89 protein-coding genes and 8 pseudogenes are annotated in these 101,415 nt (G+C 70.4%); 40 read left to right on the top strand and 57 right to left on the bottom strand.

Annotation, left to right across the window (positions count from 1 at the left end; translation table 11 throughout):
* Positions 1-13: 13 nt before the first annotated feature.
* The 3 genes and pseudogenes from ACZ7M3_RS05540 to ACZ7M3_RS05530 all read right to left on the bottom strand — a co-directional run bounded on the left by ACZ7M3_RS05540 (position 14) and on the right by ACZ7M3_RS05530 (position 1,566).
* On the bottom strand, positions 14-466 hold the full coding sequence (locus ACZ7M3_RS05540) for a helix-turn-helix domain-containing protein (RefSeq protein ID WP_472060966.1): 453 nt from the start codon (positions 464-466) through the stop codon (positions 14-16).
* Positions 467-569: 103 nt separating this feature from the next.
* Positions 570-1,007, bottom strand: coding sequence for a glutaredoxin domain-containing protein (locus ACZ7M3_RS05535; protein ID WP_472060964.1), 438 nt, complete (start codon positions 1,005-1,007; stop codon positions 570-572).
* Positions 1,008-1,105: 98 nt separating this feature from the next.
* A pseudogene (locus ACZ7M3_RS05530) lies at positions 1,106-1,566 on the bottom strand (pyridoxamine 5'-phosphate oxidase family protein).
* A gap of 222 nt (positions 1,567-1,788) precedes the next feature.
* Between ACZ7M3_RS05530 and ACZ7M3_RS05525 the strand changes: the two are divergent.
* Together ACZ7M3_RS05525 and ACZ7M3_RS05520 are read left to right on the top strand one after the other, a co-directional pair.
* Positions 1,789-2,259 (top strand): annotated as a pseudogene (locus tag ACZ7M3_RS05525) (beta C-S lyase family protein); the annotation flags it as partial.
* A gap of 236 nt (positions 2,260-2,495) precedes the next feature.
* Complete coding sequence (locus ACZ7M3_RS05520) at positions 2,496-4,061, top strand: ISL3 family transposase (protein ID WP_472060962.1); 1,566 nt, start codon at positions 2,496-2,498, stop codon at positions 4,059-4,061.
* Between the two features lie 301 nt (positions 4,062-4,362).
* Here ACZ7M3_RS05520 and ACZ7M3_RS05515 read toward each other — a convergent pair whose 3' ends face one another.
* The 3 genes from ACZ7M3_RS05515 to ACZ7M3_RS05505 all read right to left on the bottom strand — a co-directional run bounded on the left by ACZ7M3_RS05515 (position 4,363) and on the right by ACZ7M3_RS05505 (position 6,501).
* Positions 4,363-4,767 (bottom strand): actin-binding ADF family protein, encoded by a 405-nt coding sequence (locus ACZ7M3_RS05515; RefSeq protein ID WP_472060960.1) that lies wholly within the window; start codon positions 4,765-4,767, stop codon positions 4,363-4,365.
* Between the two features lie 275 nt (positions 4,768-5,042).
* A complete protein-coding gene (locus tag ACZ7M3_RS05510) occupies positions 5,043-5,906 on the bottom strand; it encodes an SCO6745 family protein (protein WP_472061049.1) in 864 nt (287 codons plus the stop codon).
* Positions 5,907-5,964: 58 nt separating this feature from the next.
* Positions 5,965-6,501: a YbhB/YbcL family Raf kinase inhibitor-like protein gene (locus ACZ7M3_RS05505; protein ID WP_472060958.1), complete on the bottom strand. Its 537-nt coding sequence runs from the start codon at positions 6,499-6,501 to the stop codon at positions 5,965-5,967.
* 99 nt (positions 6,502-6,600) lie between these two features.
* On the opposite strand from ACZ7M3_RS05505, the gene ACZ7M3_RS05500 reads away from it, so the two are divergent.
* Positions 6,601-7,281, top strand: coding sequence for a GntR family transcriptional regulator (locus tag ACZ7M3_RS05500; protein ID WP_472060956.1), 681 nt, complete (start codon positions 6,601-6,603; stop codon positions 7,279-7,281).
* Positions 7,282-7,332: 51 nt separating this feature from the next.
* Here ACZ7M3_RS05500 and ACZ7M3_RS05495 read toward each other — a convergent pair.
* From ACZ7M3_RS05495 to ACZ7M3_RS05475, 5 genes and pseudogenes are all read right to left on the bottom strand, one after another.
* Positions 7,333-7,645 (bottom strand): annotated as a pseudogene (locus ACZ7M3_RS05495) (SDR family NAD(P)-dependent oxidoreductase); the annotation flags it as partial.
* A 379-nt stretch (positions 7,646-8,024) separates the two neighbouring features.
* The gene (locus ACZ7M3_RS05490) at positions 8,025-8,420 is read right to left on the bottom strand and encodes a hypothetical protein (RefSeq protein WP_472060954.1); all 396 of its coding nucleotides are present in this window, start codon (positions 8,418-8,420) and stop codon (positions 8,025-8,027) included.
* A gap of 1,204 nt (positions 8,421-9,624) precedes the next feature.
* A pseudogene (locus ACZ7M3_RS05485) lies at positions 9,625-9,846 on the bottom strand (IS6 family transposase); the annotation flags it as partial.
* Between the two features lie 294 nt (positions 9,847-10,140).
* The gene (locus ACZ7M3_RS05480; protein WP_472060952.1) at positions 10,141-12,348 is read right to left on the bottom strand and encodes an ATP-binding protein; all 2,208 of its coding nucleotides are present in this window, start codon (positions 12,346-12,348) and stop codon (positions 10,141-10,143) included.
* Positions 12,349-12,688: 340 nt separating this feature from the next.
* Entirely contained in the window at positions 12,689-13,477 is a 789-nt protein-coding gene (locus tag ACZ7M3_RS05475; protein ID WP_472060950.1) for an intradiol ring-cleavage dioxygenase, read from the bottom strand.
* Between the two features lie 377 nt (positions 13,478-13,854).
* On the opposite strand from ACZ7M3_RS05475, the pseudogene ACZ7M3_RS05470 reads away from it, so the two are divergent.
* The 5 genes and pseudogenes from ACZ7M3_RS05470 to ACZ7M3_RS05450 form a co-directional block, all read left to right on the top strand.
* Positions 13,855-14,052, top strand: a pseudogene (locus tag ACZ7M3_RS05470) (helix-turn-helix domain-containing protein); the annotation flags it as partial.
* A gap of 206 nt (positions 14,053-14,258) precedes the next feature.
* Positions 14,259-15,347: an Lrp/AsnC family transcriptional regulator gene (locus tag ACZ7M3_RS05465; protein ID WP_472060948.1), complete on the top strand. Its 1,089-nt coding sequence runs from the start codon at positions 14,259-14,261 to the stop codon at positions 15,345-15,347.
* Between the two features lie 157 nt (positions 15,348-15,504).
* Positions 15,505-16,953 (top strand): MFS transporter, encoded by a 1,449-nt coding sequence (locus tag ACZ7M3_RS05460; protein ID WP_472060946.1) that lies wholly within the window; start codon positions 15,505-15,507, stop codon positions 16,951-16,953.
* Between the two features lie 45 nt (positions 16,954-16,998).
* Positions 16,999-18,189 (top strand): amidohydrolase, encoded by a 1,191-nt coding sequence (locus ACZ7M3_RS05455; protein ID WP_472060945.1) that lies wholly within the window; start codon positions 16,999-17,001, stop codon positions 18,187-18,189.
* Positions 18,190-18,564: 375 nt separating this feature from the next.
* Positions 18,565-19,089: a hypothetical protein gene (locus ACZ7M3_RS05450; RefSeq protein ID WP_472060943.1), complete on the top strand. Its 525-nt coding sequence runs from the start codon at positions 18,565-18,567 to the stop codon at positions 19,087-19,089.
* 385 nt (positions 19,090-19,474) lie between these two features.
* On the opposite strand, the gene ACZ7M3_RS05445 is transcribed toward ACZ7M3_RS05450, so the two are convergent.
* From ACZ7M3_RS05445 to ACZ7M3_RS05430, 4 genes are read right to left on the bottom strand one after another with little or no spacing between them, the layout of a single operon-like run.
* On the bottom strand, positions 19,475-20,875 hold the full coding sequence (locus tag ACZ7M3_RS05445) for an acyl-CoA reductase (RefSeq protein ID WP_472060941.1): 1,401 nt from the start codon (positions 20,873-20,875) through the stop codon (positions 19,475-19,477).
* Positions 20,872-22,215, bottom strand: a complete 1,344-nt coding sequence (locus ACZ7M3_RS05440; RefSeq protein ID WP_472060939.1) for a hypothetical protein — start codon at positions 22,213-22,215, stop codon at positions 20,872-20,874. The genes ACZ7M3_RS05445 and ACZ7M3_RS05440 overlap by 4 nt, the downstream gene beginning before the upstream one ends.
* Positions 22,216-22,233: 18 nt before the next feature.
* Complete coding sequence (locus tag ACZ7M3_RS05435; RefSeq protein WP_472060937.1) at positions 22,234-22,938, bottom strand: ABC transporter ATP-binding protein; 705 nt, start codon at positions 22,936-22,938, stop codon at positions 22,234-22,236.
* A gap of 41 nt (positions 22,939-22,979) precedes the next feature.
* Positions 22,980-24,215, bottom strand: coding sequence for an ABC transporter substrate-binding protein (locus ACZ7M3_RS05430; protein WP_472060935.1), 1,236 nt, complete (start codon positions 24,213-24,215; stop codon positions 22,980-22,982).
* Positions 24,216-24,402: 187 nt separating this feature from the next.
* Between ACZ7M3_RS05430 and ACZ7M3_RS05425 the strand changes: the two genes are divergently transcribed.
* The gene (locus ACZ7M3_RS05425) at positions 24,403-27,099 is read left to right on the top strand and encodes an ABC transporter permease subunit (protein WP_472060933.1); all 2,697 of its coding nucleotides are present in this window, start codon (positions 24,403-24,405) and stop codon (positions 27,097-27,099) included.
* A gap of 7 nt (positions 27,100-27,106) precedes the next feature.
* Here the strand turns inward: ACZ7M3_RS05425 and ACZ7M3_RS05420 are convergent, their stop codons facing one another.
* Genes ACZ7M3_RS05420 through fabG form a run of 5 tightly spaced genes read right to left on the bottom strand, consistent with a single transcriptional unit; the run spans position 27,107 to position 32,581 of the window.
* Complete coding sequence (locus tag ACZ7M3_RS05420; RefSeq protein ID WP_472060931.1) at positions 27,107-27,901, bottom strand: SDR family NAD(P)-dependent oxidoreductase; 795 nt, start codon at positions 27,899-27,901, stop codon at positions 27,107-27,109.
* A 16-nt stretch (positions 27,902-27,917) separates the two neighbouring features.
* The gene (locus ACZ7M3_RS05415; protein WP_472060929.1) at positions 27,918-29,126 is read right to left on the bottom strand and encodes an acetyl-CoA acetyltransferase; all 1,209 of its coding nucleotides are present in this window, start codon (positions 29,124-29,126) and stop codon (positions 27,918-27,920) included.
* Complete coding sequence (locus ACZ7M3_RS05410) at positions 29,123-30,562, bottom strand: OB-fold domain-containing protein (protein ID WP_472060927.1); 1,440 nt, start codon at positions 30,560-30,562, stop codon at positions 29,123-29,125. The genes ACZ7M3_RS05415 and ACZ7M3_RS05410 overlap by 4 nt, the downstream gene beginning before the upstream one ends.
* Complete coding sequence (locus tag ACZ7M3_RS05405) at positions 30,562-31,812, bottom strand: acetyl-CoA C-acetyltransferase (protein ID WP_472060926.1); 1,251 nt, start codon at positions 31,810-31,812, stop codon at positions 30,562-30,564. The genes ACZ7M3_RS05410 and ACZ7M3_RS05405 overlap by 1 nt, the downstream gene beginning before the upstream one ends.
* Before the next feature lie 22 nt (positions 31,813-31,834).
* Positions 31,835-32,581, bottom strand: coding sequence for a 3-oxoacyl-ACP reductase FabG (gene fabG, locus ACZ7M3_RS05400; protein WP_472060925.1), 747 nt, complete (start codon positions 32,579-32,581; stop codon positions 31,835-31,837).
* A 131-nt stretch (positions 32,582-32,712) separates the two neighbouring features.
* On the opposite strand from fabG, the gene ACZ7M3_RS05395 reads away from it, so the two are divergent.
* The gene (locus ACZ7M3_RS05395; RefSeq protein ID WP_472060923.1) at positions 32,713-33,939 is read left to right on the top strand and encodes an acyl-CoA dehydrogenase family protein; all 1,227 of its coding nucleotides are present in this window, start codon (positions 32,713-32,715) and stop codon (positions 33,937-33,939) included.
* A gap of 135 nt (positions 33,940-34,074) precedes the next feature.
* Here the strand turns inward: ACZ7M3_RS05395 and ACZ7M3_RS05390 are convergent, their stop codons facing one another.
* On the bottom strand, positions 34,075-34,650 hold the full coding sequence (locus ACZ7M3_RS05390) for a DUF2889 domain-containing protein (RefSeq protein WP_472060921.1): 576 nt from the start codon (positions 34,648-34,650) through the stop codon (positions 34,075-34,077).
* Positions 34,647-35,474, bottom strand: a complete 828-nt coding sequence (locus ACZ7M3_RS05385) for an enoyl-CoA hydratase-related protein (protein ID WP_472060920.1) — start codon at positions 35,472-35,474, stop codon at positions 34,647-34,649. The genes ACZ7M3_RS05390 and ACZ7M3_RS05385 overlap by 4 nt, the downstream gene beginning before the upstream one ends.
* A 168-nt stretch (positions 35,475-35,642) precedes the next feature.
* On the opposite strand from ACZ7M3_RS05385, the gene ACZ7M3_RS05380 reads away from it, so the two are divergent.
* Positions 35,643-36,443, top strand: a complete 801-nt coding sequence (locus tag ACZ7M3_RS05380) for a FadR/GntR family transcriptional regulator (RefSeq protein ID WP_472060918.1) — start codon at positions 35,643-35,645, stop codon at positions 36,441-36,443.
* A gap of 114 nt (positions 36,444-36,557) precedes the next feature.
* Positions 36,558-37,739 (top strand): amidohydrolase family protein, encoded by a 1,182-nt coding sequence (locus ACZ7M3_RS05375; RefSeq protein ID WP_472060916.1) that lies wholly within the window; start codon positions 36,558-36,560, stop codon positions 37,737-37,739.
* 36 nt (positions 37,740-37,775) lie between these two features.
* Here ACZ7M3_RS05375 and ACZ7M3_RS05370 read toward each other — a convergent pair whose 3' ends face one another.
* Genes ACZ7M3_RS05370 through ACZ7M3_RS05345 form a run of 6 tightly spaced genes read right to left on the bottom strand, consistent with a single transcriptional unit; the run spans position 37,776 to position 42,603 of the window.
* On the bottom strand, positions 37,776-38,897 hold the full coding sequence (locus ACZ7M3_RS05370) for a serine hydrolase domain-containing protein (protein WP_472060914.1): 1,122 nt from the start codon (positions 38,895-38,897) through the stop codon (positions 37,776-37,778).
* On the bottom strand, positions 38,890-40,341 hold the full coding sequence (locus ACZ7M3_RS05365) for a class I adenylate-forming enzyme family protein (protein ID WP_472060913.1): 1,452 nt from the start codon (positions 40,339-40,341) through the stop codon (positions 38,890-38,892). Before ACZ7M3_RS05365 ends, ACZ7M3_RS05370 begins: the two co-directional genes overlap by 8 nt.
* A 4-nt stretch (positions 40,342-40,345) precedes the next feature.
* Positions 40,346-40,768: a MaoC/PaaZ C-terminal domain-containing protein gene (locus ACZ7M3_RS05360; protein WP_472060912.1), complete on the bottom strand. Its 423-nt coding sequence runs from the start codon at positions 40,766-40,768 to the stop codon at positions 40,346-40,348.
* On the bottom strand, positions 40,765-41,217 hold the full coding sequence (locus ACZ7M3_RS05355) for an FAS1-like dehydratase domain-containing protein (protein WP_472060911.1): 453 nt from the start codon (positions 41,215-41,217) through the stop codon (positions 40,765-40,767). Before ACZ7M3_RS05355 ends, ACZ7M3_RS05360 begins: the two co-directional genes overlap by 4 nt.
* Before the next feature lie 17 nt (positions 41,218-41,234).
* Positions 41,235-42,080 (bottom strand): enoyl-CoA hydratase-related protein, encoded by an 846-nt coding sequence (locus ACZ7M3_RS05350; protein WP_472060910.1) that lies wholly within the window; start codon positions 42,078-42,080, stop codon positions 41,235-41,237.
* A 4-nt stretch (positions 42,081-42,084) separates the two neighbouring features.
* Positions 42,085-42,603 carry a PaaI family thioesterase gene (locus ACZ7M3_RS05345; RefSeq protein WP_472060909.1) on the bottom strand — a complete coding sequence of 173 codons (519 nt, stop codon included), beginning with the start codon at positions 42,601-42,603 and terminating at the stop codon, positions 42,085-42,087.
* Between the two features lie 146 nt (positions 42,604-42,749).
* Here ACZ7M3_RS05345 and ACZ7M3_RS05340 point away from each other — a divergent pair, with 146 nt between their 5' ends.
* A complete protein-coding gene (locus ACZ7M3_RS05340; RefSeq protein WP_472060908.1) occupies positions 42,750-43,946 on the top strand; it encodes a CaiB/BaiF CoA transferase family protein in 1,197 nt (398 codons plus the stop codon).
* Between the two features lie 5 nt (positions 43,947-43,951).
* Here ACZ7M3_RS05340 and ACZ7M3_RS05335 read toward each other — a convergent pair whose 3' ends face one another.
* The 4 genes from ACZ7M3_RS05335 to ACZ7M3_RS05320 are packed head-to-tail and all read right to left on the bottom strand — an operon-like array spanning position 43,952 to position 47,534.
* The gene (locus ACZ7M3_RS05335) at positions 43,952-44,707 is read right to left on the bottom strand and encodes an SDR family NAD(P)-dependent oxidoreductase (RefSeq protein ID WP_472060907.1); all 756 of its coding nucleotides are present in this window, start codon (positions 44,705-44,707) and stop codon (positions 43,952-43,954) included.
* Complete coding sequence (locus ACZ7M3_RS05330) at positions 44,707-45,219, bottom strand: nuclear transport factor 2 family protein (protein ID WP_472060906.1); 513 nt, start codon at positions 45,217-45,219, stop codon at positions 44,707-44,709. The genes ACZ7M3_RS05335 and ACZ7M3_RS05330 overlap by 1 nt, the downstream gene beginning before the upstream one ends.
* Positions 45,216-46,394 (bottom strand): acyl-CoA dehydrogenase family protein, encoded by a 1,179-nt coding sequence (locus ACZ7M3_RS05325; RefSeq protein WP_472060905.1) that lies wholly within the window; start codon positions 46,392-46,394, stop codon positions 45,216-45,218. Before ACZ7M3_RS05325 ends, ACZ7M3_RS05330 begins: the two co-directional genes overlap by 4 nt.
* Before the next feature lie 18 nt (positions 46,395-46,412).
* Positions 46,413-47,534 (bottom strand): acyl-CoA dehydrogenase family protein, encoded by a 1,122-nt coding sequence (locus tag ACZ7M3_RS05320; RefSeq protein ID WP_472060904.1) that lies wholly within the window; start codon positions 47,532-47,534, stop codon positions 46,413-46,415.
* A 108-nt stretch (positions 47,535-47,642) separates the two neighbouring features.
* Here ACZ7M3_RS05320 and ACZ7M3_RS05315 point away from each other — a divergent pair, with 108 nt between their 5' ends.
* Positions 47,643-48,464, top strand: coding sequence for an enoyl-CoA hydratase/isomerase family protein (locus ACZ7M3_RS05315; protein WP_472060902.1), 822 nt, complete (start codon positions 47,643-47,645; stop codon positions 48,462-48,464).
* 25 nt (positions 48,465-48,489) lie between these two features.
* A complete protein-coding gene (locus ACZ7M3_RS05310) occupies positions 48,490-48,990 on the top strand; it encodes a MaoC family dehydratase (protein WP_472060900.1) in 501 nt (166 codons plus the stop codon).
* Here ACZ7M3_RS05310 and ACZ7M3_RS05305 read toward each other — a convergent pair.
* Together ACZ7M3_RS05305 and ACZ7M3_RS05300 are read right to left on the bottom strand one after the other, a co-directional pair.
* Positions 48,969-50,378: a glycoside hydrolase family 1 protein gene (locus ACZ7M3_RS05305; protein WP_472060899.1), complete on the bottom strand. Its 1,410-nt coding sequence runs from the start codon at positions 50,376-50,378 to the stop codon at positions 48,969-48,971. The genes ACZ7M3_RS05310 and ACZ7M3_RS05305 overlap by 22 nt on opposite strands.
* 786 nt (positions 50,379-51,164) lie before the next feature.
* Positions 51,165-52,058 carry a crotonase/enoyl-CoA hydratase family protein gene (locus ACZ7M3_RS05300; protein ID WP_472060897.1) on the bottom strand — a complete coding sequence of 298 codons (894 nt, stop codon included), beginning with the start codon at positions 52,056-52,058 and terminating at the stop codon, positions 51,165-51,167.
* 90 nt (positions 52,059-52,148) lie between these two features.
* Between ACZ7M3_RS05300 and ACZ7M3_RS05295 the strand changes: the two genes are divergently transcribed.
* From ACZ7M3_RS05295 to ACZ7M3_RS05285, 3 genes are read left to right on the top strand one after another with little or no spacing between them, the layout of a single operon-like run.
* A complete protein-coding gene (locus ACZ7M3_RS05295) occupies positions 52,149-52,949 on the top strand; it encodes an enoyl-CoA hydratase/isomerase family protein (protein ID WP_472060895.1) in 801 nt (266 codons plus the stop codon).
* 4 nt (positions 52,950-52,953) lie between these two features.
* Positions 52,954-54,096, top strand: a complete 1,143-nt coding sequence (locus ACZ7M3_RS05290) for an acyl-CoA dehydrogenase family protein (RefSeq protein ID WP_472060893.1) — start codon at positions 52,954-52,956, stop codon at positions 54,094-54,096.
* On the top strand, positions 54,093-55,115 hold the full coding sequence (locus ACZ7M3_RS05285) for a TIGR03617 family F420-dependent LLM class oxidoreductase (RefSeq protein ID WP_472060891.1): 1,023 nt from the start codon (positions 54,093-54,095) through the stop codon (positions 55,113-55,115). Before ACZ7M3_RS05290 ends, ACZ7M3_RS05285 begins: the two co-directional genes overlap by 4 nt.
* 7 nt (positions 55,116-55,122) lie before the next feature.
* Here ACZ7M3_RS05285 and ACZ7M3_RS05280 read toward each other — a convergent pair whose 3' ends face one another.
* The 5 genes from ACZ7M3_RS05280 to ACZ7M3_RS05260 all read right to left on the bottom strand — a co-directional run bounded on the left by ACZ7M3_RS05280 (position 55,123) and on the right by ACZ7M3_RS05260 (position 60,301).
* On the bottom strand, positions 55,123-55,881 hold the full coding sequence (locus ACZ7M3_RS05280; protein WP_472060889.1) for a FadR/GntR family transcriptional regulator: 759 nt from the start codon (positions 55,879-55,881) through the stop codon (positions 55,123-55,125).
* A gap of 5 nt (positions 55,882-55,886) precedes the next feature.
* Positions 55,887-56,288, bottom strand: a complete 402-nt coding sequence (locus tag ACZ7M3_RS05275; RefSeq protein WP_472060888.1) for a Zn-ribbon domain-containing OB-fold protein — start codon at positions 56,286-56,288, stop codon at positions 55,887-55,889.
* A complete protein-coding gene (locus ACZ7M3_RS05270) occupies positions 56,285-57,436 on the bottom strand; it encodes a thiolase family protein (RefSeq protein WP_472060886.1) in 1,152 nt (383 codons plus the stop codon). Before ACZ7M3_RS05270 ends, ACZ7M3_RS05275 begins: the two co-directional genes overlap by 4 nt.
* A gap of 4 nt (positions 57,437-57,440) precedes the next feature.
* Complete coding sequence (locus ACZ7M3_RS05265) at positions 57,441-59,015, bottom strand: AMP-binding protein (RefSeq protein WP_472060884.1); 1,575 nt, start codon at positions 59,013-59,015, stop codon at positions 57,441-57,443.
* 143 nt (positions 59,016-59,158) lie between these two features.
* Positions 59,159-60,301 (bottom strand): acyl-CoA dehydrogenase family protein, encoded by a 1,143-nt coding sequence (locus tag ACZ7M3_RS05260; RefSeq protein WP_472060882.1) that lies wholly within the window; start codon positions 60,299-60,301, stop codon positions 59,159-59,161.
* A gap of 85 nt (positions 60,302-60,386) precedes the next feature.
* Here ACZ7M3_RS05260 and ACZ7M3_RS05255 point away from each other — a divergent pair, with 85 nt between their 5' ends.
* The 6 genes from ACZ7M3_RS05255 to ACZ7M3_RS05230 are packed head-to-tail and all read left to right on the top strand — an operon-like array spanning position 60,387 to position 65,731.
* Entirely contained in the window at positions 60,387-61,142 is a 756-nt protein-coding gene (locus ACZ7M3_RS05255; protein WP_472060880.1) for an SDR family NAD(P)-dependent oxidoreductase, read from the top strand.
* A 1-nt stretch (position 61,143) separates the two neighbouring features.
* Complete coding sequence (locus tag ACZ7M3_RS05250; RefSeq protein ID WP_472060878.1) at positions 61,144-61,923, top strand: enoyl-CoA hydratase/isomerase family protein; 780 nt, start codon at positions 61,144-61,146, stop codon at positions 61,921-61,923.
* Positions 61,924-61,953: 30 nt separating this feature from the next.
* Complete coding sequence (locus ACZ7M3_RS05245) at positions 61,954-63,120, top strand: CaiB/BaiF CoA transferase family protein (RefSeq protein WP_472060876.1); 1,167 nt, start codon at positions 61,954-61,956, stop codon at positions 63,118-63,120.
* Between the two features lie 3 nt (positions 63,121-63,123).
* Positions 63,124-64,035, top strand: a complete 912-nt coding sequence (locus ACZ7M3_RS05240) for an SDR family NAD(P)-dependent oxidoreductase (protein WP_472060875.1) — start codon at positions 63,124-63,126, stop codon at positions 64,033-64,035.
* The gene (locus tag ACZ7M3_RS05235; RefSeq protein ID WP_472060873.1) at positions 64,032-64,550 is read left to right on the top strand and encodes a DoxX family protein; all 519 of its coding nucleotides are present in this window, start codon (positions 64,032-64,034) and stop codon (positions 64,548-64,550) included. The genes ACZ7M3_RS05240 and ACZ7M3_RS05235 overlap by 4 nt, the downstream gene beginning before the upstream one ends.
* Positions 64,551-64,573: 23 nt before the next feature.
* Positions 64,574-65,731 (top strand): acyl-CoA dehydrogenase family protein, encoded by a 1,158-nt coding sequence (locus tag ACZ7M3_RS05230; protein WP_472060871.1) that lies wholly within the window; start codon positions 64,574-64,576, stop codon positions 65,729-65,731.
* Between the two features lie 59 nt (positions 65,732-65,790).
* On the opposite strand, the gene ACZ7M3_RS05225 is transcribed toward ACZ7M3_RS05230, so the two are convergent.
* From ACZ7M3_RS05225 to ACZ7M3_RS05195, 7 genes are read right to left on the bottom strand one after another with little or no spacing between them, the layout of a single operon-like run.
* Positions 65,791-66,906, bottom strand: a complete 1,116-nt coding sequence (locus ACZ7M3_RS05225) for an acyl-CoA dehydrogenase family protein (RefSeq protein WP_472060869.1) — start codon at positions 66,904-66,906, stop codon at positions 65,791-65,793.
* Positions 66,903-68,123, bottom strand: coding sequence for an acyl-CoA dehydrogenase family protein (locus tag ACZ7M3_RS05220; RefSeq protein WP_472060867.1), 1,221 nt, complete (start codon positions 68,121-68,123; stop codon positions 66,903-66,905). The genes ACZ7M3_RS05225 and ACZ7M3_RS05220 overlap by 4 nt, the downstream gene beginning before the upstream one ends.
* Positions 68,124-68,136: 13 nt before the next feature.
* Positions 68,137-69,285 carry a thiolase family protein gene (locus tag ACZ7M3_RS05215; protein ID WP_472060865.1) on the bottom strand — a complete coding sequence of 383 codons (1,149 nt, stop codon included), beginning with the start codon at positions 69,283-69,285 and terminating at the stop codon, positions 68,137-68,139.
* Positions 69,282-69,725 (bottom strand): Zn-ribbon domain-containing OB-fold protein, encoded by a 444-nt coding sequence (locus ACZ7M3_RS05210; protein ID WP_472060863.1) that lies wholly within the window; start codon positions 69,723-69,725, stop codon positions 69,282-69,284. The genes ACZ7M3_RS05215 and ACZ7M3_RS05210 overlap by 4 nt, the downstream gene beginning before the upstream one ends.
* 1 nt (position 69,726) lies before the next feature.
* A complete protein-coding gene (locus ACZ7M3_RS05205; RefSeq protein WP_472060861.1) occupies positions 69,727-70,638 on the bottom strand; it encodes an SDR family oxidoreductase in 912 nt (303 codons plus the stop codon).
* A 2-nt stretch (positions 70,639-70,640) separates the two neighbouring features.
* Positions 70,641-71,372 carry a hypothetical protein gene (locus tag ACZ7M3_RS05200; protein WP_472060859.1) on the bottom strand — a complete coding sequence of 244 codons (732 nt, stop codon included), beginning with the start codon at positions 71,370-71,372 and terminating at the stop codon, positions 70,641-70,643.
* Positions 71,372-72,694 carry a phenylacetate--CoA ligase family protein gene (locus ACZ7M3_RS05195; protein ID WP_472060857.1) on the bottom strand — a complete coding sequence of 441 codons (1,323 nt, stop codon included), beginning with the start codon at positions 72,692-72,694 and terminating at the stop codon, positions 71,372-71,374. The genes ACZ7M3_RS05200 and ACZ7M3_RS05195 overlap by 1 nt, the downstream gene beginning before the upstream one ends.
* Before the next feature lie 163 nt (positions 72,695-72,857).
* Here ACZ7M3_RS05195 and ACZ7M3_RS05190 point away from each other — a divergent pair, with 163 nt between their 5' ends.
* The 6 genes from ACZ7M3_RS05190 (at position 72,858) to ACZ7M3_RS05165 (ending at position 79,766) form a co-directional block, all read left to right on the top strand.
* Positions 72,858-73,619, top strand: coding sequence for an electron transfer flavoprotein subunit beta/FixA family protein (locus ACZ7M3_RS05190; RefSeq protein ID WP_472061047.1), 762 nt, complete (start codon positions 72,858-72,860; stop codon positions 73,617-73,619).
* A 34-nt stretch (positions 73,620-73,653) separates the two neighbouring features.
* Positions 73,654-74,619, top strand: a complete 966-nt coding sequence (locus ACZ7M3_RS05185) for an electron transfer flavoprotein subunit alpha/FixB family protein (protein WP_472060855.1) — start codon at positions 73,654-73,656, stop codon at positions 74,617-74,619.
* Positions 74,620-74,702: 83 nt separating this feature from the next.
* A complete protein-coding gene (locus ACZ7M3_RS05180) occupies positions 74,703-75,782 on the top strand; it encodes an amidohydrolase family protein (RefSeq protein ID WP_472060853.1) in 1,080 nt (359 codons plus the stop codon).
* Positions 75,779-78,223 (top strand): bifunctional acetate--CoA ligase family protein/GNAT family N-acetyltransferase, encoded by a 2,445-nt coding sequence (locus ACZ7M3_RS05175; RefSeq protein WP_472061045.1) that lies wholly within the window; start codon positions 75,779-75,781, stop codon positions 78,221-78,223. The genes ACZ7M3_RS05180 and ACZ7M3_RS05175 overlap by 4 nt, the downstream gene beginning before the upstream one ends.
* A complete protein-coding gene (locus ACZ7M3_RS05170) occupies positions 78,220-79,194 on the top strand; it encodes an LLM class flavin-dependent oxidoreductase (RefSeq protein ID WP_472060851.1) in 975 nt (324 codons plus the stop codon). Before ACZ7M3_RS05175 ends, ACZ7M3_RS05170 begins: the two co-directional genes overlap by 4 nt.
* 17 nt (positions 79,195-79,211) lie before the next feature.
* Complete coding sequence (locus ACZ7M3_RS05165; RefSeq protein ID WP_472060849.1) at positions 79,212-79,766, top strand: PaaI family thioesterase; 555 nt, start codon at positions 79,212-79,214, stop codon at positions 79,764-79,766.
* Here the strand turns inward: ACZ7M3_RS05165 and ACZ7M3_RS05160 are convergent.
* From ACZ7M3_RS05160 to ACZ7M3_RS05150, 3 genes and pseudogenes are all read right to left on the bottom strand, one after another.
* A complete protein-coding gene (locus ACZ7M3_RS05160) occupies positions 79,760-80,911 on the bottom strand; it encodes an acyl-CoA dehydrogenase family protein (protein WP_472060847.1) in 1,152 nt (383 codons plus the stop codon). The two genes, ACZ7M3_RS05165 and ACZ7M3_RS05160, sit on opposite strands and share 7 nt — an antisense overlap.
* 49 nt (positions 80,912-80,960) lie before the next feature.
* The gene (locus ACZ7M3_RS05155) at positions 80,961-81,251 is read right to left on the bottom strand and encodes a hypothetical protein (protein ID WP_472060845.1); all 291 of its coding nucleotides are present in this window, start codon (positions 81,249-81,251) and stop codon (positions 80,961-80,963) included.
* A 79-nt stretch (positions 81,252-81,330) separates the two neighbouring features.
* Positions 81,331-81,555: pseudogene (locus tag ACZ7M3_RS05150) on the bottom strand (3-oxoacyl-ACP synthase); the annotation flags it as partial.
* A gap of 369 nt (positions 81,556-81,924) precedes the next feature.
* Here ACZ7M3_RS05150 and ACZ7M3_RS05145 point away from each other — a divergent pair.
* The 5 genes from ACZ7M3_RS05145 (at position 81,925) to ACZ7M3_RS05125 (ending at position 90,487) form a co-directional block, all read left to right on the top strand.
* Positions 81,925-82,905 carry a LacI family DNA-binding transcriptional regulator gene (locus tag ACZ7M3_RS05145; protein WP_355312101.1) on the top strand — a complete coding sequence of 327 codons (981 nt, stop codon included), beginning with the start codon at positions 81,925-81,927 and terminating at the stop codon, positions 82,903-82,905.
* Positions 82,906-83,210: 305 nt separating this feature from the next.
* Positions 83,211-84,668, top strand: a complete 1,458-nt coding sequence (locus ACZ7M3_RS05140; RefSeq protein ID WP_472060843.1) for an MFS transporter — start codon at positions 83,211-83,213, stop codon at positions 84,666-84,668.
* Positions 84,669-84,748: 80 nt separating this feature from the next.
* Positions 84,749-87,211, top strand: a complete 2,463-nt coding sequence (locus ACZ7M3_RS05135) for a glycoside hydrolase family 2 TIM barrel-domain containing protein (protein WP_472060841.1) — start codon at positions 84,749-84,751, stop codon at positions 87,209-87,211.
* Between the two features lie 44 nt (positions 87,212-87,255).
* Positions 87,256-89,361 carry a hypothetical protein gene (locus ACZ7M3_RS05130; protein WP_472060839.1) on the top strand — a complete coding sequence of 702 codons (2,106 nt, stop codon included), beginning with the start codon at positions 87,256-87,258 and terminating at the stop codon, positions 89,359-89,361.
* 46 nt (positions 89,362-89,407) lie between these two features.
* Positions 89,408-90,487, top strand: a complete 1,080-nt coding sequence (locus ACZ7M3_RS05125) for a family 43 glycosylhydrolase (RefSeq protein ID WP_472060837.1) — start codon at positions 89,408-89,410, stop codon at positions 90,485-90,487.
* A gap of 584 nt (positions 90,488-91,071) precedes the next feature.
* Here the strand turns inward: ACZ7M3_RS05125 and ACZ7M3_RS05120 are convergent.
* A complete protein-coding gene (locus tag ACZ7M3_RS05120; protein ID WP_472060835.1) occupies positions 91,072-91,707 on the bottom strand; it encodes a TetR/AcrR family transcriptional regulator in 636 nt (211 codons plus the stop codon).
* A gap of 405 nt (positions 91,708-92,112) precedes the next feature.
* On the opposite strand from ACZ7M3_RS05120, the gene ACZ7M3_RS05115 reads away from it, so the two are divergent.
* Together ACZ7M3_RS05115 and ACZ7M3_RS05110 are read left to right on the top strand one after the other, a co-directional pair.
* On the top strand, positions 92,113-92,616 hold the full coding sequence (locus tag ACZ7M3_RS05115) for a PPOX class F420-dependent oxidoreductase (protein ID WP_472060833.1): 504 nt from the start codon (positions 92,113-92,115) through the stop codon (positions 92,614-92,616).
* A gap of 309 nt (positions 92,617-92,925) precedes the next feature.
* A complete protein-coding gene (locus tag ACZ7M3_RS05110) occupies positions 92,926-93,585 on the top strand; it encodes a nuclear transport factor 2 family protein (protein WP_472060831.1) in 660 nt (219 codons plus the stop codon).
* 257 nt (positions 93,586-93,842) lie between these two features.
* On the opposite strand, the gene ACZ7M3_RS05105 is transcribed toward ACZ7M3_RS05110, so the two are convergent.
* The 3 genes and pseudogenes from ACZ7M3_RS05105 to ACZ7M3_RS05095 all read right to left on the bottom strand — a co-directional run.
* Positions 93,843-94,232 (bottom strand): hypothetical protein, encoded by a 390-nt coding sequence (locus ACZ7M3_RS05105; RefSeq protein WP_472060829.1) that lies wholly within the window; start codon positions 94,230-94,232, stop codon positions 93,843-93,845.
* A 5-nt stretch (positions 94,233-94,237) separates the two neighbouring features.
* Positions 94,238-94,456, bottom strand: coding sequence for an alpha-L-rhamnosidase C-terminal domain-containing protein (locus tag ACZ7M3_RS05100; RefSeq protein ID WP_472061043.1), 219 nt, complete (start codon positions 94,454-94,456; stop codon positions 94,238-94,240).
* Positions 94,457-94,902 (bottom strand): annotated as a pseudogene (locus tag ACZ7M3_RS05095) (alpha-L-rhamnosidase-related protein); the annotation flags it as partial.
* Positions 94,903-95,016: 114 nt separating this feature from the next.
* Here ACZ7M3_RS05095 and ACZ7M3_RS05090 point away from each other — a divergent pair.
* Positions 95,017-95,310 (top strand): hypothetical protein, encoded by a 294-nt coding sequence (locus tag ACZ7M3_RS05090; RefSeq protein WP_472060827.1) that lies wholly within the window; start codon positions 95,017-95,019, stop codon positions 95,308-95,310.
* A gap of 397 nt (positions 95,311-95,707) precedes the next feature.
* On the opposite strand, the gene ACZ7M3_RS05085 is transcribed toward ACZ7M3_RS05090, so the two are convergent.
* A complete protein-coding gene (locus tag ACZ7M3_RS05085) occupies positions 95,708-96,172 on the bottom strand; it encodes a MarR family winged helix-turn-helix transcriptional regulator (RefSeq protein ID WP_355312109.1) in 465 nt (154 codons plus the stop codon).
* Positions 96,173-96,344: 172 nt separating this feature from the next.
* Complete coding sequence (locus tag ACZ7M3_RS05080; RefSeq protein WP_472060825.1) at positions 96,345-97,571, bottom strand: acyl-CoA dehydrogenase family protein; 1,227 nt, start codon at positions 97,569-97,571, stop codon at positions 96,345-96,347.
* 63 nt (positions 97,572-97,634) lie between these two features.
* Here ACZ7M3_RS05080 and ACZ7M3_RS05075 point away from each other — a divergent pair, with 63 nt between their 5' ends.
* Both ACZ7M3_RS05075 and ACZ7M3_RS05070 read left to right on the top strand, forming a co-directional pair.
* Positions 97,635-98,462, top strand: a complete 828-nt coding sequence (locus ACZ7M3_RS05075) for an SDR family oxidoreductase (RefSeq protein WP_472060823.1) — start codon at positions 97,635-97,637, stop codon at positions 98,460-98,462.
* A gap of 262 nt (positions 98,463-98,724) precedes the next feature.
* Positions 98,725-99,516, top strand: a pseudogene (locus ACZ7M3_RS05070) (amidohydrolase family protein); the annotation flags it as partial.
* Between the two features lie 36 nt (positions 99,517-99,552).
* On the opposite strand, the gene ACZ7M3_RS05065 reads toward ACZ7M3_RS05070, so the two are convergent.
* Together ACZ7M3_RS05065 and ACZ7M3_RS05060 are read right to left on the bottom strand one after the other, a co-directional pair.
* Complete coding sequence (locus ACZ7M3_RS05065) at positions 99,553-99,927, bottom strand: winged helix-turn-helix transcriptional regulator (protein ID WP_472060821.1); 375 nt, start codon at positions 99,925-99,927, stop codon at positions 99,553-99,555.
* A 397-nt stretch (positions 99,928-100,324) separates the two neighbouring features.
* On the bottom strand, positions 100,325-101,380 hold the full coding sequence (locus tag ACZ7M3_RS05060; RefSeq protein WP_472060819.1) for an aldo/keto reductase: 1,056 nt from the start codon (positions 101,378-101,380) through the stop codon (positions 100,325-100,327).
* Positions 101,381-101,415: the final 35 nt, after the last annotated feature.

Here is a 101,415-nt window from a genome sequence, read left to right as displayed (position 1 = left end):
ATCCCACAGCAGATCAGCCACCCCGCCATGCTGCCCGGCACCCCGACCCAACGCACCCCCGTTTCCCTTGACCAAAGACATAGGGGCACCCCCCCGCCAGGCCGGTCCCTTCCTCCCCCGCAGGGCCGGCCGCTTCCTGCCCCGCTCCGGCTTTCGGCGAGGGGCCCCGGTCCAGTGCCGTACGGGGTCGGTCGGTATCCGCCCAGACGTCGGCAGCCGCTTCCCAGACCACCCGTAACCTGCCACGTTCCGCTTGCCCCAGCCGGCCCAGCGCGTCGACGGCTTCCCAGGGAGGCAGCGAGCGGCCGCCGAGGTAGCGCTGCCAGGAGCTGCCGCTGAATCCGGACTTGGCGGCGAGCGACGTCAGGCTCAGCTCACACCGGTCCTTGCACTGCCGCAACTCCCCCACCAGCCGCTGCAACTCCACCGGCACGTCGTCGCGTTCGCGCCGCCGACGGGCTGCCATCCGCTCCTCCCACCCCGCAAGGGCAGCGGGCCTGCCCCACCGCGCCATCGTACGAGCGCGCCGAGCCACTGCCGTCCGGGTCCGCTTCTGGCACCGCTCCCGATCACATGGAACGGGAGAGCTGTTGACGCACCCATTCAGGGTCGGGGTTGACGTGCGGCCGGCCCTCCACGACGACGGTCGGCACGGTCTCATTGCCATCATTGGCCGCCCTGACCGCTGCCGCCCCAGCCGGGTCACGCCAGATGTCGACCCAGTGCAACTGGCGGGCGCTACGGCCCAACCGGATACGCAGCCGCAGGCAGTACTTGCAGCCCGACCGCCAGAAGACGACCGGCCGGCCGTCGACCGCGCTGCGGCGTTGTGCCTCCAGCGCACCGATCGACCTCGGGAAGATCAGAGGTGAGTTCACGCCTGCGAGCAGCACGAACACCAACAGGAGCGCTGCGGCTGCGCCGGGTTTCCCCCTGAAGACCAGACCCGTCGCAACGACTGAGCCGCAGAGCACAAGCAGCGTCGGCAAGATCCAAGCGCGTGTCATGAGGACTCAGGCTATCGGCGAGCCGAAATGCACCTCGAACCAGGCCGCGGCGCATGGTGATCGTGATCCGAGAGAGGCGCGTCGGCGAGGGGCGGCCGTTATTCCAGCCGCATGCCGTCGCGCATGATGGCTCTCCCGCGTAGTTCCGGCTCGCCGCGCCAAGCACGCACAGTCCTCGGGACCACTCGTACATACAGAAAGGAACCCTCTTCCACGCGTGGATCCCACCCGAACTTGTCAGCGAACGCCTCCGCTGCGCCTCCGGGCACCTCTTGGTCCGGGAAGCACTCCGCCTCACCTTGGAGGAGCACCACATCGAAGGTGTCCGGTAGCGCCAGGCGCACGCGCGGCTCTTTGCGGACGTTCCGCGCAGTCACGGAAGTGGCGCCGGTGCACATCCACACTGCTCGCCCATCCCCAAGAACCACAGCGGCACCTGGTGCGGCCCGTGATCAGGGTGAGCCGTCGACACCCATACATCCCGCTCGGTAACGAGCCGCTCCAGAGCGTCGCGCATACGCTCCGCCGTCTGGCGGCGAACGATTCCCGTGGTCTCCATGCGGACCGACCCTAGCCAAGCAGGCAGGAAGCGCGCCTGAGGCGCAGGACCTACTCCCAGCGACCGATGAACCCCTCAGCTTTTGGCTCGGGGCGACCAACTTCGGTGCTCGGAGTGGCCAGCGGAAGGGTTCTGACCGCGGTTGCGTGAAGGGGCGGCTCGACGATGTACAGGCCGACGATGCACTCGTCGTAGTCGTCACGGAAATGATGTCGGCGTCGAAAGGCGTGGAACCTGGCCGGCCTCAAGGCCGCCGTTGCCCTCGCCGGTCCGGCCGCCGCCGGGGACCTGGCCCGGATCCCCGCCTGGGTCCAGGAGGGTCCCAGCCACCTCGGTGTCATCGCCCACACCGCTGCCCTGCGTGACGGCGTACCGTGGCTCGACGCGCTGCTGGACGGCCTCGACGCCAACCGCAGGCTCCTTGTCGATCTCCTTACCGAGCACCTGCCCGGCGTCCGCTACCGGCCGGGCGAGGGCACCTATCTCGCTTGGCTGAACTGCAGGGCCCTGGGCCTGGGCAACGACCCCGCGGCCGTCTTCCTCGAACATGGCAAGGTTGCCCTCAACTCCGGCCCCTCCTTCGGAACAGGGGGTGGCGGATATGCCCGACTGAACCTGGCCACCTCACCTGAACTGATCACCGAATCGGTACGTCGCATGGCCGCAGCAACACGCACAGCCCTGACGAGCTAGACCCATCACCCGTCCCTCTGAGTGCTCTGGTTGGCCGGACCGGCCGACCAGAGGGGTCTGCCCGTTCCTCTGTGACGAGCACGACCCACGCCTGAGCCGGTGTCGTGGCTGAGCGGAGGTGGTCTGGCCGTCAACCGTCAGTGCGGCCAAGAGCGCCCCCGGATGCGCCCGTCAGGGCTGACTTCTTGCGTCCGGTGGCAGGCGCGCGGATCACCGCTGCCGGGGATGCCTCACTCATGAGGGCCGAGACGTTGGGGCACCTGCTGCTGCCAGGATCGCAGGTTGTGGTGTGCCAAGTCAGCCTGGTGGAGGGCGTGTTGGTGGTCGATGCTGCTGGGTGCGGCCCTCCGGGGCTGTGCCCGGACTGCGGCCCGCGGGCCCCCCGGGTCCACAGCCGTTACTGGCGTCGCCTCGCCGACCTGCCCGTGGCCGGGCGGGAGATGGTTGTCCGCCTCCGCGTCCGTCGGTTCTTCTGTGATCACGCCGGGTGCCGACGCAAGACTTTCGCCGAACCGGTCTGCGGGCTGACTGAACGATACCGGCGGACAACGCCGTCCCTGCGTTCGGCGTGGCGCATGGTTGCCGTGGAGCTCGGCAGCCGGCCCGCCCAACGCCTGTGCCGAAAGCTGCTGTTGCACGGCGGGCGGACGCGGCTGCTGGGCATGCTCACGGCTCCGCCCGCACCGCAACGAGCCCCGCCAGTCTTAGGCATCGACGAATTCGCATTCCGCAAGGGACGCACCTACGGAACGATCCTCGTCGACATCGAGACCTCCCGACCCGTTGATGTGCTGCCCGACCGGGACACAGTGACGGTCGCCGCCTGGCTGCGCCAGCACCCCGGCGCAGAGATCGTCTGCCGCGACCGCTCCATGGTGTTCACCAAGGCCATCCACCAGGCTGCACCACAGGCCCAGGAAGTAGCCGACCGATGGCACCTCCTGGAGAACCTCTCCTCCGCGGTGGAGAAGACCTGCCGCCAGCACCGCGACTGCCTGCGCACCCACGCCACCCGGCACCTCCCACCCCAGCCGAGCGGACCTCCCGGCGTGCCTCGCACGCCACTCCCGCAACGGGTCCGGCAACGCCATCAAGACGTCCAGGCACTCGCACAGGCGGGCTGGTCGCTCAGCGCGATCGCCCGACGCCTGGGCCTGGACCGCAAGACGGTCCGCCGCTACCGCAACGACGACCTCGACACCTTGCTGGCATCCGCCCGGGACCGCGGCGTCGGCGTGCTCACCCCGTACATGCCCTACATCCAGACCCGCTTCACCGCCGGATGCGCCGTCTCCCTCCAGCTGAACCGCGAGATCTGCGACCTCGGCTACGCCGGCAGCCGCCACGTCGTCAGCCGCTACGTCGCCCAGCTCCGCGATAACACCGCCGTGCCCGCAACCGCAGTGCTCCCCGCACCCCGCACGATCACATCCTGGATCATGCGCCCGCGGGAAACGCTGAACCACACGGAGGCCGCAGCCTTGGACGAGACCCGGCTCGCCTGTCCGGACATCGCCACAGCCCGTGACTTCGCCAGAGCCTTCACCGACCTGACCCGCCACCGGCGCGGCCACCTGCTCTTGGAATGGTTCAAGCAGGCAGAACGAGACGCTCCCGCCCCGATCCGGGGCTTCGCAGGCTATCTCCGCCAGGACCTCGACGCCGTCACCGCCGGCCTCACCCTCCCCTACAGCTCGGGAGCGGTCGAAGGGCACGTCAACCGAATCAAGACCATCAAGCGCCAGATGTACGGACCGGCATCGTTCTCCCTGATCAGAGCCCGCATCCTCATCCAGCCGTAGGCATCACGCAACCGCGGTCAGAACCAGCGGAAGTGCTCAGTCACACTTGTCCCCGGTGATGGCCGGCTCGAGTGGGTCGCCGATCGGTGGCCGTCTTTCACATGACTGCCAGGCCCAACTGGTGTGGCCCCGCCCGGGAGCGTGGCCGTCGGGAACAGAGGACTCGGCGGGTCAGCCCGTCCCCGGGAAGGCACGGATCGCTGACACCTCGTACCGGGGTTCGGCACTCGGTGGGGCGTGCTGATCGCCCACCACGGCATGTCGCCGATCCAGTCCGCGCCACCGCCAGGAGGAGGGTGGGTCAACATGCCCTGGAGACAAGCGCTTTGTACTCCACGTCGGACAGGTCTGTGGCCTGTACGTGGGCCTGGACACCGTCGAGCAGGTTCCGGAGCGTGCTGTATCCGGAGGAGTGCGCGATCCTCTCCTCGGCGTTCGTCCCCGCCGGGCACCAGGAGATCAGCACCGTCTTCTCCTGACGGGTCCCGTCCGCTGTGGCGAAGTGCAGGTCGTGGACGACGTACCGGGGCTCGTCGGCCGGCAGGGCTTTCAGTAGTTCGTCGTGTGTCAGGTTTCCCTTGGCGTCGGGGATGACGGTCCCCAGGTTGTCGCTGAGCCGGTAGATCACTGTGTTGATGTCCCGCCTGCTTTTCAACTCCTGGAAGGCGCTGATACAGCTGTCGTCCACTGGGATACCACCGCTCACGACGAGTCCTTCTGATCATTGGGAGAGCAGGCCAAGCGGATCAACGAACCGGCTCCCCGGGAGGTTCTGGCCCGCTGGCCCGGTTCGTTGCGAGGGAAGATCGTGATCAAGCGGTCAGGCCGTATCCCGCCTGGTCTGCCCGCACTCGCGGCGGTGGTCCAGACGCCCGGCGTCAGCGGCTTCTTCGGCTGTACGCCCCTGCTGTACGCCCCTGGACCCCTCGGCCGGGCCCTCGCCGTCACCTCCGCGACCGAGCGAGGCCCCGGCCCTCGGTCTCAGCCCTTGCCGAAGTGCTCCGCGGGGAAGGCGCCCGCTGCCCTGAGGGTTCTGGTGAAGCCTCCGGCCAGCTCGGTGAGGCGCGCGGTGGCGGCAGGGCCGAGGTGATCGTACGGGGCGGCGTCGAGGCGGTCGGTGAGCGCCTCGGCCTCACCGCGCAGGGCCGCGCCCGCGTCCGTGAGGTCCCCCGCCTCGTCCAACAGCCCGCGCTCGCACAGCCGGTCCCGGGCGGTGGACCACTGCTGCGCGGACCACCCGCGGGTCCGCATGAACAACGCCGACGTCGGCGCCGTACCGGTGGCGTTGTGCAGGACGAGGGCCTCGATCCCGGACAGGCCGGCCACCGCCAGAGCGGCGAGGTGACCGTCACCCCGGTGCTCGCGCAGCAGCGTCGCGGCGTGCCACAAGGCCAAGTGCGGTTCCTCGGGCACGGAAAGGCCGGCGTTGGCGGCGTACAGCGGCCGCGCCTCGCGACGGCACGCCTCGGTGGCGCGCAGCGCCAGCTCGGCCGTCTCGACCATCTCCTTCGACATGAGGGCCTCCTCCCCGAGCAGTCGCCGCAGCGTCCCGTCCGCGCCGCGCAGCCGGGCCGCGAGGACCGCCTCCGGCGTGGTGACGGCCCACGCGGCGGGGATGTACCGGGCCACGTGCTCGTGGTTGAAGTTGTAGAACGTCGCTGTGACGGTGCCCGCGCCGACCTCTCCGAGCGGGGCCGCGCGGCCCGCGAAGTAGGCCATGGCGCCGCGCTCCAGCCCGAGCGCCGCGAGTTCGTCCTGCTGCTCCGGCGCGAAGTACACGGATGTGTGCACGGGATTGACGACGCTGTGGCAGCGGCGTCCCGCACTCGCCTCGAATGAAGGCATCTCGAATGAAGTCATCAGGACGAGCCACCCGGAAGGATCGGCCGACCGCACCCGGGCCTCACTCGCCGGCCCACGGCACGAGGACGGCTCGGGCGAGCGTGTGCTGGAGGATGAAGAAGCTGAGGGCTGCCGGGGCCGACTCCGGGGTGATGCCGAGGGCCGTCACGGACGGTATGTCGAGTGCGTTGACGGCGATGTAGTAGCGGTGCCTGCCGGTTCCCGGCGGTGGCGCGGCGCCGACGTAGGCGGTCGCGCGCACATCGTTCGAGACGTGGAAAGCGCCGTCCGGCAGGCCGCCGTCGCCGGGCGTGCCGGCGCCGGCGGCGAAGGACGTCACGTCGGCGGCGATGTCGGCCACCGCCCAGTGCCAGAAACCGGACGGGGTCGGGGCGTCCGGGTCGTACATCGTGACGACGAAGCTGCGGGTGGCGGCCGGGAAGCCGCCCCACGACAACTGGGGGGAGCGGTCCTCGGCTCCGGCGGCGCCGCTCATGGCGGCGAACTGCGCCACCGGCAACGGACCCCCGTCGGCGACGTCCGCGCTCGTGACGGCGAACTCGGGAACGGCGGGCATGGTGTCGTACGGACTGCTCATCTGGTCTCCCATCAAGCCAGGCTTGCACCTTCTGACTTTCAATAATCAACCACACTTTTAAAAATCATGCCAGCTGTCAAATGTTGTAGGATCCGTCCCGTGGCGAGAGGAGCTGGGCAGCAGACCCGCAGCGAGGTGGTGCAAGACCGCATCCGGGCCGACATCCTGGGCGGCCGGCTCAGGCCTGGCCAGCGGTTGAAGTTCCCCGAGCTCAGCGAGCAGTACGGGGTGAGCACCGGCGCCGTACGCGAAGCCCTGCTCAAACTGGTCGCCAAGAACCTGGTCAGCTCCGAGGCGCACCACGGTTTCCAGGTCACCGACGTCACCGCTCGCGGGCTGGCCGACCTGACCGACACCCGCACCGAGATCGAGTCCCTCACCCTGAGCCGCGCCATCAGCGAGGGCGGCCTCGCGTGGCAGGCTCAGGTGCTGGCCGCCCACCACACTTTCGAGCAGACCCCACGCGGCGACGGTGACCAGCCCAGCGAGGACTGGCTGATCGCCCACGCCGACTTCCACACCGCGCTCCTGGCCGGCTGCGCCAACCCCCGGCTACGCGACCTGGCCGCCTCCTTGAGGGAAGAGGCCGAACTGTACCGACGGTGGAGTCGACCCACACCGGCAGAGACGCAACGCTGGACCGACCAGGCCGTCCACAAAGAACATCGCGACCTGCTCGACGCGGTCATGGCCCGCGACAGCGAGCGGGCCGACGCCGTCCTGCGCCGCATGATCAGCTCCACGTCCGGCATGGTCCTGAACACCGAGCCGGACGCGTGATGTCCGGCTGACGATCGCGGCGAGGTGGGGTGCGGTGGCCGTCCGCCGAAGCTCGACCCGGAGGACCGTGCCGGTCACGTATGAGGAGCGGTCACTGAGGAGCCAGGCTGCGGCCTGGACGATCTCCTGCGGGTTGGCCGTGCGGCGCAGCGGGGTGTGCGCCGTGAGTCTCTCTCGGAGACCGGGTGATCCCTCGTCCCAGGTGCGTATCATCTCGGTCGCCGTGGCGCCGGGGGCGATGGCGTTGACACGAATGCCTTCCGGGCCGTAGGTGACGGCGGCCGACTCGGCGGGCTGTTGACCGCCCGTTTCATCGCACCATAGGCGGGCAGCTCGGGTTGCCCATCAGGCTCCCGACGGACGAGCGAAGTCGCGACACAGGTGTTCTTCCAGATCATTTGAGCATATGGACAGACTGAACTGTTGAGATCGCGGCATGATCGAAGAGAGCCGCGAGTTCGCACGACAGCCCAGGTGGTGGACGTCCGGCTCCATAACATCCGTCACCAGGGAACAGAGTGAACGGGGCAGCGAGCACCTCGCCGGCAAAGAGGTCCTCCAGGATCGCGCGCCGCTGGCCGTAGGGCCGGGCGAGCAGCTCGGTCCCCCCGGTCTCAATACGTCGAAAACGATCAGGTATGCGGGGCGTTCGACCGCGGCCTGGACGGCGCTGCGGCCCAAGGCACCGAGCCCGGCGCTGCAGCTCTCCGAAACGCAGCCGTCCCTCGTGCAGCCCAACGAGCTCACCGGGCTGGCGTCTGGGAGCCCGAATCCGGTTCCGGCTGCTCGACGGGGAGCAGCGCGCGCAGGCTGCCGAAGACGCAGGTGTCGACGGTCTCGGGGTAGCGCTTGATCCAGTCCGGCGGCGGGAGCTCGTGCGGTTCGTCCAGCCCGTGGCACCACTGCGAGATGATGTTGTCGCCGTGCGCGAGGTCCTTCACTGCGGACCGCAGTTTGACGGCGTGTCGCAGGATGCGGTCGCTGTTCGCGGACCATATGTCCCCGATCGAGGCGCCCTCGTGGGCGATGAAGTTCCGGGCCTCCCTGGCTTTGTGCAGGGTGCTCATGTCCATGGTCTGGCCCATCGCGTGGGCGGCCAGACTGTGCAGGGTGCCGCCCAGCAGTTTGTCCGCTGGCACTGCGGCGAAGACCTCTTCCAGAGTAAGAGCCGGGTCTGCCTGGTGGGCGGTGATCAAGTTGCTTACTCGGAGTACGTACTGGCACTTATCCTCGTAGGCGTTCGCGAGGTGAAGCGCCCGTCCTGCTGAGAAGAACAACGCGTCGTGCAGTTCCGTTTCCCTGGGCGCCAGGAGGCTAATTGACCAGCGGCGGCAGCCTCAGCGTCCCTGGCCCGCACCGTCGACTACGGCAGCTTCGTCGCCCTCGGTGAGCGGTTCGGCTACCCGTACTGGGTGGTGCGCGAAGGACTCAACGACCGGACCGACTGACGCCGAGGCGCGGGGACGGGCGGACAGACTCCGCCCGCCCCACGCGGCACGTCGTGGCCATCGACGAGAACCATCGCGAAGCCTTCACCGCCCTCGGTGAGCGCTTTGGCTACCCAGAGTTCCTCATGGACGACAACCTCAACGTCGGATAGGGCCGACCTGGCCCGACAGCACACGGGCCCTGCCGAGCCAAAAGGCCACGGCTCGGCAGGGCCCGTCTCGTGAACCAATGGGGACGACCGGACCACGTAAAGCACCCCACCCCACAACCCCGTTCAAACTCCGTTAACAAAAGACACTAATCTCACCGGTCTCCTCGATGCACCGGAGCGCCCACCGGCCCGAGCGCGACGGAGAAGACCCCGTCGGATCCGACTTCGAACGCGAAGACCGCAACGTCATCTGGACCAGCCGCCCTCAGTCGTAGGCGGACGGCGAGACAGCCTCAACGAGTAGAGCGCCACCACCGCACGGCATCGGCGCACTACTCGGCGGAGGCCGGCGAGACCCAGATCTACGCGGTGCTCGCCGCGCTCGAGGAGACACGGTTCCTGGAGGAGGCCGAGGTGCGGGCGACGCTCATCGACTGCGCTCGCATCTGCACTCCGGACCTGACTCTCCGCGTACTGCTGAGAACCGCCATCAGCGCCCCGGACGCCCAGATGTCTCCGGACCAGTACACGAGACTGGCCTGTGCCTGCCCCTGGCGGCTCCCCCGGGGTCGGCAGGGGCCGGCATCGTGACACCTGTCGGATTGAGCTTCCCCCGAGATGCGGAGATGTGTGACAGGGGGTCAGATGGGACTCATGAGAGGAACCCTGACGATGGCGGTGTCAACTTGGCGGGCGAGGGCGTGGTGTGGCTGGGCTCCGGCTGCGTACTCAGGGCGTAGCAGGCTGGCGGCGCCAGTGATTTCGTTCCGGATGGTGAAGCGGTGGCGCAATTCGGTGCGGTAGCCGGGTGCGGTCATCAGGTGACGCCGGGGGCGGAAGTGGGGTGAGATGCCGCTGGACGCGGAGAGGAACCGCTGGGCCCCGCCGACGCTGCGAAAGCCTTTCATCGCGCGTTCGCGCTGTCTCGTCGGCTGGTGGCTGTTCTCCGCCCGATTGACGGCACCTGGGCGAAGGAACAACCTGCGGAGAAGGGGCAGCGCAACACTTTTCACTGCCAGGTCCGCACCCGCGTCGAGCAGGCCAGTCGCCCGCACGGAAACGGACAGATCTTCCGCAACTGCCGCGTCGAGGATGAATGCATCCCTCACGAAGTGAGCGGAATCGCCGTTCCAGGCGACCTGCCTCGCGGGAGTCCAGCTCAGTGCCTGAGCGCCGCCTCGTCCGAGAAGGACCCGTCTTGCCGAGGTAGGGACTCGGGTCCGATACGCGCAGTTGTTGGGTACTGGGGCCCTGCGTCGTCAGGAATTGTCCCTGGTTCGTGCGGCCGCCCACAGAGCGATCCGGGTGCGTGAGCGCAGGCCGAGTTTGTCGCGGACCTTGTCCAGGTGGGTGGCGACAGTACGCTCTGAAAGACCTAACCTTGCAGCGATCTGGCGGTTGGTCAGTCCCTCGGCGACGAGCTCGGCGACCGTGAACTCCCGGCCTGTGAGCGGGAACTGGTCCACGATGGCCGCCGTGGCGTCAGAGGCCGAGCTAAGGTAGCCGCTCCCTCTCCGCAGGGCGTATGCGACGAGCCGGTCTCCCCGCAGCCGGCGGCCACCGCTGACAGCAGCGTCCTGCGCAGCTGCCGACAGCCCTGCTCGCGCACGAGCCGCGGTCAGTTCCACCCGTCGGCGCCACGGGTCCTCCGGCTCGGTGTCCATCCGACGGCGTGCCTGCGCGCTCGCCTCGTACAAACGCAGGGCTCGCCGCAAGTCACCGCTCTCGGCGGCCACGAGGGCCAGGCCCTCGACCGGGTACAGCGCGTGGAAGCTTCCTTCGGGGACGATCCGGAGCACCTCGCCGAACAGTGCCTCGGCGCTGTCCAGACGGCCCAGGGACAGCCGTACGGCGCCAGCGGTGTGAAGGGCGGCGGCAGCCCGGCTCCAGTGCGCCCGCGCCCTGAGCACCGGAAGACAGCGAGCCATGAGCAAGTCGGCCTCGGCCTCCTCGCCCGCCTGAAGCAGGGCCCAAGCCAGGTGATGGGTGCACCATGCTGTGTCCTCCCGTCGGCCGAGCGCGGAGACGACACGCAGGCAATAGCGCAGGTCCGCGACGGCGGCGGCGAATTCACCACGGCACAGCCGTGCTGCCGCCCGCGCGTCCAGTGCGTTGGCGAGACCAGCGGGGTGGTCACGCGTACGTTCCTGGCGTACCGCCTGTTCACCAAGGCGTAGTGCTGCGGCCAGGTCGGTCTGCTGGCAGGCGACACGGGTGGCGAGTGCCGCTACCGCGCCGCCGAGGCCAGGCCCGGCAGGCAGCCGCAGAAGTCCGTCCAGTAGCGAGCGGGCGGCCGAAGGCTGTTCATGCTGGTAGTACACGCGGGCCAGTTCCAGGGTCAGCCGGTCGCTCGAGGGGCCATCGCTGCCGCCGGCGCTGGCCAGGGCCGCTGCGAGATTGTCCCGTTCGCCGGTGAGCGGCCCACCGGCCTGGTCGGCGAACACCTCGCCACCGGTGAGTTCCGCGAGGCTGTCCAGCCAGTCGAGGGACCGCCGCCGTACGGCGTCCAGTTCGCCCGACACGATCAGACGCTCCATGGCGTAGGCGCGAACGGCGTTCAGCTGCCGGAAGCGCGCGGGGTGTGCGTTGCCCGGCAGCCGTACGATCAGCGACTTGGCCTCAAGTCCGCACAAGATGCCGAGAATTTGGCGTGGGGCGACGCCGCCGCCGGCGCAGACCGCCTCGGCGGCGCCCGTGTCGAATCCTCCGACGAGCACCGCGAGGCGCCGGAAAACCGCCTGTTCCGTCGGCTCGAGCAGCCGATGGCTCCAGTCGATCGCGGCGGTCAGTGCGTTGTGACGACGGGGACCGGTCCGGCTTCCGTCGGTCAGAAGCGACAGCTGGAACAGCCGGTTGTCCAGTCCGGCGAGGATGTCGCCCAGTGGGAGCGTGCCGACGCGGTGCGCCGCGAGTTCGATGCCGAGCGTCAGACCGTCCAACCGACGGCATATCTCGGCAACGGTCGCAGCGTTGCTACGCCAGAGGGTGAAGCCGGGCGCACGACTGGCGGCGCGTTCGACGAACAAGCGGACGGCGTCCGAGCGCAGGAGGGCGGCAGGGTCGTCACCGGTGCCGGTCGGCGGCAGAGACAGCTCGCCGACCCGGAACACGGTCTCTCCGGGAACCCGCAGCGCCTCCCGGCTGGTGGCAAGGATCCGCAACCGGGGGCAGTGACTCAGCAGGGTCGCGGCCAGCTGAGCGCACGGCTCTGCCAGATGTTCGCAGTTGTCCAGGATGACAAGCCGGGAGGTGTTGCCGATCGCACGGACCAGGGCGTCGGTGCCGGATCGCCCCGCTCGCTCGCCCACGCCCAGCGCGGTGGCCACGGACTGCGCGAGCGGAGCGTCGTCGTGCAGCGAGTCGAGTTCGATCAGGTCAACCCGCGCGTAGCGGCCAGGCAGCCCTTTGGCGAACTCCAGCGCCAGCCGCGTCTTGCCGACGCCTCCGGCTCCGGTCAGCGTGAGCAAGCGCGATGTCCTCAGCAGGGTGCGCAGGACGGAGAGTTCCTGGCGTCGCCCCACGAAGGAGTCGAGCGCTCGCGGCAGCCCGCGACCCGAATCCGGAGGGGAGGCATCCGGTGAAGTTGGTCGTTTCCCTCTGGAGCCTTTGTGTATCGAGCGTCTCCTGAACGCCCGTTGCCGGCACGCATTGGAGCAATACCGAGCTGGCCGACCGCCGTGTGGTCCGGCGGTCAGCGCCGCTCCGCATAACTCGCATGTCCTGTGCCCGGTCATCCCCGATTCCTGGCCGCGGGCTTCCTGGGCGAAACCTTCCGGTCTCATCGGCTCGGCCGCCCGAGAGGGGGCGTCAGGGTGTTGCGGCGGGATTGACACCGAGTATGACGGTGCCGACTACTCCCTTGCCGAGGTCGCTGCCGGCCAGGGTGATGTTGAGCAGGGTCGAGGAACCGCCATTGCGGTATATGCCGTCCCTCGCGTTGAGGGTGCGGGTGGCCGTGTTGTTCCGGTAGGGGGTCAACGCGGCGATCTTGGTGTTGTACGTCTCGGGGAAATAGAGCTGGCCCGTGTGGGAGACGTGGCCTCCGTGGTAGGTCCCGTTGGACACGGTCCCGCCGGCATGGGTTTTGAGGTGGATGTGGAGTGCGCGGCCGACGTACCAGCCGGGATAGAGGGTGGTGAACTCCGCGACGCCGGCGGAGTCGGTCAGCTGCACGCCTCGCAGGAATGTCGTGTCCGGTGTTGAGCCGCCCGCGACGTAGCCGGAGTAGACACCGAGCGCGTCGCACTGCCAGATATCGACCGCCGTGTTGGGCAACGGGAAGCAGGTCGCGATGTCAACGACCGTCACACGGAGAGTGAGTGGGACGCCCGCCTTGCCCTCGGTGATGTTCTTGCGGACCGTCTCGAGGTCCAGATAGTAGGGGCCTTCGGTCTGCTCGGGCGTCAGGACACAGGCAGCGGCCAGTCCGGCGCCGGCCTGGGGTGTGTCGCCTGGGTCTGCGGCTGCGGCTGCGGCTCGCGAAGCCGGGATTCCGAGAGCGGCCACGCCGAGGGCTGCTCCACCCAGGGTGGCGAGGATGGATCTGCGGGTGGCGTCGGTCTGCTCCGCAGGTTCGTGGTGGGGGGTTTCAGTCATGCCGCCACGATGGCCCGTGCAGCGGCATACCGGATCGGTCGGACAACCGATGAATCGGGCGCGTTACGAAACCCACCGCGTCCCGGACCCGCCCGGATCCGCCCAGACCCGGGCGGGATCCGGCCGCAGCCAGGCCCTGCTGCTCCCGGCACGGACGACTTCGTCGGCGCGGCGCTTCGGCCTGGCGACGTTCATGGGCACAGCATGTGACTGGGCCCGCTTCCCACCCGGCGGGCGCGTAACGGGGATACGGCCGACTGGCATGCGCTCCGCGGGTCCCGGCCCGGATCGCCGTGGCCGCCGTACTTCGGGTACGGGACATCGTCCTTAAGCACCACCAGCTCGAAGCCGGCTGAGAACATGAGTTCCACGACGGCGAAGCGGCGGCCGAGGCCGGTGTGTCGCCTGCGGTCGGGACCAGGTGGTTTCGCCACGCTGGCGGCGTGAATCCGAACCTTTCACCGACCGTGTCGGGGCGTTGCCTGTCGTTTTCCGAGCGCGAGGACATCGCCGTGTGGCGTGCTCAGGACGTCGGTGTCCGTGAGATTGAGCGCCGGCTGGGCCGGTCGCCGTCGAAGTGTCCATGATCAAGGGGAAGCTTCAGTGGCCCTCGTGACGCCGTGCCGGGGAAACGGCGTCACATGCTGTGCCAGGCCCTTCGGACCGCCGAGGATGGTCGAATGACGATCACATCGCAGGCCTGACCTGGATGCGGCCCCTCGCGCAGAGGTCCTTGGCACACGACAATGGCGGGGCCACAGCACGTGCAGGAGCCGCCCCCATGCAACAGTCGCCCTACTCGTCCACACCCCTCGTCGACGAGACCGACCTGGCGCTCGTGCACGCCCTGCAGATCGCGCCGCGCGCACCCTGGACGGCCGTGGGACAGGCGCTCGGCATCGACCCGATGACCGCAGCCCGCCGCTGGGCCCGGCTGACCGGGACCGGGTGTGCCTGGGTGACCTGTTATCCGGCGGACGTCGACCTGCACGAGATGAGCAGCGCGCACATCCAGGTCGACTGTGCCGCCGGCGCCGCGGCACGGGTCGGGCGGACACTCGCCTCATCGGTGCACGCCGTCACGGTGCAGCACACCACCGGAGCCAGCGGACTGCTGCTGACCGTCCTCATGCCGGAGCTCTCCGACCTGTCGCGCTATCTCCTTGAGTACCTGGGTGAGGTCCCGGGCGTACGGGCGACCCGCACCTATGTGTCTACGCGGCTGTTCGCCGAGGCCAGCCACTGGGGACTACGCGCGCTCGACGCGGAGCAGCAGGCCCTGCTGGCAGCCCACCGCCCGGCCAGGGCCCCGCTGGCTTCGGGCTCACGGCCCATGACAGACCTCGACCGGGAGCTGAGCACCGCCCTGAGCGAAGACGGGCGGATGACCGCGACGGAACTCGCCCGGCGGCTCGCAGTGAGCGAGAGTACGGTCACTCGGCGGCTGCGCCGCCTCCTGCACGACGGACATCTGGTGCTGCGTGCGGAAGTCGCCCAGCCCTGGTCCGGCGTACCGGTGACCCTGAACCTGTGGGCGCTGGTCCCGCCCGACCGGCTCGAACAGGCGGGCGCCGCTCTGCGCAATCTGCCGGGTCTGCGCCTGTGCGCGGCGCTGACCGGCGGCCCGGCGAACCTGCGGATCGAGGTGTGGCTGCGCTCGGTCGCCGAGGCGAGCCGCTTCGAAGCGGAGATCATGCGCCGCGAGCCGTCCCTGCAGATCGTGGACCGCTCCCTGGCCCTGCGCTTCATCAAACGCATGGGCCGGCTGCTGTCGGCGGACGGCCGCGGCGTGGGCAGCGTGCCGTTGCACCTGTGGAGCGATCCGGTTCCGCGCACCGACCCAGCACCGGCGCCCTTGCACGACGACTGAGGAATGGTGGGGATATCCCACATGGAGCCTGGTCGTTCTGCAGAAATCCTGCGCCACGGGTGCCCTGACGTCGCTGTCGCGCACGATGCCCACACCCCCTGACCGCCGGCCCGGTCGGGCTTCCGGCCGGGCCGCGCTTGAGCGAAGAGGAGAGGCCGTGCCGAACAATGCCGCGCCGGTGCGCACCCCCGGGGCACCGGGCCCCGTCCGTACCCTGTCCCCCGGCCTGCTGGTGGCCTTGCTGGTCTATGTAGAGATCAGCAGCGGCGTCATCCAGGGCTCCATCTCGCCGGTGCTGCCCGCGCTGGGAGAGCGGCTCGGCGTGGACGCGGCCGGGCTGAACTGGGTGAGCATCTGCCAGTTGCTCTCCTCGGCGGCGTGCGTGCCGGTCCTCGCCCAGCTCGGTGACCTGTACGGCCACCGGAGGCTGCTGCGCATCACGCTGTGCTGTGTCGCCGTCGGCACCGTTCTGGTCGCCCTCGCCCCCAACTACCCGGTGTTGCTGATCGGCCGGGTCCTCGAGGGTCTCCTGGCGGTGTGGCTCCCTTTGGAGTTCGCCATCGTCCGCGACCGGCTCCCCAAGGAGCGGACCGCCCCCGCCATTGCCAAGCTCACCGGCGGACTCGTCCTCGGGGTCTCCCTCGGCACGCTCCTGGCCGGTGTCGTCTCCCACCTGAGCCCCGACCCGCGGGTGGCGCTGGCGGTGCCCGCTGTGCTCACACTGTCGTGCCTGCCGATCGTGTGGCTGTGGGTGCCGGAATCCGACAGCCGCCAGCGCGAGCGCGCGGATGTGCTGGGCGCGGTGCTACTCACGCTCGGCCTCGGCACGCTGCTCGTCGGCCTTTCGCAAGGGCGCCGCATGGGCTGGACGTCTGACGGCTTCGCCGCGCTCATGGTGGGCGCCGTGGTGGCGCTCGGCATGTGGGCCGTTGTGGAGCTGCGGCGCGAGCACCCGATGGTCGATCTGAGGTTCACCAGTCGCCGGGCCGTTCTTCCGCTGTACGTCGCCGCGCTCGTCGTCGGCGTCGCGCTGTTCGGCACCCAGTCGGCGCTCGCCACGTTCACGGCCGCGGACCCCGCCCTCGGGTACGGCTTCGGCTACGCCACCCTCGGCATCGCCCTGGTGACGCTACCGGTGGGCCTGTCCCAGTTCGTGGGCTCGCACGTGTTCGGTGCCATGGTCAGCCGCACGGGCGGGCGGCGAGCCATCGCCGGAGCGTTCGCCCTCGCCGCCGCCGGCTATGTGCTGCTGGCCTGGGCCCACCACCAGGTCTGGCAGGTGGTCCTCGCCAACGTCGTCGCGGGCATCGGGGTCGGCGCCGTCATCGCCGGCCTGCCGACCGTGCTCGTCGACGCCACCCCCAAGGAGAAGACCGGCGTCGCCACCGGTGTCTACCAGGTCTCCCGCAATGTCGGCGGCAGCGTGGCGGGCGCCGTGTTCGCCTCTGTGCTCGCCGCATTGCCCGTGACCGGCGGCGGCGCGCCGTCCGAAGGCGCCTATCAGACGGTGTGGCTGATCTGCGCCGGCCTGCTCGCCCTGGGCTGCTGGGTCATCGCGATGCCAGCCCGCCGACGCGGAATGGCGGCCACCCAGGCCACGGCCTGACGGCACCCGGTCCCCGAGCCAACACCCCGCGGAGAACACCCCATCATGCGCCTCACCACCCTCAAGACCACCGTCGCGGACCGCATCGACCACTGGACCGACGAACTGCGCCGGCTCAGCAGGGAGCTGCACGCCGACCCCGAGCTCGCCTACGCAGAACACCGCTCGGCAGCCCGGGTGAGCGGACTCCTGGAGCGGGCCGGGTTCAAGATCGAGAAGGGCACGGCAGGTCTGCCAACCGCCTTCACCGCCGTGGCCGGACCCGGGGACGCCGATGTGACGGTGGGCCTGTGCCTGGAGTACGACGCGCTGCCGGGACTCGGCCACGCCTGCGGCCACAACGTGATCGCAGCGTCCGGCGCGGGCGCGGCGATCGGCCTCGCGGCGGTCGCCGACGCACTCGGCGTGCGCGTCAAGGCGGTCGGCACGCCCGCCGAGGAGGGCGGTGGCGGCAAGGTGCATCTGCTGCACGGGGGCGCTTTCGACGACGTGACGGTGGCGATGATGGCGCATCCGTCCCAGGGCGACGAGATCGGCAGCAGCTCCCGGGCCTCGCGGCACTTCGAAATCACCTACCACGGCAGGGCCGCGCACGCCGCAGCGGCGCCGCAGCTCGGCGTCAACGCCGCCGACGCGACCGTGATCGCCCAGACCGCCATCGGACTGCTGCGCCAGCAACTCCCGGACGGCATACGGGTGCACGGCATCGTCACCGAGGGCGGCGCCCGCAACAACATCATCCCCGCGCGCACCGGGATGAGCTGGCAACTGCGCGCGGACACTCTTCAGGAGCTGGAGGAACTCTGGCCCCGGGTGCGGGCCTGCTTCGAGGCGGGTGCCGTGGCGACCGGATGCGAGCTGGAGGTCACGGAGCCGTCGCCCGCCTATGCCGAGCTGCGCCAGGACGCGTGGCTGACCGACGCCTACGCCGCCAACATCACCGCCCGCGGCCGCGACCCCCGCCGCACGGCTTCCGTCGGAGCGTCCACCGACATGGGCAACGTCACCCACGTCATGCCCGCGATCCACCCCGCCATCGGCTTCGGCTGCGACACCGTCCCGCACACCCCCGGCTTCGCCACCGCAGCCGCCTCCCCCGAGGCTGACGCGGCCATCCTCGACGCCGCGACGGCTCTGGCCTGGACCGCGATAGACCTGTGCACCGACCCCGGACAGCGGGCCCGCGTGCGCGTCGCACACGCGCACCGGCTGCGTGCGGCGGGCGGTACGCGGTAGGACGCACTCCTCCAGCAGGACCGCGAACATCAGTAGCGAGCGCCCAGTCGGTACTGAGCAGAACTACGCCCACTGCAGATCCCGGTGTCATGCCGGCCGTCTCGACGACGGCCGAACGCTTCCGATGAGGTAGGCGAGGAAGGCGCCTGCCGCCAGGGCCGTCGGCTTCCCGAGCCAGTGCGACACGTCGTAGAGCGGCTTCAGGTGGCTCCCGGCTTGGGCCTTGGGCCTTGGGCCTTGGGCGGGATGCTGTCGCCCAGGAGCAGAGAGAGGGATAGCGCTCGGTGGCGGGCGAGGTCGCGAGTGTGCCAATGACGGTCGGGGTCCGTGTGAAGCAGGTCCAGGACGCGTTGTCTGCGTCGGTCGGCCGACGGGGTGTACCGGTCGTCGCGGGAGGTCCTCGTCGCCGGGACGGACTACGACGACGTGACGCTCTTCATCGGCACGGTGCTGCACGACATCGGCATGACCGACGAGGGGCAGGGTCCGAACCGCTTCGAGGTGGACGGTGCGTTCCGGGCCGCCCGCTTCGCCCGCGAGCACGGCCTGTCCGACACCGCGGTCGACCAGATCTGGGACGCGGTGGCGCTGCACACCTCCGCGGGGATCGCGGCCCACAAACATCTGAACGTCGCCCTCGCGCACTTCGGTATCGGCGCCGACATGTTCGCATTCGGTGTCGAGGAAGTGGACCGGGCCGTGCTCGACGCGGCGCACGAGGCGTTCGCCTATCTGGATCTGCGGAGCAAGATCCACGCGCAGCTGGTGCACCAGATCGACGAGCAGCCGTCGAAGTGGGCGCCGGTGTCGTTCGTCGACCTCGTGTATCGCGAGCACCGGCCGGACAATCCGTTCCCCGGACTGGCCGATCTCGTCGCAGGCCCGGTGTTTCCGGACTGACGCGGCGACAGCACGCGGGTACGCGGAATTCGAGCCGCCGCACCAAATGTTCGACTTCCGGCCGGAGTTGCACTCGCATGTGACGCCTGGGCCTGGCAGCACGGTCAGGTGCGGCCGGGTTCCTGAGCCGTTGCGAGCGGGCCCCTGTCTGCGGGCAGCCGATGTCGGGGCCATGCCGTCCGCGTCCCCACGGAGTTCCAGGATGCGACTGGTAAGACAACCACTACGTCTGGCCCGGGGGCATTCGCACGCGTAGGCCCCACAAGATCGGATCCTGTAGCCGCATGCCTGTCGGGAATACGCCCTCTGGCCGAGGACCGACGCGCGCCCGGACAAGGTGGCCACAACCGGCGTGCGACGCTCACCTGACCGGAGTTCCGCTGTGTCACTCGTCGTTCACCCAGCGCATGAGCCGTTGCAGCGGATAGAAGCCGTCGTGGGACAGGCCCGGTGGCATCCCGCCCGCCTTGCCGAGGGACACCACGCGCTGGACGCCGGCACAGGCGAGGGCGTCGCGCAGTTCCGCCTTGCGGGAGTCCGGGTACACCCCGACCGTCTGCGTGGCGACTCCGGCGTACGCGGCCGCTTCCTTCAACTCGGCCACGGGGACGACGTCGACGATCTTTCCGTCGGGGTGGAAGTCCACCGGTTCGGGAGAGCGGATGACCAGGCCTCGGCCGTCGTAGCCGCCCCACACCCGGTATTCGGGCGTCAGGGACCGCAGGACGTCGATCTCCTCGCGCAGTGCCGCGGTGACCCGGGGGCCGTCGGCCGAACTGAACTCCCTTGCCACGCCCAGGCGTTCGCAGAGCAGGGCAGCGTAGCGGTCGGCGTCCTCCCAGGAGCCCTCGACGAACTGGAAACGGCTGGCCACACAGGCCTGTTGGTTGAAGAACGTGGCGTCGGCGGCGCCCGCGTCAGCGGCTCGGGCGAGGGCGTCGGAGGATTCGAACGCCTCCCGGCCGATCAGCGAGATGGAGGTCTTGGGGTCGAAGGAGACGAGCTCGAATCCCGGACCGACGTACCGCAGCGCCCCACGGATCGTGGCCTCGCCGCCCCAGGCGACCAGTTTGTCGAAGAACTGCGGGCGGAACAGCACGCTCTCCACCGCCTCGTCGCCGCCGCGCCAGTACACCGCGGAGAACGAGCGCACCACGGGGTGGTCGGGGGCGACCGCCGCCATCGTGCGCAGGATCGCGGTCGCGGTGAACAGGTCGTTGGAGGGCAGCTTCAGCAGGTTGACGCCCTTGGTGAGGGCGCCGCGCACGACGGACATGGCGGCGACGCCGGGTGCGTTGCCGGCGATGATGTGCACGAGACGCGGCGGGAACGCGCGGGTGGCCGCGGTCCGGTTCTCGGGCAGGCGTACCTCGCGCCAGCCGTCGAGTACGTCCGCTCCGCCGAGTTCGTGGTCGATCTGGGCGTAGAGGCCCGGGCGTCGGAAGCTTCGCCACAACACGGCATAGGCGCGTTCGAGTACCTCGGCGGGCAGCGGGCTGACCGGGATCATCCGGTCGAGGGCCTCGGCGAGCAGGCCCTCGCGGTCTGCCTTGAGTGCCTCGCCGGTCTCCACCAGCAGGTCGACGATCTCCGCGACGGGCACGTGGAAGGCGGGCCCGGGTTCGGTGCGGGACCAGACGAGGCGGTCGAGGTCGAGTGCCGGTGCGGTGAAGGCCGAACCGGCACGGCCGTGGTCGACGGGCGAGCCGTGGTCGACCTCGCCGCGCACCACGTGCACGACCTCCGTCCTCGCCGAGGGCACACCTGGCAGCGTGGTGGCGCTCATCCGTGGATCATCCCCCGCACATAGGAGTCGAGTGTCGCGGCGCAGGTGATCTTGTCGTCGCCGCCGAGGTCGCCGTAGCGCCTGATGTCCGGTAGGACGGTCGGTCCCGCCCGGCCGCAGTCGCAGGGCGAGAAGTCGACGAGGACCCGGTCTCCGCTGATGAGGCCACCCCACCGGCCCTCCAGTGACACGTCGAGGAAGGCGAACCGGCCCTCCACCACGCCGCGTTCGGCGTTCAGCAGCTTCTCGCCCGGCTCGTCCAGGATCAGTGGGATCACCCACGGTGGCACGTGGTAGTTGCTCTGTTCGCAGGCGAGGCAGGAGCCCTGGAGTTCTGTCATGCCATAACTGCGCACGCGCCGTGCGCCGTCGTAGAAGGCGGCGAACTGCTGCTGGTAGTCGTCGGGCAGGACCCCGCCCTTGTTGCCGCCGCCGCTGAGGACGAGCGTGTCCGGGTGGAGGCTTCCGTCGGGTACACCTCGGGCTCGCAGGGCCTGGATCAAGGTGAACTGCTGGTTGTTCATGCCGGCGATCAGCAGGGGCTCGGTCCGGTGTGCGGCGATGTCGTCGACGATCTGTGCGACGGCCGCGCCGAGTTCCTCCTCGCGGGCTCCGGACGCGGCCTCGAAGGAGCTGATCTCCTGCGGGGTCGCGGTGCCCTCCGCCATGCGGCGGCGCAGCAGGGCGCTGCTCATCAGCTCGGACACCCGCATCGGGTCCTCGGTCAGCAGCCGGGTCTCGCCGGGCCGGGCGAAGACCTCCGCGTGCCAGCGGTAGCCGTCGATGGAGCGCATCGGACCGCTGGCCGGTGCGAGGAGGTAGCCGCGGCGGGTCGGCTCGGGCGGCAGCGGGTCGGGCCAGCAGGTGAGGTTCTCCAGGATGTCGTGCAGGAACCCCAGATCGCCGGCGTCGCAGTTGAGGAAGGAGACCTTTCCCGAGGTGCCGCTCGTGATGTAGGGGCGGTGGCCGGCGGCGGTGACGCGGTCGGCCCATTCGTCGATGTCGTTCACGCCCTCGACGTCGACCTCTCCCGGCTCGACCACCGACACGGTCGAGTACCAGCGCAGGAGCCGGTCCCATCGGCCGCCGGTGATGAAGGAGAGGGGGTACGACTTGTAGCTGGTGTGGGAGAACAGCAGGGGTACGAGGTCGTCGGGACTCTCGATCCCCTGTACGCCGCTCTCGTCCGCCCGGGTACGCAGCAGCGGGATGCGCTCGCGGTGGGCGGTGAAGGCCTCCCGCGCCGCTTCGAGCTGCAACTCCCTTGTCTCTCGGGCGGGTTGGTCGAATGTCTTGCCGGACCGGACCAGGGCCCGGATCTGCTCACGTGCGCTGGGCACGGCAACCACCTCCATCAGTCAGGACGACGGGTTCTTCGCGAGATAGGAGGACTCGATCGCGTCGAGGTCTCCGCGCAGCTCCTTCGGGGTGCCGGTCATGACGACACGGCCGCGGCGCAGGACGTAGACGCGGTCGGCGATGTCGAGCACCTTGCGCACGTGCTGTTCGACCAGGAGTGCGCCCAGGCCCTGGTCGGCCGCCTCCCGGACGGCGCGCAGGAGGCGGTCGACGACCAGCGGGGCGAGGCCGAGGGAGAGTTCGTCCGCCAGGAGCAGCCGGGGGGAACGGCACAGGGCTCGCGCCAGCGACAGCATCTGCTGCTCGCCGCCGGACAGCATGCCCGCGCCGGTCTTCAGGCGTTTTTCGAGTTCGGGGAACAACTCGACGGCCCGGTCCGGCGGTACGCGCCCGACCCGTAGGTTGTCGGTGGTGTCGAGGCGGGTGAAGACCGCGCGTTCACCGACGTAGGACAGGCCCTCGCGGGCACGGCGGTGCAGGGGGGTGTGGCCGGGCGTGCCCAGCCAGCGGACCTCGCCGCTCATCGGGGTCAGGTCGCCGGACAGCGCCCTGAGGGTGGTGGTCTTGCCCGCGCCGTTGGGGCCGAGCAGGGCGACGACCTCACCCGGCCGGACCTCCAGGTCGAGGTCGCTCACGACGGGTCGCGTGCCGTATCCGGCGGACAGGGCGTGGGTCGCTATCAGGGGCACATCTGTGTCGTGCACGGGGTCTCTCCTCAACCGGAGTCGACCGGGACGCACCGGACTCAGCCGGACGACGCGGCCGTCAGCGCCTTCCGGACGTCGACGAAGGTCGATCCGGCCTTCGCCCACTCGATCTTCCCGTCGCGCAGGGTCAGTTCGGTGGCGGTCGTGTTGTGGATGCGGTCCAGCCCCTTGATCGGCAGGGCCGTCGATGCCTTCCAGTTCAGGGGCGGGGTCAGGCCGCCGGTGTCGATGCCGTCGGTCGTGTTCAGCTCCTGCGCCAGCGCCTCGGCCGTGATCGTGGGCAGCTTCTTGGCGGCCTCGGTGAAGACCTTGAAGGCCACCCAGGTCGTGGCGTTGGCGCCGTTGGTCGTGTCGATGTCCTTGCCCTTGGCCGCCGCCACGAAGTCCTGCCAGACGGGGTCGGAGGTCGGCGGGTAGTAGCCGGTGATCGCGGCGCCCTCCAGCGGGCTGCTGCTCCCACCGGTACTCGCGGCCAGCTGCGGGGTGAGGTTGCCGACGACGCTGGCGAGCTTGGTCTTGTCACCGGACTGCACGTACGACTTCACGAACAGGTCGGAGGCGGTGCCCAGGATGACGCTCACGCAGTCGCTGCCCTTGGTGGCGGCGACCTGCGGGGCGAGGTCGGTGGCGGTGAGCGGCACCTTGAGGTCCTTGGGCGCCGCCCCTCCGGCGGACGTCACGCCCAGGGTGAGGAACTGCGAGACGACGGCCGCGGCGGCCACGTCGTACCGGACGCCGGTGATCTTCTTGCAGCCCTTCTCCACCAGTTGCCGACCGTGCGCGGCGAACACCACCGGGGTACCGCCGTTGACCGGGAAGGACAGCGGGTTGGAGAACTCCGCCGCCGAGACGCCGGTGCCGCCGATGTACGGGATGCCGGCCTTCTGGAGGATGGGCATGTAGCGGTCCCCGGCGAGGCTGTAGGAGCCGACCACCGCGGCGACCTTGTCGGCGACCGCCTGCTGGGCGCACTTCTCGGCCTCGTCGGGGTCGCTCTTCTCGTTGCAGAAGGTCACCTTCAGCGGGCCGCCCTTGATGCCGCCGTTATTGTTGATCCACTTCTCGTAGGCCTGGGCGGTAAGCCGGATCCCGGGCTGGGCGCTGCCCTGGGTGTTCTCCGGCGCCCAGACCATCACCTCGACCGGGGTGCCCTTCAGCGACGAGGTCTCGGCCGAGCTGCCGGCCGCCTCACCGCCGCACCCTGCGGCGAGCAGGGCTCCGGTCACCGCGAGACAGCTCGCTGCGGCAGTTCTGCGTCGGCGTGAGTCGTTCATGGTCCCTCCGCGGGGCTCGCGCCCGAAATGGGCGACGTCGAGATGCCGACAGCATGGATGCCGTCGTTTGGTTAGTGAAGTACTCTCGGCACAATTATTTAAATAAATGCGCTGTCTGGCTTGTCGGGTCGCCCGGCTTTCGCTACTCATGGAGACCGAAGAGGTAGGCCCCTGGGAGGTTCCTCGGATGGACGACATCCTGCGCTTCGCGCTGCTCGGCCTGGGGCTCGGCGCCCTCTACGCACTCACCGCGCACGGCATCGTGCTGGTCTACCGGGGCTCCGGCGTCCTGAACTTCGCGCACGGCGCGATCGGGATGGCCGGCGCCTACGTCCAGTGGGAACTCGCCGTCAACCACGGTGTGTCGTACTGGCCCGCCACCGCGTGCGGCGTGCTCACCTCCGCCGCACTGGGCCTGCTCACCCACCTGTTGGTGATCCGCCCGCTGCGCAGGGCCTCCACTCTGGCCCGGCTGGTCGGCACCCTCGCGGTGTTCATCGTGCTCACCGCGATCGCCGTCAAGCGCTACGGCGACAGTCTGCAACTGGTGCCGGGCAAACTGCCCACCCGGCTGCTGACGTTCGCCGGGGCGACGGTCTCCGAGGACCGCGTCTGGCTGCTCGGCATCGCGATCGCCGCGACCGCGGTCCTCCATCTCCTCTACCGGCGCTCCCTGTTCGGCCTCGGCACCACCGCGGTCGCCGAGAACGAGGGCGCCGCCGCCGCGCTCGGCTGGTCCCCGGACCTGATCGCCGCCGGCAACTGGGCACTGGGCTCCGCGCTCGCGGGGCTCACAGCCATCCTGATCGTGCCCGTGATCGGTCTGTCGGTGACCGGGCTGACCACGCTGCTGCTGAGCGCACTGGCCGCTGCCCTGGTCGGCAGGTTCTCGTCGTTCCCCGCCACCCTCGCGGGCGGTCTGGCCATCGGGGTCGCGCAGTCCGAACTGACGCGCTTCGGCTCCGGCGTCACGGGGCTCGCCTCGTCGGTGCCGTTCCTCTTCATCGCCCTGGTGCTGGTCGCCCGCGGCCGGGCGCTGCCGCTGCGCGGCACGTTCCTCGACCGGCTCCCGGCACTGGGTACCGGCAGGGTGCGTCCCGTGCCCCTCGCCCTGGCCGTCGTCCTCGGACTGGGCCTGGTGAGCCTGTCCACGCCACTGTGGGCCGACGCGATCACCAACACCCTGGTGCTCTCCCTGATCATCCTGTCGATCATCGTGGTCACCGGCTACGCGGGGCAGGTGTCGCTCGCGGCGTACGCCCTCGCCGGGACCGGCGCCTTCATCGCCGGACACGCCGCGGCGGACTGGGGATGGCCGTTCGAACTCGCCTTGGTGGCAGGCGTGTTGGGCACCATACCGATCGGCCTGCTGTTCGCGCTGCCGGCCGTGCGCACCCGCGGGGTCAATCTCGCGATCATCACCCTCGGGCTCGGCACCACCCTGGAGGCGATGGTCTTCCAGAACACCGACCTGTCGACGACGTCCGGCAGCGACGGCATCGCGGTGGGCAGGCAGACGCTCTTCGGCATCAGCATCTCCGGGATCGACCATCCACAGCGGTACGCCGCCATGGTCCTGATCCTGTTCGTCGCCGCCACGCTCGTGGTCGCCAACGTCAGGCGCAGCCGGACCGGCCGCCGCCTCGTCGCCGTACGGGCCAACGAGCGGGCCGCCGCCGCCCTCGGTATCGACGTCCGCGCCACGAAGCTCTACGCCTTCGGCCTCTCCGCGGCCATCGCCGCGCTCGCCGGAGTGCTGACCGGCTTCCGCTCGACATCGGTGGTGTTCTCCGACTTCGCGAGCTTCGACTCCGTCACCGCGCTCGGGCTCGCCGTCATCGGCGGCGTCGGCTTCCTCGTCGGCCCGCTGTTCGGCGCGACGTTCGCCGCGGGTACGGTCGGCGCCCGGTTCGGGGACCTGGTGCTGCCCGGGCTGAGCGAGTGGATGCCGCTGATCGGCGGGATCGTCCTGGTGCTGACCCTGGTGGGCAACCAGGACGGCATCGGGAAGGAACTCGGCAAGCAGGCGGCGGGCCTCCGACGCAGGCTGTCCCCGGAGCGCGACACAACCGCGCCCGAGGAGCATCCGGAACCCCTCCCGGACGTGCCCCGCGCCGTACCGCTCCCCCTGTACGTGCGGGATCTGACCGTCCGCTACGGCGGTGTCGTCGCCGTCGACGGGCTCTCGCTGGACGTCGAACCGGGCCGGGTCGTGGGTCTCATCGGCCCCAACGGCGCCGGCAAGACCTCCGCCATCGACGCCGTCACCGGCTTCACTCGGGCCGCGTCCGGCAGTGTCCGTCTCGGCGAGCTGGACGTGACCCGGGTGCCGGTGCACCGACGGGCCGGGGCGGGCCTGAGCCGGTCCTTCCAGTCGCTGGAACTGTTCGAGGACATGACGGTACTGGACAATCTCTACGCCGCCTGCGAGCGGCCCGGGCGATGGGCCTGGCTCACCGACCTGGTCCGTCCCGGCAGTCGCCCGCTGCCCGCCCAAGTGCTTGTCGCTGTCCGGGAGTTCGGGCTGCAGGACAGTCTGGACCGGCCGGTGGGCGACCTGTCGTACGGAGAACGGCGGTTGCTGGCGATCGCGCGGGCGGTGGCGACCTCGCCGTCCGTGCTCCTCCTGGACGAACCGGCGGCGGGGCTGTCGGACGACGAGACCCGGGAGTTGTCCCACCTGGTGCGGCGGCTCGCCGCGGACTGGGGCATGGGTGTGCTGCTCGTCGAGCACGACGTCGACATGGTGATGAGCGTCTGCGACCAGGTCGTCGTCCTCGACTTCGGCCGCCGGATCTGCGCCGGCACCCCGGACGAGGTGCGCCGCGATCCGGCGGTCCGGGCGGCCTACCTGGGCGACCTGGAGCCGGAGACGCTCACCTGACGACGGTTCAGGCGTCCCGCAGGTCCGCCACGTACGGCTGGTGGGCCAGCAGGCCGCCGTCCACACACAGGGTGTGCCCGGTGATGAAGGCCGATTCGTCGGAGGCGAGGAAGACGACCGCCGACGCGACGTCCTCGGGCCGCCCCAGGCGCGGAGTGAGGTGATGACGCAGCATCGACTCCCGCATCGCCCCGTGCGCCGAACCGGCGCTCGCCGGTGTGACGATGAACCCAGGGGCGATGGCGTTGCACCGTACGCCCTGCTTGCCGTACTGGGTGGCGACGTACTGCGTGAGGTTGATGAGGGCGGCCTTCGAGGCGCCGTACGCGGGATTGCGCAGGTCGCCCGCGAGACCGGCGCCGGACGAGGTGTTGATGATCGATCCGGCGCCGCGGGCGATCAGGTGCGGGACCGCTGCCTGGATGGCGACCATGGTGCCGCGCAGGTTGATCCGCATGGTGTCGTCCCAGACCGCCGGGTCGGCCTCCAGGACGGCGAGGTCCTGGCGGGCCGCCAGGTGGGTGGCCGCCGCGTTGTTGTACAGGACGTCGAGGCCGCCGTACGTGTCAGCTGCAGTGGCCACCATGGCCCGAACGCTGTCGACGTCGCCCAGGTCGACCGGGACCGCCGTGGCGGAGCCGCCGGCCGCCCGGATCTCCTCCGTGACCGCCTTGGCTCCGTCGAGGTTCAGATCGGCCACGACCGTGTGGGCGCCCTCGGCCGCCACCCTGCGCGCGGTGGCGGCGCCGATGCCGGACGCGGCTCCGGTCACGATCACGATCTTGTCGTCGAGTCGTCTCATGACTCAACCACCTTTCTCAGTCCGTGAGTTCGCTGCCGACGACGGACACGAACGAGACGCATTCGCCCGGTCCGCCGCCCAGGTTGTGGGTGAGGGCCAGCGTGCGCCCTTCGGCCGGCGTGCGGACCGTCCGCTCGGGCGGTGCCTCCCCCCGCAGTTGGAGCCACGCCTCGAACATCATGCGCAGGCCCGAGGCGCCGATCGGATGACCGAAGGCCTTCAGGCCGCCGTCCGGGTTGACCGGCAGCGAACCGTCCAGGTCGAACGCCCCGCTGGTGACGTCTTTCCATGCCTGTCCGCGCTCGGAGAAGCCCAGATCCTCCATCAGCACCAACTCCGTCGGTGTGAAGCAGTCGTGGACCTCGGCGAGCGCGAGTTCGGCACGCGGGTCGGTGATGCCCGCCTGCCGGTAGGCCTCCTGGGCCGAGACGACGACCTCGGGGAAGGTGGTGAAGTCGTACTCCGGGTCGAGGAGCCCGTCCGCGGGGCCGGCGACGAAGGACAGCGCCTTCACGAAGATCGGCATGTCGGTGTAGCGGTAGGCGTCTTCGGCGCGTACGACGATCGCAGCCGCCGATCCGTCGGAGACCCCCGAGCAGTCGAACACACCGAGCATGCCCGCGACGATCGGCGCCGAGCGGATGCGCTCCAGCGGCACCTCCTTGCGGAACTGGGCGCGGGGGTTGCGGGCACCGTTGACGTGGTTCTTCCAGGCGATCCGGGTGATGACGTCCTTCAACTCCGCTTCCGCCAGGCCGTACTTGGCGGCGTAGGCGGGGGCGAGGAGGGAGAAGTTCGCCGGGGCCGTGATCTCACCGCGGCTGTCGTCACCCGCGCCCGGCATCGTGGTGCCCGAGAGTCCGGACATGCCGGAGTCCTTGAGCTTCTCCACGCCGACGGCCATGACCACGTCGTACGCGCCCGAGGCGACCGCGTAACAGGCGTTGCGCAGCGCCTCGGAGCCGGTGGCGCACATGTTCTCCAGGCGGGTGACCGGCTTGTACGGCAGGTGCAGGGGGCGGCTGAGGGTCAGTCCGGAGACTCCGGACGCCTGGGTGCCGAGCCAGAACGCGTCGATGTCGTCGAGGGTGATGCCGGCCGAGGTGACCGCCTCGCCCACGGCGTCGACCAGCAGGTCGTCCGCCGAGCGGGTCCAATGTTCGCCGAAGGGCGTGCAGCCCATGCCGACGATCGCGACCCGGTCCCGGATTCCGTGCGAGCTCATCCGTGTGTCCCCTCGGTCTCGCCCGTGCGCACCGGCCGGGCTTTCCAGAAGTAGTTGTGGACGCCGGCGGCGGTGACGGTCCGCCGGAAGGTCATCTCGACCCGGGCGCCGATGACGGCGTCGGCCTCGGTGGCGTCGGTGAGCTGGCAGCGGAACCTACCACCTCCGTCGTAGTCGACGACCACGACGAGCATCGGCGGGCTCGGGGTGTGGGCCAGCCGGTCCACGGTGAAGGTGGCGACCGTGCCGGTCACGTGCTCCATCGGCTCGTCGGTCATGGCGTCGACGCTCCGACAGGACACGCACACCCGGTCCGGCGGCAGATGCCGGGTGCCGCACTTCTCGCAACGGGAGGCGACGAAGCCGTACTTCCAGCCGGTGCGGCGGTGCGCCGGCGGCGCGTAGGGCGGCTCGGGGTCCGGGCGCCGGGGCGGTTCGCGGTCGAGGAGGCCGCGCCAGGAGAGGTAGGTGGCGTACGGCATGGCGGCGCTGCCCGCGGCGATCTGCGCGGCGACCGGGCGGGCGCTGCGGTGGGCGGGGAGCGCGTCGGTGGTGCGCAGCAGCAGGACTCCGGCGCCGTCGCCGAGTACGACGAGCGCGATGATCCGGCCGGGTTCGGCCCGGTCGAGGACATCGGCGAGGAGCAGGCCGGGCTGTGCGGTGCCGGCGTTGCCGATCTCCGAGGTGAGGTCCGCGGTCGCCGCCTCGGGCCGTACGCCTGCGGTACGACGCACGCTCGCGCACGCGCGCGCGTGCAGGCCGGAGACGATGAGGTGGTCGACGGCGCCGCGGTCCAGGCCCGCCTGGTCGAGGGCGGCGCTGAGCGCCTTGTCCGCGAGGGACACGTAGATCTCCTCGGCGAAGCGCTCCTCCCAGACGCGGGAGGCGGGCGCGCCGGGCAGCCGCCAGCGGTCGAGGATCTCGTCGCTGACCGTGTCGTGGGCGAGCAGTTCCGCGATCACGGGGGCTCCGTTGCGGTGGCCGCCGAAGGCGAACGCCGCCGCGCCGTCACCGCCCGCGCTCTCGTCGCCGCCGCCGGGCAGGCCGGTGCGCAGGTCGGACAGGACCGCGAGGGTCGGCACCGGGGAGCGGGCGGCGGTGACCAGCGCGCCGAGGCCGGAGCGGACGGAGCCCGCCATGTCGGCGGCGAGGACGTGCGGGTCGAGGCCGAGCGCGGCGTGGACGGCGGTCGCGTTGGTCTTGTCGAGGTAGGCGGGCGCGGCGGTGGCGAGGAAGAGCTGGCCGATGCGGGTCCGCAGTCCGTCCCTGGCCAGGGTGGACCGGGCCGCCTCGACGGCCATCGAGGTGGTGTCCTCGTCGTAGCCCGCCACCGCGCGCGTGCCCCGGGACGCGGCCGTCCCGAGGGTGGCGGCGATGTCGGACCGGGCGAGACGGTGGTAGGGCACGTAGGCGCCGTATGCGATCAGTCCGGCCATCAGCGTCCTCCATTGGCGTCGGTGGTGTGCGGGGGCCGTTCGAAGACCGCGGCCAGGCCCTGGCCGCCGCCGAGGCACATGGTCTCCAGGCCGTAGCGGGCCTGGCGGCGGTCGAGTTCGCGCAGCAGGGTGGCGAGGATGCGGCCGCCGGTGGCGCCCACGGGGTGGCCCAGCGAGATGCCGGAGCCGTTGACGTTGAACCGCCCGAAGTCGGCCTCGGTCAGGGCCCATTCGCGGGTGCAGGCCAGCACCTGGGCGGCGAAGGCCTCGTTGAGTTCGATCAGGTCGATGTCGGCGAGTTTCAGTCCGGCCCTCTCCAGGGCACGGGCGGTCGCGGGCACGGGGCCGATGCCCATCGTCTGTGGCGGCACGCCCACGACGGCCCAGGAGACCAGGCGGGCCAGGGGGCGCAGGCCGAGTTCGGCGGCGCGCTCGGGGTGGGTGACGACACAGAGGGCGGCGCCGTCGTTCTGTCCGCTGGCGTTGCCCGCGGTGACGGTGGCCTCCGGGTCCTGACGGCCGAGCACCGGTCGAAGACTCGCCAGCTTCTCCAACGAGGAGTCGGGGCGAGGGTGTTCGTCGGTGTCGACGACCGTCTCGCCCTTCCTGGTCCGTACGGTGACGGGCACGATCTCGTCGGCGAAGCGGCCCTCCCGCTGGGCCGTGACCGCCTTCTCGTGGGAGCGCAGGGCGAGTTGGTCCTGTTCCTCGCGGGGGATCGCGTACTCCCGTCGCAGGTTCTCGGCGGTCTCCAGCATGCCTCCGGGAACGGGGTGGTTGACGCCTCCGGAGGTGACCCGGCCGCGGGCCAGCCGGTCGTGCAGGGTGGTGCCCGCGCCGCGTACGCCGAAGCGGACGCCGGTGGTGTAGAACTCGGCCTGGCTCATGGACTCGACGCCACCGGCCAGCACGAGGTCGCTCGCGCCGGTCTGCACCTGCATCGCGGCCGTGATGACCGCCTGCAGTCCGGAGCCGCAGCGGCGGTCGATCTGCAGTCCCGGCACCTCCACCGGCAGACCGGCGTCCAGGGCGGCCACGCGGCCGATGGCCGGAGCCTCGCCGTTGGGGTAGCACTGCCCCAGCAGGACGTCGTCGACCGCGGCGGGCGGTACGCCGGTGCGGTCCAGCACGGCGCGTACGACGGCGGCGGCGAGTTCGGTCGCCGGCACGTCGCGGAAGACGCCTCCGTAGCCACCGACGGGGGTACGCACGGGTTCGCAGATCACCGCATCACGCAGGAGGGCGGGCATCAGCCATGCCTTTCATGAGGGGTCACATGTACCGGCCGCCGGTCACCTCGACCACGGCTCCGGTGACATAGCTCGCCATGTCGGAGGCGAGGAAGAGAACGGCCTGGGCGACCTCGGCGGGCTCGCCCGCGCGGCCCAGGGGGATCTCGGCCAGCTTCGCGTCCCACGCGGCCGGCGGCATCGCCTCGGTCATGGCGGTGCGGATCAGGCCGGGCTGTACGGCGTTGACGCGGATGCCCGCCTTGGCGAGTTCCTTGGCGGAGGCCTTGGTGAGGCCGACCAGTCCGGCCTTGGCGGCGCTGTAGTTCGTCTGGCCGAAGTTGCCGACCTTGCCGGCGATGGAGGAGATGTTGACGATGCTGCCGCCGTGTCCGTGCGCGCGCATCGCCTCGGCGGCATGCCGGGTGCCGTTCCAGGCGCCGGTCAGGTGGACGTCGACGACCGCACGGAAGTCGGACACGGCCATCTTCCGCAGGGTCGCGTCCCGGGTGATCCCGGCGTTGTTGACCATGACGCCGACCGGCCCGAAGATGTCGGCGCAGTGGACGACCAGGGCCGCGACCTCGTCCTCGTCGGTGACGTCGCAGCGCAGCGAGGCAGCGGCCACACCGTTCCTGGCGAGGCGCTCGGCGGCCTTTGCCGCCGCGTCCGCGTTGATGTCGCCGAGGACGACGGATGCGCCCGCGGCGCCGAGAACGCCGGCGATCTCGAAGCCGATGCCCTGTGCGCCGCCGGTGATCACCGCGTGCCGGCCGTCCAGCAGTCCCATGTCAGCCCGCCCCTGACTCGACGCTATTCCTCTTAAATAGATAACCTATTACGCTGAAACAATCAATACAGAGATCGGCTGTGCGGAGGGGCGCCGTCCCGCCCGCCGGGCCGGACGAGGAGCGAACCCAGGTGGACATCAGCTATCCCCCGGAGACCGAGACGTTCCGCACCGAGGCCAGGGCGTTCCTCGCCGAGACGCTGCCCGCGGACTGGAAGGGCATCGGCGCCCTCGACGAGGAGGCCGCCTGGTCCTTCGCCCGGGACTGGCGGCGCCGGCTCGCCGAGCACCGCTACCTCTCCCTCACCTGGCCCGAGCGGTACGGCGGCCGGGGCCTGTCCAAGCTCCACCAGGTGGTCCTGATGGAGGAACTGGCCCTGGCCGGTGTGCCGTTCGGGCTGCCCCAGGACACCTTCGGCGTGAAGATGCTGGCGAACACGCTGCTGCGCTGGGGCACGGACGAGCAGCGGAGCTACTTCCTGCCGCGCATCCTCAGCGGCGAGGACACCTGGTGCCAGGGCTACTCGGAGCCCGACGCGGGCTCGGACCTGGCCTCCCTGAAGACACGCGCCGTCCGCGAAGGCGACTCATGGGTGATCGACGGCCAGAAGGTGTGGACGTCCGGCGCCCACCACAGCGACTGGATCTTCGTGCTGGCCCGCACGGACCGCGACGCCCCCAAGCACCGCGGCATCTCCTTCCTCCTCGTCCCACTGGACCAACCCGGCGTCGAGGTGAGGCCGTTCCGCATGATGAGCGGCCAACTCCACTTCAACGAGGTCTTCTTCGACGGCGCCCGCACCCGCGCCGACCTCGTCGTGGGCGGCGTCGACAACGGCTGGACGGTCGCCCAGAGCCTGTTGGGCGTGGAGCGCGGGGAGGAGGCGGCGACCAACCCGATCCTGTTCCGGGCCGAGGTGGACCGCCTCGTGGAACTGGCCCGGCTGTACGGCAGGGACCAGGACCCCGTCATCCGGCAGCGGATCGCCTGGTGCTGGTCCAAGGTCGAGATCATGCGCTGTCTCGGCTACCGGACCCTCACCGGCTGGCTCAAGGGCGCGGAGCCGGGCCCCGAGTCGTCGATCGCCAAGCTGTTCTGGAGCGAGTACCACACGAAGGTCACCGATCTCGCGATGGACATCATGGGCCTGCACGGCCAGGTACCGACCGGCCGGCCGCCCCTGCGCACCTACCGCACCGACGACCCCGGCGCCGCGAACTCCTCGGCGTCCTGGTCCACGACGTACCTGATCGCCCGCTCCGGCACGATCTACGCGGGCACCTCGCAGGTCCAGCGGAACATCCTCGCGGAGAAGGTGCTGGGGCTGCCGCGCGAGCCCAGGATCACTGCCGGTTGAGGCCGGACCGCAACCGCGCCCGGCCGGGCCGACTCCCTGTGCACCCGGCCGGGCCTGTCCCGCTTCCTGGCAGCCGGCCCCGGCCACCTCGGCCCCGCCGCAACGTGACCGGCCGCCGACGCCGCGGCCCCGGCCTCACTCGGGGACTTCGAACGTCCCGAGTTCCGGTACCGGACGCGGCCCGGCCCCCGGGCGCCAGCCCGCGTCGAGTTTGCGCAGGCCCACGCCGTCCGGCGCCCAGATGTGACAGCTGTTCAGCACCCCGGCCGTGGCACGCGGGCCGTTCGCGGGCTCGCCCGCGTCACGACGTCGCGCGTTGGCCGACATCGCCGCCTGTACGACCGCGGGACCGAGCACCCGGGTCAGTTCGTAGAGGTGGGAGCAGCCGGCGACACCCCGGAACCGCTCCTGGATCGCCCGGTTGTATCCGGCGGCGACGCCGAGACCGACCAGGCTGTCGAAGACCGGGGTGATGAACGGGCACTCGGCGTGCGGAAACGTCAGCATGTCCGCGTCGGCGGCCACGATCGTCATGTCCGCGAGCCGGATCCGTACGGCCAGTGCCATCCGGTGGATGTCGGCGGCGGCCGGCTCGGCCCACGGCCGCTCGTCACGCAGCTCGGCCTCGACCGAGATCTCGTCGCCGCCGGGCTCCTGGTGGGCGGTGACGGTGATGGTCCGGCGATGCAGCGGCAGTTCGGCGCGGCTCACGACGAGGCCTCCGCGCGCTCGGGCGTGTTCTCCCCCAGCCCGGCGAACTCCGGCCGGCGGCGTTCGATGAAGCTGCGCACGCCCTCGCGGTAGTCCGGGGCGCGCTTCGCCGTGGCCAGCAGCGCTGCCGCGCTGTCGCGGCTCTCGGTGAAGCTCCGCGACTGGTCGTCGGCGAGCTGCCGTTTGATGAGGGACATCGCGTACGGGCTGGCCGAGCGGGCCAGTTCCATGGCGTACGCGAGCGCCGTCGGGAGCAGTTCCTCGGGCTCGACAAGGCGGTTGACCAGGCCCATCGCCCGCGCCTCCGTGCCGGTGATCCGGCGCGAGGACAGCAGCAGGTCGCTCGCGTTCCCGTAACCGACGATCCGCGGCAGGAGCCACGACACGCCGTCCTCGGCCACCAGGCCGCGCGCGCTGAACGCGGCGGCGAACTTGGCGTCCGGCACGGCGAACCGTACGTCGCACATGAGCACCTGGTTGAAGCCGATGCCGGCGCAGGCGCCGTTGACGGCCGCCACCAGCGGCTTGGGGAACGACATGGGCCGGGTGCGCGGCGGGAGCCGGTCGGTCGGCCACGGGCGCGCACCGGAGGACGCCCCGTCCAGGACACTCATGTCCATGCCCGGGCAGAAGCTGCGTCCCGCACCGGTGAGGACGACGGCCCGTACCGCGGGATCCGCCTCGGCGCGGTCGAACAGCTCGTTGTAGAGCAGCTCCATCTCCAGCGTCCAGGCGTTGTGCCGCTCGGGCCGGTTCAGGGTGAGCAGCATGACTCCGTCGCCGGTCAGCTCGCTGAGGATCACCGGGGTCGCATGCGCGGTCATCGAAGTCACTCCCACGGCCCGTTGGCTTTATAGCTAGATGAATCATCTATATACCCAACGGCGTCCCGGGCGCCAGACAGGGTCCCGCCAAGGGAAGATCGTCCACCCCTTGACCTGGTACCCTCGATGCACTAAGACGATTCATTTTGCTATATGGAGGAGCCCGCCGTGGCCGAGGCAGCCCGCGCAGAGACGCCGACCGTGCCCGCCCCCTCGCGTGGCCGCGTCGGACGCCAGGTGCGTGTCCCGAAGACCGCCGAACTGGTGGCCGCGCACCTGCGCCGCCAGATCGTACGGGGCGAGCTGAAGCCCGGCGACGCCCTGCCGCCGGAGTCGGGGCTGATGGAGCAGTTCGGCATCTCGCGGCCGACGCTGCGCGAGGCGTTCCGCGTCCTGGAGTCGGAGTCGCTGATCACGGTCCGCCGCGGAGCGCACGGCGGCGCCCGGGTGAGCGCCCCGGACTCCGATGTCGCCGCCCGCTTCGCCGGTCTGATCCTGGAGTACCGCGGCGCCACCCTGGGCGACGTCTACCGCGCGGCGGCCCTCATCGAACCGCCGTGCGTGCGCCAACTGGCCGTCAAGCACACCGCGGACGACGTCAAGCGGCTGCGCGACGCGGTGGCGGCCGAGAAGACCGTCCTGGACGACCCGCTGGGCCTCGTCGAAGCCCAGGACGCCTTTCACGCCCTCCTGGTCGAACTGACCGGCAACCAGACGCTGATCCTCCTGTGCGGCATGCTGCGCAACATCATCGACCGGGCCAACGCCTCGTACACCGCGGCCGCCACCGACGCCGAGACCCAGAAGGCACAGGCCCTCAAGGGGCACCGGGCCCATGTCCGCCTGGTCGGCCTGATCGAGTCCGGCAAGGCGGACGAGGCCGAGAAGCTGTGGCAGCGCCACATCAACGGCGCTGACGACGTGGTGAACGGGGCCGGCCCCAAGACGGTCCTCGAACTCATCGACTGACCGGGCGGCCCGCACACCGTCGGGACGTTCCCGCCTTCACCCCTTGCACCTCCGAAACAGTTAGATAATTATAGGAGGCGTACTGAATAGATCTGGGGTCCGGAGGCGACGGGCATGGCCGAACAGCGCAAGCGCATCTTCGACTGCGACCAGCACATGTACGAGGAGCGGGACTCCTTCACCCGCTACCTCCCGAAGGAGTTCCTCGGCCAGGCGGTGGCCCCGGTGACGCTCCCGGACGGCCGCGAGGTCATCCTCGCCGGGGACCGGATCGTGGTCTGCCTGGAACCGGAGTTCGGGCAGGTCTACCGGCCCGGCTCGCTCAAGGAGATGCTCAAGGCCATGGCCTCGGGCAACCCCGACGAGACGTACCAGTTCGAGCCGATGCACGAGTCGTACCAGAACCGCGAGGCCCGCCTGCGCGTCATGGACGAGCAGGGCCTGGACCAGACGATCATCTACCCGGGCGGCTGGGCACTGGTCGCCGAGGAGTACGTGCAGGGCGTCGAGCCGCTCTACGCCAACTACCACTCGTTCAACCGCTACATGAACGAGGTCTGGGGCTTCAACCACCAGGACCGCATCTACTCCCCCGCGCTGCTGTCGCTTCGCGACCTGGACAGCGCGGTCAAGGAGCTGGAGTACGTCCTGGAGCAGGGCGCCCGGTTCATCATGCTGCCGACCGGGCCGCAGTACGGCCGTTCACCGGGCGACCCGTACTTCGACCCGTTCTGGAAACTGGTCAACGAGGCCAAGGCCAGCGTCTGCTACCACATCAGCGAGTTCTACTACAACTCGAACGTCGCCCCGGCCTGGGGCCACGACGCGAGCCCGATCCACTTCCGGATGTCCGCGTGGCAGTGGATGAACACCTACGGCCAGCGTCCGATCGAGGAGACGCTGTCCGCGCTGATCTTCGACAACCTCTTCGGGCGTTTCCCCGACATCAACGTCCTGGTCTCCGAGTTCGGCGCCGAGTGGGCGCCGCACTTCGTCCGGCACATGGACAAGAGCCGCGGCATGGGCCGCAACGGCCCCTGGATCGGCGGCCAGTTGGGCGAGCGGCCCAGCCAGGTCTTCCGCAAGCACATCCGTGTGGTGCCCTACCCGGAGGACGACATCCCGAGCCTGGTCAAGCGTCTCGGCTACCACGAGTCGGTCGTGATGGGCTCGGACTTCCCGCACGCGGAGGGCATCGCCAACCCGGCCGACTACCGCAAACTCCTCGCGGAACTGGACGAGTCGGTGCAGGACGACATCATGTACAACAACGCTCAGCAACTGATCAGCCGCTGAGCGTCGAACGCCTCCGCCTGGCGGCGGACCCGGTCGTCAGACCAGGTCCGCCGCCAGGTTCGCGATGTCGGTGAGCAGCGCCGTGCCGCGCAGGGTGTGGTCGTAGCCTGCGAGGGGGTAGCCGTTGCTCAGGCAGGCGAAGGACAGGCCGGACTCCGGGTCCATGAAGCCGAGTTGGTATGCGGCTCCCGCGCTGCCGAAGAGTGACGGCGAGCCGGTGGAGGGCAGTTGGCTGCCGGCGTCCGGGCCCGCCACGGTGACGAACAGGCCCATGCTGGTACGGCGGCTGCCGCCGCCCCCGTAGATCCGCTCCCCGTGCGGGAGTTCGGTCAGCCGGATACGGGTGCCGTCCGCCACCGCCTCCGGCTTCCACAGGCCCGAGTGCTCCAGTGCCTGGAAGTAGAGCGCGACGTCTGCGGCGTTGGCGACCAGGGCGTGGCTGGGCTCGCCTGCCGCCAGGACGCGGGGGTCGGAGAGGTACCACGGTCCCCAGGGGTCGGGTTCCTGGGTGTCGTCGGTGCGGTCGGTGGCGATCATCGGGGCGACGGTGCCGGGTTGCCGCTCGACCGGGACGCCGAGTTCGATCGAGGACAGGCCCAGCGGCTGGACGATCCGCTCGTGGAGGTACCCGGCGAAGGGCAGCCCCGTGCGCCGCTCGACAATCTCGGCGATCAGCCAGGCAGCCGCGGTGAGATGGAACTGGAAGCGGGTGCCCGGCGGGGTGTCGAGCCGCCAGCGCCCGAAGGCGGCGAGCCGCTGCTCGCGGTCCAGCGTCTTCGGATACCCGAGAGGTGCGAAGGGGAAGCCGGCGGTGTGGGTGAGCACGTGCTCGACCGTCACCGTCTCCTTCCTGTTCGGCGCGAACTCCGGGATGATCGCGGCGACTTGCTCGTCCAGGTGCAGAAGTCCCTCGCCGAGGAGTTTCCACACCACGCCGGCGACGATCGACCGGCCCACGGACTGCAGGACGTACCTGGTGTACGGGCCGGCGTCCCCCCAGGTCTCGAAGGCCACCAGGCGACCGCGGCGGGCGACGGCGACCTGCGCGGACGGCAAGGGCCCGTGCTCCACCTCCAGGCGGACGCGGCGCAGCAGGACGTCCAGCCGGTGCGGGTCCACCCCCGCGGTCTCCGGGTCGACGACCGGGTGGTCAGTCATGTGCTCCTCCTCGGCCGGGCTCGCGCAGCCGGCGCCGTACGACCTTGCCGTTGGCGTTGCGTGGCAGCTCGGCCACGAACCACCAGCGGTCGGGGACCTTGAATCCGGAGAGCCTGGCGCGGACGTGTGCTCTCAGCGACGCCGGTTCGGGCGGGGCGTCGGGGTCGGCCGGTACGACGAAGGCGACGACGGTCTGGCCGAGGCGTTCGTCGGGAACACCCGTGACCGCCACGTCCAGCACGCCGGGGTGTGCGGCAAGGATGGTCTCGACCTCCAGCGGATGGACGTTCTCGCCGCCTCGGATGATCATGTCGGTGCCCCGGCCGTACAGGTAGAGATAGCCGTCCGGCGCCACCCGGCCCAGGTCGCCGCTGTGCAGCCAGCCTTCGGCGTCGATCCGGAAGAGGTGGTCGGCGCGGGCGTGGATCTCGCCGACGCCGTCCGGTCCGGCGTCCTGGACCCGCAGTTCGACCCCGGGGGCGGGCCGTCCCACGGACCGCAGCAGTTCGGTGCGTCCGGCGACCGCCTCGCGGTGGTCCTCGGGGGTGAGGACGCTGATGGGTGAGCCCTCGGTCTGCCCGAACATGTTGAGCATGCGCACGCCGGGCATCGCCTCGTACGTCCGCCGCAGGGTGCCGGGGCGGACGGGTGCGCCCCCGTACTGGAGGACGCGCAGCGTTTCGTGGTGTGCCTGGCCGGTGGCGAGCAGGGTCTCCAGCATCGCCGGGACCATGCTGGTGTGGGTGGTGCCGAGTTCGCGCAGCAGGGCCCAGCCCTCGACGGTGAAGCGGGGCAGCCCGGTGATCAGTGCTCCCGCGGCGAGGGCGACGGCGATGTTGCCGAGGCCGGCGATGTGATGGAAGGGTGCGCTGCCCCCGTAGAAGCTGTCGGGATCGAGCGCGCAGAGGTGGCCGTTGACGCGGGCACGTGCGGCCAGGCGGCGCTGGGTCATGCGGACGGGTTTGGGGAGGCCGGTCGTGCCCGAGGTGTGCAGGACGGCTGCGAGGTCGTTCGGTTCGGCGGTCAACGTCCGTGCGCTCGGGGGCAGTTCGGGGACGACGACGGCGCGGCGGTCGGACAGTCGGGCGACCTGCTTGCCTAGTTCGGCGAACTCCGGTTGCACGATGAGAAGTTGGGCACCGGTTGCCTCCACCACGGCCCCGATCTCGTGCGGCGTCATACGGACGCCGAGCGGGGCGAGCGGGTGACCGGAGCCCGCGCCGCCGATCACCAGCGCGAGGGCTTCGGCGGAGGTGGCGGCCAGTGCGGGGACCGGGGCGCCGGGATCGAGGCCGAGGGTGTCCAGCCAGTCGGCGGCGGCTCCCGCCCGGTCGAGGAGTTCGCGTCCGGTCCAGGTGAGGTCCCCGAACCGGACGGCGGGACGGGAGTGGTCGTGGGCGACGACCACCATCCCTGTCCAGGTGGGCTCGGTGTCGCCGCCCATCGGTTCAGGGCTCCAGGCGGGCCGTCGCGGTGCCGGTGACCACCTCGGCGCCGTCCTGGGTGACGGTACGCAGCGAGAGGTGGGCGACCGGACCGGCCGGTGTGTCCTCGACCGACTCGACGGTGGCCGTGGCGGTCAGGGTGTCGCCGGGCCACACCTGGGCCTTGAAGCGCACCCCGAAGGTCAGCAGCGACTCGATGCCTACCCAGTCGGTCAGGACCCGTCCCGTCATGCCCATCGTGAGCATCCCGTGGGCGAAGACGCCGGGGTAGCCCGCGGCCTCGGTGGCGAACCTCTCGTCGGTGTGCAGCGGGTTGAAGTCGCCGGACGCGCCCGCGTACTGGACGATCCGGGTGCGCTTCAGGTCGTCGACCAGCACTCTCTCGCGGGTCTCGCCGACCTTCACGTCGTCGACGCTCAGGGTCATCGGGCGTCCTTCCGGGTCGCGGGGCCTTCGGGTACGACGGCCACGGTCCGGGCGCTGACGACCGGTTCGCCCTCGGCGTCCCGGTACTCGGTGACGCGCTCGCTGAACAGCAGTCGGCCGGTGCGGCCCTGCTTCTCCCAGCTGCGCCCGGCGACGGTGGTGGCGTACAGGGTCTCCCCGGCGCGCACCGGCCGGTGGTACTCGAAGTGCTGTTCGGCGTGCAGGCCGCCACCGCCCTCGGGCATCGCGCCGGGTCCGGCGCCGGACCCGAACCACTCCTCGCCCGGCTTGGGCCGCAGCCGGTAGTCGGGGTCGTGGTGGGCGCTCGCCATGGTGAAGGTGGGCGGCGCGAGCGCGCTCTCGCCGAGATACGCCGGGTTCTCGTCGCCGATGGCCCGGGCGAACATCAGGATGTGCCCGGCCTCGACGGGGAACGGCTGCCCTGTCATCTTCTTGCTCCTCGCGGTCAGTACGGCAGGAACGCGTCGCGGGTGGCCTCGTCCGGGTCGAAGTCCGGGGGCAGCCCCTCGAACTTGGGCTCCCGCTTCTCCACGAAACTGGCGACCCCTTCGCGGAAGTCCGGTGAGCCCGCGAAGAACTCCATGGCGGAGTAGGAGCGGGCGAGCGCGTCGGTGAAGGTCCGGTCGAGGTCGCCGTACACCTGGTGGCGCACGACGGCCATGGCGCGCGGTGAGCAGTTGCGGGCGATGTCGCGGGCGTAGGCGCGCGCGGCGTCGAGCAGGTCGTCCGGCTCCACGACCCGGCTGACGAGGCCGAGTTGCTTCGCCTCGTCGGCGTCGAAGACCCGGCCGGACAGCAGGAGGTCGAGGGCGTTCTCCACACCGACGACGCGCGGCAGCACGTACGGGAGGTTGTACTCGCCGGCCAGGCCGCGGCGGGTGAAGGCGGTGGTGAAGCGTGCCCCGCGGGCGGCGAAGCGTACGTCGCAGATCAGCGCCTGGACCAGCCCGATGCCCGCGCAGGCGCCGTTGACGGCAGCGATGAGCGGTTTGGGCATGTTCCGTCGGCTGTACATGGGCACGCGGGTCCCGAGGTCCAGGGACTGGCCCGGCTGCGCGTTCTGTTCCAGTCGCTGGACGTCCATGCCGGGGCAGAACGCCCGGCCGGCGCCGGTGATGATCACGACGCGGACGGCGGAGTCGGCGGCGGCCTCGTCCAGGAGGGCGAAGAAGCGGCGCTCCATGGGGAGGCTCCAGGCGTTCTTGCGCTCGGGCCGGTTGAGGGTGACGGTGGCGACGCCGTCCTCGTCGACCTCGTACAGCACCAGGTCCTGGGCGGGTCCGTCCGGCATCGCGTCACTCCTCGTTCAACGGGTCGGTGGGGTCGATGGGGTCGATGGGTTCGATGGGTTCGCCGACGCCCGGTCGCTCACCGGAGATGGTCACCACCACCTGCCCCCGGGCGCAGACGACCCCGTCGGCCATCACGTCGACGTCGGCGAAGTGCAGCCTGCGGCCCCGGCGGACGCAGCGCGCGTAGGCGACGGCCTCCCGGCCACGGGCCGGTGCGAGGTACTGCACCGACATCGAGACGGTGCTGAGCAGACTCCCCTTCTGGAAGTCGTGCCCGGCGATCACGGCTCCCGCGCCGGCGGTGTCGATGAGCGCGGAGAGCACGCCGCCGTGGAAGACACCTTCGTGGGCGGAGAGCGCCTCGGCGTAGGGCAGGACGACCTCGACGCCGTCGGGGTCCCAGCGGACCATGCGCATCCGGCAGCGGCGGTTGAACGCGACACCGCGCTCCCAGCGGGCCCGGAACCACTCGCGGCGTTCGCGCTGCTCCTGGTCGGTGAGGGTTCTCGCCGCGACGGTCATCCGCACGCCCTCCGGTCTCGGCCGGTCAGCCGATCCATATAGTTACATGAATTGGATAGTTGAAGCAATCATCCGAGGCGCAGCCGGGACGCCAGATGTATTATTTATATAACTCATTCGCTGTCTGTGAACAGAGGGAGACCTCGATGCCGTCGACCGCCCTGGCCGGGATCCGCGTCCTCGACCTGTCCCGCATCCTCGCGGCACCCCTGGCCACCCAGATGCTGGCCGACCTCGGCGCGGAGGTCATCAAGGTCGAACGGCCGGGAACCGGCGACGACTCGCGGACATACGGTCCGCCCTTCGCCCCCGGGACGGACGCCGCGGCCTTCTACCTCTCCTGCAACCGCAACAAGCAGTCCGTGACCGTCAACCACGCCACCGCCGAGGGGCAGGGGTTGATCCGCGCCCTCGCCGCCCGCTCGGACGTCCTGGTCGAGAACTTCCGCGCGGGGACGCTGGCGAAGTACGGCCTCGACCACGAGAGCCTACTGGCCCTCAACCCGCGCCTGGTCTACCTGTCGGTCACCGGCTTCGGTCAGACCGGCCCGTATGCCGGGCGCCCTGGATACGACGGCATCTTCCAGGCCATGTCCGGGATGATGAGCGTCTCCGGCCTCCCCGACGAGCCGATGAAGGTCGGGGTCAGCATGGTCGACATCCTCACCGGCCTGTACGCCGCCACGGCCGTCCTGGCGGCGCTGCGGCACCGGGACGCCACCGGCGAGGGCCAGTTCATCGATCTCTCACTCCTGGACTGCGGGCTGGCCTCGCTGTCGCACTTCGCGATGAACTACCTGGTCTCCGGGGAGGTTCCGCGCCGACGCGGCAACGGCGGCTACGGCGGGATCCCGTCCCAGGCCTTCCACTGCGCGGACAAGCCACTGTTCCTCGTCGCGGGCAACGACAAGCAGTTCGCCGCGTTCTGCGCGGCGGCCGACCGCACCGACCTGCTCCAGGACCCGAGGTTCGCGACGACGTCCGCCCGGATCACCCACCGGGAGGAGATCCTGCCGGTGCTCGAAGACATCATGCGGACCCGGACGCGGGACGAGTGGCTGGCCCTGCTCGACGAACACGACGTGCCGGCAGGCCCGTTCAACGAACTGCCCGAGGTCTTCGCCGACCCCCAGATCCGGCACCGGGGGATGCTGGTCGAGGTGGACGATCCGGTGTCGGGCCGACTGCCGCTGCTCGCCAACCCGATACGGCTCACGGCGACCCCGGTCGAGAGCTACGCCCCGCCGCCCGCGCTGGGCGAGCACACCGCCCAAGTCCTGTTCACGCTAGTTGGAGTGACGGAACATCAGCTAGTGGAACTACGTGCGCGGGGTGTCGTATAGCGACTTCACCCGATCAGAGTGCGCCCGCCCTCCAGCATCAGCGTCGCGCCGGTGAGATAGGCCATGTCGTCGCTCACCAGCGCGGCCACCGCCCGGCCGATGTCCGCCTCCGGGGCGCCGAGCCTGCCCAAGGGGATCTCCCGCGCGAGTTCCCGCGCCTTGTGCGGATGCGCGGCCAGATAGTCCTCCGCCGCCGGGCTGAGCGCGGCCGGGCAGACGACGTTCACCCGGATCCCGTACGACCCCCACTCCCGCGCGGCGACCCTGCTCAACCCGCGGATCGCCTCCTTCGCCATGGCGTAGGCCGCGAAGGTCACCTCGCCCTGCACGGCGGCCGACGAACCGAGGTTGACGACGCTGCCGCGGCTCTCCCGCAGGTGGGGCAGGGCCGCCTGCATCGCGTGGAAGACGGCCAACGGACCGCTGCGGTAAGTGAGTTCGACATCGTCGTACGACGTCTTCTCCAGCCGTCGCTGCACGGACGACTGCGCGTTGTTGACGAGCACGTCGAGGCCGCCGAACTCACGTACCGTCTCGGCCACCATCCGGTCGACGTCGTCCCGCTCCCCCACATCGCCGACCACGGGGTACGCCCTCCCGCCGCGCTCGACGATCTCCCCGGCGGTGTCCTTCAGCTTGCTCTCGGTGCGGCCGGTGATGACCACGGCCGCGCCCTCGGCCGCGAGCGCCAGGGCGATGCCGCGGCCCACGCCCTGGCCTCCGCCGGTGACCAACGCCGTCCTGCCTGACAACCGTGCCATCACGTCTCCTTCCAGAAGGCCGTCCAGGAGGGGAAGGCGTCGGGCAGCGCCGGTTCTCCCGCGCCCTCCCAGCCGTTGAATCCCACCGCCTGCGGGCGGTCGCTCACGTCGGCCGCGTACCAGTGCCGTTCGCGGCGCCGGGAGAAGTACCAGTCGCCGTCCACGCGCGCGTAGTCGTCGAAGTAGCAGATCGCCATCACGATCCACCGGTCCCCCACCTCGTGCTCGGCGCGGCAGTAGACCGCGCCGGTCGCGGTGTCGCGGCCGGTGAACTCGACGCGGTGGCCGCAGATCTGGTGCACCGAGCGGTGGAAGCCGCGCACGAGGGGCTCGATGTGCTGCCGCAGCACCTGCCGTCCTCGGCCGTGGCGCCCCATGTCCACGTCGGGGCGGAAGCAGCCCACCCAGGCGTCGAGGTCGCGCGAGTCCACGGCCAGGGCGTAGCGGATGGGCAGTTGCTGGACGGCCTGGTGCGACTCGATCCGGTCGAGGCGGTCCTCGATCGAGGTCACGGCCGCGGCTCCTTGGGCAGACCGAGGAGCTGCTCCCCGATGATGTTGCGCTGGATCTCGCTCGAACCGCCGTAGATGGTCTCCGCGAGGGAGAGCAGGAACGAGCGCTGCCGGGTGTCGAGGCCGTATTCCGCGCCGACGATCTGTCCGGCGGGTCCGGCCAGCTCCATGGCCAGGTGGCCGAGTTGCTGGTGCCGTGTCGAGGCGTAGAGCTTCGCCGTGGTGGCCTGTGCCCCCGGTGTGCGGCCCGCGGTCAGTTCGGCGATGGTCCGCAGGTTGGTGGTGCGCATGATGCGTACGGAGATCCAGGCGTCCACGATCCGGTGGCGCAGCATGGGGTCGTCGAGGGCGCCCCGTGCGCGGGCCAGGTCGATCAGTGCCTCGGCCTCCCGCTCGAAACTGAGCTGCTGGGGCAGCAGCGTGGTGCCGCGTTCGATGCCGAGCGTGGCCATCGCGGTGCGCCAGCCCTGACCGACCTCGCCGACGGCCATGTCGGCGCCGGTGCGCGCGTCAGAGAGGAAGACCTCGGCGAACTCGTCCTGTCCGGCGAGGTTGCGGATGGGCCGGATCTCCACGCCCGGCTGGTCGGCCGGGAGGAGCAGCAGCGTCAGGCCCCGGTGGCGCCGGGAGTCGGGGTCGGTGCGGGTGAGGACGTAGAGCCAGTCCGCGTGCATGCCGAACGAGGTCCACACCTTCTGCCCGTTGACCACCCACTGGTCGCCGTCGCGCTCGGCCCGGGTGCGGACGGACGCCAGGTCGGAGCCGGCGCCGGGTTCGCTGAAGCCCTGGCCCCACAGTTCCTCGACGGTGAGGATCGGTGGCAGGAAGCGTTTCTTCTGGGCTTCGTCGCCCCTCGCGAGGAGCATCGGGCCGAGCAGGTCGAGGGCGTTCACGGTGGCGCGGTAGGGGGCGTTCGCGCGGGCGTACTCGTACTCGAAGACGATCTCCTCGATCAGGCCGAGCCCGCGTCCGCCGTACTCCTTCGGCCAGCCCACGCCCAGCCAGTTCCCGGCGGACAGTTCGCGGTCCCAGGCGAGGCGTACGTCCCAGGCCGCGCCGTCGGTGGGGCCGCCCACACCCCGGTGCTCGGCGAACTCCCCCACGAGGTGGTCCGCGAACCAGTCCCGCAGTTCGTCGCGGAAGTCGCGTACAGCGGGCCCGAAGTCCACTTCCATGTCTGCTTCTCCTGGGTGTCAGATGCCGAGCCGGGCCGCGAGCAGTTCCCGGTGGTACGCGGGGGTGCCGAGCAGTACCTCGGAGCTCTTGGCCCGCTTGAGGTAGAGGTGCGCGGGGTGTTCCCAGGTGAAGCCGATGCCGCCGTGGACCTGGATGTTGTCGCCGGCGACCTTGGTGAACGCCTCCGAGCAGAAGGCCTGGGCGAGGGCCGCGGCGACGGAGATCTCCGTCTCGTCGCCGGCGTCCAGGGCCCACAGTCCGGCGTACGCGGCCGAGCGGGCGGACTCGATCTCGACGAGCATGTCGGCGCACTTGTGCTTTATGCCCTGGAACGAACCGATGGGTCGGCCGTACTGCTCGCGGATCCTGGCGTAGTCGACCGCCGCGTCCAGGGTGGCGGCCGCTCCGCCGACCTGTTCCGCGGCCAGCAGTACGGCGGCCGTGGCCAGGGTGCGTTCGAGGCCGGGCCAGGCCGCGCCCTCCGTGCCCAGCAGGCGGGCCGAAGTGTCCGTGAAGTCCACCCTGGCCTGCTTTCGGGTCTGGTCGAGGGTGGGCAGGGGGGTGCGGGCGAGGCCCGTAGCGTCGGCTGCCCGTACCGCGAAGAGGCTGATGCCGGAGGGGGTGCGGGCGGCGACGAGGAGCAGGTCGGCGTGGTGTCCGTCGGGGACGTAGGTCTTCGCGCCGGACAGCCGCCAACCGCCCGGTCCGTGGCGGGCGGTGAGCCGGACGCCGGGCGCGTCCCATCGGCCGGACTCCTCGGTGAGGGCGAGGGTGGCCGTGGTCTCGCCCGCGACGATGCCCGGGAGGAGGTCCTCGCGGGCCGCTTCGTCGTCGCAGCGCAGCAGCGCCTCGGCGGCCAGGGCCACGGTGGCGAAGTACGGGGCGCACAGCAGGGCGCGGCCCGCCTCCTCGAAGACGACGCCGAGGTCGGCGTAGCCGAAGCCGGAGCCGCCGTATTCCTCGGGTACGGCCAGTCCCTGGAGTCCGAGTTCCGTGGCCATGCGCCGCCACACGACGGTGTCGTGCCCGCGCGGGTCGGTGGCCAGTCGGCGCACGTCCGCCTCGGTGGAGTGCCGGGTGAGGAACGACCGTACGACCCTGCGGAGTTCGTCCTGCTCCTCGCTGAAGGTGAGATCCATGCCGGGCTTCCCGTCCTCGGTGCGGCGCGCGTACCGGCCGCTTGCCGCCCACCCTTCGATACAGTTAGATAATTATAGTATCCGCACTGAATACACCAGGAGTGCGACGTGACAGATCCCTACGCCTCGTTCACGAGCCTGACCTTCGAGCGGCCCGCCTCCGGCGTGCTCCGCATCGTGCTCGACGCGCCGAACCTCAACGCCGTCGATCCGCGGATGCACGGTGAACTGGCGGAGGTCTGGTCGGTCGTCGACCGTGACGAGCAGACCCGCGCGGTGCTGGTCCAGGGCGCCGGCAAGGCCTTCTCGGCCGGCGGCACCTTCGACTCCATCGAGGCGATGACCGAGGACTACGCCGTGCGCGCCCGGGTGATGCGGGAGGCGCGGGACATGGTCTACGGGGTGATCAACTGCTCGAAGCCCGTGGTCTCCGCGATCCACGGCCCGGCGGTCGGTGCGGGCCTGGTCGTCGGCATGCTGGCGGACATCTCGATCGCCGGACGCCGGGCGAAGATCGTGGACGGGCACACCCGGCTCGGAGTGGCGGCCGGCGACCACGCGGCCATCTGCTGGCCGCTGCTGTGCGGCATGGCCAAGGCCAAGTACTACCTGCTGACCTGCGAGGTGCTCACCGGCGAGGAGGCCGAGCGGATCGGCCTGGTGTCGAAGTGCGTGGACGACGAGGAGGTGCACGCCGAGGGCCTGCGGGTGGCGACCGTGCTCGCCGCCGGGCCGGCCAGCGCCGTCAGCTGGACCAAACGGTCCCTCAATCACTGGTACCGCACGGCCCAGCCGATCTTCGAGGCCTCGCTCGGTCTGGAGTTCCTCGGGTTCGGCGGGCACGAGGTCGTCGAGGGACTCGCCGCTCATCGCGAGAAGCGTGCCCCGGACTTCGAGGGCGTCGGCGGCAAGCACCCGATCGATCTGTGACCCACGTACGCATGAGGAGCGCGCGATGACGGCAGAGCACACGAGCACCGAAATTCCCCCGCTGGCTCGGGGGTTGACCTACGAGGACATGCCGGTCGGGCAGGTCTTCCGTACCGCCCGCCGCACCGTCACCGAGACCGACCTGGTCAACTTCGTCACCTGGGGCGGCTTCAACGAGCCTCTCTTCTGGGACGCCTCCCACGCGGCCGACGGCGGCTACACCGGGCGGCTGGTGCCGGGCGCTCTGACGTACTGCATCGCCGAAGGGCTCGTCCTCCAGACGAACGTGCTGCATGGCACGGGCCTGGCGTTCCTGCACATGGAACTGACCGTGCGGGGACCGGTGTACGTCGGTGACACTCTGTACGCGGTCGTGGAGACCACGGCCTGTCGGCCGTCCGGGAAGCCCGGCCGGGGTGTGGTGACCAGCCGGATCACCGTGCGCAACCAGCGGGACGAGGACGTGCTCGTCTACACGCCGGTGCGGCTGATCCGGGGCAGGGACTACGAGGCTCCGACCCGCTGATCCCGGGGGCCGGGCGGGACCAGGGTCAGCCCGGCCGCCGGACTCGGTGCCTCGGGGCCGGCGAAGGCCCCTGTCCACAGCCAGTCCGAGGGCATCGGCGGTCGCGGCGGGGGCTCGTGATCGGGGACGGCCATCGCGTAGAGGCGGGTGTAGCGGAACTTCGCCTCCAGGTTGTCCAGCACCGACCAGTACTCGTAGCCGCAGACGTCCGCACCGCGCTCGATCACCCTGCCCAGCCAGGACAGCCTGGCGCGCAGCAGGGCGCGGCGCCGGGCGTCGTCGCTGTGGCCGGTCTCGTCCACGAGGTCCAGGTCGCCCATGCCGTTGTCCACGACGGACAGCGGCGGCAGCAACTCCCCGTAGAGGTCGTGGAGGTCCGCGACGGCGTCGGCCAGGCCCTCGGGGAGGATGGGCCAGCCATACGCCGTCGTCTCCACGTCGTCGAAGGGGACGACCGCGAAGCCCAGACCGACGAGGAGGCGGTTGACCTCGTTGAGCCTGCTCTGACACTTGTCGGCCGGCAGGGCGCGGGCGAGGTTCTCCGGGGCGGTGACGCGGAACGGCGTGTGCCAGGACATGCCGAGCAGGTCCTGCGGGGTGGCGATGACGTCCAGATCCCCGGGGCGCACACAGCCGGTGTCCTCCACCGGTGAGACGTCGTCCTCGGTGGCCATGTGCTCGCCGAGCAGCAGCGGGTCGAGGAAGAGGCGGTTGGTCCAGCTCAGCAGGCGGTCCAGGGCGATCCGGTCGAACGGGTCCTCGGTAGCCGCGTAACCGCCGACGAGAGTGACCGTGGTCCCGATCGCTCCGCCGACGCCCGCGGCCCGCAGTGCGCGGGTCGCGAGTCCGCTCGCGAGCAGGATGTGGTGGACCGTGGACAGTCCGGCGCGGCCGATACCCCGTCCCGGCGTGTACATCCCGGCGACGTGGTCGCCGAGGGTGGGTCCCGCGAGGTCGGTGGAGGTGATCCAGCGGGTCACGCGGTCGCCGTAGCGGCGGCCCAACTCGGCCGCGTAGCCGGCGAAGTGCTCGGCGGTGTCGCGGTCGAGCCAGCCTCCGCGGTCCTCCAGCCACTGCGGCAGCGACCGGTCGAACAGGGTGAGACACGGCCGCAGGCCGAGTTCGAGCAGGGAGTCGAGTTCGCGGTCGCAGCGGGCCAGGGCCGCGCGGTCCCAGGTGCCGGGGCCGTCGGGCTGGAGCCGTGGCCAGCCGGCGACCATCCGGTGCATGTCGGGGGTGACACCGACCAGCTGCCTGATGTCATCGGTCCACTGCCGGAAGTGCCCCGCACGCTCCGGCAGGGGTGGCGGCGGGGCCGTGATGGCGTCCGCGGTGGCGACTCCCCAGTCGACACCGCGAAAGGACTCATGCAGGAAACCATCACTCATGGTCACCGTCCCGGGCCGAATAGCTAACGCATTCAACTGAATGCTCGCCGTCCGGACGCTAACACTTCAGGCAAACGACGACAATGTTTCGGACAGATCTCATCGGTCCGTCAAAGAGCCGCGAAGGGGTCAGGCCTTGTCCGGCACGGGGCCGGCGGGACACCGGTTCATCGCCTCGATCGGCTCGTCGAGGTTGCCGGGGGACCATGGTCGGCAGGAACGAGCGGTCGACGATCCGCAGGCCGACGATGCCATACACGCGGCTCCCCGGCTGGGCCGATCGCGCGGGTTCCGATGGTGCGGCGGCCGTGGTCAAGGCCCGCGTCGGTGATCTCCTGGTCGTCGCGGACGGCGGGAGCCGGATGGTGTTTCGGCCATGATCCGGTCGGCGGTCGTACGCGGAACGGTAGTGGTTCGGCAGTGGTCGCGAGGGGGCTTCGGGGTCGGCCAAGGTGATACGACGGCTGCCCTCGACAGCGGGCTCAGGACATGGCCGAGAACGATGACGCCGAGTTCGCGTTCCTCGTCGGGCTCACCGCGAGCAGCCCGGGGCGGATCGCCTGGCGCAGGAAGGCACAGGCGGTGCCCAAGGAGTCCGATACCGGCGGCGAGGGCCTGTTCGCGGAGTGGCTCAGGCCGCGGCGCCGTCGGGATGCGCAACGCCCCTTCCGCCCCCCGGAGTTCGGAGCCGCCGACCGCCCGGCGCCGAACCCTGCGCGCAACGCGGCCGTTCGGCGCGGGCGCAGCCCACCGACCCGGCGTCCCGCACGATCTGGTCGGACGCCGTCACCTGTCCCCTTCTTCCGGTGACGTCGGATCTCCGAAGGGCCGGAACTCCTCCTCCCGCCACCAGGGGTAGACAGCCGGCATGTCCTTGCTGACCTGGCCCGGGAACTCGGGGGGCCGTTTGGCGAGGAAGGACTCGACGCCCTCCACCGGGTCCGGGCCGCCGCCGATCTGACCCATGATCCGCGAGTCGAGCCGGTGCGCGGTCATCGGGTGGGGCTCGCCCAGCATGCGCCACATCATCTGGCGGGAGAGGGCCACCGAGATCGCCGAGGTGTTCGCGGCGATCTCACGGGCGAGTTCGTGCGCCGCGGGCAGCAGTGCCTCCGGCGGATGGACGGAGCGCACCAGCCCGGCCGACAGGGCCTCGTCGGGGCCGAAGACGCGGCCGGTCGCCACCCACTCCATCGCCCGCTGCATCCCCACCGCCCGCGGCAGGAACCAGCTCGCCGCGGACTCCGGCACGATGCCACGGCGCGCGAAGACGAAGCCGAACCTCGCCGAGGTCGAGGCCAGCCGGATGTCCATGGGCAGGGTCATGCTGGCGCCGACACCCGCCGCCGGTCCGTTGATCGCCGCGATGACCGGTTTGGTGCTGGCGAAGATCCGCAGCGCGACCCGACCCCCGGTGTCCCGGTGCCCGGTGCCCGCCGCGCGGTGGTCGAAGGACGACCCGCCGGAGCTGACGTCGGCGCCCGCGCAGAAGCCCCGCCCGGCTCCGGTCACCACGATCACCCGTACGTCGTCGTCGGCGTCGGCCGCGTCCAGGACGTCGAGCAGGTCGCCCATCATCCGGGGGTTGAAGGCGTTCAGCTTCTCGGGCCGGTTGAGCGTGACGGTGAGGATCCGGTCCGTCACCTCGGCCCGCACGGTCTCGTACTCCTGCTCCGGCATGCGCGTCCTCCGTCGGGCTCGTCACTCCGCGACCTGGTTCTCATAAAGCTCAATTAGTTATAGCATTCAACTCTACTGAACTGTTCCTGGATGGTGGCGGTGGAGATGACGGATCTGGTGGTGACGGCCGTCGGGCCGGTCCGGCTGATCGAGCTGAACCGGCCGGACCAGCTCAACGCGATGAGCGAGGAGCTGCACTCCGGCCTCGCGTCGGTCTGGGACACGGTCGCCGACGACCCGGAGGCACGGGTGATCGTGCTCACCGGACGGGGAAGGGCGTTCAGCGCCGGCGGCAACTTCGACATCATGACCCGGGTCCAGCGCGACCCCGTCTTCCGGCAGCGGAACGTGGACGAGGCCCGGCGGATCATCACCGGCCTTGTCCGCTGCCCGCTGCCGGTGATCGCCGCGGTCAACGGGCCCGCCGTGGGCCTCGGCTGCAGCCTGGCCCTGCTGAGCGACCTGGTGCTGATCGCCGACGACGCCTACGTGGCCGACCCGCATGTCCAGGTCGGTCTCGTCGCAGGCGACGGCGGCGCTCTCGTCCTGCCCCTGCTCGTCGGTCCGACCCGGGCGAAGGAACTCCTGTTCCTGGGCGACCGGGTGAGCGCCGAGGACGCGGTCCGGCTCGGCCTCGCCAACCGCGTCGTACCGAAGGACAAGCTCATGGACGAGGCCATGGACCTGGCCGGACGGCTGGCCGCCCTGCCCGCGCGGGCCTTGCGCGGGACCAAGCAGGCGGTGAACCTGCACCTGGAGCAGGCCATGGCCGCCGTACTGGAGCCCGCGCTGCTCGCCGAGCGGGACAGCATGCACGACCCGGAGCACATCGCCGCGGTGGAGAAGATCACCGCCTCGCGCGGGCGTCGCCGAGCCGGTGCGGAGGGCTGAGGTAATGGACTTCGCGTTCAGTGACGAGCAGGAGGAACTGCGGCGCACGGTACGGGCGTTCCTCGCAAACACCTCGCCCGAGACCGAGACGCGGCGGTTGATGGAGACGCCGGAGGGCTTCGACCGGGCGCTGTGGCGCCGGATGGGGGCGGAACTCGGACTTCAGGGGCTGGCCGTCCCCGAGGCGTACGGCGGTGCCGGATGCGGGCCGGTCGAAGTGGGCGTGGTCATGGAGGAGATGGGCCGGGCGCTGGTGTGCGCGCCCTTCCTCGCCTCGGCCGTGCTGGCGACGACCACGCTGCTGCGCTGCGCGGACGAGGACGCCCGTAAGCGTCTGCTGCCCGGCCTGGCCTCCGGTGAACTCGTCGGGACGCTGGCCCTGACCGAGGACTCGGGCAGCTGGGAGGCAACAAGGGTTCAGCTCAACGCCCGTGAATCGACAGGGCGTTGGCTGCTCACGGGGCACAAGATGTTCGTGCTCGACGGCGCCACCGCCGATGTCGTCCTCACCGTCGCCCGTGCCGACGACGGCATCGGTGTGTTCTGGGTGGACGGCGACGCGGACGGACTGGACCGCACTCCCGTGCCCACGATGGACCCGACCCGCCGGCAGGCCCGCCTCGACTATCACGACGTACCGGCGACCCGGTTGCGTACGCACGGCGGCGGCTGGGACCTGGTGTCCGAGGTACTGGACCAGGCCGCGGTGGCGCTCGCCGCCGAGCAGGTCGGGGTGGCCTCCCGCGCGCTGGACATGGCGGTGGAGTACGCCAAGGTGCGGCAGCAGTTCGGGCGGCCCATCGGTTCCTTCCAGGCCGTGAAGCATCTCCTCGCCGACGTCCTGCTGGAGGTGGAGTCGGCACGTGCCGCCGCGCACTACGCACTGCTCGCCGCCGAGGTCGACGACCCGGAGCTGCCCGCGGCGGCGAGCCTGGCCAAGGCGTTCTGCTCCGACGCCTGCCTCCAGGCGACGGCGGAGAACATCCAGGTGCACGGCGGCATCGGCTTCACCTGGGAGCACCCGGCCCACCTGTATCTCAAGCGGGCCAAGACGTCACAACTCCTGTTCGGGGACCCTGCGTACCACCGCGAACTGCTCGCGCGGCGCATCGGGTTGGACGCTGTCACGGTGGAGGGAACGGCATGAAGGTCGACGGCAAGCTCAATGTGTGGGGCACCTCGGAGGTCGTGGCGGAGGCCCGGCACCACGAGAAGGCGGGCTACGACGGTCTGTGGGCCTCGGAGTCCCAGCACGACCCGTTCCTGCCGCTGCTTCTCGCGGCCGAGCACACCGACCGGCTGGAGGTCGGTACGGCAATCGCGGTGGCGTTCGCCCGCTCCCCCATGCAACTCGCCTACACCGCACACGACTTGCAGGCCTACGCCGGCGGGCGCTTCTCGCTCGGCATCGGCAGCCAGATCAAACCGCACATCGAGCGGCGCTTCGCCATGCCGTGGAGCCGACCCGCCGCCCGCATGCGGGAGTACGTGAGCGCGCTGCACGCCATCTGGGCCGCCTGGAACGAGGGCGAGAAGCTCGACTTCCGCGGCGACTTCTACACGCACACGCTCATGTCTCCCTTCTTCTCACCCCCGCCCGCTCCGGGCGGCGCGCCGAAGGTCTTCGTGGCCGCGGTCGGGGAGGCGATGACCCGGGTGGCGGGCGAGGTCGCCGACGGCCTCCTGGCGCACGGTTTCACCACCGAGCGGTATCTGCGGGAGGTGACCCTCCCGACCGTCGAGGCGGGCCTGGACCGGACCGGTCGCACGCGCGGTGACTTCTCCGTCTCCCATCTGCTGCTCACCGCGACCGGCCGCACCGAGGAGGAACTGGCCCGCGCGATCGACGGCACCCGCCGCCAGATCGCCTTCTACGGCAGCACCCCCGCCTATCGCGGCGTCCTGGAACTGCACGGCTGGGGCGAACTCGGCGACGAGCTGAACACGCTGTCGAAGTCGTCCCGCGAGGACAAGTGGGAGGCGATGGGCGGGCTCGTCGACGACGAGGTCCTGCACAGCTTCGCGGTCGTCGCGGAGCCGGACCGGGTGGCGGCGGAGATCACCCGCCGGTACGGCACTCTGGTGGACCGGGTCTCCTTCTACACCGCTTACGAGATCGACGCCGAGGTGTGGGAGCCGATCGTTCGGGAGTTGCACGGGAGTTGACGGTACGTCAGCCCAGCAGGTCCAGGACCGTGGTCATGGACCTGCTCTGCAGCAGGTAGTCCTCCGCCTCCTGGAGGTGGACGCGCCACAGCTCCTCGGCCGCCTCGGCGCGGCGCCCGGCCACCAGATCGACGAGCGCGCCGTGGGCCCGGAAGCCCCGGCGGTTGGCCCGGATGTTCTCGGGGCTGCCGGCGTCGAGGTCAACGTGGGACCAGTTCGCCTGGTCGATGATGTGCCGGACCATGCCGTTGAGGACGCTCAGCGTCTCGTTGCCCGCGAGTTCGACGACGAGGGCGTGGAACTCCATGTGGGCGCGGATGAACGCCGAGGGGTCGTCCATGAGCCCCTCGGCCTCGGCGACGGAGGCCCGCAGCCGCTCCAGGTCCCGGTCCGTGCGGCGCTCGGCAAGCAGACCGGCGCACGGTGCCTCGATGACCGTACGGGCGTCGTAGACATCCTTGAGGGTCGTACCGCGGTATTCGAGGACCAATCCCGCGTAGCGGGCCGCGACCGTGCCCTCCGGGACCTGGACCCGCGCCCCGCCCCGGGCGCCCCGGCGCACGCTGATCAGCGACTCGGACTCCAGGACGCGGAACGCCTCGCGCAGGGTCGGCCGGGAGACGGCGAACTCCGCCATCAGGGCCGTCTCGGCGGGCAGCGCCTCCCCCGCGGCCAGTTCGCCGCGCACGATCTTGCGGCGCAGCTGTGCCGCCACCAGCTCGGCCATCTTGGGGACCCGTACCGGCGTGTTCGTCACGGCATCCATCTCCTTCAGTCGGCCGGAACCGGTACGAAGTACGGCAGGGTGATCTCGTCGGTCAGGGGCCGGAAGTCCACGCGCACCCGCATGCCGACGAGCACGCTGTCCGGGTCTCCCGCATCGACGTGGGACAGCAGTGCGCCGCCCTCGTCCAGGTCGATCACGGCCAGCGCGAAGGGCGTCGCGAAGCCCGGGCCGGGTGCACGGTGCACCACGGTCACCGAGTACACGGTGCCCCGGCCGGCACTGGGCACGTACCGCCAGTCCGCCGACATGCAGCCGGGGCAAGCGGGTTCAGGGACGAAGAAGCGCAGGCCGCAGCCCGGGCAGTACGGGACGACCAGGTCACCGCGCCAGGCCGCGTCCCAGAACGGCCGGGACAGCGCGGTGGGCACGGGCACGGGGCGGCTCATCGCATCCTCCCCAGCACGCTCATCTCGTAGTGCTGCGCACCGGAGCCCGCGTTGCCGACGACCGCCAGCTCCGCGCCCTCGACCTGGTGGACGGCCGTGCCGCGCAACTGCCGTACCGCCTCGACGACTTTGAGGGTCATCTGCTGGGTTCCGTTCCACGCGTATGCCAGGCAGCCGCCGTCGGGATTGACGGGGTGCTTGCCGCCGACGGCGATGGCACCGCTGGCGGCCAGGGGTCCTCCCTCCCCTTCGTCGCACAGCCCGAGGATCTCCAACTGGCGGATGATCTCGAAGGAGTTGGGATCGTAGAGGGAGAAGACGTCCACGTCGTGCGGGCTCACGCCGGCCATGGCATAGGCACGGCCGGCCGCGTCCCGGCCGAGCCGGCCGACCTCCCGGTACAGCGCGGGATTGGCGTACGCGGCCTGGTGGTACTCCATGCCGCCGCCGAGCACCGCGACGGGCGGCTGCGGGAGGTCCCGGGCCCGTTCGGCGGTCGTCACGACGAGCGCGGCGCCCCCCTCGCCGACGATGCAGCAGTCCAGCAGGTGGAACGGTGTGGCCACCATGCGGGAGGCCAGCACGTCGTCGGCGGTGTACGGGCCGCGGCCGTACATCATCGCCTCCGGGTTGGTGGTGCCGTTGTTGCGAACGGTGGCGGCGACCTCGGCGAGCTGGCGGGAGGTCGTCCCGTACTGGTGCATGTGCCGGGCCGCCACCAGCGCGAACTGGGCGACGACATAGCTGCCCCAGACGTCGGCGAACTCCAGCGGCACCCCGGCGCCGACGGGACCCGCACCGCGCGAGACCAGCTTGCAGCCACCGACCACGACGGTGTCGGCGAACCCCGCCCGTACCGCCGCGGCGGCCTTCAGCAGGCCCCGCGAGCCGGCGTTGTCGAGCATCGAGTCGCTGGTCCAGCGCAGGTCCCGGCCGAGCATCCGGGCCCAGGAACTGCCCTCGCCGGGTACGCCGCCCGGGCCGGGCCAGTCGACCTGGGCGCCGTCGACGTCCCCGGGGGTCAGCCCGGCGTCCTCGATCGCGCCGCGCACCGCTTCGAGGGCGAGGCCCATCGCGTCGCGGTGCGGAAGGGACAGGGCCTGCTCGGTGGCGTGCACACCGACGACGACGGGCCGGCGGTCGTTCACCGCGTCACCGTCCCGCGCCGAGCGTGTCGCCACCGGGATAGCCGCCACCGCCGAAGCGCTCGTCGAGCGCCTCGTAGTCCTTGCCGAAGTCCTTGGTGCGCGGCAGCGCCTCGACGAACTCCACCGTCTTCGGTTTCTTGTACGAGGCGATCCGCGCCCGGCAGTGTTCGATGACGTCCGCCGCCGAGAGCGGCGCGGCGCCCTGGTGCAGCGCGACGACCGCCTTGACGTCCTGCGCCCAGCGCTCGTTCGGGATGCCGATGACGGCGGCCTCCTTCACCGCCGGGTGGGCCTCGATGCAGTTCTCCACCTCGGCCGGGAAGATGTTCTCGGCCGCCGACTTGAGCATGCGGGTCGTGGTCCCGAGGAAGCTGATCGTGCCGTCGGGCTCGCGCCGGCCGAGGTCGGTGGTGTGCCACCAGCCGAAGCGGAAGCGTTCCTCGTTGATCTCGGGGCGGTTCCAGTACCCGAGGTGCACCAGGTCGCCGCGGACGCAGATCTCCCCGGCCTGCCCGACCGCGCACTCCTCGCCGGTGCCGTCCAGGATGCGTACGGCGGTGAAGGGACCCGGCCGTCCCGCGTTGCCGGTGCCCGTGCCGCCGTAGGCTCCGGTGACGGCGAAGCCGGTCACCTCGGTCTGGCCGTAGCCGCGGCCCTCGCCGCCGCCGTTGCGGGTGAAGCGGCTGGTGTCGGTGGGCACGGTTCCCTGCCACAGAGGAGCAGCGACGCTGGCGCGCAGGTCCGAGAGGTCGTGGCCCGCTTCCCTGTTCAGGGCCACGAGTCGCGCGATGGTCGGCGGCATCAGGTACGCGTGTGTGCACCGCTCCGCCGCCAGCAGCGGGAGCAGTTCCTCGGCGACCACGCGGCGGACGACGACGTTCTTGCCGCCGTGCACGAAGGCCGGGACGCCCCAGAACTGGTAGTTGCCGATGTGGAACATCGGTCCGGCGCCGAGGAAGGCGGTCTCGGTGCCGATGTCCCCCATCCAGGCGGCGCTCGCGCCCATGGCGAGGAGGTTGCGGTGCGAGAGCATCGAGCCGGACTGGCGTCCGGAGATCGCCGCGGTGTAGATGACCAGGAGCGCGGAGTCCGGGTCGACGTCGGCGTCCGGGTCCTCGGCCGGGCCGGAGGCCAGGAAAGACTCGTACGAGCCGGGGCCCTCGGCATCGTGTCGCAGCCACAACGCCCGGTGGTCGCTGCCCAGTTCGGCCCGGGCCTTGGCGACCGTGTCGCCGATCTCCTCGTCCTGCCATACCACGACCCGGGGGTCGAAGTCCTCGACCGCGAACGCCATTTCGGGGGCGGCCCAGCGCCAGTAGCCGGGACAGACCATGGCGCCGATCTTCGCGGCGGCCCCGAGCAGCTCCCAGATGCGGAAGGAGTTCTGCCCCAGCCACAGGACACGGTCGCCGGGGCCCACCCCGGCAGCCCGGAGGGCCTGGGCGAGGCGGTTGGTGCGCTCATCCAACTGCGGCCAGGTGAGGCGGACTTCGCCGTCGACGAGGGCGACGTCGTCGGGGAAGGACCTTCGGTGTTCACGGACGAGGTCGCCGAACGTCAGGCGGCGGGCGGAAAGCATGCTCTTGGCTCCCAGGGCTTCGGAAGTTCGCAAGGCGGCGGTCGGCCGCGGCCGACACCGACACCCTTCATCCAGCTTAAATAGCTAACCTATTTATCCAAGGTAGTCAATGAGGGGCACACCACACGCATCGGCGTGCGGACTCACAGCCCCAGCGACCGCCCGATGATCTCCTGCATGATCTCCGAGGTCCCGCCGAACACCCGCTGCACCCGGCTGTCGCGCCAGATCCGGGCGATCTCGTACTCGTTGACGTAGCCGTAACCGCCGAACAGCTGCATGCAGCGGTCGATGACCTGCCAGCCGGTCTCCGAGGTCCAGTACTTCGCGGCCGCGGCCTCCTCGGCCGTCAACTCGCCCTGGAACAGGGCCATCGTGCAGCCGTCCACGTAGACCCGGGCAGCGCCCAGCTTGGCCTTGATGTCGGCGAGGGCGAACCGGTTAGCCTGGAACTCCCCGATCGGCTGCCCGAAGGCCGTACGGGTCTTGGCGTAGTCCAGCGCCAGCTCGTAGGCCCGCTCGGCGGCGGCCAGCGAGGAGACGGCGATGGCCAGGCGCTCGGTCGGAAGGTTGCCCATCATGTGATAGAAACCGCGGTTCTCCTGCCCGAGGAGGTTCTCGGCGGGGACGCGGACCTCGTGGAAGAAGAGTTCGGCGGTGTCCTGTGCCTTCATCCCGACCTTGTCGAGCTTCCGCCCGCGCTCGAAGCCCGATGCGTCGCGCTCGACGACGATCAGGCTGATGCCCTTGTGCCCGGCCTCGGGGTCGGTCTTGCAGGCCACGATGACCAGGTCGGCCAGGATGCCGTTGGTGATGAAGGTCTTGGAGCCGTCGACGACCCACTCGTCGCCGTCGCGGCGGGCGGTGGTGCGGATGGCCTTGAGGTCGGATCCGGCGGCCGGCTCGGACAGGGCGAGCGCGCAGATCTTCTCGCCACTGGTCACTCCGGGCAGCCAACGGGCCTTCTGCTCAGAGGTCGTGAGGTGCATCAGGTAGGGCGGGACGACGTCGTTCTGAAGCCCGAGCCCGATGCCGACCGAGCTGGTGGCCGCCATCTCCTCCGCCATGATGGCGTTGTAGCGGAAGTCCCAGATTCCCTGGCCGCCGTACTCCTCCGGGAACTGCCAGCCGATGAGCCCGGCCTTGCCCGCGGCCGCCCATGCGGCGCGGCTCACCTGCCCGTCGCGCTCCCACTGCTCGGTGTACGGGGCGCATTCCCGCAGGTAGTAGGCGCGGGCGGTCTCCCGGAACAGCTCGTGCTCCTCGGTGAAGATCGTACGGCGCATGCTGGACTCCGATCAGACATCTCGCTTATTTAGCTGAAGTAGTTATACGATAGCGCTGTATCGGCAGCCGGGCGAGGGAGGGCGCGTGAGCGTACGGGACAAGGTGGCGCTCGTCACCGGAGCGGGCCGTGGCATCGGCGAGGCGATCGCCGACCGACTCGCCGCCCAGAGGGCCGCGGTCGCCGTCTGCGATCTGGACACGGAGGCCGCCGCCAAGGTCGCGGCCGGGCTCACCGAACGGCACGGCGTCCGCGCCATGGGAGTCGGTGCGGACATCTCCGACAGCGCGGCCGTACGAGCCGCCGTGGAGCGCGTGAGCGCCGAACTCGGCCCGGTGGACGTCCTGGTGAACAACGCGGCCGTCGATGTGATCGGCCGGTTCGTCGACAGCACCGAGGAGTCCTGGGACCGGATCATCGCCGTCAATCTGCGCGGCACCATCACCACGACGCGGGTCGTGCTCGACTCGATGATCGAGAGCGGCGGCGGTCGGATCGTCCTCGTCGCCTCGGACGCCGGGCGGGTCGGCTCGTCCGGCGAGGTCGTGTACTCCGCGACGAAGGGCGGGGTCATCGCATTCGGCAAGGCCCTGGCCCGCGAGGTCGCCCGGCACGGGATCACCGTGAACAGTGTCTGCCCGGGTCCGACCGAGACCGCGTTGCTCGGTCAGGTCGCCGAGTACAGCCAGAAGATGTACGACGCGACCGTGCGGGCGATCCCGCTACGGCGCGTGGCCCAGCCGGGCGAGATCGCCGGTGTCGTGGCCTTCTTCGCGTCCGACGACGCCGCCTACATGACCGGGCAGACGCTCTCGGTCAGCGGCGGACTCACGATGGTCTGAGGTGAGCACCGTGCTGCGTGTCGAACTCCGGGACAGAATCGCCGTGTTGACCCTCAACCGGCCGGATCGGCTCAATGCCATCGGGTCCGAGACCGTGGACCGGCTCACCCAGGCACTGAAGGACGTACGCGACAACGACGACGTACGCGCCCTGGTCGTGGCCGGGGCGGGCCAGGCCTTCTCGGCCGGGGCCGACATCGGTGAGATCGAATCGTTCACGGCGCCCTGGCAGTTCCATGATTTCGTCGAGCGGCTGAGCGACGCGTACACGCTGCTGGAGGACTTTCCCAAGCCCTCGGTCGCGGCCGTCCACGGGTTCGCCTTCGGGGGCGGTCTGGAGCTGGCGCTCGCCTGCGACCTGCGGGTGGCGGAGCGCGGAGCGCGGCTCGGCCTGCCCGAGATGAAACTCGGCGTCCTGCCGGGCGCGGGCGGCACGCAGCGGTTGCCTCGTCTGGTGCCGCCCGCGATCGCCAAGCAGATGATCCTCACCGGCGAACCGGTCGGCGCTGAGCGGGCGCGCACGCTCGGGCTGGTCAATGAACTGGCCGAGCCCGGCGAGGTGTTGAGCGCCGCCGAGGCACTGGCCGCCCGGCTGGCGGACGGCGCCCCGCTGGCACTCGCGGCGGGCAAGCGACTCATCGACCACGGCCTGGGGATGGATCTGAAGGCGGCGATCTCGTACGAACGCGAGACCGTCTCGGTGCTGTTCTCCACCGAGGACCGGGCCGAGGGACTGAAGGCCTTCCGGGAGCGCCGCCCCGGCGACTTCCACGGCGTGTAGCAGGCGCCCCGACAGATGTGGAGGTGGGCCGTGCGGCCACTGGAGGGCATTTCGGCAGTGGAACTGGGCATGTGGGTGGCGGCACCGGCCGCGGCCACCATGCTCGCGGACTGGGGCGCGGACGTGGTCAAGGTGGAGGCGCCGACCGGCGACCCCAACCGCTACACGCTCCGGCACGTCGGGCAGGACATCGACAGCGCGCCCCCGTTCGAGACGGACAACCGCGGCAAGCGCGGGATCGTCCTCGATCTGCGGTCGGAGGAGGGCAAGGACGTACTGGAGCGGCTGTTGGAGCGCGCCGACGTCTTCGTCACCAACCTCCGGCCAGGGGCTCTGGAGCGGCTGCGTCTGGCCCCGGACGAGCTGCGCGCCCGCCATCCCCGCCTGGTCGTCGGCACACTGACGGGCTACGGCTGGACGGGAGCGGAGCGCGACCGTGCCGGGTACGACGTCTCGGCCTTTTGGGCTCGGCCCGGCATCGCCGCCATGCTCAACCCGGCCGGGGAGCCTCCACCCGGCATCCGGCCCGGACTCGGTGACCGTACGGCCGCAGCCAACCTGGTGGCAGGTGTGCTGGCCGCGCTGCTGCGCCGCGAACGCACCGGCGAGGGCGGCGTGGTGGACGTCTCGCTGCTACGGTCCGGCACCTACGCCAACGGAAACGACCTCGCCCTGCAGAACTTCTTCGGCCGACGTGGCCGTACCCGCCACCGCACCGAACACGAGTCCCCGCTCTACAACTGCTACCGGACCGCCGACGACCGCTGGTTCTGGCTGGTCGGTCTGGAGGGCAACCGGCACTGGCCCGGGGTCGTCAAGGCACTGGGGCGGGAGGACCTCGGGACGGACGAGCGGTTCGCGACCGGCACTGCACGGCGTGGGCACGTCAGCGAGCTGATCTCCGTGTTCGACGAGGAGTTCGCGAAGCGACCGCTGGACGAGTGGGCGCAGCGGTTCGACGCCGAGGGCGTGTGGTGGGCGCCGGTACAGACCCTGGCCGAGGTGTCGGCCGATCCGCAGGCCGAGGCGGTCGGCGCGTTCGTCGAACAGCCCGGCATGGGCGAGGCGCCGCCGCTGCGGACGGTGGCCACGCCCGTCGCCTTCTGGGGTGTCGACGACAAACCGCGCGGCGGCGCGCCCACGCTCGGCGAGCACACCGACGAAGTACTCCGCGAACTCGACATACCCGGGAGGTAGCAGGTGGGCATCCTCGACGACAAGGTCGCCATCGTGACCGGCGGTGGCAGGGGGCTCGGCCGGGCGCACTGCCTGGCGCTCGCCGAGGCCGGTGCGATCGTGGTGGTGAACGACCTCGGCTCCGGCGTGCACGGGGAGAAGACCGGCGACTCCCCCGCCGACGAGGTCGTCGCCGAGATCGCCGAGCTCGGCGGGCAGGCGGTCGCCAACCACTCCTCGGTGACGGACTGGGTGGAGACCGAGACCATGGTCGCGGACACGGTCGCGGAGTTCGGGCGTCTCGACATCGTCGTGAACAACGCGGGGATCGTGCGCGACCGCATGCTGTTCTCGATGACCGAGGCCGAGTTCGACGCCGTGATCGCGGTCCACCTCAAGGGCACCTTCGCGCTCACCCGGCATGCGTGCGCCTACTGGCGCGAGGCCTCGAAGCGGGGTGAGCGGGTCGCCGGCCGCATCATCAACACGACCTCCGGTACCGGCCTGTTCGGCAACCAGGGGCAGTCCAACTACGGTGCCGCGAAGGCCGGGACGGCCGGGCTCACCGTCCTCACCGCTCTGGAGATGCGCAAGTACGGCGTCACCGCGAACGCCATCTCGCCGATCGCCGCCACCCGGATGACGGACGGGCTGTCGGTCGGAGCGTCACTCCAGGCGGTCGACGGTTTCGACCCGCGGGACCCCGCCAACGCCTCCGGAGTCGTCGTCTACCTGGCCTCCGACAGCGCGGCCTGGCTGACCGGTCAGGTCCTGCGCATCGAGGGCAACCGGCTCAACCGGCTACAGGGCTGGACCGTCGCCGGCGTCCACCCCAGCGAGTCAGGCAAGGCCCTCACCTACGACGAACTCGTTGACGCCGTACCGCAGTTGTACGGCGTCGCCCCTGCGGGACGGGCCACCGGAGTCGGCCAGTGACGTCCCGGGGCCACGATGTCGCCGCGCTCGTCCTGCGCGCGACGCTCGGCCCGATGCTCTTCGCGCACGGCTGGAACAAGGTCGCCGGGCCTGGCGGGCTCAAGGGCACGACGGGCTGGTTCGAGGCACTCGGTCTGCGGCCCGCCGGGGTGCACGCCGCGATGGCCGCCGGCACCGAGATGGCGGCCGGCGTGGGGATCGCGCTCGGCGCGGCCAACCCCCTGCCGGCCGCGGCTGCCGTCGGTTTGATGACCGTGGCAGCCCGCACCGACCACCGCGGCAAGGGCTTCTTCGTCTTCAAGGGCGGCTGGGAGTACGTCGGCGTGGTGGGCGGCGCGGCCGTCGCGCTGGCGGCGTTGGGCAACGGAAGGTACTCGCTCGACCGGCTGCTGGGCCGCCAACGTGCGGGAGCGTGGCCCGCGTTGTTGGCGGCGGGGATCGGCACGGCGAGCGCGGCGGCACTGCTGGCCATATGCCACCGGCCCGACGAGAAGCCCGACGAGACGGATCAGTGAACACGATCGGCAAGGGAGTCGACATGGACGCGGCTGACTTCAGCGCGGTGCTGTCCGAGGTCCGGCGTTTCGTGCGCGAGCGCGTCGTGCCGCTGGAGGCGGAGATCGACGAGAAGGACGAAATGCCCGCGGACATCCGCGAGGCGGCCAGGAAGATGGGCCTGTTCGGCTTCGCTCTGCCCGAGGAGTACGGCGGGCTGGGACTGTCGATGTACGAGGAAGCCCAGTTGATGTTCGAGCTGGGGTACACCACCCCGGCCCTGCGCTCGATGTTCGGGACGAACAACGGCATCGCCGGGCATGTCCTGATGGTCGGCGGCACGGAGGAGCAGAAGGCGGAGTGGCTGCCGAGGATCGCCTCGGGTGACGTACTGGCGTCGTTCGCGCTCACCGAGGCTGAGGCGGGTTCCGATCCCTCGACCCTCACCACGAGGGCACACCTGGACGGCGATGCCTGGGCGATCAACGGTGCCAAGCGGTACATCACCAACGCCCCGCTCGCCGACGTCTTCATGGTGTTCGCCCGCACCGACCCCGGCGCCCCGCGCACCCGCGGCATCTCGACCTTCCTGGTCCCGGCGGGCACCCCGGGCCTGACCGTGGCGCCCAAGGACCACAAGATGGGCCAGTTCGGCGCCTGGACCGCGGACGTGTACTTCGACGACGTACGTGTACCGGCCTCCGCCCTCGTCGGCGGCGAGGCCGGCCTGAACCGGGGCTTCGCCACGGCGATGGGCTGCATCGCGCACGGCCGGGTGCACATCTCGTCCCTGTGCGTGGGCATGGCCGAGCGGCTGGTCGACGAGTCGGTTGCGTACGCGCGCACGCGCCGCCAGTCCGGCAGACTCATCGGCTCCTTCCAGCTCGTACAGGGCCTGATCGCCGACTCCATGACGGACTACTACGCCGGCCGCGCCACGGTCCTGGAGGCCGCCCGGGCGTTCGACGCCGGGACGGACACCAAGATCGGGCCGTCCTGTACGAAGTACTTCGCCAGCGAGATGGTGTGGCGGGTCGCCGACCGTGCGGTCCAGGTCCACGGCGGGGCCGGCTATATGCGCGGGGTCGCCGTCGAGCGCTTCTACCGCGACGCCCGGCTGTTCCGTATCTACGAGGGGACGAGCCAGATCCAGCAGGTCATCATCGCGAAGGCGCTGCTCGGCGAGGCGGCCCGGGGCTGACCGGCATCGACGGCGAAGGCCCCGGGGAAGAACCCGGGGCCTTCGCCGTCGTGATCTCTTCAGATCCCGAGACGGTCCAGCAGCCGCTCGTGGTACACGGCGGGACCGCCGAACAGCAGCTGCGACGACTTGGCGCGCCGGAAGTAGAGGTGGGCCGGGTGCTCCCAGGTGAAGCCGACGCCGCCGTGGACCTGGATGTTCTCCATCGCCGCGAACATGTACGCCCGTGAGCAGCACGCGTGTGCCACGGCCGCGGCGACGGGGAACTCCACGGAGGCCTCGTCGGCCAGTCGCGCGGCCTCCCGGGACGCGGCCTCGGCCAGTTCCACCTGGACGAGCATGTCCGCGCACTTGTGCTTGACGGCCTGGAAGGAGCCGATCGGCCGGCCGAACTGGTGCCGGGTGCGGGCGTGTTCGGCGCTCGCCTCCAGACATTTGCGTGCCCCGCCGGACTGTTCGGCGGCGAGTGCGACCGACGCGACGTCGAGGACCTTGGCCATGGTCCGTCCGCCCGTCCCGTCCGCACCGACGAGCGTCGCGGGCACCGCGTCGAACGTCAGCCGGGCCATCGCCCGGGTGGCGTCGAGGGTCTCCATGGGTTCGGCAGCCAGACCCGGGGCGTTCCGGTCCACGGCGAAGAGCGAGGGGCCGGCGACGGTGCGGGCGACGACAAGGACCAGATCGGCGGTCGTGCCGTCGATGACGAAGGACTTGCGGCCGCTCAGCTTCCAGGCGTCGGCACCGTCCGGCACGGCGCGCGCGGAGATCAGGGCGGGGTCCCAGGATCCGCTGTCCTCGGCCACCGCGAGGGCGGCCGTCGTCCCGCCGGCCGCGATGCCCGGGAGGTGACGTGCGCAGGCGTCCCGGTCGCCGGAGGCGAGCAGTGCCTGGGCCGCGAGCACGACGGTCGCGAAGAAGGGGGCGCACAGCAGGGCGCGGCCCATCTCCTCCAGTACGATGCCGAGTTCGACCGGGCCGAAGCCGTCGCCGCCGTACTCCTCCGGGATCACCAGGCCGGGCAGCCGCAGTTGCTCGGCCGCCTGTGCCCAGACCGCCGGGTCGAAGCGCGGCTCGTTCTCCATCAGCTTGCGGACGGCTTCCTCGGGTGACTTGGCCTCCAGGAACTCCCGTACGGAGGACCGCAGTTCCCGCAGTCCGGTCTCGTCAGCGGTCATGACCGCACCTCCTTGGGCAGTCCGAGGACGCGTTCCGCGAGGATGTTCTTCATGATCTCCTCGGTGCCGCCGAGGATGCGCAACGCCGGGGTGGCGAGGAGGAGTTCGGACCAGGCGTAGGTGCCCCACTGCCCGGTGTCGGCGATGATCCGGGGTCCGAGCACGTCGGACACGAAGTGTGCGGCGCGAGTGAGGTTCTGGCCGTACATCAGCTTCGAGACGGACATCCCGGGCCCCGGCGCCACGCCGGCGCGCAGACTGCGCAGGGCGCGGGTGTTGAGATGCTGCGTGGCCAGAGCGTCCACCAGGAGTTCCGCGAGCCGGGCACGCAGGGCGCGGTCGTCCCAGGTCCAGGTGGCGCGCATCAGGGCCGAGAGGTGGTCCGGGGACAGCGCGGCGGCCACCGGGCCCACGCCCTCGCTGCCGACGGTCGCGCGCTCGTTCATCAAGGTGGTCAGGGCGACCGTCCAGCCACCGTCGACCTCGCCGAGGCGGTGGTCGTCGGGGATGCGGACGTCGGTGAGGAAGACCTCGTTGAAGTCGGCGCCGCCGGTCATCTGCCGCAGCGGCCTGACCTCGACTCCCGGGGCGTTCATCGGGACAAGGAAGGCCGTGATTCCGCGGTGTTTGGGCACGTCCGGGCTCGTGCGGGTGAGCGCGAGGCCGATCTGGCTGTGCTGGGCGACCGAGGTCCACACCTTCTGGCCGTTGAGCACCCACTCGTCGCCCTCCGGGACCGCCCGGGTGGCCACGCTCGCCAGGTCGGATCCCGCGCCGGGTTCGCTGAACAGCTGGCAGGCGATGGCGTCGCCGCGGTACATCGCGGGCAACCACCGGTCCTTCAGGGCGGATTGGGCGTGGGCGAGGATCGTCGGTCCGATCATGCCGAGGCCGATCACGCTGAGCACGCCGGTGTCGGCGACGTCGTACTCGGACTCGACGGCGTCGTAGAGCAGGTCGTGGACGGGGGTCAGGCCCCGGCCGCCGTACTCCACCGGGCCCGTGATCCAGCCGAAGCCGTTCTCGTGGCGGACGCGCTGCCAGTCGCGCGCCCGCCGCACGTGCTCCCGTTCCGCCTCGGGCGGGAGGCTGCTGAAGTACGCGATCGAATCGTCGCCCTCCCCCCAGGTGAGGGCGGTACGGTCGGGTGCCTTGGCCGCGTGGGCGTCGAGGAAGGCGCGCGCCTCGGCCGCGAAGTCCTGCATGTCGTCTGCCATGTCCGCTCTGCCCTCAGGTGCTCAGGATGGTGACCGCCGACACGCCCGGCGCGCCATACAGGTGGGTGTAGCCGACGCGTGCTGTGCCGGGGATCTGCCGCTCGCCCGCCGTGCCGCGCAGTTGGAGGACGATCTCGTGGATCTGGCGCAGTCCGGACGCGCCGATCGGTTCGCCGTTGCCGAGCAGCCCGCCGTCGGTGTTGACCGGGAGCCGGCCGCCGATCTCGGTGGCGCCCTCGGCGATGAGGCGTTCCTGCTCACCGTCCTTGCAGAGGCCGTTCTCCGCCATGTGGATGACCTCCGACCCCGCGTCGGTGTCCTGGAGTTGGGCGACGTCGACGTCCTCGGGGCCGATGCCCGCGCGTTCGTACGCCTCCCGCGAGGCGTCCACCGTCGGACTGCGCACGATCTCCCCCACCGGGAACGACGGGCTCTGCACCTCGAAGGCACCGAGCCGGCGGCTGCGCAGGGCGGTGGACCGGATCCGTACGGGCCTCCCGGTGTACTTGTGGGCCTGATCGGCCCGGCACAGCACGACGGCCGCGGCGCCCTCGTCCGGCCCGCAGTACATGTACTGGCGGAGCGGGTGGTTGAGGACCGGGGAGGCGAGGATCTCCTCCGGGGTGAGGGGGGTGCGGCGCCAGGCCTTCTCGTTTCCGGCCGCGTTGCGGAAGTTCTTCGCCGCCACCCGCGCCAGCGTCTCGTGCGAGATGCCGTGGTCGTGCATATAGCGGTTGATCTTCATGCCGAAGAAGTGGGTGGTGAGGAAGAGGCCGGTCTGTCCGTACCAGGAGGGGATTCCGGCGACGGACGGATCGGCGGCGAACGCTCCGCGCGGATGTTTGTCCAGGCCGATCGCGATGGCCAGGTCGTGTTCGCCGGTCTCGATGGCGCGGGCCGCCAGCGCCACCGCCGTACCGGCCGTGGCACATCCGTTGAACACCCCGCGCAGGGGTACACCGGTCAGGCCGAGCCGTGCCACGATGGCGTCTGGGTTGGCCACTTCGTAGCTGCCGATGTAACCGCCTTGGATCTGTGGCCAGTTCACGCCCGCGTCGGCGAGCGCCAGCCTTACCGCGTCCGCGCCCATGTCCAGTGCCGGCTTCCCCGGGAACCGGCCGAAGGGGTGAAGCCCCACGCCGATGATAACTGCCTCGGTCACGGTGTCTCCTCCTCGGCCGGGGCGAACGCGAACGTCATGACCTCGGTGCCGTCGTCCTGCACGGTGTAGGGCACGAGCGTCAGCCGCATGTGCTGCCCGATCCTGAGCTTCTCCGGGTCGGGTTCGGTGAGGCGGGCCTCGACCAGCAGCTCACCGGGGAGTTCGATGTATCCGACCGCGTATGGCTCGAAGGTCTCGGGGCCGTCGTACGGCGGGGACGGCGGCCGGAAGTTCTGGGTCGTGTACGTCCACAGCGTCCCGCGGTCAGCCAGCAACCGTGCCTTCGGCTCGTCGCTCGCGCACCGGACGCAGTCCGAGGCTGCCGGGAAGCTCACCAGACCGCACGCTGTGCACTCGGAGCCGATGAGCCGAAGGGGTTCGGAGACGGCCGGTGGCCAGGTGAACAGGCCCTCTGCGACGGGCTTCTGAGTGACCGTCATTTCAGCCCCCGTTCCGGTTGCCGAGTGCGTCGGCGTTGGGGGCCGCCTTGGCGACCAGGTTCGGGACGACCGAGGACAGTTCCTCCGGTGTCCACCGGGACTCCGCGTTCGCGCCGGGGCCGTTGACCCATCCCTCCAGGACCGTGATCCGGTTGCCGACGACGCCGAAGACCCGGCCGGTGACCTCGCGCGAGGCGGCCGAGCCCAGCCACACCACGAGCGGTGAGATGGCCTCGGGGGTGAGGTCCTGGGCCTCGGCGGCCCGCTTCATCATCTCGATGTCCTCGGTCAGCCGGGTCAGTGCCGTGGGCGCGATGGCGTTGACCGTCACGCCGTAGCGGGCGAGTTCGGCCGCGGCGATGACGGTGAGGCTCGCGATGCCGGCCTTGGCCGAGCCGTAGTTCGACTGGCCGGGGTTGCCGAAGATGCCGGACGGGGAGGTCGTGTTGATCACCCGGGCGTCGTTGTCGTGACCCGCCTTGGCACGCTCGCGCCAGTGGGCGGCGGCGTGGTGCAGGGTGGCGAAGCCGCCCTTGAGGTGGACGGCCATCACACTGTCCCAGTCCCGCTCGGTCATCGACACGATCATCCGGTCCCGCAGGATGCCGGCGTTGTTGACCAGCACGTCCAAGCCGCCGTAGGTGTCGACGGCCTGCCGGATCAGTCGGCCCGCGCCCTCCCAGGTGGAGATGTCGTCCGTGTTGGCCACGGCCTCGCCGCCGGCCGCGGCGATCTCGTCGACCACGGTCTGGGCGGGCCCGGCCGAGGCGCCCGCTCCGTCGCGCGAGCCGCCGAGATCATTGACCACGACCTTCGCACCGTGCGCGGCGAACGCCAGGGCGTGCGCCCGGCCGATCCCGTTACCGGCGCCGGTGACGACCACGACCCGGCCGTCGACCACTCGTTGTGACATCCTCAACTCCTTGACGACGTGCATTGGTTGGCCTCGGTGAGCAGGACCCGCGGGTCGTCGCTGCCGCAGGGGCACCGGCCGGTGATCACGTGGCCCGCGATGCCGAGCGGAGTCTCGCGAAGTGGTGAGGTGCGCCCCTCCCCCGCCGCCACGGACAGCTGCCCCTCCCGCACGCCGACCCGCCACTCGGCCGCGTTGACGTGTGCGCCGGCATACTCGGGGCACTCCAGCGCGAGGGCCGGCCCCACAGCCGAGATCAGGGCTGCGGACACCCCTGCTCCGCGCAGCACCGGTACGGCGGCCGGCCGGGCCAGCACGATGGCCGTCGACCGGAACATCCCACCGATGTCGACCGCTCCGGCCAGCCCCTCCAGGGTCTCCGCCGACAGGCCGATGACCGCGTGCGGGGCAAGCTCGCGGTGGAAGACGGCGGTCCGGCGGTGGTCCCAGCCCATCGCCTCGGCGATGCCGTACGTCACCTTCAGCGCGCGTAGGGCGCCGATCACCGTACGGCCCCAGAAGCCCTCGAAACCGGAGGTGGTCAACAGGGCCCGCTGCCCGGTGGCGAGGCCGTGTTCCCGCAGCCGTGCGGTGACCCAGTCGGTGTCGCGGGCGAGTTCGGCCCAGGTCAGTTCCATGTCCCGGACGCCGCCCGGGGTGGGGAAGCGTACGAGGTAGGCGAGTTCGGGCCGGTCGAGTGTCCGGGCCCGGGCCAGGGTCTCGGCGCGGGCCATCAACCCTTCACCACCCGGGGGAACTTGGCGACGCTGGTCATGGTCTTCAACAGGTCCTCCTCGGTGCGCATGTCGAGCACCGGTTTGACTCCGGTCCGCTCGCGCACGGCCTCGCCCAGGCGTCCGGCGAGGGCGTCGACGTCGTCGGTGAGACGGGGGTCGTAGCCGACGCGCAGCCGCAGTTCGTCGACCTCGCGCCGGTCCCGGACGATCTGGAAGACGCCCGCGACGGTCTCGGGCTGGTCCTCGACCGCCTGCCAGATGTCCCGCAGGACCACGGAACGCCCCTGGACCAAGGTCTCGTCGCCGCGCCTGCCGGCCACCCACATCCGGGCGTGCGTGCGTCCGCAGCCGCAGCGGTCCCGCGAGAGGCGGACGAGGTCCTCGCTGCGGTATCGGATCAGCGGCGCGGCCCGGTTGTCCAGGTCGGTGGCGACCAGTTCGCCGAGGTCACCCTCCGCCGCGTCGCGCCAGCCGTGGTCGTCGACCTCGACGCACTCCGCGAAGACGGTGTCCTCCCAGAGGTGGAAGCCGTCGTGCTCGCGGCACTCCCAGGCGGTGCCGGTGTCGGCGGCGCTGGTGTATTCGTAGACGTCGATGCCCCAGTCCTGCCGGATCCGCTCGCGCATCCTCCGGCTGAGGGGCTGCCCGGCGCAGGAGGCGCCCTTGAGGGAGGAGAAGGCCTCCTTGAGATCCGTCCGCTCGGCCAGGTGCTCCAGCTCCACCATTTGCGGATACATCATCTGCAGATAGGCCGGCCGGTAGGTGCGCAGGGCCTCGACGACCTCGTCCATCTTCCCGAGCCAGGTGTCCACCTCGATGACGACCGCACCGAGCGCCTGGTAGCCGGGGTCCATGAGGTTGCGGAAGGTGCCGGGCGGGCTCAGCACCCGGTCCCCTGGCCTGAGGCCCAGCTCCCACAGGTCGCGCACCTGCGCGGTGACCAGGGGCGGCGCGTCCTCCCAGATCTCGGCGAAGAACTCCGGGTCGCCGGTGGTGCCCGAGCTGGAGGAGACGGAGGTCAGCTCTTCGATCGGGACGCAGAGCAGACCGCCGAAGGGGTCGCCGGTGCGGGCCCGGTGGGCGCGCACCATGTCCTTGGTGATGAACGGAACGCGCGCCCGGAAGTCGTCCAGGCAACGGACGTCGCGCGGGTGCACCCCGTGTTCGTCCCAGAGCCCGCGATAGAAGGCGGAGTTGCCGTAGGCGTACTCGACGAGTTCCACCACCCGCTCTTCCTGCCGTGCCTGGAGCCGGTCGCGGGACATGGTCTCCACGTGTGGCTCGAAGTACCTGTCCCCGGTGTCCGTGTCACCGACCATGGCGCCTCCTCGCGGCTCAGCTGCCCAGATCTTCCAGCTATCAGCGCAATCAGTCAACCAATTCGACGGATTACCGGTGACCCCTCGCGCTCACCCGATCCATATAGTTAACTATTAGCACTCATTAGACCTTCGGGAGAACGATGTGAAGATCGTTGTCTGTGTGAAGCACGTGCCCGACGCCACGACGGACCGCACCTTCACCGAGGACGGCACCACCGACCGCGCGGCGGTCGACTCCCTGCTGTCCGAACTCGACGAGTACGCCGTCGAACAGGCCCTACGGATCGCGGAGTCGGGCACCGACGTCGAAATCTGCTACCTCACCGTCGGCCCCGAGGACGCGATGAACGCCCTGCGCAAGGCGCTCGCCATGGGCGGGGACTCCGCGCTGCACGTGGACGACGAGGACATCGAGGGCAGCGACGTGTTCGGCACCTCGCTCGTGCTGGCCAGGGCGATCGAACGGCACGGCTTCGATCTCGTGCTGTGCGGCATGGCCTCGACGGACGGCACCGCGGGAGTCGTACCGGCGCTGCTGGCCGAGCGGCTCGGCGTCCCGGCACTCACCCATCTCGAAGAACTGGCGGTCGAGGACGGCACGGTGACCGGTCGGCGCGAAGGCGACTCGGCGACCGTGCGGGTCCGGGGCGGCCTGCCGGCCGTCGTGTCGGTGACCGACCGTTCCGGCGACGCCCGCTACCCCTCCTTCAAGGGGATCATGGCGGCGAAGAAGAAGCCGCTGGAGACTCTGGGCCTCGCCGGCCTCGGGATCAGCGCCGGGCAGGTCGGCCGGGCCGGCGCACGGTCGGCCGTGGACATTGCCGCCAGGCGTCCGCCGCGCACCCGGGGGGAGATCGTCGCCGACGACGGGGCGGCCGGCGCGGGGCTGGCCGCCTTCCTCACCGCCCGGAAGTTCGCCTGACCGACCCCAGGACCGATCCAAGGAGCGCAGCACCGTGGCCGAGATCCTCGTACTCGTCGATCACACCGGCGGTACCGTCCGTAAGCCGACCCTCGAACTGCTCACCCTGGCACGCCGGTTGGGCGAGCCCTCCGCTGTCTTCCTCGGCACGGGAGCGGACGCCGCGTCCGAGGCCCTCGGCCGGTACGGCGCGCACAAGGTGTACGTCGTCGACGCCCCCGAGGTCGAGAAGTTCCTCGTCACTCCGGCCGTCGACGCCCTCACCCAGATCGCCAGGAGCGGCGCCCCGGCGGCGATCCTGCTGCCGTCGAGCCCGGACGGCAGGGAAACCGCCGCACAGGTGGCGCTCCGACTGGAGTCGGGGCTGATCACGGACGCTGTCGACATCACGGTGGGCGAGGACGGCGGCCCGGTCACCGAGCAGTCCGCGTTCGCGGCGACGTACCAGGTGACGGCCCACGTCACCCAAGGCATACCGGTGATCACGGTGAAGCCGAACGCCGCCGCCCCAAAACCGGCCCCCGTCACCCCCGAAGTGGAGAAGCGGGACGTCACCTTCGGCCCCGCCTCCGCCGCCGTCGAAGTCCTGTCCCGCACGCCCCGCGAGCGCGGCGACCGCCCCGAGCTGACCGAAGCCGACATTGTCGTCTCCGGTGGCCGCGGCGTGAACGGCGCCGAGAACTTCGCCGTGATCGAGCGTGTCGCCGACGCCCTGGGCGCGGCGGTCGGGGCGTCCCGTGCCGCCGTCGACGCGGGCTGGTACCCGCACAGCCACCAGGTCGGCCAGACCGGCACCCAGGTCTCCCCGCAGCTCTACCTCGCCGCCGGGATCTCCGGGGCGATCCAGCATCGCGCGGGCATGCAGACCTCCAAGACCATCGTCGCCGTCAACAAGGACGCGGACGCCCCCATCTTCGAACTCGCCGACTACGGCGTCGTAGGGGATCTCTTCCAGGTGCTCCCGCAGCTGGCGGAGGAGCTCGAGCGGCGCCGCGGCTGATCTCCGGTCTCCCGGCCTTCCGTCCGGCCGTCGATACCACTAAAATCGCTAACTGATTGCATCCATTGACCCGAAGGAGCGCCATGACGAAGATCTGGGTCAACTCCGGGGACTCCCATGTGATGGAACCCGACGACCTGTGGATCCGGGCGCTGCCGCCACGCCTGGCCGACCGGGCGCCGCGCAGTGAGCGCGGCGACAAGTACGAGGTGCTGTACATCGACGGCGAGCGCATAGACCGCCAGCTCAACGACTTCATGGACGCCATGCGGCCGCCGGGCGCCCGGGATCTCGACGTCCGGCTGAAGGACCTGGACCAGGAGGGCGTCTGGGGTCAACTGGCCTTCCCCTCCATGGGGTTCTGGCTGGTGTCGATCACCGACCGGGAACTCGCCCGGGAGACCGTGCGGGCCTGGAACGACTGGGCGCACTCCGACATCCTCGGCCGCAACCAGCGCGTCATCACACCCGCCTGCGTCTCCACGGCCGACGTCGACGACGCGGTCGCCGAGGTGGAGCGGGTGGCGGAGATGGGCTTCCAGTCGGTGTTCCTGCCTTGTCAGACGCGGCCCGGCGAGGAGTACGCGCTCGATCGCTGGGAGCCGCTGTGGACCGCGGCCGAGCGGGCCGGTCTGGTACTGGGCTTCCACATCGGCACGGGCGGCGAGAACGTCGTCTTCCGCGGGCCCGGCGGCGCTGTCGTCAACTACATGGAGACGACCTACCCGGGCATGCGTGTCGTGTCCCACATGGTCGCGGGCGGTGCCCTGGACCGTCACCCCGACCTGAAGATCCTGATCGCGGAGGGCGGCGCGGGATGGGTGCCGGCCATCGGCGACCGGATGGACGAGGCCTACCGTCAGCACGGCATGTTCGTCCGGCCGAAGCTCAGCCGACTGCCCAGCGAGATCATCAGGCAGCAGGTGTACGCGTCCTTCCAGCACGACAAGAGCTCGGTGGAAATCGTCGAGTCGACGGGCTACCGCAACGTCATGTGGGGCGACGACTACCCCCACCTGGAAGGAACGTACGGCCACACCCAGTCCACGCTGCGCGAGTTGTTCGACGGCGTGCCCGCGGACATCCGCGAGCGCGTCACCCGCGGCACCTTCGACGAACTGTTCCGCCTGCCCGAGCAGACTCCCCAGGAGGCGGCCGTCTGAGCAGCGCCGGCGGCGGGACACCCGCGACCTCTCCCCCGTACCCCGAGGACCTGGAACAGCCCGGACTGGTCAGGACGGGCCGGTCGACCTTCGTCCGGCCCGTCCGGCCGGAGGACGCCGACCGCCTGGTCGCGTTCGTCGGCGGGCTGTCCCGGGCGACCCTGGCCTATCGCTCGCTCGGCCCCGTGGTCCGCGCCCGCGACGACGTGATCCGCCGCGGCGCCCACGTGGACTACCTCAACGAACTGGCACTCGTCGCCCTGGCCGGCGACGAGATCGCGGGCCTGGTGCGCTATGTCCGTGATCCCGTGGAACCAGAGCACGCGGAGGTCACCTTCACCATCCGCGACGACCACCAGAGCGAGGGCTTCGGCAGGCTGCTTCTGGAGCAGATCGCCGGCGCCGCGCGGGCCCGGGGCATCCGGGTCCTGGAGGCCGATGTCCTCGCCGACAACTCCCGCATGATCAACGTGTTCCTCGGCTCGGGCTACCGCGTCGAGGCCGGACCACCCGGCCAGATCGTCCACTTCGAGATCGCGATCGATCCCCAGGCCCAGGCCGTCGCCCGCGCCGAACGCCGCGAGCACACGGCCGTACGGCGCTCCCTGCGACCGCTGCTCGAACCTCGCTCGGTCGCGGTGATCGGGGCGAACCGGAGCCCTCTCACGATCGGGCACGAGATCGTCGCCAACCTACTGCGGGGCGGTTTCCGCGGCCCCGTGTTCCCGGTCAATCCGCGGGCCGAGCGGATCGCCGGGGCTCGGGCGTACCCGGGCGTGCGGGAGCTGCCCGAGGTGCCGGATCTGGCGCTGATCGCCGTGCGGGCCGAGGCGGTGCCCGAGACCGTACGGGAGTGTGCCGAGGCCGGGGTCAAAGCGGTTGTCGTCGTCTCCACCGGCTTCGGGGAGACCGGGGCGGCCGGTCGGGAGACCGAGCTGGAACTGGCCCGCTTCGCCCGCGCCTCCGGGATGCGGCTGGTGGGCCCGAACTGCATGGGCGTGGTCAACACGACACCCGCGGCCCGGCTGGCCGCGACCTTCTCGCCTGCGCTGCCGACTCCGGGCCGGGTGGCGATGTCCAGCCAGTCCGGGCCGCTCGGCCTCGCGGTGCTCGACTTCGCCCGGCGGCTGCGGCTCGGCTTCTCCGGATTCGTGTCGGTGGGCCACGCCGTGGACGTCTCCACCAACGACCTGCTCCAGTGGTGGGAGGAGGATCCCGAGACCTCGGTGATCCTGCTGCACGTCGAGACCTTCGGCAATCCCCGCCGGTTCGCCCGTGTCGCGCGCCGGGTCGCACCACGCAAGCCGATCGTCGCGGTGCATCCGGGGCACGCGGATTCGGCGGTCGACTCGCTCTTCGCCCAGTCCGGCGTCATCCGTACCCGCAGCCTCCAGGAACTCTTCGACGTCGCGCTCCTGCTCGCGCATCAGCCGCCCCCGCCGGGCGACCGGGTCGCCGTGATCACCAACGCGGGCGGGCCCGCCGCGCTGACCGTCGGTGCGTGCGAGGCGAGCGGACTGCGGGTGCCCGAACTCGGTGAGCACCTACGGAACACCCTTCGTACGGCTCTCCCGCCCCGCGTGGACGTCGCCAACCCGATCGACCTCACGCCCATGGCCACCGCCGCGCAGTACCGGCAGGCACTGGACGCCGTGCTGGCCGACGACGGCATCGACGCCGCCGTGGTCCTCTTCATGCCCCCGCTGGCGGACAAGCCCGACGAAGTGGCGGCGGCGATCCTCGATGCGGCCGAGGCCGCGCCCGGGAAGCCGGTGGTGGCGAGTTTCCTGGGCGGCGCGGGCGTCGCCGATCTCCTGCACCGGGGCGAACTCGTCGTCCCGACCTACGCGTTCCCCGAGTCCGCGGCGGCCTCGCTCGGTCACGCGGCCGCATACCAGGCGTGGCGCGGCACCCCCGCGGGCGTCGTACCGGACCTGCCGGGGGTCGACGCGGAGCGGGCCCGCTCGCTGGTCTCCGGGTGCGCTCCCGGAGCCGTGCCGGCGCGGATCGCCGCCGAGTTGCTGGACTCTTACGGCATCTCCGTACGAGACACGGGCTCTCCGGGCCCGGACGCGTTCCTCTCCGTCCGTGCGGACCCGGTCTTCGGCCCGGTGATCGCGTTCGGACTCACCGGGGACTACGCCGATCTCATGTCCGACGTCGCCCACCGGGTCACCCCGCTCAGCGACCGTGACGCCCGGGAGATGGTCCGCTCGCTGCGGGCGGCCCCGCTGCTGGACGGCCGGGTGGGTGGCCGGGGCGTGGATCTGGCCGCTCTCGAGGAGACCGTCCTGCGGATCTCCGCGATGGTCGAGGACCTGCCCGAGATCGAGTCGATGGAGCTGCGGCCCGTACGACTGCTGCCGCCCGGGGACGGCATTGCCGTCGCCCACGTCACGATCCGACTCGCCGACGACACAAGGAGAGGTGGCCCCTCATGAAGGTCGGCATCTACTTCGACATGCGCAATCCCCCGCCCTGGAAGCAGAGTTGGTCACGCGTCTACGGATTCGCCCTGGAGATGTGCGAGGAGGCGGACCGGCTCGGGCTCGACTCGATCTGGTTCTCCGAACACCACGGCTTCGAGGACGGATACCTCCCGCAGCCGCTCACCATGGCCGCCGCGGCCGCGGCCCGCACGCGCCGGGTCCGGCTGGGCACCGCGGTCATCCCCGCACCCCTGCACGCGGCCCCCGAGATCGCCGAACAGGCCGCGATCGTCGACATCATCAGCGACGGCCGTCTGGATCTCGGGCTCGGTACCGGCTACCGCGTCCCCGAGTACCGGCTCTACGGCGCCGATCTCGCCAAGCGCTATTCCACGACGGACCAGCGGGTGCGGGAGATCCGCGGGCTGTGGTCCGAATCCCTGGTCACCCCCGGTCCGGTCCAGGACCCGCTGCCGATCTGGCTCGGCTACCAGGGCCCGCAGGGCGCACGGCGGGCCGGACGGCTGGGCACAGGACTGCTGTCGCTCAACCCTGCGCTGCTGACGCCCTACCGGGACGGGCTGGCAGAGGGCGGCCACGACGTGTCGGCGGCGCGAATGCAGGGCTCGTTCACCACGTTCGTCACCGAGGACCCCGACGGTGACTGGCCGCTGGTGCGCAAGCATCTGACGTACCAGTGGGACAGCTATCGCCGGTACATGGTCGAGGGCACCGACCAGCCCGCCCCGCGCCCCATCGATCCCGAGAAATGGCGGGAGACGGGGCTGCGGGCGACCGGCGTCGGTCAGTTCCTGTACGGCACCCCGCAGGACATCGCCGAGGCCGTCAGGGCGTACGTGGCGGGGTTGCCGGTCGAAGGGGTGTTCCTGTGGGCCTCGCTGGCCGGGATGCCCGAGGACATGGTGGCCCGCCAGGTCCAGCTCATCGCCGGGAAGCTGCGCCCGCTGCTTGCCGACGTCTGATCCGAGGAGATTGCCGTATGTCCACGAGAGCCGATTCCCTCCCCGGGGATGCGAGGGCCACGACGCCGACCAAAGACCGGGCGGACCCTGACTTCCAGGATCCGCCCCGCACTCCCGGCGGTGTGGCGCTGTGCGGCGCGTGCCGCGTCGCGGGTTCCTGTCGGCTGGGTGTGGCCGGCGAACGGCTCGACGAGGACGGCGTGGCGCTGTTCGAACTCGCCTGCCCTCGCGACCAGGAGGGCGGGCCCCATGTCGCGCACGGAGGTTGGACGGCGGCCGTACTGGACGACTGCCTCGGTCATCTCCCGCTGTTGAACCGGGTGTTGAGCGTCACGGCGGAACTGAGCGTGAGCTTCGTGAAGCCGGTGCCGGTGGAACGGCCGCTGGAGGTCCGGGCGTGGGTCGAGCGCCGGGAGGGCCGGCGCTGGTACATCGCGGGCGAGATGGTGCTGCTGCCCACTCGCGCTGTGCTGGCCCGGGCCTCCGGGATCTGGGTGACCCGCGACCAGGGCCACTTCGCACGGCACGAGGCGTGGCTGGCCGACCAGGAGGCCAAGGGCGTGGGTCAGTAGGACCGGAGCCCCATGCTGCGGGCGATCCCGTTGCGCTGGATCTGACTGGTACCCCCGGAGATTGTCGCCACGATCGACTCCCGGTAACGGAAGCTCATCACGCTCTCCGTCGAGAAACCGTGCCCGGCACAGACCTGCATCCCGAGCCGGGCCGCCGCCACGTACGTCTCCGACCCCTTGAGCTTGGCCATCGAGCCCTCCCGCGTGCACGGCTTGCCCTGGGCGAGCAGCCAGGCCGCCCGGTACGCGAGCAGCCGGGCGGAGTCGATCTCGGTCTGCAGGTCGGCCATGGCGTGGGCGAGGGCCTGGAAGTTCCCGATCGGACGGCCGAAGGCGTGCCGGGTACGGGAGTACTCCAGCATCTCGTCCAGCGTGGCCTGCGCGGCGCCCAGATACCCCCCGGTGATGATCACCTTCTCCAGTTCGATGTTGGAGAGCATGACCTTCCAGCCCTCGTCGCGCGGGCCTACCAGGTTCTCCTTCGGGACCAGGACGTCGTTGAAGAAGACCTCGTTGGTGCCGAGGATGTGCCGGGCCAGTGTCGGCGTCCGGCGCACCTCGACGCCGTCCGTCGCGGGGTCGACCAGCAGCAGACTGATGCCGCCGTGCTTGGGCTCGCGGGGCCCGGTACGCACGTAGGTCGCGATGGTCGTGTCGGGCAGACCGCCCCCGGTGCACCACGCCTTCTGGCCGCGGACGAGGAACTGGTCGCCGCGGTCCTCGGCGGTGGTGCGCAGGGCGGCGGCATCGGACCCGCTGTCCGGTTCACTGAGGCCGACGGCGAGGCGGTGGCGTCCCGTCATCACCTGCTCACGGATGAAGTCGCGCTGCGTCTCGCTGCCCCACCGGAACACGGTGATCCCCGGGATGAGCACGCCGATGTAGCACATGGCGACGTCGAAACTGGCCCGGCCCAACTCCTCGGCGATCAGTATGAGTTCGAACGGGCCACCGCCGTCACCGCCCTCCTCCTCGCTGAACGGGAGGGAGAACCACCCCAGATCGGCCATTCCGCGGAACAACTCGGGTGGCACGACACCCTGCTCGTCCCACTGCTTGGCCCTCTCGGCCGGGCACACGTCGGCCACGAACTGCCGTGCCGTCGCGCGCAACAGATCCTGCTCGTCGGTCAGCCCGAAGTCCACGGCCACTCCTCGACAGCGCTAGGCCATTTATCTATCTAATTGTTCTATGTTAGCGGATACGATAGCCCCGCCGGAATACACCTCCCGCTCCCGGCCATGCGGGGCTCACCGCCAGCACGGTGTCCTGGTCACCGAATCCCATGGAGTTGCTGAGGGCCAGGCCGATGCTGCGGCGGGCCTCGACCATGGTTGTGGTGACGTCGATCTCCGGGTCGGGGGTGGTGAGGTTGGCTGTGGATGGAATGACGCCATGCTCGACGGCAAGCACGGTGTAGGCGGCCTCGACAGCTCCGGCGGCACCGAGGAGGTGACCCGTGCCCCCTTGGTGGAGCTGACGCATGGACCGTCGGGCAGAACCCGGCCCGGCGCAGAGTGCGGGCCTCGACCAGGTCGTTCATCGGAGTGGAGGTGCCATGGGCGTAGACGTGGGCCACGTCCCGGACCGTGCCGCCCGTTTCGGCGAGGGCCTGGCGGATCGCCTGTTCCAGGCCTTGTCCCTCGGGGTGCGGGGAGGTGATGTGGTGGGCGTCGGCGCTGCTGCCGTGCCCCGTGATCCGGGCCCGGATCCGCGCACCACGGGCCCTCTCGTCTTCGGTCCGCTCCAGAACGAGCAGACCGGCCCCGTCGCCGACGACGAAGCCGTCGCGGCCGACGTCGAAGGGCCGGGAGGCGCCCTGCGGGTCGTCACCGCGTCCGGAGAGCGCCCCTCCTGGAAAACCCCGCCATGATCAGCGGAGTGACGAGCGCTTCGCTGCCGCCGGTGAGGACGATGGTCCGCCCTGGACGACACGCCGCGACGCCTGATGGAACGCAGCCGTGCCGGCGAGTGACGGCGCGCCCCGCCGGCCGACGGTGAAGGAGCCGCCATCCCTTGGGCTGACGCGCGTCAGTGACTGATCGGCGGGACGCGTATCATCGGGTTGCCTGCTGACGCCCGCGGCAGGTGGCAGGGCCGGGCACGGCGGTTGAGCCGCGGGGCCTGCCGCGCCGACGGCTCGGACGATCAGAGGGTCATGAAGCGTCCCGTGAAGCGGAGCACGAGCGCCGACGTCGCCCAGGCGGCCGGCGTCTCGCGCACGACCGTCAGCTATGTGCTCAACAACCGGCCGGGGCAGGCTATCCCCGAAGAGACGCGGCGGCGCGTTCTGGACGCCGCCGCGCGCTTGCAGTACCGGCCCCACGCTTCCGCCCGAGCGCTGGCGGCCGGCCGCAGCGACATCGTGCTGCTCTCCATTCCCGACCTGCCCATCGGCCCCAGCATCAGCCGCTTCGTGGAGGAACTGACCGTTTCCCTCGCGGAACACGGCCTGACCCTGGTGACCCATCTGATGGCCGCTCGCGGAAGGTCGCTGCCGGATGTGTGCGCCACCGTGGGCGCGTCAGCCGTTCTGGGTTTCGAGGGGTTCGACGAGGCCACCGTCCAGGCCCTGCACCGGCTCGGCGTAAGCGTCGTCCTGCCCGCGGCCGACACCCATCTCTCCGCCATGCCGCCCCTGGGGCGCATGCAGGCCGAGCACCTGATCGGCCGCGGTCACCGCCGGATCGGATATCTGCTGCCCTCGCCTGCGCGGTTCCTCCGGATGGGCGAGGAACGGTTGCAGGGGGTGACCGACGCCTGTAGGGACGCCGGCCTGGCACCGCCGCTCGCCCTCGGCGCCGCCGACCTCGAGATCGCCGCCCTGACCCACGTGCTCAAGCAGTGGACGGACGAAGGAGTCACTGGCGTGTGCGCGTTCAACGACGAGCACGCGATCGCGCTGCTCGCCGCCATGCGGCACCTGGAGCTGACCGCTCCGGACGACCTCGCCGTCGTCGGCGCAGACGACATCCCCATGGCGCGCTTCGCGGCTCCCCCGCTCTCCACGGTCTACTTCGACCTCCACGAAGCCGGCAGGCACCGGGCCGAAGCCGTGGTGGCCGGCCTCGCGGGGCGGAACGCGCCCCTGCCGGGCCCCGGAGCCGGCCTGCGTCTGATCGAGCGCCTCTCCGCCTGAGCCCTGCCAGGCCATCCCGCCTCGCGCGTTATCAATTCGTTATTGCGGCGCGTCTTGCTGTCGCGGCACGGCTGATGTTTTCTACTGACGCGCGTCACTGACGCGCATCACCGGCGGAAAGCATTCGAATCCTGAGCATCACGACATCGCCGGACAGCCGACCCGGCCGGACCCTCCACCCTCATCGCCCCGCAGCCAGTCCCCGCTTGCCGAACGCGCGAGAGACCCCCACACCCGCTCGATTGAAACGTTTCAGTAATTTGTTGTCCGCCAGATCACCACCCGCTCCGTCCGAAAGGCGACCCATGTCATCCACCGAGACCGTCCCAGACGCGCAAGCCGAGGAGGCCAGGTTCTCCTCGCGGCATCTCCTCGCCCTGGTCGCCCTGCTGTGGACCGTCGCGCTGAACCCCATCGCGGGTCTCCTCGGAGGCAACTCCCAGGCCGAGGTGGCGGTCCACTTCCGCACCACGCAGATCGCGTGGTTCACCCTCGGGGGCGCGCTCCTGGGTACGTTCCTGACGCCGTTCGCCATGAAGGCCGCCGCCATGTACGGCAAGAAGCGCGTCATGGTCGTCGCCACGGCGATCGGCCTGCTCGGCGACGTGATCGCGGCCCTCGCCACCGACTACTCGACGCTGTTGACCGGGCGAGTCATCGCCGGCGCCTACGGGGCCACCGTGTTCATCGCCTACGCCATGGCCCGCGACATCTTCCCGCAGCGACTGGTCGGTACGGCCAGCGGAGTGATGGCGGCCAGTATCGGCCTGGTAGGACTGGGCGGTCCGTTCCTGTCGGCCTGGCTGATCGACCACCACGGCTTCCGGGGCGCACTGTGGTTCCTCGCCGTCTCCACCACGGTGTGCCTGCTGCTCCAACTGCTCTGCGTCCCCGAGAGCCCGGTGCGGGAGGCGGCACGCCGGATGGACTGGATCGGCGGGCTGCTGCTCGGCGGCGGTCTCAGCGCCATCGTCTACGGCATCGGTGAGGGTTCGCACTGGGGCTGGACGAGCGGCAGGACCCTGGCCTGGATCGGCTTGGGCGCGCTCGCGGTGCTGCTGTTCCTTCCCTTCGAGTCCCGCGCCGCCGATCCCCTGCTCCCGCTGTCGCTGATCAAGCGGCGCCGGGTGTGGAGCGTCTTCCTGGCCACCTCGGTCGGCGCCGGCGCCACGTATGCGGTGGGCACCGTCACCATGTTCCTCACCCTCATGCCCCACATCCCGACGGTGTCCGACGGACTGGGCTGGTCGGTCACCAAGAGCGCGGTGGTCTCGTCTCCGATCAGTGTTCTGGTGATCGTGGTGGCAGTCTTCGCCGGAAAGCTCGCCGGACGCTTCGACACGCGCGTCCTGCTCGCCACCGGCGGCCTCCTGACCACCGCCGGTTTCGCCGTCGCCGCCCAACTCCACACAGAGATATGGCACTTCGTGCTGATGGGCCTGATCGCCGGTCCGGGCATGGGGCTCGTCGTCTCCGTACTGCCGATCATGGTCATCCAGTCAGTGGCACCCGAGGAGCAGGCCCTGGCCAACGGCTCCCAGTGGCTGATCCAGAGCGTCATCCAGGTGATCGTCAGCCAACTGGTGTTCACGGTGTTGGCCCAGGACGGCACGGTCATGAGGGGCACGCAGTTCTACCTGGACGGCGGGTTCGCGAACGGGTTCCTGCTCGTCGCCGGAGCGTGCGCTCTGGGTGCCCTGCTGGTGGCCGCGATCCCGAAGGCCCGCCGCATCCACACCGTGGAGGCAGGCCAGGCGGCCTGAACCACCCACCCATGAACCGGCTTCCGCCCGCGGTCGGCCCCCGCCCCGGGACCGGCCACGTACGACAGACGAGGCAGGAAATGCTCCGCACCTCCTTCAACGACGACTGGCAGACCCGGCGCAAGGTGAATCCCTTCGCCGAACTGTCCGGCCCCGTCGCCCCGTTCCAGTCCGTCACCCTGCCGCACGACGCGATGATCGGCCAGGACCGCATCCCACCAGAGGGCGACGTGACCATGGAGGGCGGCGCGGGCGCCTACTTCCCCGGCGGCGTCTTCGAGTACCGCAAGACGTTCTTCGTACCGGAGGAACTGCGGGGCAAGCGCGTCCTCTTCGAGTTCGAGGGCGTCTACCGCGACGCCACCGTCCACATCAACGGCGACTACGCCGGCCAACGCCCCTACGGCTACTCCCACTTCCACATCGACGCCGACCCCTACCTGCGCTACGGCCAGGACAACGAGATCCGCGTGGAGGCACGCGCCCACCAGGACTCCCGCTGGTACACCGGGGCCGGCATCTACCGAGACACCTGGATGCTGACCGGCGACGTGGTGCGCATCGTCCCGGACGGAGTACGGGTCACCACGCTGGACGTCGAGGACGACCGGGCGGTGGTCGAGGTCGCGACCCGGCTGCGCAACGACTCGATCGCCCTGCGCACCCTCGACCTCGGCGTGAACGTCCACGACGCCACAGGGGATGTCGTGGCGGCCGACACCACCAAGGTCACCGTGCTGCCTGGCGAGGAGTCGATCGTCCGCTCGCGCCTCTACCTGCGCGAGGCACGCCTGTGGGACGTCGACAGTCCGCATCTGTACGGCTGCCGGGTCACCCTGAGCGACGCCGACGAGCTGGTGGACAGCGAGGGCGCGGACTTCGGTATCCGCTCGCTGCAGCTCGACCCCGAGCGGGGCCTGCGCATCAACGGCCGCGGTGTCAAGTTGCGGGGCGCGTGCGTCCACCACGACAACGGCCCTCTCGGCGCCGCCACTTACGCCCGCGCCGAGGAACGACGGGTAGAACTCCTCAAGGAGGCCGGCTTCAACGCCGTCCGCATCTCCCATCAGCCGATGAGCAAGGCCATGTTGGACGCCTGCGACCGGCACGGCATGCTCGTCGTCGACGAGACCTTCGACGTGTGGACGTCCGCCAAGAGCGGCTTCGACTACAGCCTGCACTTTCCCGAGTGGTGGGAGCGCGACCTGGAGGCGATGGTCGCCAAGGATTACAACCACCCCAGCGTCATCATGTACTCGATCGGCAACGAGATCCCCGAGACGGGCTCTCCCTTCGGCGCCGCCTGGGGACGCAAGCTGGCCGAGAAGATCCGCTCGCTCGACAGCGACCGCTACGTCACCAACGCCGTCAACGGCTTCCTGGCCGTCATGTCCGACCTCGCCGCCCTGCGCCAGAAGCCGGAGCAGGTGCAGCAGCAGGCGGCCGAGAGCGGCGCGGGCGTCAACTCCCAGATGGCCGACGCGAGCGACATGCTGAACGCCGTCAGCGCCTCCGACCTGGTCACCCGGCGCACCGCCGAGACCTTCAGCGTCCTCGACGTCGCCGGCATGAACTACGCCGACAGCCGCTACGCCCTCGACCATGAGCTCTTCCCGAACCGGGTCATCCTGGGCACCGAGACCTTCCCCACCCGCATCGACCGCAACTGGCAGCTGGTGGAGCAGTACAGCCACGTCATCGGCGACTTCACCTGGACCGGCTGGGACTACCTCGGCGAGGTCGGCATAGGCCGCCCCCAGTACGCGACCCCCGAGCACCCCCGGCCCGTCCACACCGCTCCCTTCCCCCACCTCCTCGCGGGCTGCGGCGACATCGACATCACCGGCCACCGGCGCCCCGCCTCCTACTACCGCGAGATCGTCTTCGGCCTGCGCACCGCCCCCTACATCGCCGTCCAGCGACCCGAGAGGCACGCTCTGACTCCCATCGGCAGCCCCTGGGCCTGGAGCGACAGCATCGCCAGCTGGACCTGGCCCGGCTGGGAGGGCAAGCCGATCACCGTCGAGGTCTACAGCGATGCCGACGAGGTCGAACTCATCGGCAACGGCAACTCCTTCGGGCGACGGCCGGTGGGCGCCGAGCACCGCTTCCGCGCCGAGTTCGAGATCGTCTACGTACCCGGAGAACTGGTCGCCGTCGCCTACCGGGACGGCGTCGAGACCAGCCGCACCAGCCTGCGGTGGGCCAACGGCCCCGTCCGGCTGACCGCCGAAGCCGATCGCCGGGTTGTCCGGACGACGGGCGGCGACCTGGCCTACGTCACCCTGACCCTGACCGACGCGGACGGCACCTGCCACACCGCCGCCGACCGCCTGGTGAGCGTCGAGGTCTCCGGTGCCGGGGAGCTGATCGGGTTCGGCAGCGCCGCCCCGTCGACCGAGGAACGGTTCGACACCACGGAACGCCGTACGTACGAGGGCCGCGCGCTGGCCGTCCTGCGCCCCACCGCTGCCGGCAAGATCCTGCTGACCGCGACCGCGCCGGGATGCGATCCGGTGGACGTCGTCGTCACGACCGAATAGCCCCCCGCATAGTCGCAGAGCGACCCCTACCAGGAACGATGATAATGATCGACCGTCAATCCCTCGTCCGCCGCCACACCGTCGAGATCGACCGGCCCGACCCGTCCCACGTGCTGACGGTCGGCAACGGCGACTTCGCCTACACCGCCGACATCACGGGCATGCAGTCGTTCCCCGCCTACCACGACCAGGCCACCGCGATGGCGGAACGCCGCCTGGCGGTGAACACCGCGACGATGACCACCTGGGGCTGGCACGCCATGCCCAATCCCGAGGGGTACACCCTCGCGGACGCCATGTCCGAGCACAACACGGCCCGGGGGAACGTGAGTTACCCGGACAAGTTCGGCCTCGCCGCCATGATGGGCGGCGACCTGCCGGAGGACTTCCGGCCCGGAGCCTGGCTGAGCGTCAACCCGCAGCGGCTCGACCTGGGCCATATCGGACTCCAGCTGCGCCCATCCCGCGATTCCGAGCCCGAGACCACACCCGAAGCACTGGCAGAGACCCACCAGAGCCTCGATCTGTGGACCGGAACCATCAGCAGCCGGTTCACCTATGCCGGCCACGGGGTGAAGGTCACCACCGTCGCCGATCCCGAGCACACCCGCGTCGCCTTCCGCATCGAGTCCCCGCTGCTCACCAGCGGCCTCGCCGGAATCGTGATCCGCTTCCCCTACGCGAGCGACGGCTTCTTCCAGACCAGTGACTGGGCCTCACCCGAGCGCCACCAAACCGACCTCCGGCAGGCCGGCGAACACGGCTGCGTCATCCTCCGAACCCTCGACGACACCACATACACGGTCCGGCTGACCTGGTCGGCAGGTTCCGTACGACCGACGGAGAACCCCCACGAGTACGTGCTGACCACGACGTCGGACATCCTCGAACTCGTCGCATCCTTCTCACCGGACGGCAAGCCAGACATCGCTGACAGGGACTTCACCTCGCTGGCGGAGGCCGCAGCCGCGCGCTGGCGGAACTTCTGGAACTCCGGTGCCGCCGTCGACTTCACCGGCAGCACCGATCCCCGGGCCGCCGAACTGGAGCGGCGGGTCGTGCTCTCGCAGTACCTCACGGCGGTCAACTGCTCCGGCACCCAACCGCCGCAGGAGACCGGGCTGATCACCAACTCCTGGCACGGCAAGTTCCACCTGGAGATGCACTGGTGGCACGCCGCCCACTTCGCCACCTGGGGGCGCCCGGAACTGCTCGAACGCAGCCTCGACTGGTACCTGTCCATCCTCCCCGAGGCCCGGGCCACCGCCCGCCGCCAACGCTACGAGGGGGCACGCTGGCCCAAACAGACCAGCCCCGATGGCCGGGAGAGCCCCTCGGACATCGGGGTGTTCCTTCTCTGGCAGCAGCCGCATCCTCTCTACCTCCTCGAACTGCTGCACCGCAGTCGCCCCGAGGGTGAGCGACAGCATCTGGTGCCACGCTTCGCCGAACTCGTCGAGGAGACCGCCGCGTTCATGGCCTCCTTCGTGGAGGAACACGACGGCACCTACCACCTGCGGGCTCCCCTGGTCCCCGCTCAGGAGTTCTACGACGCAACGACCACCGAGGACCCCACCTTCGAACTCGCCTACTGGTGGTGGGGGTTGGAGATCGCCCAGAGGTGGCGTGAGCGCGCCGGCCGTGAACGGGACAAGCAGTGGCAGCGGATCCAGGACGGCCTGGCCGCCCCGCACCGGCGCGACGGTCTGTACACGGCCATCGCCACCGAGCCGTACCTGCGCCGTGACGACCACCCCGCCCTGCTGTGCGCCTTCGGATTCCTCCCGGCCACCCCACACGTCGACCCCGGCGTCATGACCGCGACCCTCCAGGACGTCCAGGAGAACTGGGATTGGAACAGCGCCTGGGGCTGGGACTTCCCGGTCATGGCGATGACCGCCACGCGCGTCGGCCGACCCGACCTCGCAGTGGACGCACTGCTCATGGAGACCCCGAAGAACCACTACCTTCCCACCGGCCACACGCCCCAGATCGGCAGCCTCCTGCCCGTCTACCTGCCCTCCAACGGCGCCCTGCTCGCAGCCGTATCCCTCATGGCCGCCGGCTGGGACGGAGCAGGCGCCGACCGCCCCGGTTTCCCGGCCGCCGGCTGGTCCGTACAGCACGAAGGCTTCACGCCCTGGCCCTGACGACACCTCGCCCGGTCACCGCACACCCCCCGAACAGGAACCGCTCATGAGCGCAGCACCTCACTCGTCGATACGCCCGGGGCAGCCCTGGTACGACACCTCCGGCAACCGCATCCAGGCGCACGGCGGATCGATCACCCACATCGACGGCACCTTCTACTGGTACGGCGAGAACAAGGAGAACACCAAGCCGGGCAGCGGCATCTGGCACTGGGGCATCCGCTGCTACGCCTCCACCGACCTCTACAACTGGGAGGACAAGGGGCTGATCATCCCGCCCCAACCGGACGACCCCGGCTCCCCGCTTCACCCCGCCAAGCAGGTGGACCGGCCGCACATCACCTACAACGCGTCGACGAAGCAGTACGTGTGCTGGCTCAAGATCATGGGCGAGATCACCGGCGAGGGGCACACCCAGGAGAGCACGGTCCTGGTGGCCGACGACTTCCTCGGCCCCTACCGCGTCGTACGCACCGGGCTGCGCCCGCTCGGGATGAACGCCGGTGACTTCGACCTTGCCGTCCATCCGGCCGACGGCAAGGCGTACTACTACTTCGAACGCATCCACAGCGAGCTGGTCTGCGCCGACCTGACCGACGACTACACCGACGTCACCGGCTACTACTCGACACACTTCCCGCACCCGCACCCGCCGTACGTCCGCGAGGCCCCCGCCCACTTCACCCGGGGCGGACTGCACTACCTGATCACGTCGGGCACCTCGGGCTACTTCCCCAACCGCTCGGAGGTGGCCGTCGCACGCTCGCACCACGGCCCCTGGACCGTACTGGGCGACCCACATCCCGACGACGCGTTCGGCACGTCCCACCGCTCCCAGATCAGCCAGGTGTTCAAGCATCCCCACAAGAAGGATCTGTACATAGCCCTCGCCGACCGGTGGCTGCCCGGGCTGGCTCCAGAGCTGACCCAGCGCATCCAGGAAGGAATGAAGAGGCACTACGCCAGAGCGCCGGAGCCCACCGCCGCCACCCCCGCCTCCTTCCCCAAGGAACTGCTGGAGCCCGACACCTCGATCGCGGACTACGTGTGGCTGCCCCTGCGCTTCGACGGCGAGGTGGCCTTCGTGGACTGGCACGACGAGTGGCGGATCGAGGACTACGACTGACGCGATCCGTCCTCGCCCTCGCGCTCGACTTCGTCGTCGGCGCCCTGAGGAGGACCACCGCACCGACCGGAGTGGATCACGGGCTTCTGCAACACCCGCCGAATGCACAGCGTGTGCGGTTTCGTCAGCCCGGTGCAGTTCGTTCGGCAGTACCGGGCCGAGCAGGTCTTGCAGGAAGCAGCCCAGGAACTCTCCACGCCGCGAGCGGATTGACAGCTTCGACTCCAAGCCAGCCTTGATCGAGTCCGTCATCCAAACGACAGCACGCCATGTTCAGCCACGTCGTGCACTGTCGCCTCGGCGCGGCACTCGCCCGGCTCGAGGGACGTGTCGCCCTCGAGGCGGTACTCAACCGGTTTCCCCGAATCAAAGATTCGATATGCCCCTGGCGGGTCACCCACGTCGGGGGTGCGGGACTGGGACTCCATGCCGACGATCAGCGACGGTGGAGGCATGCGTGGCGGCCCTGTTGCAGGCGCGCAGGGTCGCCTCCAGTGCCGACGCCTGCACAGGCGTCGGCAGCCCCACTGCCGGTGACCCGCAGGGCAGTTGTTCGCGTTTCCTGGCTCCGTCAGGCAGCCGGATCAGACGGGCGGCGGCTCGACAGGCCGACCCGGAGGGACGTGGTCACCGCCTGGCGGGAATCCTTCGAAGCGCTGCAGGTACTCCTCGATGAGTGCGAGCACCTCGTCGTGTCCGTCGGTGATGCCGAGTACACCGTCCATGGCCATGATGCGGGGCAGGCCGCCCAGCAGGACGGTCAGGGCGGCCGGGGACAGTCGGCCGGTGTCGACGCCTCGGGTACGCAGGGCGCTCGTGAGCGCCTCCTTCTGCATGTGCCGGAACCTGCGCGAGTAGGCGACGAGTTCGCTCCGGACAGCCTCGCGGTGGTTCGCGAGGGCGATGAACTCCATGGTCAGCGCGGCGTCGTGGGGTTCGCTGACGACCTTCCACAGCGCGCGCAGCGGATGGTCGCCCGCCGCGGCGTGCTCCAGGCGCCTGAGGTTCGCCTCGGCGCCGCGCCGGAACACGGCCAGGAACAGCTCGTCCATCGTGCGGAAGTAGTAGTAGACGAGCGCTGGATTGGCTCCCGCCTTCGCGGCGACCTTGCGCGTGCTGACTGCGGCGTACCCCGACTCCAGCATCAGCTGCACAGTCGCGTCGAGCAGTGCCGTGCGGGTCTTCGAATCCTCAGCTCCGGCCGGACGCGTACCGCTCATGGCGTCGCCTGCGGACGAGGCGTTTCGGTGGAGGTACAAGGCAGAGGCACTCGGCCACTGTAGCCGTCCATGACCGGCCGAACTGCACGCGTTGGGCAGTTGACTAAACCGGAACTTAGGCAGTTGACTAAATACGGCGTCCGGTGCGGGGACCGGCTCGTGGTGGTGCGCTCGGAGAGCGGAGGAGACCGTGCACGTGGACAACAGTTCTGGCGGAGTCGCTGCCATGTCGGCCGGTCCGCGATGGCTGGTCAACGGCTGGGCCGCAGGGTGCGGGCCCCTGGGCGGCCGGATCGAAGGCGACGTCTCCCCCTCGTGCCGGGCGGACGGACCGCATGCGCACACCGCTCCCGCCAGGCGGCACCCAGCGGCGGGATCGCGCCGGTTCACCCAGGGACCGCGACCGTGAGGGCCTCCGGTCAGAAGGCGCTCTGGGAGATCGTCGTCGGTGCCCGCGAGGGCGTGCTCGCCACCATCGGCCGCGATGGTCGACCGCACCTGTCGAACGTGTACTACGTCCCCGACGACGGCCCCGGCGACGGCCTGCGGACCATCCGCATCTCCACAACAGCGGGACGGGCCAAGGGCCGTAACCTGCTGCGCGATCCCCGCGCGGTACTGCATGTTCCCGGGCCCGACTTCTTCAACTTCGCCGTCGTGGAAGGCACCGTGAGCCTGGGCCCGGCCACCGCGCCGGGTGAGCCGGCGATAGACGAACTGCATGCAGTGAACACGGTGTTCAACGGCGAGGCGGAACGGCCGGCCTTCGACCACCGCATGATCCGGGACCGGCGGATGGTCGTACGGCTCCGGGTGACGAACCTCTACGGCCTGGTCCACAGGAGCGCGCGCCGACGCGACACCCCCGAGACCTCCGCGGGCCAGGCGGACCTGGGCAGGCAGCGGTGACTGGCCCTGCGACGAAGGGGCGCGGTGGTACGCCGCGGCAGATCGCACGGCGACGATCCGGAATGCCGCATCGCACCCTCCCTACCGGCCGACGTCGCTAAGGCTCATGCGCCGCACCACCCTGGTCGGCGGGGAAGCAGTCGCCTGAGAAGGAGGACCGCTACCTCGGCACCCGCACGGTGGTCTACCGACTCCGCGCGCTGCCGAGGCGGCCCGCACCGCCGTGACACCAGCCCCTACGACCGGGACCTACCGGCCCACACCGCCGACGGCACGACACTTCGGCGACGGCGAACGGACACCCACGGCATGACCACCAAAGACAACGAAGACACCAGCACTCGCCCCGCCGACTCGGGCGACGCCAGCCCCCGGCAAAGTGGCACTGCACCCAACGAAACAGCGGACTCGGGCTCGAGCCGACTCGCCCAACTGGAGCGGAACGTGCGGTATCTGATGGACCGCACCGCCATCCTGGACTGCGTCGCCCAGCACGCGCGCGGCCACGACCGCCACGACAGCGACCTGCTCACCGCCGCCTACCACACCGACGGCATCGACGAACACGGGCACAGCGTCAACCCCGGCCCCCAGTACGCGGACTGGGCGAACGCCGTGCACGCCGCCAGCGCCCAGCTCCACACGCACAACATCACCACCCACACCTGCGAGATCGACGGCGACACCGCCCACTGCGAGAGCTACGTACTGGTTGGCCTGCTCCACCACGACGGAAAGACCGCACAGCTGATGAGCGGCCGCTACCTCGACCGACTCGAACGCCGCGACGGCGCCTGGCGGATCGCGGCACGCCGCTCCACCGTCGAACTCGCCCTCACCGCCGACGCCTCCCTCCTGCGGTCCTCCTTCTTCACCAAGCAGGGCTTCGTCAAAGGAACCCGCGACACGACCGACCTGTCCTACCAACGACCCCTGCGGCACGACACCGAACCACCGGAGCGCTGGTGACCCGACGACGCAGCATCGGCCGAGACGGGAGCAGCGCTTGATCGTCACTGACGTGCAAGTCGGCGCGGGTCTCGATTCGGGTGGACCCCCAGCAGCGGCGGCCGGCTCGCCGCCACGGCCGAATCCAACACCGCCGGGCAACGGTCTGCCAGGCAGGTCGAGCACCTACTCCGCAGTCGTCGCCCACGAAGCGGGAGCGACGCGTTCGGCCACGGCCCATGCCGTCCAGCAGCGCCTTTCCTCTTACCGAGCCGCGCTCAGGTCTTGCGGGGCAACCAGTTGTCGATGTCTGCCCAGGAGCTGTGGTTGGCGGTGAGTAGTAAAGCGGCCAGGCGGCGTCGGAGGTCGTCCGCGCCCGGACCGCCATCGAGAACGGTGAACGCGTCTGCTGCCCTCGCGGCGGGCTCGTTGAGGACGCGCGCGAGGCAGTCGGCCGCTGAAGCCTCGTCGTCCGCCGCACCGGCCTCGACCGAGACGGCGACGACACGCGTCCAGATCTCCTCGGCGTCGAGCGTGTCGCGGACGGTCGGCTCGGCGGGGAGTTCCGTCGGCGTCGCGTACGGGTCGTCGGCCTCCCAGGCATATGTACCGTGTCCGACCTGGACCGGTTCCTGTCCCGGGATGTGCACGGTGGCGGTGCTGCCCACCGGCATCACCGCCCGCAGGGTGAATCTGCCGTGGAGCGCTGCCAGGACACGGCGGCCTCGCCGTACGGGGTCAGGTGGCGGGCCGACGCGGAGGTGAGGGCGCGGCCGGGCAGCGGACGGACGAGCAGCTTCCGGTATCCAGAGGCGGCGGGGGCGAGTCCTGCGACGGTGCGGTGCAGCCAGTCGGCGACAGCGCCGAGCGCGTAGTGGTTGAAGGAGGTCACCTCGCCTGGGTTGACGCTGCCGTCGGGCAGGATGCTGTCCCAGCGTTCCCAGACGGTGGTGGCGCCCATGGTGACCGGGTAGAGCCAGGACGGGCAGCCGGTTTGCAGGAGCAGCCGGTACGCCGCATCGACCTCGCCGGCGGCGGTGAGTGCGTCGGCCATCAGCGGGTGCCGACGAAGCCGGTCGCGATCCGGAAACCGGCCCCGCGGACCAGGTCCGCCAGGTTCCGGCCGGCGCGGTGGCGCTGTTCCTCGGTGGACAGTAGCGCCCACTCCAGCGCCAGCGCGTACGCGGTCGGCGTGTCGCCGAGCACTCGGCCGCCCGCGGTGACGTACTCCCCGGAAAAGGCCGCCCGGACCCGCGCCGCCAACTCGGCGTAGTGCCGGGCGGGTTCGCCATCGCCGAGCAGCCCTGCCGCGCGAGCCACCACGTTCGCGGAGCGCACCAGGTGCGCCGTGGCGACCAGTGAGGGGTCGGTCCTGGCCAGGAGCGGATTCTCCGTCGGAGCAGCTTCCTGGAAACGATCACCCTGTCCGGGGCACGCATGGATGTGTTCGCGGTGATCGAGCACGCCAGCCGCCGGATCCGGATCCTCGGCGCCACCGCGCACCCCACCGGCGGGTGGGTGACGCAAGCCGCGAAGAACCTTGTCATGGACCTCGAAGACGCCGGCTGCCGGGCCAGGTTGCTGATAGGGGACCGGGACGGGAAGTTTCCCGCCCTGTTCGACGCCGTCCTCAACGATGCGGGGATCGAGGCAGTACTCAGCGGAGTACGGATGCCTCGCATGAACTCGATCATGGAACGGTGGGTGCAGACCCCTGTCGGCGCGAGCTGCTGGACCGCACCCTGATCCGGAACCAGCACCACCTGCTCCACGCACTACGCGAGTTCGAGAGGTTCCACAACGAGCGCAGGCCGCACCAGACACTCGCCAACGCCCGCCCCCCTCCACCCGCCGCCCGCCCCGATCGAGGACTCGAACCGGATCACCCATCTGGACATTCGATGACGAGCGCGGCCCGGTGGCACGCTCCACAAGTACCGACATACCGCCTGACCAGCATGGATGAGGTATTCGGCAAGGGCACCCCTCCGACGCGAACGTGGCCGTCCCGACGACGATCCCGCCGAAGTTCACGAACATCCCCATCAGCATCGGAGCCGGAGGACTCCTCAGAAACCATCACATCCCTCACCACCCCTGCTCCTCAACCGGCCAGCCCCATGTCCAGCAGCTTTTCTTGTTGTTAAGCCTTTTTCGCGCCGCTCTGCTCCCGGACGGCGTCGAACATCGAGGTGAAAGCGGGACTCTCGGCGAGGCTGCCCAGCAGGACATGAAGCGAGTGTCGTTCAGTGGTGCCCAGGTCGGCGAGGATTTCGCCGTCGAGACCGACGAGTGTGCGGTTGAGGTCGGCCAGGACCTTGCGCCCGTCTTCGGTGATATCGACGGCGTACCGACGTCGGTCCTGCGGATCGCGTGTCCGCTCGGCAAATCCTGCCCGCTCCAGGTCGTCAAGACTCGTCACCATTGTCGCCGGGTCGATGCGCAGGAACGTGCCGAGCGCCAGCTGCGGCATGGCCCCGTTGTCCGCCAAGGCCTGCAGGACGCTGTAGTGCCGCACTCGCAGGCCGGTACCGCTGATGCCGACCTCGGCGATCCTGAATGCCACCTGCCCGAGTTTGACCAGCAGGCAGACCGTGTGTTCGGCCACCGTCCCCGGTACCAGCGGAGCCTCGGACATCATTTATCCCGCCCATGGTTAGTCCTACGTATGATCCGGTTCCATCGTACGAGAGAGCCCGGGGCGGCCGAACCGCGGAAGGGATCTCCATGCACAGAAGCGGGGCTCGCGGCGCAGGGTATGTGCGGTACGTGCAGAGCCGTCAGCCGACGATGTTCCGGCCGAAGATCTGCCGGGCAATGACCCATTTCTGGATCTCATTGGTGCCCTCGTAGATCTCGCCGATCTTGCTGTCCCGGTAGATCGCCTCAACGGGACCGGGGCTGCCGTCGGCACCCAGTTCGCGCGCGAAGCCGAGGCCTCCGAAGGCCTGGACGGCGTCGCGTGCCATGTCCACCGACAGCTTGGTGGCGTAGTACTTCGCCATCGCGGCCTCGGGTTCCGGGGACGGGTTGCCGGCGTCCAGGCGCAGGGCGGCCTTGGTGCAGAGCGTACGGGCGTTGTCGATCTCGGTGGCCCGTTCGGCGAGGAGGAACTGCCAGTGCTGGTTGGCGGCCACCGGCTTGCCGAAGGCGTGCCTCGTCGACAGGTGGGCCACGGTGTGGTCGAAGGCGGCCTGCGCCATGCCGACCCCGGCGGCCGCGATGCCGATCCGGCCGTAGGTCAGAGTGGACAGCGCGTGGCGCAGCCCGTGCCCCTCGGAGCCACCGAGGAGGTCGTCGTCGGACAGGTGCACATCCGTGAAGCGGATGTCCGCGGTGAGCTGACCGCGGTTGCCCATCTTGCGGTCGGCAAGGCCGACTTCCACGCCCGGAAGTGCCGTGTCGACGATGAACATGCTCAGCCGTGTGCCGGTCCGGGCGAGAACCACCACGAACCCGGCGACGGGCGAGTTGGAGATCCACCGCTTGTGGCCGTTCAGCACCCAGCCGACCTCGGTGCGTATGGCCTCGGTCCGAACCGCCTGCGGGGACAGGTCGCTGGAGGCATCCGGCTCGGTGGTGGCGAACGCGCCGACCACCGAGCCCTCCGCGACCTTTCGCAGCCATCGCTGCTGCTGCTCCTCGGTGCCCTGCCGCAGAGCGTTGCCCGCCAGGATGCAGTGCACGTCGAAGACGGCCGCGACGCTGCTGGAGTAGTAGGCCAGTTCCTCGATGGCCGCGGCGGTGGCGGTAGCCGGGTGGGTCAGACCGTCGCCGCCGACCTCGCCGGGGAAGGGAGTCCGGAAGACCCCCGCCGATGCGAGCGCGTCGAACACCTGCCGGGGGAAGCCGTCCGTGCGCTCGTCGCCTCCCGCGATCGCCGTGGCGTGCGGAGCCACTTCGCGCTCCGCGATCCGGCGCACGGCAGCCCGAACGGACTGTGTCTCTTTGGGTGCCAGGAGCTCGTGGTACAGCCGGTCGCTCTGGCGTGTGGGAGTGAAAGTCATGCGCGGACCGTATCATTAGCATCACGTATCATTCGCTCCACGATCAATTTTGGAGGTTCGACCATGACACGGATGCTGGCCGGCAGGACTGTCCTGATGTCGGGAGGCAGCCGCGGGATCGGGCTCGCCATCGCCCTGCGCGCGGCCCGCGACGGTGCGAACGTGGTGATGCTCGCCAAGACCGCCGTGCCGCACCCGAAGCTCGAAGGCACGGTGCACACCGCGGTCGAAGAGGTGGAGCGCGCGGGCGGCAAGGGGCTGGCCGTCGTCGGTGACGTCCGAAACGAGGACGATGTGCTCACCGCCGTCCACGCGGCGGTGTCCGCCTTCGGTGGCATCGACATCGTGGTGAACAACGCCAGCGCGATCGACCTGTCGTCGTCGGAGCAGCTGGAGATGAAGCGGTACGACCTGATGCAGGACATCAACACGCGTGGCACGTTCCTGCTGAGCAAGGCCGCGATCCCGCACCTGCGCGAGTCGGAAAACCCGCACATCCTCACGCTCTCCCCGCCGCTGAACCTCGCGCCGTACTGGGTGGGGAAGCATCTCGGTTACACGCTGTCGAAGTACGGTATGAGTCTGTGCACCATCGGGCTCGCCGAGGAGCTCGCCGACGACGGCATCGCCGCCAACTCGTTGTGGCCGCGAACCCTGATCGACACAGCCGCCGTACGCAACGTGGTCGGCGGCGCCGGGCAGGCCCGCAGTCCGCAGGTCATGGCTGACGCCGCGTACGCCATCCTCACCCGTGACGCGCGGAAGTGCACCGCCAACCTGTTCATCGACGATGAGGTCCTGTCGGCCGAAGGCGTCACCGACCTGTCCGTCTACAGCCCTGCCGGCTTTGAGGGTGATCTCGCGCTCGACCTATTCGTCGATCCGGCCTGATCCCGCTCTGTCCATCCTGCTCGGCGCGGCTCTGCCGTGCGAACGGCGCCGGGTTGGCGAAACCGCACACGCTATGCATTCCGCGGGGTGTCATAGAGGTCCGCGATCCACGTGCCGATCCTGATCCGGGCCTCGGCCCGGGCGCGAAAGTGCTGCCGGTGGACGTCTCCACCGGCAGCACGCTGTTGAACGCCTCGGAGACGGCGTTGTCGCAGCGCGAGCCCACCCGCCCCATCGCAGCGGCACCGACACCTACGTCAAGCTGCCCAACGACATCATCACCGGGGCGAGTTCGATCAGCGTCGACTTTCGACGTGCAAACCGACCCCGACATGGGCAGACCGTACTCACGCGCGGTCTGCGGCTGGCGCATCAGCGGCGGTACACCCCGGACTACGACGCCACGGCGGACGCCTACCTGTCGCTGCTGGACGCTCATGACCTCGCGGCCGGGGTTCTGGTGCAGCCGAGCTTCCTCGGATCGGACGACTCCTACCTGATGGACGCCCTCGGCAAGACACCGGAACGCCTCCGCGGCGTGGCCGTCATCGACTCCCACACGCCGGGAGAAGAACTCGACCGGCTCGTGGAGGCGGGCGTGTGCTGGATCCGCCTCAACCTGATCAGCCGCCCGGTACCCCCGCCGGGTGAGCCGCTCTGGCGGCGACTCGCCCACGAACTCGCCGCCCCTGGCCTGCACTTGGAAGTGCAGGCCCATCAGCGACAGCGGGAGGAGCTGGAGCCGCGGCTGCTTCGCCGGCCCGACGCGGTGGTCGTCGATCATCTGGGGCTACCGGTGGTCTCGTCGCTGTCCTACCCGGGCTCCGCCGCGCTCTCCCGGCTACTGAACGCGCAGCATGTGTGGGTGAAGGCGGCCGCACCCTATCGTTCGGCGCCGCAGGCGGCCACAGCGATGCTGCGAGACCTGCTGAGTACCGGAGGCGGCAAGCGGGTGCTGTGGGGATGCGACTGGCCCTGGACCCGGCACGAGGAAGGCCGCCTCTACAGCACGACCCTGGCATGGTTCACGGCGGAACTCAGCCCGACCGAAGCCTGGCGAATCCTGGGACTCCCTTGCCTCGGTACATGGTCAGGGAGGGCCGCCCCCAGCAGGATCGCCGAGGTGGGCCAGTGCCCAGCCACGGAGCTCCTCCAGGGCCGGGCGGATCGCCACTCCGGCCTGCGTCAGGTGGTACCGCACCCGAAGTGGCGGCCCTTCCCTCACCTCGCGCACAACCAGACCCGCCGCCGCCAGGTGGGCCAGCCGATCGGAGAGTATTCGCTCGCTGATGCCGGGAACAGCACGGCGCAACTCGGCGAAGTGCGCGGGACCGGCGAGGAGCACGACGAGGAGCGGACCGCTCCAGCGCTTGCCCAGCACGTCGAAGACGCGCGTTGTCACCGCGTCCACCTGACGGCTCTTGCCCTCCTCGCGCCGCTCGGCCGAGCTGTCACGCCCTTTCATGGCTTCCCTCTCATGGTGGTCGTGCGGCGCGAGGGTGCCACCGACACTGATCGAAATGCCACATCGCGGTCTCTCTTCTTCGCCTGGTGAGTCGCCGACAGGCCGGTGCCACGGTCGCCGACGCCCTGCGCCAGCCGGGGGAGTTCGCGGGAGGCGGGGGCGAGGCCCCACGCTGCCAGTGGTCGGTTCGGCGGCGGACCGCAGAACCGGTGGGCGAGATGGCCGCGCGTCGACGCACTATCGGTTCCTGGCGGAAATCGATCGACACGATGGGGCCGTGACGGCAGGGCAGGACCAGCAGTGGCCCCGGCGGACGGTTCCGCCCCGGACCGTGCGCGTGATACGGAACGCAAGGCGGCGTCAACGGCCCGGGGCCACCGGCGGCAGGATCCGCGACTCAGGCCGCGGGCACGGCGGGCTGGGTGATGAGAGCGGCGTCACCGCCCTGGACGGCGTCACGGACGCCGGCGATCGCCTCGTGAGGCACGCCGAGAGGGACTGCGCTGACGTCGGACAGGCGGGCCAGCTGCTTCGGTGAGAGTTGCACGTCCAGGGCGCCCAGGTAGTCGTCGAGCTGCGCGAGGTTGCGCGGGCCGATGATCGGGACGAACGAGGTGGACGCCTGGGCGGCACGCTCACGGACCCAGGCCACCGCCACCTGGGCGGGCGTCACGCCGGTTTCCTCGGCGACGGCCAGGACGGAGTCGACGACGGCGGTCTTCTGTTCGGTGCTCTCGGTGTGGATGACCGCCTTGAGATCGGTCAGCCTCCCCTCGCTGCTGCCGCGGTACTTGCCGGTGAGCAACCCACCACCGAGCGGGGACCACAGGGCCGCGCCCAGTCCCAGGCTCTCGGCCATCGGCAGCAGTTCGCGGTCGGCGGTCCTTTCGACGAGGCTGTACTCGATCTGGATGCCCGCGACCGGTGCCCAGTTCTTCAGGTCCGCAAGAGTGGCGGCGCGGGAGACACGCCATGCGGGGAAGTTGGACAGGGCGGCGTGGAGGATCTTGCCGGAGCTGACCAGGTCGTCCAGCCCGCGCAGGATCTCCTCCATGGGCGTGAGGTCGTCGGGGAAGTGGACCCAGTACAGGTCGATGTAGTCGGTGCCGAGTCGCTTCAGGCTCGCCTCCAGCGAAGCGACCATGTTCTTACGGCTGTTGCCCGTCCTGGAGATACCGGGTCGCGGAGCGGCCCCGTTGGTGAACTTGGTGGCCAGGACGAAGTGGTCCCGGTCGGCGGCGATGAACTTCCCCACCAGTTCCTCCGACTCGCCGAACTGGTAGCCGTCCGCGGTATCGAGAAACGTACCGCCGGCCTCGGCGAACCTGTCGAACATCCGGCGCGACTCGTCCGGCTCCGCACCGGCACCCCAGCCGGTGCCGAAGTTCCCCGTGCCAAGTGCGTACTCGGAAACGCGCAGTCCTGTCCGTCGTCCGAAGGTCGTGTAACGCATCAGGTCTCCTTGGTGCTGATCTCGCATCGATCGTC

It is taken from the genome of Streptomyces sp. NPDC111656 (assembly GCF_055656965.1).
Note: the sequence above shows the minus strand (reverse complement) of the source record. Positions and strands in the feature narration are given on the sequence as shown.

Bases quoted from the DNA above. Each gene is read 5' to 3' on its own strand.
- ACZ7M3_RS05405 (WP_472060926.1), bottom strand. From the start codon at position 31,812: ATGCCCGCCCTCCTGCGTGATGCGGTGATCTGCGAACCCGTGCGTACC.
- ACZ7M3_RS05520 (WP_472060962.1), top strand. From the start codon at position 2,496: ATGAGGGCCGAGACGTTGGGGCACCTGCTGCTGCCAGGATCGCAGGTT.
- ACZ7M3_RS05065 (WP_472060821.1), bottom strand. From the start codon at position 99,927: ATGAAAGGGCGTGACAGCTCGGCCGAGCGGCGCGAGGAGGGCAAGAGC.
- ACZ7M3_RS05210 (WP_472060863.1), bottom strand. From the start codon at position 69,725: ATGACGGTCACTCAGAAGCCCGTCGCAGAGGGCCTGTTCACCTGGCCA.
- ACZ7M3_RS05540 (WP_472060966.1), bottom strand. From the start codon at position 466: ATGGCAGCCCGTCGGCGGCGCGAACGCGACGACGTGCCGGTGGAGTTG.
- ACZ7M3_RS05385 (WP_472060920.1), bottom strand. From the start codon at position 35,474: ATGACCGCGCATGCGACCCCGGTGATCCTCAGCGAGCTGACCGGCGAC.
- ACZ7M3_RS05535 (WP_472060964.1), bottom strand. From the start codon at position 1,007: ATGACACGCGCTTGGATCTTGCCGACGCTGCTTGTGCTCTGCGGCTCA.
- ACZ7M3_RS05140 (WP_472060843.1), top strand. From the start codon at position 83,211: ATGTCATCCACCGAGACCGTCCCAGACGCGCAAGCCGAGGAGGCCAGG.
- ACZ7M3_RS05165 (WP_472060849.1), top strand. From the start codon at position 79,212: ATGTCCACGAGAGCCGATTCCCTCCCCGGGGATGCGAGGGCCACGACG.
- fabG (WP_472060925.1), bottom strand. From the start codon at position 32,581: ATGGGACTGCTGGACGGCCGGCACGCGGTGATCACCGGCGGCGCACAG.
- ACZ7M3_RS05060 (WP_472060819.1), bottom strand. From the start codon at position 101,380: ATGCGTTACACGACCTTCGGACGACGGACAGGACTGCGCGTTTCCGAG.
- ACZ7M3_RS05180 (WP_472060853.1), top strand. From the start codon at position 74,703: ATGACGAAGATCTGGGTCAACTCCGGGGACTCCCATGTGATGGAACCC.
- ACZ7M3_RS05295 (WP_472060895.1), top strand. From the start codon at position 52,149: ATGGTGGCGGTGGAGATGACGGATCTGGTGGTGACGGCCGTCGGGCCG.
- ACZ7M3_RS05345 (WP_472060909.1), bottom strand. From the start codon at position 42,603: ATGACCGTCGCGGCGAGAACCCTCACCGACCAGGAGCAGCGCGAACGC.
- ACZ7M3_RS05205 (WP_472060861.1), bottom strand. From the start codon at position 70,638: ATGTCACAACGAGTGGTCGACGGCCGGGTCGTGGTCGTCACCGGCGCC.
- ACZ7M3_RS05230 (WP_472060871.1), top strand. From the start codon at position 64,574: ATGGACGCGGCTGACTTCAGCGCGGTGCTGTCCGAGGTCCGGCGTTTC.
- ACZ7M3_RS05195 (WP_472060857.1), bottom strand. From the start codon at position 72,694: ATGGTCGGTGACACGGACACCGGGGACAGGTACTTCGAGCCACACGTG.
- ACZ7M3_RS05265 (WP_472060884.1), bottom strand. From the start codon at position 59,015: ATGCTTTCCGCCCGCCGCCTGACGTTCGGCGACCTCGTCCGTGAACAC.
- ACZ7M3_RS05360 (WP_472060912.1), bottom strand. From the start codon at position 40,768: ATGACCCTGAGCGTCGACGACGTGAAGGTCGGCGAGACCCGCGAGAGA.
- ACZ7M3_RS05145 (WP_355312101.1), top strand. From the start codon at position 81,925: ATGAAGCGTCCCGTGAAGCGGAGCACGAGCGCCGACGTCGCCCAGGCG.
- ACZ7M3_RS05290 (WP_472060893.1), top strand. From the start codon at position 52,954: ATGGACTTCGCGTTCAGTGACGAGCAGGAGGAACTGCGGCGCACGGTA.
- ACZ7M3_RS05120 (WP_472060835.1), bottom strand. From the start codon at position 91,707: ATGAGCGGTACGCGTCCGGCCGGAGCTGAGGATTCGAAGACCCGCACG.
- ACZ7M3_RS05420 (WP_472060931.1), bottom strand. From the start codon at position 27,901: ATGAGACGACTCGACGACAAGATCGTGATCGTGACCGGAGCCGCGTCC.
- ACZ7M3_RS05075 (WP_472060823.1), top strand. From the start codon at position 97,635: ATGACACGGATGCTGGCCGGCAGGACTGTCCTGATGTCGGGAGGCAGC.
- ACZ7M3_RS05080 (WP_472060825.1), bottom strand. From the start codon at position 97,571: ATGACTTTCACTCCCACACGCCAGAGCGACCGGCTGTACCACGAGCTC.
- ACZ7M3_RS05355 (WP_472060911.1), bottom strand. From the start codon at position 41,217: ATGACAGGGCAGCCGTTCCCCGTCGAGGCCGGGCACATCCTGATGTTC.
- ACZ7M3_RS05130 (WP_472060839.1), top strand. From the start codon at position 87,256: ATGATCGACCGTCAATCCCTCGTCCGCCGCCACACCGTCGAGATCGAC.
- ACZ7M3_RS05135 (WP_472060841.1), top strand. From the start codon at position 84,749: ATGCTCCGCACCTCCTTCAACGACGACTGGCAGACCCGGCGCAAGGTG.
- ACZ7M3_RS05410 (WP_472060927.1), bottom strand. From the start codon at position 30,562: ATGGCCGGACTGATCGCATACGGCGCCTACGTGCCCTACCACCGTCTC.
- ACZ7M3_RS05225 (WP_472060869.1), bottom strand. From the start codon at position 66,906: ATGACCGCTGACGAGACCGGACTGCGGGAACTGCGGTCCTCCGTACGG.
- ACZ7M3_RS05510 (WP_472061049.1), bottom strand. From the start codon at position 5,906: ATGCCTTCATTCGAGGCGAGTGCGGGACGCCGCTGCCACAGCGTCGTC.
- ACZ7M3_RS05465 (WP_472060948.1), top strand. From the start codon at position 14,259: ATGCAACAGTCGCCCTACTCGTCCACACCCCTCGTCGACGAGACCGAC.
- ACZ7M3_RS05430 (WP_472060935.1), bottom strand. From the start codon at position 24,215: ATGAACGACTCACGCCGACGCAGAACTGCCGCAGCGAGCTGTCTCGCG.
- ACZ7M3_RS05445 (WP_472060941.1), bottom strand. From the start codon at position 20,875: ATGAGCGCCACCACGCTGCCAGGTGTGCCCTCGGCGAGGACGGAGGTC.
- ACZ7M3_RS05275 (WP_472060888.1), bottom strand. From the start codon at position 56,288: ATGAGCCGCCCCGTGCCCGTGCCCACCGCGCTGTCCCGGCCGTTCTGG.
- ACZ7M3_RS05305 (WP_472060899.1), bottom strand. From the start codon at position 50,378: ATGAGTGATGGTTTCCTGCATGAGTCCTTTCGCGGTGTCGACTGGGGA.
- ACZ7M3_RS05325 (WP_472060905.1), bottom strand. From the start codon at position 46,394: ATGGAAGTGGACTTCGGGCCCGCTGTACGCGACTTCCGCGACGAACTG.
- ACZ7M3_RS05280 (WP_472060889.1), bottom strand. From the start codon at position 55,881: ATGGATGCCGTGACGAACACGCCGGTACGGGTCCCCAAGATGGCCGAG.
- ACZ7M3_RS05285 (WP_472060891.1), top strand. From the start codon at position 54,093: ATGAAGGTCGACGGCAAGCTCAATGTGTGGGGCACCTCGGAGGTCGTG.
- ACZ7M3_RS05170 (WP_472060851.1), top strand. From the start codon at position 78,220: ATGAAGGTCGGCATCTACTTCGACATGCGCAATCCCCCGCCCTGGAAG.
- ACZ7M3_RS05260 (WP_472060882.1), bottom strand. From the start codon at position 60,301: ATGCGCCGTACGATCTTCACCGAGGAGCACGAGCTGTTCCGGGAGACC.
- ACZ7M3_RS05375 (WP_472060916.1), top strand. From the start codon at position 36,558: ATGGCCGAACAGCGCAAGCGCATCTTCGACTGCGACCAGCACATGTAC.
- ACZ7M3_RS05310 (WP_472060900.1), top strand. From the start codon at position 48,490: ATGACGGCAGAGCACACGAGCACCGAAATTCCCCCGCTGGCTCGGGGG.
- ACZ7M3_RS05220 (WP_472060867.1), bottom strand. From the start codon at position 68,123: ATGGCAGACGACATGCAGGACTTCGCGGCCGAGGCGCGCGCCTTCCTC.
- ACZ7M3_RS05320 (WP_472060904.1), bottom strand. From the start codon at position 47,534: ATGGATCTCACCTTCAGCGAGGAGCAGGACGAACTCCGCAGGGTCGTA.
- ACZ7M3_RS05475 (WP_472060950.1), bottom strand. From the start codon at position 13,477: ATGACTGAAACCCCCCACCACGAACCTGCGGAGCAGACCGACGCCACC.
- ACZ7M3_RS05335 (WP_472060907.1), bottom strand. From the start codon at position 44,707: ATGGCACGGTTGTCAGGCAGGACGGCGTTGGTCACCGGCGGAGGCCAG.
- ACZ7M3_RS05350 (WP_472060910.1), bottom strand. From the start codon at position 42,080: ATGCCGGACGGACCCGCCCAGGACCTGGTGCTGTACGAGGTCGACGAG.
- ACZ7M3_RS05365 (WP_472060913.1), bottom strand. From the start codon at position 40,341: ATGGGCGGCGACACCGAGCCCACCTGGACAGGGATGGTGGTCGTCGCC.
- ACZ7M3_RS05110 (WP_472060831.1), top strand. From the start codon at position 92,926: ATGACCACCAAAGACAACGAAGACACCAGCACTCGCCCCGCCGACTCG.
- ACZ7M3_RS05125 (WP_472060837.1), top strand. From the start codon at position 89,408: ATGAGCGCAGCACCTCACTCGTCGATACGCCCGGGGCAGCCCTGGTAC.
- ACZ7M3_RS05200 (WP_472060859.1), bottom strand. From the start codon at position 71,372: ATGGCCCGCGCCGAGACCCTGGCCCGGGCCCGGACACTCGACCGGCCC.
- ACZ7M3_RS05505 (WP_472060958.1), bottom strand. From the start codon at position 6,501: ATGAGCAGTCCGTACGACACCATGCCCGCCGTTCCCGAGTTCGCCGTC.
- ACZ7M3_RS05455 (WP_472060945.1), top strand. From the start codon at position 16,999: ATGCGCCTCACCACCCTCAAGACCACCGTCGCGGACCGCATCGACCAC.
- ACZ7M3_RS05415 (WP_472060929.1), bottom strand. From the start codon at position 29,126: ATGAGCTCGCACGGAATCCGGGACCGGGTCGCGATCGTCGGCATGGGC.
- ACZ7M3_RS05370 (WP_472060914.1), bottom strand. From the start codon at position 38,897: ATGACTGACCACCCGGTCGTCGACCCGGAGACCGCGGGGGTGGACCCG.
- ACZ7M3_RS05425 (WP_472060933.1), top strand. From the start codon at position 24,403: ATGGACGACATCCTGCGCTTCGCGCTGCTCGGCCTGGGGCTCGGCGCC.
- ACZ7M3_RS05340 (WP_472060908.1), top strand. From the start codon at position 42,750: ATGCCGTCGACCGCCCTGGCCGGGATCCGCGTCCTCGACCTGTCCCGC.
- ACZ7M3_RS05155 (WP_472060845.1), bottom strand. From the start codon at position 81,251: ATGCGTCAGCTCCACCAAGGGGGCACGGGTCACCTCCTCGGTGCCGCC.
- ACZ7M3_RS05300 (WP_472060897.1), bottom strand. From the start codon at position 52,058: ATGCCGGAGCAGGAGTACGAGACCGTGCGGGCCGAGGTGACGGACCGG.